Origin of the sequence: Brevibacillus borstelensis, from assembly GCF_036700025.1 — a bacterium.
Taxonomy (GTDB): Bacteria; Bacillota; Bacilli; order Brevibacillales; family Brevibacillaceae; genus Brevibacillus; species Brevibacillus borstelensis.
On record NZ_CP144922.1, the window covers coordinates 1,759,902 to 1,875,244 of the forward strand.

General features: G+C 52.9%; 98 protein-coding genes and 2 pseudogenes (2 of these 100 cut by a window edge). 75 read left to right on the forward strand and 25 right to left on the reverse strand.

Features of this window, described 5'->3' with window-relative positions; translation table 11 throughout:
* The 7 genes from V5G20_RS08045 to V5G20_RS08075 form a co-directional block, all read left to right on the forward strand.
* Window positions 1–254, forward strand: the 3' end of a protein-coding gene (locus tag V5G20_RS08045) for a thymidylate synthase (protein WP_003389006.1). The gene continues 541 nt to the left of window position 1, outside the view; only the last 254 of its 795 coding nucleotides appear in the window; its start codon lies beyond the left edge, outside the window; its stop codon occupies window positions 252–254.
* A gap of 30 nt (window positions 255–284) precedes the next feature.
* Window positions 285–761 (forward strand): dihydrofolate reductase, encoded by a 477-nt coding sequence (locus V5G20_RS08050; protein WP_251247143.1) that lies wholly within the window; start codon window positions 285–287, stop codon window positions 759–761.
* A 115-nt stretch (window positions 762–876) separates the two neighbouring features.
* Entirely contained in the window at window positions 877–1,971 is a 1,095-nt protein-coding gene (locus V5G20_RS08055) for a YheC/YheD family protein (RefSeq protein WP_003389008.1), read from the forward strand.
* 325 nt (window positions 1,972–2,296) lie between these two features.
* A complete protein-coding gene (locus V5G20_RS08060) occupies window positions 2,297–3,442 on the forward strand; it encodes an IS4 family transposase (RefSeq protein ID WP_025845287.1) in 1,146 nt (381 codons plus the stop codon).
* 187 nt (window positions 3,443–3,629) lie between these two features.
* Window positions 3,630–4,463: an alpha/beta hydrolase gene (locus V5G20_RS08065; RefSeq protein WP_003389009.1), complete on the forward strand. Its 834-nt coding sequence runs from the start codon at window positions 3,630–3,632 to the stop codon at window positions 4,461–4,463.
* A gap of 120 nt (window positions 4,464–4,583) precedes the next feature.
* Complete coding sequence (gene cimA, locus V5G20_RS08070; protein ID WP_003389010.1) at window positions 4,584–6,206, forward strand: citramalate synthase; 1,623 nt, start codon at window positions 4,584–4,586, stop codon at window positions 6,204–6,206.
* Window positions 6,207–6,407: 201 nt separating this feature from the next.
* Complete coding sequence (locus tag V5G20_RS08075) at window positions 6,408–7,667, forward strand: dicarboxylate/amino acid:cation symporter (RefSeq protein ID WP_338463328.1); 1,260 nt, start codon at window positions 6,408–6,410, stop codon at window positions 7,665–7,667.
* A 163-nt stretch (window positions 7,668–7,830) separates the two neighbouring features.
* On the opposite strand, the gene V5G20_RS08080 is transcribed toward V5G20_RS08075, so the two are convergent.
* Window positions 7,831–8,061 (reverse strand): DUF1128 domain-containing protein, encoded by a 231-nt coding sequence (locus V5G20_RS08080; protein ID WP_003389012.1) that lies wholly within the window; start codon window positions 8,059–8,061, stop codon window positions 7,831–7,833.
* A gap of 79 nt (window positions 8,062–8,140) precedes the next feature.
* Window positions 8,141–10,633, reverse strand: coding sequence for a DUF3656 domain-containing U32 family peptidase (locus V5G20_RS08085; protein WP_003389013.1), 2,493 nt, complete (start codon window positions 10,631–10,633; stop codon window positions 8,141–8,143).
* Window positions 10,634–10,811: 178 nt separating this feature from the next.
* On the opposite strand from V5G20_RS08085, the gene V5G20_RS08090 reads away from it, so the two are divergent.
* Window positions 10,812–11,138, forward strand: coding sequence for an ATP-binding protein (locus tag V5G20_RS08090; protein ID WP_039071067.1), 327 nt, complete (start codon window positions 10,812–10,814; stop codon window positions 11,136–11,138).
* 68 nt (window positions 11,139–11,206) lie between these two features.
* Here the strand turns inward: V5G20_RS08090 and V5G20_RS08095 are convergent, their stop codons facing one another.
* The gene (locus V5G20_RS08095) at window positions 11,207–11,800 is read right to left on the reverse strand and encodes a TetR/AcrR family transcriptional regulator (protein WP_003389015.1); all 594 of its coding nucleotides are present in this window, start codon (window positions 11,798–11,800) and stop codon (window positions 11,207–11,209) included.
* Window positions 11,801–12,000: 200 nt separating this feature from the next.
* Between V5G20_RS08095 and V5G20_RS08100 the strand changes: the two genes are divergently transcribed.
* The 10 genes from V5G20_RS08100 (at window position 12,001) to V5G20_RS08145 (ending at window position 23,037) form a co-directional block, all read left to right on the forward strand.
* Entirely contained in the window at window positions 12,001–12,477 is a 477-nt protein-coding gene (locus V5G20_RS08100; RefSeq protein ID WP_003389016.1) for an N-acetyltransferase, read from the forward strand.
* Window positions 12,478–12,728: 251 nt separating this feature from the next.
* Window positions 12,729–13,427: a sigma-70 family RNA polymerase sigma factor gene (locus tag V5G20_RS08105; protein WP_003389017.1), complete on the forward strand. Its 699-nt coding sequence runs from the start codon at window positions 12,729–12,731 to the stop codon at window positions 13,425–13,427.
* Window positions 13,428–13,471: 44 nt separating this feature from the next.
* On the forward strand, window positions 13,472–13,720 hold the full coding sequence (locus V5G20_RS08110; protein WP_338463329.1) for a hypothetical protein: 249 nt from the start codon (window positions 13,472–13,474) through the stop codon (window positions 13,718–13,720).
* Window positions 13,721–14,007: 287 nt separating this feature from the next.
* Entirely contained in the window at window positions 14,008–14,301 is a 294-nt protein-coding gene (locus V5G20_RS08115) for a GNAT family N-acetyltransferase (RefSeq protein ID WP_338463458.1), read from the forward strand.
* 238 nt (window positions 14,302–14,539) lie between these two features.
* Entirely contained in the window at window positions 14,540–16,621 is a 2,082-nt protein-coding gene (locus tag V5G20_RS08120; RefSeq protein WP_003389019.1) for a methyl-accepting chemotaxis protein, read from the forward strand.
* A gap of 98 nt (window positions 16,622–16,719) precedes the next feature.
* Window positions 16,720–17,475 carry a GTP pyrophosphokinase gene (locus V5G20_RS08125; RefSeq protein ID WP_003389020.1) on the forward strand — a complete coding sequence of 252 codons (756 nt, stop codon included), beginning with the start codon at window positions 16,720–16,722 and terminating at the stop codon, window positions 17,473–17,475.
* Window positions 17,444–18,880 carry a dipeptidase PepV gene (gene pepV / locus V5G20_RS08130; protein WP_003389021.1) on the forward strand — a complete coding sequence of 479 codons (1,437 nt, stop codon included), beginning with the start codon at window positions 17,444–17,446 and terminating at the stop codon, window positions 18,878–18,880. Before V5G20_RS08125 ends, pepV begins: the two co-directional genes overlap by 32 nt.
* A 248-nt stretch (window positions 18,881–19,128) precedes the next feature.
* Entirely contained in the window at window positions 19,129–20,616 is a 1,488-nt protein-coding gene (locus tag V5G20_RS08135) for a DEAD/DEAH box helicase (RefSeq protein WP_031931847.1), read from the forward strand.
* Window positions 20,617–21,166: 550 nt separating this feature from the next.
* Entirely contained in the window at window positions 21,167–22,657 is a 1,491-nt protein-coding gene (locus V5G20_RS08140; protein WP_003389024.1) for a serine hydrolase domain-containing protein, read from the forward strand.
* 134 nt (window positions 22,658–22,791) lie between these two features.
* Window positions 22,792–23,037, forward strand: a complete 246-nt coding sequence (locus tag V5G20_RS08145; RefSeq protein WP_003389025.1) for a hypothetical protein — start codon at window positions 22,792–22,794, stop codon at window positions 23,035–23,037.
* A gap of 65 nt (window positions 23,038–23,102) precedes the next feature.
* Here V5G20_RS08145 and V5G20_RS08150 read toward each other — a convergent pair whose 3' ends face one another.
* Window positions 23,103–24,515 (reverse strand): RsmB/NOP family class I SAM-dependent RNA methyltransferase, encoded by a 1,413-nt coding sequence (locus tag V5G20_RS08150; RefSeq protein ID WP_338463330.1) that lies wholly within the window; start codon window positions 24,513–24,515, stop codon window positions 23,103–23,105.
* Window positions 24,516–24,601: 86 nt separating this feature from the next.
* On the opposite strand from V5G20_RS08150, the gene V5G20_RS08155 reads away from it, so the two are divergent.
* Both V5G20_RS08155 and V5G20_RS08160 read left to right on the forward strand, forming a co-directional pair.
* Window positions 24,602–25,363 carry a hypothetical protein gene (locus tag V5G20_RS08155; protein ID WP_338463331.1) on the forward strand — a complete coding sequence of 254 codons (762 nt, stop codon included), beginning with the start codon at window positions 24,602–24,604 and terminating at the stop codon, window positions 25,361–25,363.
* Window positions 25,364–25,392: 29 nt separating this feature from the next.
* Window positions 25,393–26,343, forward strand: coding sequence for a methyl-accepting chemotaxis protein (locus tag V5G20_RS08160; protein ID WP_327985661.1), 951 nt, complete (start codon window positions 25,393–25,395; stop codon window positions 26,341–26,343).
* Window positions 26,344–26,522: 179 nt separating this feature from the next.
* On the opposite strand, the gene V5G20_RS08165 is transcribed toward V5G20_RS08160, so the two are convergent.
* Entirely contained in the window at window positions 26,523–28,220 is a 1,698-nt protein-coding gene (locus V5G20_RS08165) for a M14 family metallocarboxypeptidase (protein ID WP_338463332.1), read from the reverse strand.
* Window positions 28,221–28,425: 205 nt separating this feature from the next.
* Here V5G20_RS08165 and V5G20_RS08170 point away from each other — a divergent pair, with 205 nt between their 5' ends.
* A complete protein-coding gene (locus tag V5G20_RS08170) occupies window positions 28,426–29,850 on the forward strand; it encodes a hypothetical protein (protein ID WP_338463333.1) in 1,425 nt (474 codons plus the stop codon).
* A 67-nt stretch (window positions 29,851–29,917) separates the two neighbouring features.
* Here V5G20_RS08170 and V5G20_RS08175 read toward each other — a convergent pair whose 3' ends face one another.
* Window positions 29,918–30,613: a class I SAM-dependent methyltransferase gene (locus tag V5G20_RS08175; protein WP_031931842.1), complete on the reverse strand. Its 696-nt coding sequence runs from the start codon at window positions 30,611–30,613 to the stop codon at window positions 29,918–29,920.
* Window positions 30,614–30,862: 249 nt separating this feature from the next.
* On the opposite strand from V5G20_RS08175, the gene hppD reads away from it, so the two are divergent.
* The 11 genes and pseudogenes from hppD to V5G20_RS08230 all read left to right on the forward strand — a co-directional run.
* Window positions 30,863–31,954: a 4-hydroxyphenylpyruvate dioxygenase gene (gene hppD, locus V5G20_RS08180; RefSeq protein WP_227277924.1), complete on the forward strand. Its 1,092-nt coding sequence runs from the start codon at window positions 30,863–30,865 to the stop codon at window positions 31,952–31,954.
* Between the two features lie 149 nt (window positions 31,955–32,103).
* The gene (locus V5G20_RS08185; RefSeq protein WP_031931841.1) at window positions 32,104–33,828 is read left to right on the forward strand and encodes a sensor histidine kinase; all 1,725 of its coding nucleotides are present in this window, start codon (window positions 32,104–32,106) and stop codon (window positions 33,826–33,828) included.
* Window positions 33,803–34,585: a LytR/AlgR family response regulator transcription factor gene (locus V5G20_RS08190; protein WP_024983859.1), complete on the forward strand. Its 783-nt coding sequence runs from the start codon at window positions 33,803–33,805 to the stop codon at window positions 34,583–34,585. Before V5G20_RS08185 ends, V5G20_RS08190 begins: the two co-directional genes overlap by 26 nt.
* A 482-nt stretch (window positions 34,586–35,067) precedes the next feature.
* Complete coding sequence (locus tag V5G20_RS08195) at window positions 35,068–37,161, forward strand: carbon starvation CstA family protein (protein WP_327925830.1); 2,094 nt, start codon at window positions 35,068–35,070, stop codon at window positions 37,159–37,161.
* Window positions 37,158–37,370: a CstA-like transporter-associated (seleno)protein gene (locus V5G20_RS08200; RefSeq protein WP_003389039.1), complete on the forward strand. Its 213-nt coding sequence runs from the start codon at window positions 37,158–37,160 to the stop codon at window positions 37,368–37,370. The genes V5G20_RS08195 and V5G20_RS08200 overlap by 4 nt, the downstream gene beginning before the upstream one ends.
* Window positions 37,371–37,584: 214 nt before the next feature.
* The gene (locus tag V5G20_RS08205) at window positions 37,585–38,403 is read left to right on the forward strand and encodes an inositol monophosphatase family protein (protein WP_338463334.1); all 819 of its coding nucleotides are present in this window, start codon (window positions 37,585–37,587) and stop codon (window positions 38,401–38,403) included.
* A gap of 125 nt (window positions 38,404–38,528) precedes the next feature.
* The gene (locus V5G20_RS08210) at window positions 38,529–40,082 is read left to right on the forward strand and encodes a spore germination protein (protein ID WP_228006679.1); all 1,554 of its coding nucleotides are present in this window, start codon (window positions 38,529–38,531) and stop codon (window positions 40,080–40,082) included.
* A 72-nt stretch (window positions 40,083–40,154) separates the two neighbouring features.
* Window positions 40,155–41,273 carry a Ger(x)C family spore germination protein gene (locus tag V5G20_RS08215; protein WP_172920260.1) on the forward strand — a complete coding sequence of 373 codons (1,119 nt, stop codon included), beginning with the start codon at window positions 40,155–40,157 and terminating at the stop codon, window positions 41,271–41,273.
* Window positions 41,274–41,291: 18 nt separating this feature from the next.
* On the forward strand, window positions 41,292–41,540 hold the full coding sequence (locus tag V5G20_RS08220; protein WP_003389043.1) for a hypothetical protein: 249 nt from the start codon (window positions 41,292–41,294) through the stop codon (window positions 41,538–41,540).
* A 5-nt stretch (window positions 41,541–41,545) separates the two neighbouring features.
* On the forward strand, window positions 41,546–42,685 hold the full coding sequence (locus tag V5G20_RS08225; protein WP_157211826.1) for a GerAB/ArcD/ProY family transporter: 1,140 nt from the start codon (window positions 41,546–41,548) through the stop codon (window positions 42,683–42,685).
* Between the two features lie 310 nt (window positions 42,686–42,995).
* Window positions 42,996–44,345, forward strand: a pseudogene (locus V5G20_RS08230) (peptide MFS transporter); the annotation flags it as partial.
* 78 nt (window positions 44,346–44,423) lie between these two features.
* Here V5G20_RS08230 and V5G20_RS08235 read toward each other — a convergent pair.
* The 5 genes from V5G20_RS08235 to V5G20_RS08255 form a co-directional block, all read right to left on the reverse strand.
* On the reverse strand, window positions 44,424–45,137 hold the full coding sequence (locus tag V5G20_RS08235) for a GDSL-type esterase/lipase family protein (RefSeq protein ID WP_003389047.1): 714 nt from the start codon (window positions 45,135–45,137) through the stop codon (window positions 44,424–44,426).
* A 713-nt stretch (window positions 45,138–45,850) separates the two neighbouring features.
* Entirely contained in the window at window positions 45,851–46,588 is a 738-nt protein-coding gene (locus V5G20_RS08240) for an amino acid ABC transporter ATP-binding protein (protein ID WP_338463335.1), read from the reverse strand.
* 14 nt (window positions 46,589–46,602) lie between these two features.
* Window positions 46,603–47,301, reverse strand: a complete 699-nt coding sequence (locus V5G20_RS08245; RefSeq protein ID WP_003389050.1) for an amino acid ABC transporter permease — start codon at window positions 47,299–47,301, stop codon at window positions 46,603–46,605.
* Entirely contained in the window at window positions 47,288–48,136 is an 849-nt protein-coding gene (locus V5G20_RS08250; RefSeq protein ID WP_024983867.1) for an amino acid ABC transporter substrate-binding protein, read from the reverse strand. The genes V5G20_RS08245 and V5G20_RS08250 overlap by 14 nt, the downstream gene beginning before the upstream one ends.
* A 198-nt stretch (window positions 48,137–48,334) precedes the next feature.
* On the reverse strand, window positions 48,335–49,168 hold the full coding sequence (locus V5G20_RS08255) for a transporter substrate-binding domain-containing protein (RefSeq protein WP_031933150.1): 834 nt from the start codon (window positions 49,166–49,168) through the stop codon (window positions 48,335–48,337).
* Window positions 49,169–49,521: 353 nt separating this feature from the next.
* Here V5G20_RS08255 and V5G20_RS08260 point away from each other — a divergent pair, with 353 nt between their 5' ends.
* The 6 genes from V5G20_RS08260 (at window position 49,522) to abc-f (ending at window position 55,628) form a co-directional block, all read left to right on the forward strand.
* Window positions 49,522–50,169 (forward strand): queuosine precursor transporter, encoded by a 648-nt coding sequence (locus V5G20_RS08260; protein ID WP_024983868.1) that lies wholly within the window; start codon window positions 49,522–49,524, stop codon window positions 50,167–50,169.
* Window positions 50,170–50,248: 79 nt separating this feature from the next.
* Window positions 50,249–50,680: a preQ(1) synthase gene (queF, locus tag V5G20_RS08265; RefSeq protein WP_003389056.1), complete on the forward strand. Its 432-nt coding sequence runs from the start codon at window positions 50,249–50,251 to the stop codon at window positions 50,678–50,680.
* Between the two features lie 108 nt (window positions 50,681–50,788).
* Complete coding sequence (locus V5G20_RS08270) at window positions 50,789–51,190, forward strand: hypothetical protein (RefSeq protein WP_003389057.1); 402 nt, start codon at window positions 50,789–50,791, stop codon at window positions 51,188–51,190.
* Window positions 51,191–51,208: 18 nt separating this feature from the next.
* A complete protein-coding gene (locus V5G20_RS08275; protein ID WP_003389058.1) occupies window positions 51,209–52,147 on the forward strand; it encodes an AEC family transporter in 939 nt (312 codons plus the stop codon).
* 104 nt (window positions 52,148–52,251) lie between these two features.
* Entirely contained in the window at window positions 52,252–53,067 is an 816-nt protein-coding gene (locus tag V5G20_RS08280; RefSeq protein WP_172920257.1) for a stalk domain-containing protein, read from the forward strand.
* A gap of 485 nt (window positions 53,068–53,552) precedes the next feature.
* Entirely contained in the window at window positions 53,553–55,628 is a 2,076-nt protein-coding gene (abc-f, locus tag V5G20_RS08285; protein ID WP_338463336.1) for a ribosomal protection-like ABC-F family protein, read from the forward strand.
* A gap of 244 nt (window positions 55,629–55,872) precedes the next feature.
* On the opposite strand, the gene V5G20_RS08290 is transcribed toward abc-f, so the two are convergent.
* Window positions 55,873–57,039, reverse strand: coding sequence for an MFS transporter (locus V5G20_RS08290; protein WP_003389061.1), 1,167 nt, complete (start codon window positions 57,037–57,039; stop codon window positions 55,873–55,875).
* A gap of 163 nt (window positions 57,040–57,202) precedes the next feature.
* Here V5G20_RS08290 and V5G20_RS08295 point away from each other — a divergent pair, with 163 nt between their 5' ends.
* The 6 genes from V5G20_RS08295 (at window position 57,203) to V5G20_RS08320 (ending at window position 61,462) form a co-directional block, all read left to right on the forward strand.
* Window positions 57,203–57,604 (forward strand): hypothetical protein, encoded by a 402-nt coding sequence (locus tag V5G20_RS08295; protein ID WP_311068141.1) that lies wholly within the window; start codon window positions 57,203–57,205, stop codon window positions 57,602–57,604.
* Window positions 57,601–57,798: a YqgQ family protein gene (locus V5G20_RS08300; protein ID WP_003389065.1), complete on the forward strand. Its 198-nt coding sequence runs from the start codon at window positions 57,601–57,603 to the stop codon at window positions 57,796–57,798. The genes V5G20_RS08295 and V5G20_RS08300 overlap by 4 nt, the downstream gene beginning before the upstream one ends.
* Before the next feature lie 225 nt (window positions 57,799–58,023).
* Window positions 58,024–58,632, forward strand: coding sequence for a class I SAM-dependent methyltransferase (locus V5G20_RS08305; protein ID WP_081924435.1), 609 nt, complete (start codon window positions 58,024–58,026; stop codon window positions 58,630–58,632).
* A 3-nt stretch (window positions 58,633–58,635) separates the two neighbouring features.
* Window positions 58,636–59,253 (forward strand): DedA family protein, encoded by a 618-nt coding sequence (locus V5G20_RS08310; protein ID WP_243014054.1) that lies wholly within the window; start codon window positions 58,636–58,638, stop codon window positions 59,251–59,253.
* A gap of 15 nt (window positions 59,254–59,268) precedes the next feature.
* Complete coding sequence (locus tag V5G20_RS08315; protein WP_003389068.1) at window positions 59,269–59,970, forward strand: response regulator transcription factor; 702 nt, start codon at window positions 59,269–59,271, stop codon at window positions 59,968–59,970.
* The gene (locus V5G20_RS08320) at window positions 59,954–61,462 is read left to right on the forward strand and encodes a sensor histidine kinase (RefSeq protein WP_003389069.1); all 1,509 of its coding nucleotides are present in this window, start codon (window positions 59,954–59,956) and stop codon (window positions 61,460–61,462) included. The genes V5G20_RS08315 and V5G20_RS08320 overlap by 17 nt, the downstream gene beginning before the upstream one ends.
* A gap of 13 nt (window positions 61,463–61,475) precedes the next feature.
* On the opposite strand, the gene V5G20_RS08325 is transcribed toward V5G20_RS08320, so the two are convergent.
* Both V5G20_RS08325 and V5G20_RS08330 read right to left on the reverse strand, forming a co-directional pair.
* On the reverse strand, window positions 61,476–61,913 hold the full coding sequence (locus V5G20_RS08325; RefSeq protein ID WP_003389070.1) for an NUDIX hydrolase: 438 nt from the start codon (window positions 61,911–61,913) through the stop codon (window positions 61,476–61,478).
* A 16-nt stretch (window positions 61,914–61,929) separates the two neighbouring features.
* The gene (locus tag V5G20_RS08330; RefSeq protein WP_003389071.1) at window positions 61,930–62,091 is read right to left on the reverse strand and encodes a hypothetical protein; all 162 of its coding nucleotides are present in this window, start codon (window positions 62,089–62,091) and stop codon (window positions 61,930–61,932) included.
* 173 nt (window positions 62,092–62,264) lie between these two features.
* On the opposite strand from V5G20_RS08330, the gene tkt reads away from it, so the two are divergent.
* From tkt to ltrA (V5G20_RS08350), 4 genes are all read left to right on the forward strand, one after another.
* Window positions 62,265–64,271, forward strand: coding sequence for a transketolase (gene tkt / locus V5G20_RS08335; RefSeq protein WP_003389072.1), 2,007 nt, complete (start codon window positions 62,265–62,267; stop codon window positions 64,269–64,271).
* Between the two features lie 613 nt (window positions 64,272–64,884).
* Complete coding sequence (locus V5G20_RS08340) at window positions 64,885–67,410, forward strand: transglycosylase domain-containing protein (protein WP_003389073.1); 2,526 nt, start codon at window positions 64,885–64,887, stop codon at window positions 67,408–67,410.
* A gap of 100 nt (window positions 67,411–67,510) precedes the next feature.
* Window positions 67,511–67,855: a hypothetical protein gene (locus tag V5G20_RS08345; protein ID WP_003389074.1), complete on the forward strand. Its 345-nt coding sequence runs from the start codon at window positions 67,511–67,513 to the stop codon at window positions 67,853–67,855.
* Window positions 67,856–68,494: 639 nt separating this feature from the next.
* Window positions 68,495–69,760 (forward strand): group II intron reverse transcriptase/maturase, encoded by a 1,266-nt coding sequence (gene ltrA, locus V5G20_RS08350; protein WP_024985202.1) that lies wholly within the window; start codon window positions 68,495–68,497, stop codon window positions 69,758–69,760.
* Window positions 69,761–70,318: 558 nt separating this feature from the next.
* On the opposite strand, the gene istB (V5G20_RS08355) is transcribed toward ltrA (V5G20_RS08350), so the two are convergent.
* Both istB (V5G20_RS08355) and istA (V5G20_RS08360) read right to left on the reverse strand, forming a co-directional pair.
* On the reverse strand, window positions 70,319–71,098 hold the full coding sequence (gene istB / locus V5G20_RS08355) for an IS21-like element helper ATPase IstB (RefSeq protein WP_338462886.1): 780 nt from the start codon (window positions 71,096–71,098) through the stop codon (window positions 70,319–70,321).
* Window positions 71,095–72,240, reverse strand: a complete 1,146-nt coding sequence (istA, locus tag V5G20_RS08360) for an IS21 family transposase (protein WP_338463459.1) — start codon at window positions 72,238–72,240, stop codon at window positions 71,095–71,097. Before istA (V5G20_RS08360) ends, istB (V5G20_RS08355) begins: the two co-directional genes overlap by 4 nt.
* A gap of 57 nt (window positions 72,241–72,297) precedes the next feature.
* Between istA (V5G20_RS08360) and istA (V5G20_RS08365) the strand changes: the two genes are divergently transcribed.
* Together istA (V5G20_RS08365) and istB (V5G20_RS08370) are read left to right on the forward strand one after the other, a co-directional pair.
* Window positions 72,298–73,800 (forward strand): IS21 family transposase, encoded by a 1,503-nt coding sequence (gene istA / locus V5G20_RS08365; protein ID WP_122906950.1) that lies wholly within the window; start codon window positions 72,298–72,300, stop codon window positions 73,798–73,800.
* On the forward strand, window positions 73,797–74,525 hold the full coding sequence (istB, locus tag V5G20_RS08370) for an IS21-like element helper ATPase IstB (protein WP_122906949.1): 729 nt from the start codon (window positions 73,797–73,799) through the stop codon (window positions 74,523–74,525). Before istA (V5G20_RS08365) ends, istB (V5G20_RS08370) begins: the two co-directional genes overlap by 4 nt.
* On the opposite strand, the gene V5G20_RS08375 is transcribed toward istB (V5G20_RS08370), so the two are convergent.
* Window positions 74,483–74,794 (reverse strand): helix-turn-helix domain-containing protein, encoded by a 312-nt coding sequence (locus tag V5G20_RS08375; protein ID WP_338463337.1) that lies wholly within the window; start codon window positions 74,792–74,794, stop codon window positions 74,483–74,485. The two genes, istB (V5G20_RS08370) and V5G20_RS08375, sit on opposite strands and share 43 nt — an antisense overlap.
* Window positions 74,795–75,030: 236 nt before the next feature.
* On the opposite strand from V5G20_RS08375, the gene ltrA (V5G20_RS08380) reads away from it, so the two are divergent.
* The gene (gene ltrA / locus V5G20_RS08380; RefSeq protein WP_338461780.1) at window positions 75,031–76,329 is read left to right on the forward strand and encodes a group II intron reverse transcriptase/maturase; all 1,299 of its coding nucleotides are present in this window, start codon (window positions 75,031–75,033) and stop codon (window positions 76,327–76,329) included.
* A 219-nt stretch (window positions 76,330–76,548) separates the two neighbouring features.
* On the opposite strand, the pseudogene V5G20_RS08385 reads toward ltrA (V5G20_RS08380), so the two are convergent.
* Window positions 76,549–77,886 (reverse strand): annotated as a pseudogene (locus V5G20_RS08385) (IS1182 family transposase); the annotation flags it as partial.
* 282 nt (window positions 77,887–78,168) lie between these two features.
* Window positions 78,169–79,581 (reverse strand): L,D-transpeptidase, encoded by a 1,413-nt coding sequence (locus V5G20_RS08390; protein ID WP_338463338.1) that lies wholly within the window; start codon window positions 79,579–79,581, stop codon window positions 78,169–78,171.
* A 63-nt stretch (window positions 79,582–79,644) separates the two neighbouring features.
* Here V5G20_RS08390 and V5G20_RS08395 point away from each other — a divergent pair, with 63 nt between their 5' ends.
* The gene (locus V5G20_RS08395) at window positions 79,645–80,373 is read left to right on the forward strand and encodes an AAA family ATPase (protein ID WP_003389078.1); all 729 of its coding nucleotides are present in this window, start codon (window positions 79,645–79,647) and stop codon (window positions 80,371–80,373) included.
* Between the two features lie 20 nt (window positions 80,374–80,393).
* On the opposite strand, the gene V5G20_RS08400 is transcribed toward V5G20_RS08395, so the two are convergent.
* From V5G20_RS08400 to trmB, 3 genes are all read right to left on the reverse strand, one after another.
* The gene (locus tag V5G20_RS08400) at window positions 80,394–81,269 is read right to left on the reverse strand and encodes a YwqG family protein (protein ID WP_003389079.1); all 876 of its coding nucleotides are present in this window, start codon (window positions 81,267–81,269) and stop codon (window positions 80,394–80,396) included.
* A 77-nt stretch (window positions 81,270–81,346) separates the two neighbouring features.
* Complete coding sequence (locus V5G20_RS08405) at window positions 81,347–81,541, reverse strand: hypothetical protein (RefSeq protein WP_003389080.1); 195 nt, start codon at window positions 81,539–81,541, stop codon at window positions 81,347–81,349.
* Between the two features lie 138 nt (window positions 81,542–81,679).
* Window positions 81,680–82,321 carry a tRNA (guanosine(46)-N7)-methyltransferase TrmB gene (trmB, locus tag V5G20_RS08410; RefSeq protein ID WP_003389081.1) on the reverse strand — a complete coding sequence of 214 codons (642 nt, stop codon included), beginning with the start codon at window positions 82,319–82,321 and terminating at the stop codon, window positions 81,680–81,682.
* A 411-nt stretch (window positions 82,322–82,732) separates the two neighbouring features.
* Between trmB and V5G20_RS08415 the strand changes: the two genes are divergently transcribed.
* The 10 genes from V5G20_RS08415 (at window position 82,733) to V5G20_RS08460 (ending at window position 93,472) form a co-directional block, all read left to right on the forward strand.
* Entirely contained in the window at window positions 82,733–83,233 is a 501-nt protein-coding gene (locus V5G20_RS08415; RefSeq protein ID WP_003389082.1) for a C40 family peptidase, read from the forward strand.
* Window positions 83,234–83,489: 256 nt separating this feature from the next.
* Entirely contained in the window at window positions 83,490–84,329 is an 840-nt protein-coding gene (locus V5G20_RS08420) for a MurR/RpiR family transcriptional regulator (RefSeq protein ID WP_039071252.1), read from the forward strand.
* 90 nt (window positions 84,330–84,419) lie between these two features.
* The gene (locus V5G20_RS08425; protein ID WP_338463339.1) at window positions 84,420–85,943 is read left to right on the forward strand and encodes an ABC transporter substrate-binding protein; all 1,524 of its coding nucleotides are present in this window, start codon (window positions 84,420–84,422) and stop codon (window positions 85,941–85,943) included.
* Window positions 85,944–85,991: 48 nt separating this feature from the next.
* Window positions 85,992–86,906 carry an ABC transporter permease gene (locus V5G20_RS08430; protein WP_338463340.1) on the forward strand — a complete coding sequence of 305 codons (915 nt, stop codon included), beginning with the start codon at window positions 85,992–85,994 and terminating at the stop codon, window positions 86,904–86,906.
* A 14-nt stretch (window positions 86,907–86,920) separates the two neighbouring features.
* Window positions 86,921–87,835 carry an ABC transporter permease gene (locus V5G20_RS08435; protein ID WP_171506725.1) on the forward strand — a complete coding sequence of 305 codons (915 nt, stop codon included), beginning with the start codon at window positions 86,921–86,923 and terminating at the stop codon, window positions 87,833–87,835.
* 37 nt (window positions 87,836–87,872) lie between these two features.
* Window positions 87,873–88,988: an o-succinylbenzoate synthase gene (gene menC, locus V5G20_RS08440; RefSeq protein ID WP_003389090.1), complete on the forward strand. Its 1,116-nt coding sequence runs from the start codon at window positions 87,873–87,875 to the stop codon at window positions 88,986–88,988.
* Between the two features lie 5 nt (window positions 88,989–88,993).
* Window positions 88,994–90,142 (forward strand): M20 peptidase aminoacylase family protein, encoded by a 1,149-nt coding sequence (locus V5G20_RS08445; RefSeq protein ID WP_003389091.1) that lies wholly within the window; start codon window positions 88,994–88,996, stop codon window positions 90,140–90,142.
* 2 nt (window positions 90,143–90,144) lie between these two features.
* Window positions 90,145–91,149: an ABC transporter ATP-binding protein gene (locus tag V5G20_RS08450; RefSeq protein WP_003389092.1), complete on the forward strand. Its 1,005-nt coding sequence runs from the start codon at window positions 90,145–90,147 to the stop codon at window positions 91,147–91,149.
* Window positions 91,121–92,092 (forward strand): ABC transporter ATP-binding protein, encoded by a 972-nt coding sequence (locus V5G20_RS08455; RefSeq protein WP_024982894.1) that lies wholly within the window; start codon window positions 91,121–91,123, stop codon window positions 92,090–92,092. The genes V5G20_RS08450 and V5G20_RS08455 overlap by 29 nt, the downstream gene beginning before the upstream one ends.
* A gap of 1,002 nt (window positions 92,093–93,094) precedes the next feature.
* On the forward strand, window positions 93,095–93,472 hold the full coding sequence (locus V5G20_RS08460; RefSeq protein ID WP_003389097.1) for an FAS1-like dehydratase domain-containing protein: 378 nt from the start codon (window positions 93,095–93,097) through the stop codon (window positions 93,470–93,472).
* A 126-nt stretch (window positions 93,473–93,598) separates the two neighbouring features.
* On the opposite strand, the gene ilvD is transcribed toward V5G20_RS08460, so the two are convergent.
* Window positions 93,599–95,275: a dihydroxy-acid dehydratase gene (gene ilvD / locus V5G20_RS08465; protein ID WP_003389098.1), complete on the reverse strand. Its 1,677-nt coding sequence runs from the start codon at window positions 95,273–95,275 to the stop codon at window positions 93,599–93,601.
* Window positions 95,276–95,503: 228 nt separating this feature from the next.
* On the opposite strand from ilvD, the gene V5G20_RS08470 reads away from it, so the two are divergent.
* Complete coding sequence (locus tag V5G20_RS08470; protein WP_003389099.1) at window positions 95,504–95,980, forward strand: PaaI family thioesterase; 477 nt, start codon at window positions 95,504–95,506, stop codon at window positions 95,978–95,980.
* 96 nt (window positions 95,981–96,076) lie between these two features.
* On the opposite strand, the gene V5G20_RS08475 is transcribed toward V5G20_RS08470, so the two are convergent.
* Entirely contained in the window at window positions 96,077–96,454 is a 378-nt protein-coding gene (locus tag V5G20_RS08475; RefSeq protein ID WP_003389100.1) for a hypothetical protein, read from the reverse strand.
* Window positions 96,455–96,613: 159 nt separating this feature from the next.
* Between V5G20_RS08475 and V5G20_RS08480 the strand changes: the two genes are divergently transcribed.
* Together V5G20_RS08480 and V5G20_RS08485 are read left to right on the forward strand one after the other, a co-directional pair.
* The gene (locus tag V5G20_RS08480; RefSeq protein ID WP_003389101.1) at window positions 96,614–97,390 is read left to right on the forward strand and encodes an inositol monophosphatase family protein; all 777 of its coding nucleotides are present in this window, start codon (window positions 96,614–96,616) and stop codon (window positions 97,388–97,390) included.
* A gap of 93 nt (window positions 97,391–97,483) precedes the next feature.
* Window positions 97,484–98,245, forward strand: a complete 762-nt coding sequence (locus tag V5G20_RS08485; RefSeq protein ID WP_338463341.1) for an ion transporter — start codon at window positions 97,484–97,486, stop codon at window positions 98,243–98,245.
* Window positions 98,246–98,354: 109 nt separating this feature from the next.
* Here V5G20_RS08485 and V5G20_RS08490 read toward each other — a convergent pair whose 3' ends face one another.
* Window positions 98,355–99,593, reverse strand: a complete 1,239-nt coding sequence (locus tag V5G20_RS08490; RefSeq protein WP_338463342.1) for a hypothetical protein — start codon at window positions 99,591–99,593, stop codon at window positions 98,355–98,357.
* Between the two features lie 182 nt (window positions 99,594–99,775).
* Here V5G20_RS08490 and V5G20_RS08495 point away from each other — a divergent pair, with 182 nt between their 5' ends.
* The 10 genes from V5G20_RS08495 to hutI all read left to right on the forward strand — a co-directional run.
* On the forward strand, window positions 99,776–102,997 hold the full coding sequence (locus tag V5G20_RS08495; RefSeq protein WP_338463343.1) for a DNA translocase FtsK: 3,222 nt from the start codon (window positions 99,776–99,778) through the stop codon (window positions 102,995–102,997).
* A gap of 133 nt (window positions 102,998–103,130) precedes the next feature.
* Complete coding sequence (locus V5G20_RS08500; protein WP_003389106.1) at window positions 103,131–103,526, forward strand: hypothetical protein; 396 nt, start codon at window positions 103,131–103,133, stop codon at window positions 103,524–103,526.
* A 628-nt stretch (window positions 103,527–104,154) separates the two neighbouring features.
* The gene (gene ltrA / locus V5G20_RS08505; protein ID WP_024985202.1) at window positions 104,155–105,420 is read left to right on the forward strand and encodes a group II intron reverse transcriptase/maturase; all 1,266 of its coding nucleotides are present in this window, start codon (window positions 104,155–104,157) and stop codon (window positions 105,418–105,420) included.
* 815 nt (window positions 105,421–106,235) lie between these two features.
* Window positions 106,236–107,633 carry an aspartate kinase gene (locus tag V5G20_RS08510; RefSeq protein WP_172920714.1) on the forward strand — a complete coding sequence of 466 codons (1,398 nt, stop codon included), beginning with the start codon at window positions 106,236–106,238 and terminating at the stop codon, window positions 107,631–107,633.
* Between the two features lie 656 nt (window positions 107,634–108,289).
* A complete protein-coding gene (gene dpaL, locus V5G20_RS08515; RefSeq protein WP_172920713.1) occupies window positions 108,290–109,549 on the forward strand; it encodes a diaminopropionate ammonia-lyase in 1,260 nt (419 codons plus the stop codon).
* Window positions 109,550–109,582: 33 nt separating this feature from the next.
* A complete protein-coding gene (locus tag V5G20_RS08520; RefSeq protein ID WP_172920712.1) occupies window positions 109,583–111,067 on the forward strand; it encodes a sigma 54-interacting transcriptional regulator in 1,485 nt (494 codons plus the stop codon).
* An 83-nt stretch (window positions 111,068–111,150) separates the two neighbouring features.
* On the forward strand, window positions 111,151–111,711 hold the full coding sequence (gene lepB / locus V5G20_RS08525) for a signal peptidase I (protein WP_003389113.1): 561 nt from the start codon (window positions 111,151–111,153) through the stop codon (window positions 111,709–111,711).
* A 121-nt stretch (window positions 111,712–111,832) separates the two neighbouring features.
* Window positions 111,833–113,332 carry a helix-turn-helix domain-containing protein gene (locus V5G20_RS08530; protein WP_024982885.1) on the forward strand — a complete coding sequence of 500 codons (1,500 nt, stop codon included), beginning with the start codon at window positions 111,833–111,835 and terminating at the stop codon, window positions 113,330–113,332.
* Between the two features lie 153 nt (window positions 113,333–113,485).
* Entirely contained in the window at window positions 113,486–115,156 is a 1,671-nt protein-coding gene (hutU, locus tag V5G20_RS08535; protein ID WP_338463344.1) for a urocanate hydratase, read from the forward strand.
* Window positions 115,157–115,161: 5 nt separating this feature from the next.
* On the forward strand, window positions 115,162–115,343 hold the beginning of the coding sequence (gene hutI / locus V5G20_RS08540) for an imidazolonepropionase (RefSeq protein ID WP_122957919.1). It continues 1,096 nt past the right edge of the window; only the first 182 of its 1,278 coding nucleotides appear in the window; its start codon is at window positions 115,162–115,164; the stop codon falls past the right edge of the window.

The window sequence follows — 115,343 nt, forward strand, 5'->3', positions numbered from 1 at the left end:
ATGCCCTCCTGACCCACATGGTAGCGCAGCAATGCGATCTGGAAGTAGGGGAGCTGATCTGGACAGGCGGGGACGTTCATATTTATTCGAACCATTTGGAGCAGGTCAAGCTTCAGTTGACGAGAGAGCCTTATCCTCAGCCGACGTTGCAAATCAAGCGGAAACCGGACTCTATCTTTGATTATAAGTACGAGGATTTTGAATTGGTTGGCTATCAATCTCATCCCGGCATCAAAGCACCAATCGCAGTGTAAGAGAGACAATTTGGGAAGGGAGGGATCGGTATGATCAGCCTGATCGTCGCCCATACGCGCAATCGCGTAATTGGCAAAGACGGGGCCATGCCTTGGCATCTGCCCAATGATCTGAAGCATGTAAAAGAAATTACGACCGGACAAACCATCGTCATGGGGCGAAAAACCTTTGCTTCCATCGGCAAGCCGCTGCCAAACCGGCGCAATGTCGTTTTGACGAGGAGCAAAGACTTTTTTGCGGAGGGCGCAGAAGTCGTCCATACCAAGGAAGACGTGCTGGCTTTGGGCGATGTGATTATTTTTGGCGGAGCCGAGCTGTACCGCCAGTTTTTGGATGTCGTCGATCGGATGTATATTACGGAAATCGATATGGAAACGCAGGGCGATACGTTTTTCCCCGAATGGGACCGGGAGGCTTTTGAGCTGGTATGGAGACGGGAAGGCGTCGTAGACGAGAAAAATCCTGTACCGCATACGTTCTTACTCTATGAACGGATCCGGAGCTAAATAAAAGACAATCGCGTAAAAAGGCGTCTGTCCCTATGTGGATATGGCGCTTTTTCCTTTGGGCAACCATAAGCTAGAGATGAGGACTTTTCCGAGAAAGAAGGTGTTGCCACAAGTGGACAAACGAATCGGCATCTTGGTATACCGGGGAGATAAAGGTTATGGAAATCCGGCTTTTTTGCGTCGTCTCGTGGAAGAGGGGACGTCAATGGGAGTGGAGGTCTTTGTCTTTTCCCCTCAGGATGTAGATAGGATATTCCACCAAATCAGGGGCTATGAGCCATACGGTGCGGGATGGAAGTGGAGATGGCGCGAGTGGCCGGACATCGTCATTGACTATTATCGCTATTATCCGTTAGCAAAGCATAGGCATTACTTGCCCATTCGAGAGGGGAGCATCTTTCGCTTTGCGAACAATCGTTTCGCCAACAAGTTCCGCGTCCATCAGATCCTAGAGCAGGAACCGGAGGTGTACCAATGGCTCCCGGAGACAGTGCCGTTCAGCAAGAAAAATCTCAGTGACATGATCAAAAAGCATCCTCGTCTGTACCTTAAACCATCAAACGGCACTGCAGGCCGAAGCATTCTGCGGATTGAGCGAAAGGGAGACCGCTTTCTTTTGTGCGGACGGACCAAAAAGCAAGGACAGAAGAACGAGATTCTGCCGAACACAGCCTCCTTGACTCAGCGTATCAAACAGTGGGTGGAGCAGGAAAAGCGGGGAGACGAACATTTTTTCCTGCAACAGGGGCTTGACCTCGGCTTGCTGTCTGACCGAACCGTAGACGCCCGCCTGCTGATTCAAAAAGACGGGCAGGGAGTCTGGCGGACGACCGGTATGGGAATGCGTGTCGGGCCGGCTCACTCCTCCACGTCGAATCTGCACGGCGGGGGTACGGCTTTGCCAGCTGGCCAATTCCTGTCCAGCCGCTTCGGGGTGGACCTGGCCGAGATCATCATACACCAATGCCAGGAGCTGGCCCTGGTCACCGCCGAGAAGCTCGAAAGCCATTTTGGTCAGATGATGGAGTTTGGCTTTGATCTGGGGATAGACACAGAGGGGCGCGTTTGGATCATTGAGATCAACCCCAAGCCGGGACGGGACATCTTCCGTAAGCTCGGGCAGCTCAGTCGTTACCGGCAAGCAGTACGCCGGCCGCTGGAATACGCCTTGCACCTTTTGGAAAAGGATTCGCTTGTTTCACAATAGGCATAATGAAAAGTAATAGGTTGAAAAAATCGTCATGGGAGAATGCAGCATGTACGGACGTTCCAGAGTGTATCAGGACGTCCGTATGTGCAAAAGATCCGTCAGGAAAGGAAAAACATTCGGGCAAAAATGGACAAGCTGTCTTCATTTCGGGACCGATACCACGCATAATTAATATAGAAAAACACACTAGCGTTGCATTAATCTTTTCCCATCATTCAAAATACACATAATCTTTGGTATTTGGTTGTCTAGGGAACAAAAAAATCCTTTACACTGGAAAGGTCAGGTAGTTCCTGTCCAAATCCAACGCAAAGGATAGCTCATGGACAAGAATACCCTATTTTCTTCATTTGGTAAATGGGTTGCACCCATCAATATTATGAAACTTCAACAACGAATTGACGAAACGGATCAAGACAAGTACGTGAAGAAGCTGACGACAAAAGCGTATCTTCTCCTATTTTTACATGCCCAACTTCAGCAACGCGAAGGGCTTCGAGCCATTGCTGACGATGTTCTATCAAAGAAATTTCAGCAAGAATTAGGACTGTCATCGATCAGCCCCGCACAGCTTAGTCGAAAAAACAATCGGGTAGAACCTGCTTTGCTTGAAGAAGTTTTTGTCGACCTTGTCCAGCAAATTCAACGCGTTTCTGGAAAAGCCTGCTCTCTTCGAAAACACATAAAGATCATTGATTCCACTACAATTGGATTATGTTTGCAAAAGTATAAGTGGGCAACCTTTCGCGAAACAAAGGCAGGAATCAAAATTCATCTTCGTCTCGTTTTCGCAAGCCAGGAGGATGTCTATCCTGAAAAGATTTCCCTAACTTGTGCCAAATCCAATGACCGCACCCAAATGGAGTCGCTGATTGATGAGATCGGAGCCATGTACGTCTTTGATCGAGGGTACGTGGATTATGAAAAGTTCGATGAGTATACCGATCAGGGCATCTTTTTTGCTTCACGTCTCAAGGATAACGCGGAAACTCGTCATTTGTATACTTTCAAAGTACCACCAGAAAGCTCCGTTTTATCCGACTCCATGATCCTTCTTGGAACGCCACAAAAACGGGTGGATAATGTGTTACGACTGATTGAAACGCATGATTCGAAAGGAAATCGTATTCGAATCATCACCAATCGGTTCGACTTAGAAGCAGAAGAATTGAGCGACATCTACCGTTGGCGCTGGCAAATAGAACTGTTTTTCAAATGGATGAAACAACACGCAAAGATCAAGACGTTCTATGGAACAAGTGAAAATGCGGTCTGGAATCAAGTTTTTCTCGCTCTCATTGCTTACTGCTTGTTGCTTCTTGTAAAGCTGGAAAGAAACAGTCAGCACAGTCTGCTGCAAATCAGTAGATGGCTCAAAGTGTTTCTCTGGCAGACCTTTGAACAATGGATAGGCAGAATGGATTACCAATCCAAACGAACATCCAGAGGGCGACAGAAAAGGAAGTAAGTGTTGTTTGTTGTTGTCGATGTTGTAATAAATGTATAAAACTACCAAATGGATAGTGGCTACCTTTTGCTTGGCTGTTCTCGTTTTTGGTTGTAAAGTTGAAAATGTCATTCAGAATAATTTGACAATAGATGGATTCATTTTTTATGCAACGCTAATGAGAAAAACAAAATGGAGGTGTCAGGAAATGATGGAGTCATTTCGCATTCCTGTCGACGAAGAATTGGTGATTCGGGGAGATTTTCATGCGCAGGAAAAGGACGCAGGACAACCGCTGTTGATTTTCTGCCACGGCTTTAAAGGCTTCAAAGACTGGGGAAGCTTTCCTTATGCGGCAAATCGGTTGGCGGAGCTGGGTATGGCTGTGGTCCGGTTCAATTTTTCCTGCAACGGTGTGGGAGAAAGCGGAACAGAGTTTGTTGAGCTCGAAAAATTTGGGCGAAATACGTATGCTCGTGAAATCGCTGACCTTCGGGTACTAACCGAGTGGCTGCACAGCGAAGCTTGCCCGTTTAAAGCTGCGTTTGACAGGGAGAAGCTGTTTGTCATGGGACATAGCAAGGGGGGGGCTGACGCCATCCTGTTCGGGGCGAACCATCCGCTTGTCAAAGGGATCATCACATGGAACGGCACGGCTGATGTCGACCTGTTCGACGCCAGACTGCGACAGGAAATTGCCGAAAAGGGAGTCGGATACATCGCCAATGCCCGGACCGGCCAGCAGATGCCGATCACAAAGGCAGTCATCGACGATGTCGACCAAAACCGGGAAGCGTACAATCTGCTTGCCAAAGTGAGCTCCATGGAGCAGCCGCTCTGCATCATTCAGGGAACAAAGGATTACGAACGCCTGGTAAAAGGGGCCAAGCGTCTGCAGGAAGCTGCCAAGGACGTCCGTGTCCACTGGATTGAGGAGGGGGACCACACGTTTAACACGCGCCATCCTTTCGCCGGTCCAAGTCCGCAATTGGAGAGCGCGATCGAGCATGCAGCAGCCTTTGTCCACGCCCTGTGTACATAAGCAAAAGCCGCGAAATCACGCGTTTTCTTTCCCTCTGGGCTATGGTATACTGAATAGCGTCATAAAGATAAATTCAGTGACAATTCTGAAAAATGAAGAAACTCATGGGGTGGAGAAACGATGAAACCAAACGTATGCTTGTACGATACGACTCTCCGGGATGGCACCCAGGGAGAGGGCGTCAGCTTGTCAGTGGAGGACAAGGTGAAAATCGCCCTCCGTCTGGATCAGTTCGGTATCGATTTCATCGAAGGCGGCTGGCCGGGGAGCAATCCAAAGGATATGGCTTTTTTTGAGAGAATCAAAGAAATTCCCCTGCAGCACGCAACGATAACCGCATTCGGCAGCACCTGTCGTCCGAATGTGCCTGCAGCCGAGGATGAAAACCTGCGGGCGCTGCTCCAAAGCGGCGTGAGTGCCGCAGCGATCTTCGGAAAATCATGGGATTTGCATGTCACAGACGCACTCAAGACGACCTTGGATGAGAATTTGCGCATGGTTGCCGATTCCGTCGGATTTCTTAAATCAAAAGGACTGACTGTTCTGTTTTTGGCCGAGCACTTTTTTGACGGATATAAAGCCAATCCGGTTTACGCTCTGCGCGTACTGGAAGCGGCGGAAGGGGCGGGAGCTGATTGGATCGTGCTGTGCGATACAAACGGCGGCAGCTTGCCCCATGAAATCTATGAAACAGTAAAGACGGTAAAAGGGAGCCTGCAGACGCGGCTCGGCATTCACCCGCATAATGACTGCGAGCTGGCCGTCGCCAATGCGCTGGCTGCCGTTCAGGCCGGAGCGGAGCAGGTGCAGGGGACGACAAACGGCATCGGGGAGCGCTGCGGCAATGTCAACCTGGTATCCGTCATTCCCAATCTGCAGTTGAAGATGGGATACCAATGTGTCGAGCCGGAGCAATTGCAGCAGTTGACCAAGCTATCCCGCTTCGTCGCGGAGGTAGCCAATATGGCAATGCCGAACAATCAGCCGTTCGTCGGCAACAGCGCGTTTGCCCACAAGGGCGGAATCCATGTAAGCGCCGTGCTGAAGGACCCGAAAACGTATGAGCATATCGACCCTGAGCTGATCGGCAACAAGCGGCGCGTACTCGTCTCCGAGCTGTCGGGACAAAGCAACCTGCTCGCCAAGACTGATGAGCTGGACATCGATGTGGCGCTGGATAAGCAGGAAGCGCGAGAGATCATCCAGCGGATCAAAGAACGGGAATTCCAGGGCTACCAGTATGAAGGAGCAGAAGCTTCTCTCTCGCTGATGCTGCTCGATGCCGGAGGCAAGCTGGAGCAATTGTTTACTCTGGATTCCTTTAAAATTTTGATGGAAAAGTCAGCGGACCGGTCGATTCTGTCCGAAGCGACTGTAAAGCTGCATGTGAACGGACAGTTGGTTCATACCGCCGCCGAAGGAAACGGCCCTGTCAACGCGCTTGACAATGCGCTCCGCAAAGCGTTGGAAAATCACTTTCCTTGTCTGTCCGAAATGCATCTCACCGACTACAAGGTGCGTGTATTGGACGAGAATGGCGCCACCGCGGCAAAAGTCCGCGTGCTGATCGAATCAGGCCGCAAAGGGGAGAAGTGGAGCACTGTCGGCGTCTCGACCAACGTGATCGAAGCGAGCTGGGAAGCGCTCGTGGACAGTATTCGCTACCTGTTGTGGAAGGAAGGCTGCGAGCTTTCCGAACCGCAGGAGCAGGCAGAAGTCCGTGCGGGCATCGTCAATCACTAGTCTCTGACGAGAAGAATATAGAGCTTATTGTGAAGTCTATCAAAGCGATAGGCTTCTTTATTTTGAAGAAAGGTTATCTGACCCCGGCTCCTCAGTGATCTCCCTCTCCGGAATTCCTCTATGCTGATCTATTTGTCCGCCTCTTCGCATAGATTTGTAGCAAGAATTCCTATCTTTCAAAATCAAGGGAGGGGGATTGGGATGAAAAAAGCGTGGAGTGGGAATCTGATCACGCAGATCATGGTCGCATTTGCAATCGCTATCATTGTGGGGATCATCGCAGGCACGAGCGCGGAGACCGTCAAGCCGTTGGGAGATTTATTTTTGCGTTTGATCAAGTTCATTATCGTTCCGCTCGTGTTGGCTTCACTGGTCACAGGTGTTTCCAGTACGGGAGATGTCAGAAAGCTGGGGAGGATGGGCGGCAAAACCATTGCCTATTACCTGGTGACGACCGCTCTGGCTGTGATCCTCGGTTTGATCATCGCCAGCCTGATGTCGCCCGGAGCGGGACTGGAGCTGAAGCCGGAGGAGGCCAAGGTAGAGGCCAAGGAGACTCCGGGAATCATCGACACCCTGCTTGCCATCATCCCGACCAATCCGTTCGCCGCACTTGTACAGGGCGACATGCTGCCCATTATTTTCTTTGCGATTTTTCTCGGTATCGGGATTTCGCTGGCAGGAGAGAAGGCGCGGACCGTTCAACTGTTTTTCGAGCAGTTCGCCGAAGTGATGTACAAGATTACCGGCATCGTCATGCGATTTGCTCCGATCGGCGTTTTCGGACTCGTGGCGCCGATCGTCGGGAAATACGGTCTCTCCGTATTGCTGCCATTGTCCAAAGTCATTCTCGGTGTCGCGATCGGCTGTTTGCTGCATGCCGCGATTGTCTATTCGCTGAGCGTCAAGCTTTTTGCCGGGATGAAGCCGCTGCAGTTTTTCAAAGGCATTGCTCCTGCCGGGATGAAGCCGCTGCAGTTTTTCAAAGGCATTGCTCCTGCCGGGATGATCGCTTTTTCCACCTCCAGCAGCTCGGGAACACTCCCCATCACGATTCAAAACGTGGAAAGCAATCTGGGCGTCTCCAAACGGGTAAGCAGCTTCGTCCTGCCGCTCGGAGCGACGATCAACATGGACGGTACGGCGCTGTACCAGGGTGTATGCGCCCTGTTTGTCGCCCAGTTCTACGGGATCGATCTGTCTTTTGCCCAGTTGCTGACGATCGTCCTGACGGCTACGCTGGCGTCGATCGGAACGGCAGGAGTGCCGGGGGCAGGCTTGATCATGCTGACAATGGTGCTGACCTCCGTCGGGCTGCCGCTGGAGGGAATGGCGCTGATCGCTGGGGTGGACCGGATTCTCGACATGTTCCGGACCTCGGTAAACGTCATCGGGGACGCTTCTGCGGCAGTCGTAGTTGCTTCCTCTGAGGGAGAACTGGAGCAAAGCGTCCATGTCTGAAGCGTGAAGATGCCAGAAGACAGACATAGAAAAGGAATCTGACAACACGGATCAAAAAAGATTCTCACGAAGCACAGAAATCACCGTTCGAAAACGGTCGCCCGTACACAACAAAAGCGCCGCTCCCCAACGGATACGGCGCTTTCGCTTTGGACACATATGCTTACGACTGCTTGCGCATACCGCCCAGCTCTTCGACGATGGCAGTCATTTCATTGATGCTGAAGCTCGCTTTCTTCTGAACCATATTGTACAGGTACAAAAGGTCTTCGTAATGCTCGAGGTCAAAATCCTCCGGCCGCATAACGGCGGTGTTGGCCATGTTCAGCTTCGCTTTGATGCCTTCGATGATCGTAGCCAGGTTTTCTTGCGTTGGCAAAGTCAGGTCTGCCATGGGCTATTCTCCTCCCTGTATCGGAAATGGGCGTCCGTCGCACAATTTCCGTGAGATATACATCAATTGGACTTCCGGTTTATTTGATCAGCTGGCCGCGGGTTACACCCAATTGGTTGGTCGCTTTCAGCGAGCGCCATACGTGGGAGCCGCTGACTTCGCCGCGCAGCGCTTGGCGGTACAGGCGAATCACTTCTTGCACTCGCTCCGGCTCTTCCTCCAAAAATTCGATCCGGTAGCTGCCTACGCCCAGCTTGGTAAATTCGCTCAAGTACTCGGCGCCAGACTGGTCGATGGCGTTGTAAACGGTATTGCGGCAGCCGGTATCGACACGCACCGGATGGGAGAAGCCGACCCGGTCGCGCAGCGAAACGCGGGAGGTTTCGCAAGGCGTTCCGCAGTTGGTATGGTCGGTGCCGGGACTGAGGAACGTGCAATATACGCAGTGCTCGGTGTGGAACATCGGCAAATGCTGATGAATGACCACTTCCATCTTGGACGCGTCCGCGTTTTCGAGGAGATCGACCATCTGCTGGATGTTCAGGTCATAGGAAGGCGTTACCATCTCCAGCCCGCAATCCAGGAACAGCTCGACTGCCTTATGGTTGGCGATATTGAGCGAAAAATCCCCGATCAAGGGAATACCCAGCTCGTGTCTGCGGGCCATGTAATAGTGAAGCGCTCCCGTATTTCGCACAAGAATGGCATCAGGCTGGCTTCTGGCGATCAGGGCGAGGACCCCGTTCTCGTCAGGCATGTGGATGCGCATTGTTGCGATTGCGATCTTTTTGCCATAGCGATGCGCCAGTTTGACCGCATCCGGGTACTGCTTGACGAATTCAAAATCGGCGTACAGGAAATCGACGTCGGTCTGAGCAGCGGCTTCCACTTGCTCAAGCGAACGGCAGAGAGCAGTCAGCTTCGGTTTTTCCACTTGGCCGCGCTCTTTTACATCTGCGTACGCGTCAACAGTGCGTTTTTGATAGACGGGCGGCTTGGTCCGCAGGAAGAGAAGCTGTTCGACAGCTTCCCGGCGCATCCGGTTCAGCTCGCTGACAGGCACGATTACCTCGCCGTCGAGTGCTACCGTCAAGTCTGCCGCTTCGAGGCGGTAGATCGTGCCGCCGAGGCGTCCGAGCTGATCGAGCAGCAGCTCTGCAGTCAACGGGCGCTTTACGGCTGCTTCCAGCGGTATCTCCGATTGGCTCGTGACGGCGTTGTTCGCCATTTTGTCCACCCACGTGACAGACAGCTTTTCCCCGAGCTTGCCGCTCACATGTACGCTGAGCGGGAAGGTCCGGTACGGCTTTTCCGTTTCAAAGGTTTTGCGCAAACGTTTGTCCAGCTCCGGATCGCTCGTTTTCCAGACGCGGTCGCCGACATGAATGCGCTGCAGCTTGACGTCGTTTCGTCCCATGACGATCTCGTAGAGCCCGCTGTTTACTTCGCCCTCTACTTTTTTGCCGCGCTGGAGCAGATCGTACACGCGTCCGCCCTCTTCCTTCTGGGTCGGATCACCAGCGTCAAATACGATTCCGTCGCCGCGCTTCAATGGTGAAGACAGCTCGACGAGAACAGCGTTTTTGAGCACCTTCTTGACGGTTCCGAGGAAGACGCCGCGGCTTTTCGGGAAGCTGCCGTCCAGCAGGGTCTTGTTGTTGGTTCCCTCCAAAAAGCCGTGCGTAAAGCCGCGGGAAAAGCTTTGCTGCAGCTCCCGGATGTCCTGCTCGCTCACAGAGGCGTCCTGTCCGGCAAAATAGCGGTCGATGGCGGCGCGGTATTTGCTCACAACATTGGCCACGTATTCAGGCGATTTCAGCCGGCCTTCGATTTTAAACGAGGTGACGCCCGCTTCGATCAGCTCCGGTACCAGCTCGATCGCGGCCAAATCCTTTGGTGAAAGCAGGTAGGCGATATTGCCCATCTCTTTTTGAACACCGTCGACGATCAAATCGTACGGCAGACGACAGGCTTGCGCACACTCGCCGCGGTTTGCGGAGCGGCCTCCCCACATTTCCGAAGTCAGGCACTGACCGGAGTACGATACGCAGAGAGCGCCGTGGACAAATACCTCCATCGGCAGCTTCGCTTTTTCGCCGATGACTTTGATTTCCTTCAATGAGTTTTCCCGTCCCAGGACGACGCGCTCGATCGAGAACGGCTTCGTGAATTCGACTGCCTCCGGCGAGGTGATCGTCATCTGGGTGGACCCGTGAATGGGAAAATCAGGGGAGATTTCACGAATCAGCTTGACCAGCCCCAGATCCTGGACGATCAGCGCATCCACGCCGGCGTCAATACAGGCCTCGACCAGCTTGCGGGCTTCGTTCATTTCATCTTCAAAAACGAGAATGTTAAAGGTCAAGAAGCCCTTGACTCCATACATGTGCAAAAAAGCCATAATCTCCGGCAGTTCCGCCATCTGGAAATTTTCGGCTCTTGCCCGTGCGTTAAACTTCTCCACACCGAAAAAGACGGCGTTTGCTCCGTTGGCGACTGCAGCCTTCAGACACTCCCAGTTTCCTGCGGGCGCCAAAAGTTCAATATCTTCACGTTTGATACCATTTCGCATTTGTGTATGTTACCTCCAAGGTCAAAAACAGGCTATCTTCATCATCATAGGGAAATGTCCCAGTCTCCGCAAGGAAAACCTCGATCCAATGTGCGTTTTCAAAAACTTCCCTTTCCGTTTGTACCGACAGACTATTTTTCAGGGAAGAGTCAGACAATTGTGAAGAGCCGAGAGTATCATGCTGGTTGTAGAAAACATCCTGTTCCAGTTGCTTATCATTATGGTGCCTGCCTGGCTGTTACAAGCATATGGTGGGACAGGTCCGTATGAATCTGTTGAAAAACGGCATGGAAGCGATGCAGCATGGCGGAATGGCGGAATTTTGGAAATAGGAGCGAAACGGCAGGACAGGGATGTGGTTGTTTCCATTAAAGACGAGGGAAAAGGCATGACACAGATACAGCTTGAGCAGGTGGGAGCTCCTTTTTATTCGACACAGGAAAAGGGAAATGGACCGGGGCTGATGGTGAGGTGCAGAATTGTGGAAACGATAGGGGGAACTTGACCTGTGTATGGGGGAACGGGGGCAGCTGTCAATGCCGCCAGTATGAGAGAAGGTCCGGACGTCAGATGTTATTCTGCGTCCAGGCCTTCAAAAACAATCGAGACCTTCTCTTCCATGATTTCTTCCAACGCCCAGGCACCTTCGTTGCGTACCCAATCGTAAAGCGCATTGTAGTAAATATTCTCCAGCATGTTGGCTGCCACCAACGGATTGAAGCGCGTTTTCAGCCGGCCTTTTTCCTGCGCTTCCTCGATCAGATCGGCAAACAACTGGCGCAGCTCATAATAGACGTTTTTTTCGTTCTCCAGAATCTTTCTGTGCTTCATGGAGGACTCTACCAGCACTTTGATGAAGTCGTAGTTTTGGATATTGACCTCATTCATGATTTTGTAGATGCGAAGTACTTTTTGCTTGCAGCTATCCCCGTAATCCCACTCTTCCCGGCGTTCCTCGATTTCATGCAACCGCTCATATCCCCAGTTGGCGAGGATTGCTTCCTTTGACGTGAAATGAAGAAAAATGGTTCCGCGGGCAACATCCGCTTCTTCAGAAATCATGTCAATCGTGGTGGCTTCAAACCCGTGCTGTTTAAATAGTTTGATAGCGGCATTAAAGATTTTTTCGCGCGTTTCCCGCTTCTTTCGTTCTCTGCGTGTCGTCAAAAGGAAGACACCTCCTTTTTGGTTATAGAAGATTATAGCACAACTAATTCCTGCAAAAAAATTCCTGATCGTCGAAAAAACAAAAAAGAGGGGCGAAAAAAGGATAGACTTCTCACGATACCGGATGTATATTTATATATCATAATGAATATTTATTATGTCATAGATGACTGTGAGAGCATGGAGTGGGGGAGAGTAAAATGGTTGTCACCAAAGCGATAGCGGTGCGAAAGGCAACGATGAAAGACGTAGATCAGATGCTGGAGATTATTAATCAATATGCACAACAAGGACTGATGCTCCCGAGGACAAAATTATCGGTTTGTGAACATTTGCAGTCGTTTGTTGTCGCTCACGACGGCGAATCGGTAGTCGGCGTGGCGGGGCTGCATATTTTGTGGGAGGATCTGGCGGAGATCCGTTCTCTGGCCATCGCGGAGCGGGCAAAGGGATTGGGGGTAGGCAAACAGCTGGTGCTTCACTTGGTTGATCAGTGCCGGGACCTTGGCATCAATCGGGCATTGGCTCTTACCTACCAGAAGGAATTCTTTGAAAAGTGCGGTTTTCATATCGTCGCCAAGGAAACGCTGCCGCAAAAAGTATGGAAGGACTGCATCAATTGCTCCAAACTTCCTATGTGCGATGAGATTGCCATGATTTGCGAAACGGCTGTGTAAACAAAAGAAAAAGAGTTTCGAGAGAGAAGAGTCGTTGGGTGTGAGGTGTGCCGCTCTCTGCTGCTTGCATGGTCCAATCCGTGCCGGCGGTTTAGAGAACGGTGCAACCTGAAACCGGCGGCTCTTTTTTGCCTTGAAGCTGAGCGGGATTGTCAAAACATGAAAAATAGTCATTTTTTCGTGAACCGGTTGGCTCACTCGCGCGTCTAGACTCATGTAGATGAAATTTTGGACAAAGGAGGCTTTCCCATGTGAACAGCGAACCGAGCATGCTGCAGGATGTCCTGCTTGCAAAAAACGGCGACAGAGATGCTTTCGGCAGGCTGGTTGTGGCCTATGAGCGGAGACTTTACGGTCTGGCAAAAATGTATCTCAAACGCGACGAGGATTGCGCTGACGCGATACAGGAAGCGATTCTCAAATCGTATCGTGCCCTTCGCAGTTTGAAAGAGCCTGCATATTTCAAAAGGTGGCTGTTTCGGATTCTGATTCGCGAATGCATACAATTGCTGCGCATGCAAAAACGGATGCGGATCATCCAGTCGGGATTTTGCGGTGAAACCGTGGTTGGTCTGCAAGAAACGGTTGCATTGAAGGAGGCCGTCGCCGGATTGGATAACGATCTGCGCGTTGTCGTCCAGCTTCATTACTTCAAGGATCTGCCCGTCAAACAAATCGCTGAGCTTGTAGGTGTCCCGGCAGGAACGGTAAAATCCCGCCTGCACCGGGCTCGCATGATTTTGGCTGAAATTCTCGAATCCCCCGATGAAAGAAGGATTGATTATGACCCGATTATCAGAGGGGAGCACTGGCGCAAACGCTCTGCTCCCCTGCCTATCCCCGTACCGAAGCGAGTCGTTCAAGCATCCATGAGGATTCTGTTGAAGCACTTGAAGGGCCGGGACATTCATGAACAAAGAACAGACGGGGGTTGCCTGCATGCCCTTTAGACGAAAAGAAAAGCCGAGCATCGGCAAGAAAGGAGCCTGGACGAGTGATTTTCAAACTGGACCGGCAGGATCATCGCAAGGTCAGGAGCCTGCTCCCGGCAACGGAGCAGATCTACAACAGAACGGTACATGCAATTATCGATGGCGTAAACAGAGGGACGATTTATGTTGACGACCTGAGCCAGCCGAAAACGGCGCTGGTCGATGTCACGGGAATCAGCTCCTTATTCATCGGCGATCCGCACAATCAGAAATTTATTGCCCCTCTCGGGAGTTTATCGACACAAAGCTGAAAATCGACACCTACGAATCGTGCGGAGGCACCTATTTCATCGCGGTATTGAGCGATGAAGCGTGGGAAAAAGCCATTGAAGAAGCAATCTCACACAGAGACTACGAGCCGGATTTTGAATGCTACTTCACGTTTCATCCCGATCGCTTTTTGGTCGCGAAGAGCAGCTTCAAGCCATTGCCAGGCGGGTATAGCGCGAGGAAAATTGACGCTGCGGTGATCGAAAGAGATCGGGACGAGTAGCTGTCGAACGCGATTGCGGAATTCTGGTACTCGGTCGACGATTTTCTGAAACAGGGTCTCGGGTATTGCATCATGAAGGGCGACGAGGTCGTCAGCGCGTGTTTCTCCTGCTGTGTATACGGCAAGCACCACGAGATCAATGTGGAAACGTACAGGGAAGAAGAGAGAAGCCAAGGGCTGGCGACAGCAGCATGCGTCTTGTATTTGGAGCACTGCCTGCAATTCGGGCTTACCCCGCATTGGGCGACAATGGAAACGAATGAGGCGTCCATCCGGTTGGGAGAAAAATTGGGGTTCCAATACGACTCCAGGCTAAAGACGCTGGAATTCGAGTTTTGAAGAGCTGCCGGGAACGTATCGATTGTCTGAAAGAGGAAAAGAGTAGATGCCAGTTGCCTCGGGTTTACGGAGCGGCTGGCATTTTTTGCTGCTTTCTCCGGTTGCATTCCTTGCTTGCCGATCCCTTATTTAGGAAAAATGGTATGCCTCTATGACATGTTTTCTGGTACTATGTTCTTACTAGTCATAAAATTTGAAAATATCTACCGGAGAACAAGAGAGACAAGGGGGCAACTCTATGAAACTGGGGGCTCGGATGTTGATTGCCTTGCTGTTGGCAGGAATTGTGCCGCTGACAGCTGCGGGTGTATTTGCCTATTCGCAAACGAAGCAGGAGCTGTTGGAGGGGAGCGCAGCCACACTGGAGGCGCTTCGCAACAGCAACAAGGAACAGGTGGAAAACTATTTTCGCGAGCGATCCAAGAACCTGGAGACACTGGCTGCATCCGGCTCGGTGATTGATGCCTTGCCTGCTTTTGAAGCCGTATGGAAACAGGGCAGGGAAGCCCCCGTTTATCAGGAGGTAGAGGAAGCGCGGGGCAAGGAGTTGAAGATGGAAGTGGCGAGATACGGCTTCGCCAATGCGTATTTGCTGAATGACAAAGGAGAAGTCGTCTTTGAGACAAAACCGCAGGCTGATTTTGGCACGAATCTCCTCAGTGGGCCATATAGTGGTACGACATTGGGGCAGACGGTGGCAAAGGCATTCAAAGGCTTGAGCCTTGAACTGTCAGATGTCAGCCGGTATGAACCGTCTGGCGGCGCTCCGGCCATCTTCATGGCAGTCCCGATCTTTGATCACGGCACCGTCATCGGACAATTGGCGGCAGAAGTCCCGCTCGATTACATATCCCGGCAACTGAACAGAAGAGAGGGACTCGGCGCCACTGGCAAGGTGTATTTGATCGGACAAGACAAACTGATGCGGACTGATCTTGGCGGCGGGGAGCCAACTCTGTTGCAGGTGAAGGTCGACACGGAGATTGCCGATCAGGTGTTGTTTTCCAATCAGACCGCTGCTACCGTGCAGTCGACAGACTATCGCGGAGAGGAAGTGCTGGTATCGTACGATCAGGTGAAGGTGGGCAAGCTGACCTGGGCGATCCTGGCGGAAATGGACATGACGGAAATTATGGCCGGACCGAACAGTATCCGCAATGCCATTTTGCTGTTCAACGGAATCGTCCTGATATTGGTGGTGGTTATTGCGTCTGTCACCGCTGCCTGGCTGCGCCGCTCTTTTGCCGGAATGCTGCTGGTAGCCAGAAGGATCGGGCAGGGCGACTTTACCTGTGCTGTTCCGCCTGCTCTTTTGAAGCGAAAGGACGAATTGGGAGAGCTGGCGCGATCGCTGTTTGCCATGCGGGATCAGCTGAGCGACATTTTGATCCAGGTCCGGCACGCCTCTCATTCGGTTGCGGAGTCGGTACGGGAGATCCACGGAAATACGGGGGAAATTTCCTCATCCAGCGGGCAAATTGTGCAGGTCGTCGACCATGTGGCAGCATCTGCAGATCGACAGGTCGACAAGCTGGCGCGCACGTTGCACTTGGCAGAGGATTTGACGGCAACGGTCTCGGGCGTAACGGGACACGTCGAGCAGGTGGCGATCTCCTCCAGGGAGATGAGAATTCACGCAGAGGAAGGGCGGCAGGCCATCGAGGCTGTCGTCAGCAGCATGGATCAGATTAACAGAGCTGTGGAAGCGACGACACAAGTCATTCACGGACTCGAGCTGCGCTCACGGGAGATTTCCAAAATCATCGCAGCGATTACGGAGATCGCCCGTCAGACAAATCTGCTCGCGCTCAATGCCAGCATCGAAGCAGCGAGGGCAGGCGAGCACGGCAAGGGATTCGCCGTCGTGGCCAATGAGGTTCGCAAGCTGGCAGAAGGTACGAATGAAGCCGCCCAGCAAATTGTCGCCATGATCAGCGACGTCCAGGCGAGCACGACTGCCGCTGTGGAGAAAATGGCCGAAGGCACGCGCACCGTCAAGGACGGTTCCCGTACAGCCCGTCAGTCCGGCGAGCTGTTTCAGCGAATCGAAGAGAATATCCGCAGAGTCTCCTCCGAAATGGAGGGGGTTCGGCAGGCTTTTGCCAGGATCGCTCCAGAGGCCCAGCAAGTCGTTGCAGTCGCACAGGAAGTATCCGCTGCCTCGACAGAAGCGGCTGCCGGTGTCCAGAGCATCTCCGCAGCGGTGGAAGAGCAGAGCGCAGCCATGGAAATGATCGCGGCTTCAGCCGATCAGCTCTCTGCACTTGCCGACAGACTGCGAGAATCGCTGGCAGCCTTCCGGTTGGATGCGAAAAATTAAGAGACCCGCTGCGGTCTCTTTTCTCATGCAGGGGAGGATATCTCTAGCAAAATGTTGAATCATAAGGACGATGGAGTTTCGGGTCGGAGGGAACTAGCATGCAGAAACTAGACTGGGAACTATACCTGCTACCGTTCGAACAAGCCGTGGAAGAGATCAAGGTTAAGCTGAAAAACATCCGCAACGAGCTGCGGAAGCGAAAAGAGCACTCTCCTATCGAGTTCGTCACCGGTCGGGTGAAGTCGGTCCCGAGTATATACAACAAGGCGAATCGCCTTCAATTTCAAATCGATGAAAATATTTGCTGGGAGCTCCGGGATATAGCAGGAATCCGGATCATCTGCCAATTCATTGACGATATTCCAGCTGTGGTGGAAATGATCCGGCGACGCAAAGACATGCGGATTTATTTGGAGAAGGACTACGTGTCCAGGCCAAAGGAGAGCGGGTACAGAGGCTATCATCTGGCCGTAGCGTACGAGCTGATGACAGCCCGGGGTCAGGCGGTCATCCCTGTGGAAATCCAGATTCGCACACTGAACATGAATTTCTGGGCGACGATCGAACACTCTCTCAACTACAAATACGAAGGAATCATTCCCTCCGCGATCCGACAGCGCTTGATTGAAGCCGCCAAGGCGTCATCCAAGCTGGACAGCGAGATGAACAATATCCGCGAGGAAATCAAGGAGGCCCAGGTGGAGTTCACCGCCAAGGAAGTAGCGATGGAATCGCTGATTTCACTTGTGGAGCTTGATTTGGACGTGGACGATGAGGAAACGGGAGAAGGCATGAAGACCAAAGAAGGGAAGAAACATCTACATGACGACGATGAACTGGCTGCAGGAAGTTGAAAAGCGAAAAGACGACCTGATTTCCACGACGCAGGGATTTTTGCGGATCAAAAGCTTGCTGGACCCATCCACAGCACGGGAAGGGGCTCCTTTCGGCGAAGGCATCCGTGAAGCGCTGGACTTTGTGCTTGAACAGTGCAAGCAGGCAGGAATGACGGTAAAGGATGTCGGCGGCTATGCCGGGCATGCGGAGTTTGGACAGGGCAGCGAACTGATCGGCGTGCTCAGCCACGTGGATGTCGTTCCAGAAGGGGACGGCTGGACTTCGCCGCCATACGCTGCGGAAATTGTGGACGGGAAGATCGTCGCCCGCGGAGCGATTGACGACAAAGGACCGACGATTGCGGCGATTTTTGCGGCGAAGCTGGTCAAGGAATCCGGTCTGCCGCTGTCCAAACGGGTCAGACTCATTTTTGGAACGGACGAAGAGTCTGGTTGGCAGTGTGTCAAAACGTACTTTGAAACCGAAGAGATGCCGACCATGGGCTTCACGCCGGATGCCGATTTTCCTTTGATATATGCGGAAAAGGGACTGACAGACCTGACTGTTTTGCAAACGCATGAAGCGTTCCTCGGGCAGCAGCTCCCGTCGGCCGACAGCCCGGCAGCTCAGCTTCTGGAGCTTGCCTCTGGCAGAAGGATGAACATGGTGCCGGACAAAGCGGAGGCCAGATTGTTGCCGATGGGCATGGGAGCCGAGGAATTGATTCAAGCATACGAGGCGTATTTGAACGATTCGGGCATGAAGGGCAAGGCCGAATGCTCAAATGGGCATGTGCTGCTCCATATGGAAGGCGTCTCCGTCCACGGAATGGACCCTGGCAAGGGCGTCAATGCAGGCACCGAGCTGATTCATTTTTTGGGAACACTGACGCTGGATGCCCGAGCGGATCAATTCGTCCGCTTCACCGAGCAGTACCTGTATCGGCAGCATTACGGCGAAGCGCTCGGCATCTCTCATCATGACGAGGAGATGGGACCGCTCACGCTGAATACAGGCGTAATTCAGTATGAGGCAGATGGCGATGCCCTGTTCCAGCTCAACATTCGCTATCCTCACTCCTTGCCGTTTGAAAAGTGGAGCGCCATTTTCAAGGAGCGGATTGCCCAGGCTGCATTCGTGTTCGAGGTGGTCGAGCATTTGCGCCCTCACCGGGTAGACCCGAATCATCCACTGGTGACGACTTTGCAGCGGGTTTACACGGAGCAGACCGGACTGGAAGCGGGAATTATCGCGATTGGCGGCGCTACTTACGGCCGTTCGCTGGACGTAGGCGTTGCCTTTGGCCCGCTTTTCCCCGGCCGTCCCGACTGCGCGCATCAGCGGGATGAATACATTCTCATAGACGATTTGATCAAAGCGACGGCTATCTACGCTCAAGCGATTTACGAGCTGGCGAAATAACCGGAAATGCAGGCGGTTCGAAGCAGCATGCACGCATGCAGCCGAGCCGCCTGTTTCATCCCTTTTGCGAAGCCAAAAAGGGGCATTCTGACCGTTTTGTTGTGTTTTTGAAAAGACTCCTATACTATAGGGAGACAGAACCAGCGCTCGTCGCTGAAAATGAAGGACGGATGCCGTTATCCGCTCGTCAGGCAGGGATGGCCGACAGACGGGGGAGGGCGGCTTCCTTTGAAAAGGAAGTGAGCATCATGACAAAGACATTTGCGTCGTTTGGCTTTCGCCCGGAACTGATGCAAGGCATACAGGATTCGTTTTACAAGGAACCGACGCCGATCCAGGCTGAAGCGATACCATTGATAACAGAGGGCAAGGACGTCATCGGTCAAGCGCAGACCGGTACGGGGAAAACAGCGGCTTTTGTGCTGCCGATCCTGAATCGTCTGCAAGCGGGCAAGAAGGATATCCAGGCTGTGATCCTGACGCCGACGCGTGAGCTGTCAATCCAGATCGCCAAAGAGGCTGAGAAGCTTGGCAAGCATATGGGTGTCAACGTTCTTTCTTTGCACGGCGGCACGGATATTGAAAAGCAGCTGAACAAATTGAAAGAAACGGTTCACATCGTCGTGGGAACGCCGGGACGGGTACTGGACCATATGAAGCGGGGCTCCCTGCACTTTGGCCGCATATCCACGCTCGTTCTGGACGAGGCCGACAAAATGCTGGAGATGGGCTTTCTCGAGGATGTCGAGCAGGTCATCGTGAACACGCCGCAGCAGCGTCAGATTCTTCTTTTCTCCGCCACGATGCCCGATCTGGTGAAAAAGCTGGCGCAGCAGTTCATGAAGCAGCCGCCGCATATCAAGATCGAATCGAAGCAAAAGACGGTTGAATCCATTGAGCAGTTTTACTATGTGGTCAACCAGACCGAAAAGACGGATGCGCTGGTCGATCTGCTGGAGCAAGAAAAGCCATATCTTTGCATTGTGTTTGCCAACACCCAGGTACGCGTGCAGCAATTGACTGCGCGGCTTCAGGAAAACGGATTTTCGGCAAGCGCGCTGTATGGAGACTTGTCGCAAAACAAGCGGGAACAGCTAATGAAGCAGTTCCGCGATATCAAATTCCAGTTTCTCGTGGCTACCGACATCGCGGCGCGCGGGCTGGATGTGGAAGGCGTCACTCATGTGATCAACTACGACCTGCCAAATGACGTGGAGAGCTACATCCACCGCGTCGGACGGACGGGACGGGCCGGACAAAAAGGGAAGGCGATTTCGCTCGTCTCTCCTCGCCAGAAAAGCATGATGATCCGGTTTGCAAAAGCGACAAAGGCGTCGATCGAGGAAAGGCTGCTGGTAGTCGGACGCCATCTCGACGCGGGACGCCGCGAGCGCGCCAAAGAACGTGAAGCGTATTTTATTGAACTGCGCGAGCAGAAGGCAAAGGAAGAAGCGAAGGAAAAGGACAAGCAGATCGCTCCGGTCCGCGAAGCCATCAAAAAGAAGACAAAGGTAAAGCCGGGCTACAAGAAAAAGCTGGCTCGCGAGCTGGAAGAGCTGCAGACCAAATACGAAAAAAATCGCCGCCGCGCAGAAGCGATCGCTGCCCGCAAGGCAGGGAAATCGGGTGATGCGGGGAAAGCTGGCGGCGCTGGCAGATCCGGAAAACCGGGCGGAGCTGGCAGCCGTGGCGGAAACCGCTCAGGAAATTTCGGCGGGAAACGTCCGCGCGGTTAACAGTCGACGGGTAGAAGCAAAAGCACCCAGCGTGCCAGCCCAGAGTATGTGGCTAGCCTAAGTCTGGGGCAATTGATGCCGAAACAGCCTTAGTCCTGAATTTGCAGGGGCTAAGGCTGTTTGCTGTACAGATATTCTGGCAGCAGGATACCTTTCTGTTTCCAATGTCGGTATCATTTTCGTCACCTCAATCATTTGATTTTTTGATGGATAAGGGCGGCCAGAGACGAAGCGGACATAGGGCAGGTGGTCTTTGGATTCCATTTTGCGCATGCGTTTCCCAGCTTGGCAGGCCAGATCGTTGATCGCTGCGAATAATCATTGTCTGCTGGAGCGAAAAGAGCTGCGAGATTTTTTGAAAGATAATCAATTGGCTGACAGAGTGCTGGTACCCGAGGACGGAGAGCGCTTTTCATTTTCGCAAGCCGGGCCGCAGGTCCGATTTCCTCTCCGCCTCTTGACGGATTTCCAACTTGGTTTCATCTGGTAATGTAGTCATCGACAACGATTGACGCAACCGCCTCAGGATGACCAGGAAAAGGAGTCTGTCATGAAGAGCTTATTATCCGTGCAATCTTTTCGGTTTTACAGCTATTTTTTATGTTTGTCCTTGATCGTCTCAACCCTGATTTTGCCTAGTCAGCATGCTTCTGCGGCACAGCAGGCGATTTCCGCCGAGCTGCAAGCCAAGCTTGATGAGATCGATGCCTACATCGATGATGCCGCCGCGAAGCTGGGTGCCCCCGGAGGCTCCATGGTGCTGGTAAAGGACGGGCAGATTGTCTACAGAAAAACATGGGGAGTGACCGGAGACGGGAAGACGGCTGTGACGGCACAAACGCCGTTTTTGCTCGGTTCTCTCAGCAAGGGTCTTACTGCCTATGGAATCATGCTGCTTGTTCAGGCCAATAAAATCGACCTGGATGCGCCTGTCCGGCAATATTTGCCTTCGTTTACGCTAGAAAGCGAAGAGGACGCCGCGAAAATCACTGTCCGCCAACTGCTCACGCAAACGAGCGGGCTTGGTACGGAATCCGGCATGAAATTTGCCGACCAGGGAGCGGACGACAGCGAAGCAGTCCAGCGATATGTTCGTGAGCTTTCTACGGAAGCCACCACCGCACGGCCGGGTGAACGGCACCAGTACAGCAACGCAAACTACGGGATACTCGGAGCGCTGATCGAACGGATTTACGGCGTTTCGTTCGAGGAGTACATGGATAAATCCGTATTCGAGCCGCTTGGCATGTCCAACGCTGCAGCCAGTGTCCGGCAAGCCAAAGAAAAGGGCTGGATGTCCGGTTACCGCTCCTGGTTTGGTCTGTCTGTCCAAAGCGACATCGCATATGACAACGGGGGAGCTCCTTACGGGTACATTGCGGCAAGTGCCGAAGACATGGGACATTATCTGATCGGAATGCTGCAGCCGGATGCCGTGCTTTCTGCCCGCTACACCAGGATGATGATGGAGCCTGCCGTCTTGACAAGAGCCAATTCACAGACCTCTTACGGCTTCGGCTGGAGGATCACGCCGCTGGCTGAAGGCGGAGAACGCATCTGGCATGCAGGCTCAACCCCCGATTATCGCTCGGAGATCATGCTGCTGCCCGGGGAAGGATGGGGAGCCGCCATTTTGACCAATCGCAACAATTCGCTGGAGGAGATCAGGCTTACGCAAGTAATGAACGGGGTCCAGCAGATTTTGCTGGGAAAAAAGGCGCAGCCCGCAACCTTTTCAGTGCCGATGGAAAGATGGCTGTTTGCAGTTGTTTTTCTCGTCCTGCTCTTGGTAACGGCAATGGTGGTCTACAGATTGTTCCGAGTACGGCGGAAGTCAGGGAACAGGCGGATATGGGCCGGGCTTGCAACAGTCTTTATCCTGCTTGCCGTTCTCTTGCTGCCGGTGCTCCTGTACGGATTGAATGTGACCTGGCATACCTTTTCACTTTTTGTGCCCGATATGGCTGCTTTGGCTGTCGGATGCGTCGTTTTGCTTACCGCAAGCGGTCTTTTGTCAGTGAAAATGGCAGTGAACGGCTGAATCCAGTTCTATAGATGCAGGGTTTTCCTCTTACCCTAAAACGGGTACAATAAATAGAAGTACCAGAAAATATCGGCCACTTTGGACCTGGGTCCTGCTCAGGGGACAAATCAGGGTATGAGGAGAAAGCTGTCATGACTCAACTATTCTGTGAACAATGCGGTTTGCCTATTCCGGCGGCTGAATCGGCATGCCGTTCGTGCACACAGGAAGAACTGGATGAGTATCGGGTAGTTCGCGAGTATCTGCGAATGAACCCCAACTCCAATGCGATGCAAATCGCCAACGCAACCGGTATTTCCGTATCCAGAATCCTTCGTTACATAAAAAACGGCTCCTTGACGATGGTAAACGACGGGCCGAATCGGCGGAACCGCTAACAAAAACCCACCTGCGGGAAGAATCTGTGCTCCCGATGCAGGTGGGCTTTTTTTTGCTAGCTGGATTACAGCCAGCGCAATCCCTTGGGATAATGGTTTTTCAATTGTCCGTCAGCCTGCTTGCCCCAGCCGACGGGGAAGCCGTCCACACAGACCAGAGTCCAGCCAGCTTCTCCTTCCCGCGATAATGCTTCTCCCTTGAGATAGCGGATCAGGTCAGGATCGGCTGCAGAAAAGCTGGCGACGCGTGCTGCTGCCTCCGCACATACTGCCAAGGCGAGAGCGTGTGAGGGCTCCAGGCGATTTTTTTTCAGCGTTCCCAGGTGCAAGCCGGCCCGGTTGATGCGAAGGCCGTCCAAATCCAGTCCGGGTCGCGGGGTATAATAAAGCTGGTCGCCGAAGAGGAGAAGGGCAGAGTCGTCGGCGTACAGATCGCCAAGGTTCGGCAGGGCTTCCCGGACAAAGCTCTGCCAGCTTGCGACCGCTTCCTTTTTGCCGGCAAAAGAGGCAGGTTTTGCTTTTTTCTTCGGACGGCTGCGGGACAGTTCTGCCGTGTCCGTTTCAGCCGACTTTCTCAGCTTGGCGACAAAGTGGCCTTCCCCTCGCAGTTTATGGGGCCAAAGGCGTGCGGCCAAAGACACATCCTGCAAGGGCGGGTAGGCCCACTTGGGCTCGCCGGGCGAATACAAGTCTGCGGAAGGAAGCGGGATCATGCCAAACTCGGGATGGCGCTGTAGAAAAGCAGCCACGGATTGCTCGTTTTCCAAAGGAGCGAATGTGCAAGTCGAGTAGACAAGCGTCCCACCGGGCTTCAGCATGGCGCTGGCCGCATCCAAAATATCGAGCTGCATGAGGTGGCACTCCGTCACTTTTTCCGGTGACCACTCTTCGACTGCCTCCGGGAGCTTGCGAAACATGCCCTCGCCGGAACACGGCGCGTCGACCAGTATCCGGTCAAAGAACAGCGGGAATCGCTCTGCCAGCCGCTCCGGTGTTTCGTTGGTCACGATAGCGTTGGTGATGCCCAGCCGCTCGACGTTTTCCGAAAGGGCCTTGACCCGCGACGGGTGAATTTCATTGGCGATCAACAGCCCGCTCCCTTTCATGGCCGCTGCCAGTTGGGTTGTCTTGCCGCCCGGAGCCGCACATAGGTCGAGTACTGTTTCGCCGGGGAGCGCCTCCAGTGCTTCCGCAGGGGACATGGCACTCGGCTCCTGCAAATAGTACAGACCGGCTGCGTGGTAAGGATGCTTGCCGGGACGATCTCCTTCCCTGTAGCAGAAGCCATTTGGACACCATTCCACCGGCTCCAGGGAGAAGGGGGAGAGCGACAGGAAATCAGCCGGCGCAAGCTTCAACGGATTGATTCTGAGGCCGTGGCTCGCAGCCTCTTCATAGCTCGCGATAAAGGCTTCGTATTCGTCTTGCAATAGCGCCTGCATACGTGCCGTAAATGCAGCGGGCAAAGGGTTTTTCATGGTAGCCTCCGATGTCAGATTTTGTCTGGCCCTAAGAGGAAATTGGTGAATCATGGCGAATCCATTTGAAAGTGAGGTGAGAACAATTGAAAGAATCCCGTGCGGAAAGGTACCGCTCTCGCCGGCGCAACGATTCCGAAGTAAGCCGGTTTTGGATCATGGGTTTGCTCTTCTCACTGCTGGTACTCGCCTTTGAATTTTTGTTTGAGATTCCTGCCGATGCCACTTGGCTTCAGGAGATGGAAATGGCATTGTTCAGTGCGAGTTTTACTCTGCTTGCCTTTTATCTTTTGGGGCTGACGTTTGTTTTCTCGCGCCAGCAGGAGGCAGGCAAGGTAAACCACCATGTGATTATTTACGCATGGCTGGGGGCAATTTTGTTTCATCTGTTCTTGCTCATCAGCAACCTGGCAAACCAACATGTATACAAAGCAGGAATCATTTTGTTTTTGGGGCCTTTATTTTTAACTGTTTACCATTTTATCACGTACCTGTCCGCTTTGCGCGCCGCAAGACAGGAACAGGAACAAGCGACGGCCGCCTCCTATGAGCGCGCGGCTTATCAACTGATTCTCGAAGGTACCAAGGTATACGGTGAAATCAATCGGCTCAAAACCGCCTATCCGGAAGTGGAGCAAATGCTGCGGGCCAATGAATTTTACGGCAAGCTGGAGAGATACGCCCTGGAGATGCAGCAGTATTTGCAGACGAAGCAGTTTACCCGCAAGGACGTGGAAGTGCTGGAAGGCCATTATTACTACCTGGAAAACCTGCTTCTTTTGGCCAAGCAGCATCCGGGAATTATGGAATCGCGCGCTTTTGCGCACCGGGAGAGCCACACAAGTTAGCCAAAAGAGAATAGAGGAGAGTGACGTCAATGTTTTGGAAGAAAAAGAAGGATGAAGCCAATCAGGAAATAGCTGCGACCGCCGTAGCTCTGCAGGAGCAGGATGCTCGGGGCGACCGCGAAGAAATCAAGCGAGAGCTAATGGCGGTTTACGAGCAAATGGGCGCCATCATTCATCAGCATGGCGTTGTTAACGACCAGCACGGCTCCCTTGCTGAGCTGGCAAACCGGATGGAGAGCATTGTCTCGAAAATTCAGCGGATCAGCACAGAGTCCGAGGAGTCGGCCGACAACCTATATTCCCGGGGAGAGCGTTTGACGAGCATCTGCATGCAGTCCGTAGAACGGGCAAATGAAGGCAAGCTCTCAATGGCAGAGGTGGTCTCGGTGATGAGCGTGCTGGAACAGCAGTCCGCCAGCACGTCCGCGTCCATGGGGCGTCTCGAAGAGCGTTCGTCGGAGATTACCAGCATTGTTCAAGTGATCAGCGATATCGCCAATCAAACGAACCTGCTGGCTCTCAATGCAGCGATTGAAGCCGCTCGCGCAGGCGAACAGGGAAGAGGCTTTGCGGTCGTTGCGGACGAGGTGCGGAAGCTGGCAGAAATGACAGCCAATTCGACCAAAAACATCGCCGAGCTGATCGGCAAAATTCAGGAAGAGACAAAAGAAGCGATCGCCAACAGCGAGAAGAGCGGCAGTGCGATCCAAAAAGGCTTGTCGACAAGCAAGGAAGCGGCTGAAAAAATGGAGAGCATCGTATCCGCCCTGCGGGAAGTAAGTGAAGAGACGGCGGGTGTCATGGAAACGATTCAGCAGCAAAAGCGCTACACGGACGAAAACAATCTGCAGGTCCAGGAAGCAAAACGGGCTCTGGAGCAGATGAATGAGGCGCTGCGCCATCACGTTCAGGAAGCGGGAGCAGTCGACAGGCAGCTGGAAGCCAGCTACCAAGACGTAAAACGATTGCTGGCTGAATAAAACAGCGCAAGCAAGTGAGCAAGTAATTATGTAAGGAAAAACCTCTTTGACAAAAAACGTCCCTCAACCGGCTGAAACAACCGGTGCAGGGACGTTTTTTTATTAGGTCGGGGTACCTGAGTGCCGGGGTACCAGGGTGCCGGAGTATCGGAGTGCCGGGGGACCGAAGTGCCGAAGTGCTAATTCGCCGGGAGCAGCTTTTCGGACATATAGCGGTATATAGGGATACGGTCACCTTTTTGCACAGGGAGGTAGCTGTTCGTCACGAAGCTGTCCACGGACTCCGGCTCCAGCGCGAGCGCAATAAAGTTGGCGAGCGGCTGGTCCATCGCAAATACGTAGCTGCCGGTAGGAAAGGTCACCTGCTCCTCAGTGACCCAGGTCTCCACCCGGTTGGGAAAACGGCCGTTTTCAAGGCGAGCCTGTACCTTGTTATCCGTGACAAGATAGCTTTCTACAGGGAGAGCAGCAGGCTCGGACAATGTCGCGATGTTCACGCCCAGCCGCTCCAGCCGGTCAGCGATATGGTGATAAGCGGGAGGCATCAAATAGGCAGTCGGCCTTTTCCTCTCCAGGGTCGGATAAGCATTTGTCGCGCTCACCCACGCAACCGTGATGGAGACGCGCTTGGACTGTGCCAAATCAATCACATCCAGTGAGTAACCGGTCATTCGTTTGTTTTCGCTAGTGACGACAATCCGGTCGTCGTCATCAGCTTTTTTCCCCTGCTCGATCAACCGGCTGCGTGATCTGGCGACCGTCTGTTTTATTTTTTCTGCATGTCGGGCTGTGGCCTGGATAAAGGCGGCATGTGTCGTCACCTGTCCATATACACGGCGTTCAAAATCGGCCCGGCCGATGCCGATTCCCCTCGTCTCCACCAAAAAGGAAAGGCTGTTTTTCAATCCGAGGGCATTGCGGCCGATTCGCGTTTCCGTACTGCCTTCTGTCGCGATAATCTGCCCGTCCTTGTTCTGGGATAACGTGTAGTAGGGGTGATGCGTCAGTTTGGCCTCATCCAGCGCTTTTTCAACTTCCGGCAGCAGCAGTTGATCGGACATGCTCCGCAGTTCTTTTGGGATGTTCAAATTTTTGGCCGAAGAGATCAGCACATCATAGGAAGTAAGCGCTCCTTTTTTCCCTGTCTTCGCCAGGGAAGCGGACGTGACGCCATACTCATGAGCGTCCAGCACGACATCGGGCCGGAAGCGGTCGAATGCCTTGTGGATCGCCTGCACCTCGGGGTATTCGGCCTTCATGTAATCGCGATTGGCATCTTGACCGACAGCGATCGTTCTTTGAAACCGGTAGGACCCATCGGGGTTGATTCGCGGAACGATGATTACATGTACCTGGTCCAAAAGGTCTTTTCCCAGATGTTCTGTTGCCAGCCATTGCGCGATGACCAGAGCGGACTCACCTGAAGCGGGCTCATTGCCGTGAATTTGGGCCTGGAGCCAGACGATAGGTTTTGTCTTGTCAGTTTGGACCTGGTCAGGCTGGCGGGACAGGATCAAAAGCGGAATGTCCCGACCTTCGAGGGATTGCCCGATGATTTCCAGGCGGACGTGAGCGTGCTGACTGTCCAGCTTTTTGACGAACGCCATCATTTCTTCCTGACTGGTAAAGGCTTGGCTGGCCTTTTGAAAAGCAGGCGTATCGAAAGAAACAGAAGGGACGGGAAAAAGCGGGGCGATTGACCCGGGCTGCACGTAAACCTCTCCGGTCCCAAAATAGGGGAGAGGCTCTTTTGGTTCTTTGGCTGAAGGTGCTGCGGCAAGCGTCGGATGTGATTGGATTCCCCAAGCTGCCGGCGGGCAGGCGGCCAAAGAAATAAAGAAAAAGACGAGGGCAGCAGAAATAATTTTGTTTGTCATGACATCCCCTCCGTGTCGAATGTAATAGTCGCTTTCCCTACATCTTTATCAGATTGCAAGGCATTTCATCATGGTACTTTCTAATCATATTTGATAAATAATGGAGGAAATGCGAAGATAATGTGGAACCTATTACATCATGGCGTGGCAGTTACTCCGAAAACAGAGCGAGCGGGTTCGCAAACTTCTGAGCAAGGGGGATTACATGACCAAGGTAAGAAAGTCCGTATTGTTTTTTCTCGCATTGCTAGTCTCACTCGCAATGCCCCCTTCCGCCTCAGATGCTTTTCAGTGGGAAAAGCCGACGATCAAGGAAGAGTCTATTTCGGTAAGCGGTGGAGCTTTGAAACAGAAGATCTACCAGTTTAAAAATGGTGACGTGTTTCGCATGTACAGGCTGGAAGGGCAGATCGACAGCAGTCCGTATGTGCTGTCGGTGCCGTTTGCAGGCGAAGGGTCAACCTTTCGCCACGTTCTGAGCGCGGATAATAATGGCCAGATCACGCGGGTATGGAATTTGCTCTCTTTGGCGGAGACAAATGAATTGCCGCTGGTTCCCGGCTTTATTGAATCACCAAGTCGTTACTTCTGGGTCGCTTCGCCGATTGTCTACAATCCTCTGGGGAGAACGACAATCGAGGAAAAAAAGGAATTGGCTCTGCCCATTGCCGTGAAAAAAGAGTGGTATCGCATGCATCTGGAGGTACAGCTCCCGGTAAAGGCGGGAATGGTCAGCGAATGGTGGATCATGGAGTCCAGCTCCCCGCTGGTTCCCTGGGATAGTGAGCCGACAGCCAATCTTTGGCTGGGAGTCGATCTCTCGGATAAGGCCAAGTGGTTGTACGACGGCTATTACTACACGAGTCCGTCTACATACGTTCCCTACACCGTCAATGCGTTTTGGCGCAATCCGGAGAACTATGTAGTCCGCTCCTTCCTGGCGAATCCAACCAGCAAAGCGGCGCAAAACATGGCCTACGTCATGCTCGATACCGCTGTCCGCAATCAGGAAGCGGAAGGGCACTGGAAGACGTATCCACAGTCCCAGTGGCTGGCTGACGATTACGGGATCCCTGATGGCTTTTACGATACGCGGTTTAATACCGGAATGGCCGAGCTGCTGCTTGATGGCTGCAAAAAGTATAATGAGAGTGAATTTTGTGAATCGGCCAAAAGGTACGCCCTGTATTTGCGCAATCACGCCAGTCAGTATCACTACGTCATACCCGGTCCTACAGATGGATGGCTGGTTGCCGATTACGCCCACCCGACACCGCATAAGCCGACACATGTTTCGCTCAACCACCAGTTGGCGGAAATTAACTTTTTGTGGAAAATGTACATGCAATTTCAAGATCCGGCCGACCAAGCGCTGGCAACAGTGATGCTTCAGGGAGTCACCAATCTGGGAGAACGATGGATCACGCAAAATGGAGATCTGCACTACGCCTGGTTCCCTGATGACACCTTTGGCAGACCGGATTACCCTTATCTGACCTACAATGATTTGCGGGAAACCCAGCGACTCTATCGGTCGCTTTACGGAACGGAACAGCCCGTAATCGCACAGCTGATGAAAAGCAAAGAAATGTGGATGGCAGCCAATAAAGTCGTCAATCCATTTCAGTAACAAAACGCCAAAAAAGGTGCCGGTCGCGGCACCTTTTTTATGGCTGGCACGGGCGGGGCCGTTCTTTCTATCCTTTTTTCAGCACAAACAATGTCAAAAAGCTGAGGGCCTCGCGCAATTCCGCGGGTAACCGATTTGCCAGTTCGGCAGGTACGCCTTCTTTATAAACGGGTTCTTCCTCCAGCAGGACATAGCCATTTTCGCTGGCCAGTTGCTTCGCTTCCCACGGCATCATCGTGTTTTGGATCGTCGCCTCCCCGTACAGGCGGCGATAGCTGTGTCCCCGTGGTCCTGCCGTCGGGCCGAGTATGCCGAGGAGCAGGATGCCCCCCGGTTTGAGCAAACGATGGAACTCCAGGAGTGCAGCGAGTGGCGAAGGCGTGAATTCCGTCACGTTAATGCAGAGAATCCCGCTGAAGGTTTGATCGGAAAAGGGAAGGCTGGACACATCCCCAGTCTGAAAGCGGACAGCTATTTCACCGTTTTTTGCCCGGTCATTTGCCCGGTCTTTAGCCAGGCGAATCATTTCCCCGGCAATGTCGACTCCTTCCACAGTATAGCCGCTTGCGGCCAGCTTGCAGCTAGCGTATCCATCTCCGCAACCAGCGTCCAGAACAGGTCCATTTTCCGCGTGGACATAGCGGGTAAACAGCGGCAGGATCGTCCTGCGGCTGCCCGTTTCCCACATGGCTTCGCTGCGCTTATGCCAATCCGCCGAAAATTGGTCCCATTGCTCTTTTGCCATTTCACTCCATTGTGTCATTCGTATAGTCCTCCTTACCTTTCAGCAAGCATTTTACGCTTCATCCCTTGTTTTTCATCTATCCGGGCAAATATTCCTGCATCGTACCGGAAGACGCTGATGATGCGCACTTTATTGGAGAAAAGCTGTTGCGCGTTTTCGCGTTGTTCCGTGTTCTTGCGGGAGTAAACGCTTTCCATGTACTCTCAAGATAACAAACAAAATCATCCCAATCATGCAAAAATTTGAAAAAGTCGGAGGGGTAGGCAAATGAGCAACACCGATTTCTTTCCCATTCAGGACTGGGATTATGTGGAGTTCTATGTAGGAAATGCGAAGCAAGCCATGCATTACTTCACCAAGGCCTTCGGATTTCAGGCTGTGGCCTACGCAGGGCTGGAAACAGGCTCGCGGGAAAAGGTTTCCTATGTATTGAAACAAAAACACCTTACGTTTGTCTTGTCAGGGGCGCTTACTCCTGACAGCCCGATCAACGCGTTTGTGAGCAAGCACGGGGACGGCGTAAAGGACGTGGCTCTTCGCGTGGACGACTGTGAGCAGGCGTATCGCGAGGCCGTTTCCCGCGGAGCCGTGCCGGTCATGGAGCCGACCGAGTTTTCCGATTCCTTCGGCACTGTGAAAAAGGCAATCATCGGCACCTACGGGGACAACATCCACACCTTTGTCGAGCGGAAAAACTACAACGGTCCCTTCCTTCCGGGCTACCAAGCGTATGAATCTCCTATTCAAGGAGAAGAAACCGGGTTGATCGGGATTGACCATATCGTCGGAAACGTGGAAGTCATGGATGAATGGGTGGCCTACTACCAAAAAGTCATGGGATTCACAGCCGTGCAGAACTTCAGCGACGATGACATCTCGACCGAGTACTCCGCATTGATGTCAAAAGTGATGCAAAGCGGCACGGGGCGGATCAAGTTTCCGATTAACGAACCAGCCGAAGGGCGCCGGAAATCGCAGATCCAGGAATTTCTAGAGTTTTACAAAGGTCCGGGTGTGCAGCATATCGCCCTGTTGACCAACGATATAGTAAAAACAGTTTCCGCACTGCGGGCAAATGGCGTGGACTTCCTCTACGTACCGGACACGTACTACGAAGAACTGAAGGAGCGTGTCGGAGAGATCGACGAAGACATCGAAACGCTCCGCAACCTGCGGGTGCTGGTGGACCGCGACGATGAAGGATACCTCTTGCAGTTGTTCAGCAAGCCGATTGTAGACCGTCCGACCCTGTTCGTAGAAATCATTCAGCGAAAAGGGGCGCGCGGCTTCGGCAACGGAAATTTCAAGGCGCTGTTTGAAGCGCTCGAGAGAGAACAGGAGCTGCGGGGCAATCTGTAAGAAGCGGCTTGGCTTTCTGTTCCGTCGACAGCTATGGCTGTTGGCGGATTTTTTTGTGCGTCAATTCAGTCTAGACTGACGATTTGCTTGACCGCATAAGCACTCCGTGGCGATAATGATAACAACAGACTGGAAGAGGAGCGACAAGGATGAATTTGGCCCTCATGATCCCCTTGGCAGAACGAACTGCCGTACTGGTCGTAGCTGCCTTGCTGTTCACGCGCGTCAAAGCATTTCGCAGCCTATTAAACCAGCGAGCCACTTACAAAGACAAAGCAGTCATGGTTCTCATCTTTTCCGGAATTTCGATTTTAGGCACGTACAACGGCATCTGGTACCAGGACGCGATTGCCAACTCCCGCGTGATCGGCACCATCGTGGCGGGCCTTCTGGCAGGGCCGTGGGTAGGTCTGGCGACTGGGCTGGTCGCCGGCATTCATCGCTACACGCTTGGCGGCTTCACCGATCTGGCTTGTGCCATCTCCACGATCAGCGAAGGAGTTTTGGCCGGCCTTTTTTACAGGTTCCGGCGGACGCGGGAAATTCGCTGGACGACGGCAATGGCCGTCGGATTCGTCGCAGAGTGGATGCAGATGGCGATCATTTTGCTGGTGGCCAGGCCGTATGCGGATGCCCTGGCATTGGTGAAGGCCATCAGCGTGCCGATGTCGGTGGTGAATGCGCTCGGGATCGCCGTCCTGATCATCATTATCGATCTGGCAAAGACGGAAGAGGACCGGATTGGCGCTCTTCAGGCTCAGCGAACGATGCAGGTCGCGGACAAAACGCTTTCTTACCTCAGACAAGGGCTTACCTATGAGTCAGCCAAGCGCGTCGCCGAGGAAATCCTCCGCACGACCAGAGTGGCGGCCGTGGCGATTACGGACACGAAGACGGTCCTTGCCCATGTCGGCGCCGGCTCCTCTCATCATGTGGTCGGGCAGGAGATTACCACAAAAGCGACCAGGGAAGTGCTGGAGACCAAGGAAGTGAAGATCGCGGGGACAAAAGAGGAGATCGGCTGCCGGGAAAACAACTGCACACTGCGCAGCGCCATACTCGTACCGCTGATGCGCAAGCGGGGAGAGGTAGCCGGTGTGCTCAAGCTGTATCAGGATCGATCCCGCAAGCTGTCGGCGGTCGACCTGGAGCTCGTTCGCGGGCTGGGCAACCTGATCTCGACCCAGCTCGAGCTGGCCGATCTGGAAAAGCAGGCCCGTCTTTTGGCGGATGCCGAGATCAAGGCGCTGCATGCGCAAATCAATCCGCACTTTTTGTTCAACGCGCTCAATACGATTGTTTCCTTCATCCGCTTTTGCCCCGAGCAGGCGCGGGAGCTGCTCATTCATTTGGGAGAATATTTCCGCAAGAATTTGCACGACAGCGGTGGTTTTGTGACGCTGGCGGAGGAGCTGGAGCACATCGAGGCTTACCTCGCGATCGAGCGGGCCCGCTTCGGCGAAAAGCTGAAAGTGGAATATGAAATCGAGCCGGGCGTAGACCGCTATGTCGTTCCCGGGCTCGTCCTCCAGCCGCTCGTGGAAAACGCGATCAAGCACGGACTGTTGCCGAAGCGCGAGGGAGGCGTCGTCAAAATCAGCGCCCGCTTGAAGGACAAGCAGGTATTGGAGCTGAAGGTTGCGGACAATGGTGTGGGCATGGAAAAGGACCCGTTTGTCCCGCCCCCTCCGGCCCAGGACGGAAAACGCCGGCTGTCCGGCATCGGGCTGTCCAATGTAAGGAGCCGTCTGCAGGCCATCTACGGCCAGCCGTACGGGATCGTGATCGACAGCAAAAAGGGGCTGGGAACGACTTGTCTCATAGAATTGCCTTTAGGAGTGAAAGTTCATGCTGAAAGTGTTCATCGTGGATGATGAAGCCCCGGCAAGGGCAGAGCTTCGCTATCTCCTGGAACAATTTTCGGATGTAGCCGTCATTGGAGAAGCAGAGAGCGGGGAAGAGGCGCTCGAGCTTATTCCCGACGCGGAGCCGGATGCCGTCTTTCTCGATATTCACCTGCACGATCGCGACGGCGTCGATGTAGGGCAGGATTTGCTCGAATTGATGGTGCAGCCGCCCGTCATTATTTTTGCCAGCGCCTATGAGATCCACGCGGTCCGGGCTTTTGAGACGGAAGCGGTGGATTACATCGTCAAGCCGTTCAGCGAGCATCGATTGGAGAAAACGATCAACCGTGTCCGAAAGCTTCGTCCGCTGCCGGGAAGCGAAGCGGCCCAGCAGCCGTATCTGGAAATGCAACTGCAAAGCTTGCTCCAGACCGTACTTCAAGATCAGCAGCCGCGCCGGATACCGGTGGAGCGCAACGGGAAGATCATGCTGATCGATCCCAACGATATCGTCTACGCTACGGTGGACGGCCGATACGCGAGCATACATACGGAAGAGGAGCAGTACGCCACATCCTTTACCCTGCAAGAGCTGGAGAGCAGGCTGTCGCCCAAACAATTTTTCCGGACGCACCGGGCGTTCATCGCCAATCTGTACCGCACTGCAGAGCTGGTTCCCTGGTTCAAGGGAGCGCTCTATCTGGTCATGCAGGACGCTCAGCGGACGGAAGTCCCGGTAAGCCGCAATGTCGTGAAGGAGTTGAAAAAACGGCTGGGATTTTAGTTCCAACTTACTTTTTTTACTTTGACAAAAAAGCATGTATCCGGGAATATGGCTTTTGCTGCGGCAGCGGCCACTTGCCCGGATACATGCTTTTATCCTTTTATTGACATGGATTCCGTTATCTTTCTACATCATCTGGAAAGCCCAAAATAAGGCGGACAATGCCAATAATCCCGCCAGCCAGGTGAAGCTTTTCCGTGTCCACCAAAATAGCCAAATAGCCCCGATGCCTGCGATGATCAACAGAAAAGGCTCATTGCCCTTTTGCCACCAGGAAATCAGCAGAGTGGGAACAAGTCCAAACAGTGTAGAAAAGACGCTTTCATGAGCCGTTTCGTTTCAACCCTGCATTTTCTCCTTTCGTGCTCGATTTTTTACTGTTCAGACAATTTTTGTTTTTTTGATGTACAACCGTGTGATAGGGTAGGTTGAGGTCTTATTCCTCATGTTCCTATTCATCATTTTACAAGGGGGAGAAAGGAATGAAAAAATGGCTTCTCTCAGTCCTGATCTGGGGCGGGGTTGCTGCGCTGGGGGCAGTTGCCTTCGGCTTTCTGGCCCTGTCACGCGGTGAATCCGTCAACTCGTTCTGGCTGCTGACAGCTGCGATCTGTTCGTACGCTGTCGCGTATCGCTTCTACAGCAGGTTCATCGCCCGGAAGATCATGGGACTCGATGACAATCGGGCGACACCTGCAGAAGTGAATAATGACGGGAAGGACTTTGTTCCGACCAACAAATGGGTCTTGTTCGGGCATCACTTCGCGGCCATCGCCGGTGCCGGGCCGCTCGTCGGACCGACATTGGCCGCGCAAATGGGCTACCTGCCGGGGACGATCTGGATTATCGTCGGGGTCGTCATCGGCGGAGCGGTACAGGACTTTATCATCCTGTTCGGCTCGATGCGGCGCAATGGAAAGTCGCTTGGCCAGATTGCCAAGGAAGAGATCGGTCCTTTTGGCGGGGCGCTTGCCCTGATCGGGATCGTAGCAATCATGGTGATTTTGATTGCCGTATTGGCCATGGTCGTTGTCAATGCGCTGGCTGAATCGCCATGGGCGACATTTACCATCTTTATGACGCTGCCGATTGCCATTCTGATGGGGCTGTACATGCGGTACATTCGCCCCGGGCGAGTCATGGAAGGCTCGCTGATCGGACTTGTGCTTCTGTTCCTGTCTCTGTGGTGGGGACAGGCGGTCGCTGAATCTCCTACCTGGGGACCTGCGTTTACCTTTAGCAAGGTTCAGCTCGCCTGGATGATTATCGCTTACGGGTTCGTCGCGTCTGTCCTGCCTGTCTGGCTGCTGCTGGCGCCTCGCGATTACTTAAGCTCGTTTTTGAAGGTCGGAACGATTGCCGTTCTCGCTGTAGGGATCGTGCTGACGCTGCCGCCGCTGGAGATGCCGGCTCTGACGAAATTTATCGACGGAACCGGTCCTGTCTTTGCCGGAAACCTGTTCCCGTTCCTGTTTATTACCATCGCCTGCGGAGCCGTCTCCGGTTTCCATGCGCTCGTCTCTTCCGGTACAACTCCGAAGATGATTGCCAAGGAATCGCATGCGCCGATGATCGGCTACGGCGGGATGCTGATGGAATCTGCTGTCGCGATTATGGCGATGATTGCGGCTTGCGTACTGACACCTGGTGTCTACTTCGCCATTAACTCGCCGGCTGCGGTAATTGGGGTGGATGCGGTCGCCGCCGCACAGACGATTTCGAGCTGGGGCTTTACGATCACTCCCGATGTGATTACGACACTCGCACAGGACATCAACGAAAAAACGATTTTGTCCCGAACGGGCGGAGCTCCTTCGCTGGCCATCGGGATGGCGACCATTTTCTCTACGGTGTTGGGTGGAAAGGCTTTAATGGCGTTCTGGTATCACTTTGCGATCTTGTTTGAAGCCGTTTTCATTTTGACGACAATCGATGCTGGTACGCGTGTCGGACGCTTCATGGTTCAGGACATGCTGGGCAATATTTTCCCGAAAATGAAGCAGGTAGACTGGCTGCCGGGGAACCTGATCGGCTCCGCCGTCATCACGGCAGGCTGGGGATACTTCCTCTACCAAGGGGTTGTCGATCCGCTGGGCGGAATTTATACCCTGTGGCCGCTGTTCGGTATCGCCAACCAGATGCTGGCTGCAATCGCCTTCGTTGTCGGTACGACGCTCATTATCAAAATGGGCAAGGCGCGGTACGCCTGGGTCACCTTGCTGCCGATGGTTTGGCTGACGTCAGCTACACTGACCGCTGCATGGCAAAAGCTGTTCCACGCCGATCCGAAGATCAGTTTCCTGGCTCACGCAGATGCATTCCAAAAGGCGCTTGATGCCGGAACGCTTCCTGCGGGTGTCAAGACAGTGGAGGCAGCCCAGAAGATGATCCTGAATGACCAGATTGACGCTGCCGTCTGCGCGATTTTCATGGCGATCATCATCGGGATTATTGCCGACGGGATACGGCTGTGGATCAGCATTTTGCGCGGAAAGAAATTCGAGCTTCACGAATCCCCGTACATTCAATCCAAAGGGGACAATTACTACGACGGCAAAGGACATGCCATCGCATGAGAAAAAGGTGGAGAACGATCAAAAAGTCCCTTCGTCAGATCAGCTCGATCATCAAGACCATCTTCGGCATGCCGGACTACGATCGTTATCTGCAGCATTGGTACCAGACCCATGCCAAACCTGGGTACTTTCCGATGACGGAAAGAGAGTACTATATTTACGCACTGCGTGAGCGCTATGAAAAAGGCGGAGTGACCCGCTGCTGTTAGCTGCTGTCGCTCATCACTGCAGGTAGCCGTTGCTTGCCAGCGCTGTTCCTTACTTACAGATGTTCCCTGCAGCATCCTGCAAGACCAGACGGGAGGCCAATCAACAGGCCTCCTATGACTTTTTGCCGGGCTTTCATCAGGTGGACAGCAGGGTGTATCAGCAGGGAAAGTATGGTACACTAGAGGCAAAGTCAAGATGTGGGTGGCGATACGTGTGCATGCAACAACCTTGGAGGCACTCAAGGACCTCGCTCTGGATTGTGCCAGAAGCGCGGGAGAACTCAGTCTCAGACGAATGAAGCAGCCTTTTACTGTCGAATATAAAACATCCGCTTCAGATCTTGTCACAGCTGTGGACAAGGAAGTGGAGAAGCATGTTATCGATGCGATTCTGCGCCAGTATCCCGAGCATGGCATACTGGGCGAGGAGCGAACGTTTACGGGAGATCCCGGCGAGTATGACACTTTATGGGTCATCGATCCGATTGATGGAACGACCAATTTTGTTCATCAGCAGATCAACTTTGCTGTTTCCATTGCCGTTTATCACAAAGGGGAGGGATTGATCGGCGTCGTCTATGATCCATCCCGGGATGAGATGTTTCACGCAGTAAAGGGGCAAGGCGCTTATTTGAATGGCCAAAGACTGCGTCTGGAAAAGACCGTTTCCTTGGAAGAAGCGCTATTGTGTACCAGTGTTTTCTGGAACAAACAGGCGGAACAAATAGGGATTGACCTGATCGTGAAAAAATTGGCCGGCAAGGTACGGGGCATGCGGCTGCTGGGCAGCGCTGCACTGGAAATGGCGTACGTGGCGGCAGGACGACTCGACGGGTATGTCAGCCTCTCGCTGAACGCCTGGGATTTTGGAGCGGGGAGAATTCTGGTAGAAGAAGCAGGAGGCAAGGTGACCACAATGGACGGGAAGCCGTTGCCGTTTGATCGGAAAAGCAGCGTCATGGCTTGCAACACGACGTTTTACGAAGAACTACAGCACTACATCCAATCGGAGCAGGACGCCGATCCTTCCTGATTCCATCATACTGCTCATAAAAACTGCCTGTCGGGCAGTTTTTTTATTTTGCCTCCGTACCATTGGAGAAGCGGTTATAAAAGGTAGGGGGAAAGTCAACAATGGAGGAAAAAAGGAGATGCCGCATGATTTTCTCGAGATCATGGAAAAAGCGGAAGCTCCGCTCAGGGGGGCACTTGTCTTCCCTGTCTTTTCAGCCCGGCTCAGACGAGAGGGGACTGACGCCGCTGTCTTTCGAGCTGGAAAGCAATTTGCACATTCTCCGAAACATTTTCGCCGATTGCACGGATGTTCTTTTTCATGATTTTTGGATAAGTGGAAGCCGGAGAGCCATCCTGATCTACATCAATGGCACCGCCAATCAGGAGGAACTCAATCAACAGGTGCTGACCCCCTTGCTGGAGGGGCGGAGGAGATCGGCCGGGTCCCCTTTGTTTCACGGGATCATCCCCGTAGCCTCCGGAAGCGAGATCGGGACTATCGAGGAGACCGTCAGACACGTCATGGACGGCAATCCTGTCATTTTGACGGATGGAGAAAACACTGCGACCTCGGTCGGATTAACCAAGTGGGAGACGCGCTCAGTCGAGGAGCCTATCGCCGAATCTGTCGTTCGCGGACCGAGAGAAGGCTTCGTGGAAACCGTAGAAATCAACACCTCGCTTTTGCGGAAAAGATTGCGCACTCCGCTTTTGAAGATGAAGTCCTACAAATTGGGGAGCATCTCCCATACCGAAGTGGTAATCGCCTACCTTCAGGGAGTCGCGGAGAAAGCGCTGGTCGATGAGGTGGAAAAACGTTTGCGCAGCATACGGATCGACGGGGTATTGGACAGCGGAGATTTGGAGGAGCTGCTGCAGGACAACCCGTATTCTCCTTTTCCGCAGCTTCTGTCGACCGAGAGGCCGGATGTTGCCTGCTCTCAATTATTGGAGGGCAGAGTCGTTATCCTCGTCGAAGGCTCGCCGATCGCCGTGGTGGCCCCGACGACTTTTTACTCCTTTCTGCAATCTCCCGAGGATTATTACGAGCGCTATTTCTTTGGCACCGTGATCAGGTGGCTGCGCTATCTGTTCTTGTTTATTGCGCTGCTAGGCCCCTCCTTTTATGTGGCGATCGTCTCTTTTCATCAGGAAATGATTCCGACGGCGCTGCTTTTGACGATGGCCAACTCCCGGGAGCTTGTTCCATTCCCTGCGTTGTTGGAAGCGCTTTTGATGGAGATCACCTTTGAAGCGTTGCGGGAAGCGGGTGTCCGCCTGCCCAAGCAGGTCGGGGCGGCGGTCAGCATCGTAGGCGCCCTCGTTATCGGGCAAGCGGCGATTGAAGCAGGGCTCGTCTCTTCGCCGATGGTCATGGTTGTCGCAATCACTGGCATCGCGTCTTTTATCATTCCTCATTACACGCTTGGAGTGGCGATCAGAATTCTGCGTTTTCCGATCATGCTGCTCTCCGGCATTTTTGGCATTATGGGGCTGATGCTGGGACTGCTGATGCTGCTGACGCATCTGTTTACCCTTCGATCCTTTGGCGTCCCGTATTTAAGCCCGCTTGCACCGTTAAACTTGCAGGAGCTGTCCGACGTGATGGCGAGGGTGCCTCTCTGGATGACGGATGCTTCGGTGGATGAGCACAGGAGCAAGAATACTGGCCGAGATCAGGAACCCGATACTACCTAACAGGTAAGCAGAAGGAGCGGCGAGGCCGAGGATGACAAAAAGCTGTCGTGTTGAAGGAGGAGGCGGCAAGGAGTGAAGGTGTACCGGTTGCTTGGAGTCGTTCTTCTGCTGCTTGGTTTGACCGGTTGTTGGGATCGCAAAGAAATTAATGACATCGCGATTATCACTGCAGCGGGAGTCGACCTGACCGAAGACAAAAAGGTGGAGCTATCGGTCCAGCTGTATGTCAATCGCGCGGGCAGACAGCAGGAAGAGGCCGACCAAACTGTCGTGCAATCAGCGACAGGCATCACTCTGGCCGATGCGGTAGAAAGTCTGCAGGATACGCTTTCCGCACAAGTTTTTTGGGGCCATACGGAAGTGTTTATCTTTGGCAGGGACATCGCAAGAACGGGAATTGAAGGCCATGTCGATTATTTTTTTCGGCAGCCGGGTCCTCGCGGGCTTGCCTATTTGTTCGTGAGCAGAGGCAAGGCCAAAGATATTTTGAAGCAAAAGCCGCCGCTTGAGAGAAGCAGCTCCAAGTCGCTCGAAGAGATCGCCAAGGCCCAAAAAGGTGAAGGCGTGACCTTAAAAGAGCTGGCCCAGATGATGGAGAATCCGGCAAAAGTATCGATCATTCCCCTGGTGGCAACATTGCCGGAGCAAGATGGCGGGCCAGTTCCCTACATCTACGGAATGGGCGTGCTGAAAAAAGGGAAGTGGGCGGGGCAAATGGACGAGAGGGAAGCGCAAGGGGTGCTGTGGCTTCGAAACAGGATCAAATTTGTCATGATCACCATTCCGATCGAAAAGCATAAGGGATATGTTTCTCTGAAGATGGTCAGGGGCAGGGCAGTTCTCAGCCCGCAGGTCAAAAACAGCAAGTGGTCCATGCAGGTCAAACTGCACGCCGAATACGATGTCAGACAAAATACGACGAATCTGAATATGACCATACCGGCAGATGTCTCCATCGTAGAGTCCTACGCCGCCGCATATACTCGGTCGGTCATAAAAGCTTCCCTGAACAAAGCACAGAATGTCCTGCATGCGGACGTGTTCGATTTTTCCGGCGTCTTTCATCGAAAGTACCCGCAGGAATGGAAAAAAGCCGTAGCAGATTGGGAACGCACCTTCTCCGAGATCGAGGTGGACATTCAGTCGACAGCCGAAGTGCTGCGACCCGGGGTGTCCAATCCCCATCAATAAAAAAGGGGCTGGGGCATATTGAAGTGGGTGGGTGTAGCCGCGCTGACCGTTTTGGCACTCGTGCTTGCATGGTACGAGCTTCCGCGGTTGACGGCAGAAATGAAGCGGGAACGAACCGTATTTTTGGTCATCACAGTGACAGGATGGGGGCTGGGAAGCTTGCTGATTTTTTTTCCGGAAATGCCAGGACTGACCCAGCTCGTGGATTTCCTTTACAGACCGCTTTATCCCTTGATCGGGAAAGGGTCCGGTAACGCAGGGGAGTAATGGACATGCTGGATCGAGGCAAAATTTCTGTTCTGCAAATGTGCCTGTCGATGTATTTGATGGTCGGGGCTACGGCCATTCTTATCATTCCGGCGATTACAGCGAAGGAAGCAAAGCAAGACATGTGGATTTCTCCCTTTTGGGGGTCGCTGTCCGGTTTTTTGGCTGTATGGCTGGCTTGGTCGCTTTACAGGTTGACCCCCGGCAAATCGATCATTCAAACCGGAGAGGCGGTTCTGGGACCCCGTTTGGGAAAGGCAGCTGCTCTTCTGTACATTCTTTTTTTGGTGCACGGAGCAGGCCTGATTGTCCGTGAATACGGCGAATTTATCGTCGGAACGATCTTGCTGAAAACGCCGATTGTGGTCGTGATGGGCAGCATCGTGCTCACGGCAGCATTCGCAGTGCGCTCCGGGATCGAGGTGTTGGGGCGCTTTTCTCTCTTGCTCGGTCCGCTCTTTGGTCTCTTTTTGATCGGGATTGTTTTGCTGCTCATTCCGCGGTATGAGCCGACTCATATGCTTCCCGTTATGGAGAACGGGCTTAGACCTTCCCTGGCTGGTGCCGTAACGCCGTTAACCTGGTTTATGGAATTTCTCTTTATTTCCTTTCTCTTTCCGCATCTGCGTGCAGAGGAAACGCATAAAGCGTTGAGAGCGGGGATGTGGGCCGTTGCATTGATGCTGGTCACGATGGTCATCGCGAATCTGTCCGCTCTGTTTCTGTTTGGAGAAATAACCGGAAGGATGTTTTTTCCGGTCTTCAATGCATCCCACTATATCAGCATGGCAGAATTTTTGGAGCATCTCGATGCCATGGTAATGGCGCTGTGGGTCATGGGCGGTTTTTTTCAAATCTCGATGTGGTACTATGTGACCGTTATCAGTGTGGCTCAATGCTTTCACCTTTCGGATTACCGGCCGATCGTCTATTCCGTCGGCATTCTGATCATCGTGTTCAGCTTGTGGCTTGCTCCGGGATTCGCTGATCTGATCAATCTGTTTACCACCTCTGAGCCGTTTTACTCGGCGACCATGCAGATTTTGCTTCCTGCTCTGACCTTGATCATTGGGCTGATCAAGCGGCGGAGAAGGCCACTTTCAGCAGAAGCCGAAAAAGTGGTGAACCGAAAGGGAAATGGCTAAAGCGATGTGTCACGGGAATACAACGACGGGGGACTTTCCGATCCAGGAAAAGATCTGCGTCGTTTTCCTGATGTCAGGAAATCGGGCCACTCCCTTTCTGGCCTGTATAATCCTCCACTTTTTAACAAATAGTAAACAAAGAGATGGAGTACAGCATAAAAAATAACTAGGAATGACAAGGTTGACATATCATTATTCTATATAAATTTAACAATTATAAAAAAGTAGTTAATATTTTTAATAAAAGTATATTCGAGAAAACTGTGATATGATTCATACGATAGTTGTCTGACATCTGGGAGGGACATCAATGGACGCAACTGTGAACTCACAGCAAGGGAAACAAAAACATCCTCCAGGATTGTATTTGTTGTTCTTTACGGAGCTTTGGGAACGCTTTAGCTATTACGGCATGCGCGCCCTGTTAACCCTGTATTTGACCACAGCGCTGATCAGCGGCGGACTAGGCTTTGAAAAGGGCTTGGCGTTGAGCATCTACGGCTTGTTTACCGGTGCCGTTTACTTTACGCCGATCATCGGCGGGTATTTGTCGGACCGGTATCTCGGCAGAAGACTGGCGATTACCATGGGCGGTATTACCATGGCAGTGGGGAACTTTCTTCTGTTCGCCGTACAGAGCACAACTGGATTGTATCTGGGCCTTGTTCTCCTGATTATTGGAAACGGTTTCTTCAAGCCGAATATCTCTACGCTGGTCGGTGAGCTTTACCCCGAAAATGACAAGCGCAGGGATGCCGCGTTTACGATTTTCTACATGGGGATCAACGTGGGAGCGCTCTTCGCACCGCTGATCTGCGGCTATTTGGCGGAGGAGCACTTCAAGACCGCGCTGGACGGTGTGGAAATGTACGGCTTCAAGTACGGGTTTTTGGCTGCCGCCATCGGGATGGTGATCGGTCAGATCGCTTTCAACCTGCTTGGCAACCGCTACCTGGGGGATATCGGCAAACAGCCGCTCGGAAAGAGTGAAGCTCCGGGGCAGCAGGAAGCCGCCAATCGGCCGCTCACCAAGAAGGAGAAGCAAAGAACCGCCGTCATCGTCATTTTGGCCTGTTTTGTCGTCTTTTTCTGGGCAGGATTTGAACAGGCGGGGAGCTCTTTGACACTGTACACAGACCTGTTTGTCGATCGTACCATTGGCGGCTGGGAGGTTCCGACCTCTTGGTTTCAATCCTTGAATCCGTTGTTTATTGTGCTTTTGGCACCCGTTATCTCCATGCTGTGGGTGAAGCTGGCCAACAGCAAGCGAGGCGACTTGAATATTCCTACGAAGATGGGACTGGGAATGATCCTGCTCGGTCTCGGGTACATGATTTTGCTGCTGGCTGTCATGCAGACCGGAAGCGACGAAAACAACATCCTGACAAAGTCAAATATTATGATTATTGTGTTGACCTACCTCATGCATACGCTCGGTGAGCTGTTCCTGTCTCCTGTCGGGCTGTCGATGGTCAGCAAGATCGCTCCGGTCAAACTCGCCTCGCTGTTGATGGGCGTATGGCTGGCAAGCTCCGGAGTGGCAAACATCCTGGCCGGCCAATTGGCCGCTTTTACACAGTCGCTCGGATACTTTGAAGTGTTTGGTATCATCGGTTTGATGGCGATTGTACTGGGGCTGGTGCTTCTGCTCGTATCGCGCACGGATGATGGAATAACCTCATACAGAAGAAAGGACAGCTCGGGAGGCGGGCTGTCCTTTTTTGCTGTCTTCTTGCCCTTATCCGATTTCGATCCCGTGTGCGGCCAGCGTCTCCCGCAGGGCCCGGGCCATCAGGTCGTATCCGAGCACATGAGGATGGAGGCCGTCATCGGCGAGCTCCTCCCGCAAAGTGAGACCGTCTTCGTCAGTCATGTGCCGGTGGTAGTCCACAAAGATGATGTTTTCAGCGCGTGCGTATTCCTGCAAGGCTTTATTGATGCTGGCGACCAGCTCGTTTCGCAAGCTGTTTTTGGCGTAGCGCTCCATCCGGGTCGGAAGCAGGGAACAGAGAATCGGAGCAATCCCGTTTTCTCTGGCTTGCGTCAACATGGCAGCCAGATCGTCGACGATTTCTTGCTGTATGTGCTCCGGCTGCTTGCGGTCCTCTGGCAGCCACTCGTCCAGGGCCCACGTGTTATTGATGCCGAGAAGGATGATCGCGTAAGCAGGGCGGAGCTGCACCACATCAGCGGCAAACCGACGCAGGGCAAAAGCGGTCGTATCTCCGCCGATTCCCCGGTTGACTATGACACGGCCCGCACCGCCGAAATAGGTGTCGACGTCCCACCAGTGCGTAATCGAGTCCCCGAAAAAGACAAAATCAATTTTCCTTTGGTGATGCAGCAAGGCCTCATTGTGGAAATCAAATTCGTTGCGGCGTCTGTCGGCCGCAGCCTCGATGCCAAACAAGCCGGGCTTGAGCAAAGCTGGTCTGTTTTCTTTCACGTTCATTCTTTCCCTCCGATCCGAGACTAACGGGAGCTTCCGCAAGCTGTCCCCAGTTGCAACCGCACCTTCGCTATTTGAAAACGACAGATGGTGAGTAATGGCTTCAAGTCACGCACTTCCCTATCCTATCATGAGGTTCTGCCCTGTTTTGGCTTTTCCTGCTTGTGGTGCCCATAGGTCAGGGCAGCAAAAAAGCGGGCTTCCGGGGAAGCGCCGCATGTGGTCGGAAAAAGACCGCCCGTTGAAAGGGGGTCAACGGACGGCAATGGAGGACGATATGTCCATCGTAGGGTCTGACACCTCCCATCATAGGTTTTTCATGTTAAGAACAAATAGAGAAACGATAAAGGCTTTGTTAATTTTTTGGAAAGGGGAGGTCTGGAGCCTTTTTTGGCCTGATTTTTTGTCTTGTAGACGAGCATCCATACGAACAGGGAGACTCTCTCATATTCTGTGAAAAGGAGCGGCGTCGCCATTTCTGACGCCTGCTTCAGACAATCACAGAGGAGGCCATGCAAATGAGCGGAGGTTTTCACAATAACAATTTCATCTGGATCATCCTGATCATTGTTTTGATCTTCGCGTTCCTGGACGACTAATCTGTAAAAAAGAAAGAAGACCCTGCTTTCCAAGGAAGCGAGTCTTCTTTCTTTTACATAGACGATGCGGGAAAGCTATCACAAGATAACAGAAATCAATAGCTTGCACGCAGCGAATTATTTTTTCAAATGCTGGAGGAACTGGCGGGTCCGCTCTTCTTTCGGGCTCGCAAACAATTGCTCCGGCGCACCGCGCTCGACGATCACGCCCTGGTCCATAAAGATGACTTCATCTGCCACTTCGCGCGCAAATGCCATCTCATGCGTGACGACCACCATGGTCATCCCTTCGACAGCCAGCTCCTTCATGACTCTTAGCACTTCGCCGACCAGCTCGGGGTCGAGCGCGGAGGTAGGCTCGTCAAACAGCATTACTTTCGGGTCCATGGCGAGAGCGCGGGCGATCCCGACACGCTGCTGCTGGCCGCCGGATAGCTGGGCAGGGTAGTGGTCGAGCTTGTCAGCCAGTCCTACCTTGGAGAGTAGCTGCGCCGCCTTGCCTCTTGCGGTCTCCGGTTTTTCTCCTTTTACGGTGACGGGGCCTTCCATGACATTTTGCAGCGCCGTCATGTGCGGGAACAAATTGTAGCTTTGGAAGACCATCCCGGTCTGCTTGCGCAGCTTCGGGATATCCGATTTTGCGACTTTGCGGGAAAAGTCAAGCTGGACATCGCCGATTTGCACGCTGCCCTCGGTCGGGATCTCCAGAGCGTTCAGGCAGCGGAGCAGCGTCGTTTTGCCGGAACCGGACGGCCCGATGATGACGACGACCTTTCCTTTCTCTACCGTCAGCGAGATGCCCTTGAGGACGTGCAGATCGTGAAATCGTTTATGAATGTTGCTGATAGTTATCATGCGTATGCTCCCCTCTAGGCGACGTAGCGGTCAAGCCTGTGCTCGATGCGATCCTGGATCGCCGAGAGTACCAGACAGATCAGCCAGTAGATCAGTGCCGCTTCTGAGTAGACCAGGAGCGGTTCATACGTAGCCGCTGCGATCTCCTGCGCTTTGCGAAACATCTCGGGAACGAGGATAGCCGCAGCGAGCGACGTATCCTTTACCAAGCTGATGTACGAGTTGGACAGAGGCGGGACAGACACGCGCGCCGCCTGCGGCAGGATAATGCGCACCAGCGCTTGCCGATACGTCATGCCGAGTGAATAGCCGGCTTCCCACTGTCCCTTTGGTATGGACAGGATCGCGGCCCGGACCACTTCCGAAGCGTAGGCGCCGACATTGAGAGAGAAGCCGATCACCGCTGATGGGAACGAATCGATCGTAACGCCGATGCTGGGCAGACCGAAAAAGATGATGAACAGTTGCACCAGCAACGGCGTTCCGCGAATGATCGAAACGTACGTGCGGGCGACGCCCACCAGCACTTTGTTGCCGGAAATTCGGGCCAGCGCCGTCAGGATGGCGATGACCAGCCCGATGGCGAACGAAATCAGGGAGAGGGACAGGGAGTACGTCAGAGCGCCTTTCAGAAGCGGCCAAAAGGAGCTCTGCGCAATCTCTACCCATCTGTCAAAGCGTTCCGGGTTGCCAAACAGGTTACTTAGAAACATCTGCACCAAACCATTTCTCGGAGATTTGTTGGAACGTACCGTCTTTCATCATATCGTCAAGCGCTTTGTTGACCGCCTCTACGAGCTCGGTGCTGCCTTTGCGGAACAGAAAACCGTTTTTCGCCCCGTCCGGATGCTTGGCAATAATCTTGATCGGGGTATCCGGCTTTTGCTTCAGAAAATCGAGCAGGGACAAGCCGTCATTGATCGTGACGTCGACACGCTTGGAGACAAGTAGGTCGATCGCTTGGTTGAAGCCCTCCACAGCGACGATTTCTGCGCCGTTTTGCTTGGCGATGTCTGTCAGATTGCTGGTCAAGGTTTGCGCTGCTTTCAATCCTTTGATGCTGTCAAAGCCAGTGACGGTGTTGTTGTCCTTATGTGTCACCAGTACAGCAGTCGACACGGTGTAGGGGTTGGAAAAATCGTATTTCTCCTGACGATCCGGGCGGATGCCGACCTGGTTGGCGATGAGGTCAAACCGCTTGGAGTCGAGGCCGGCGAACATGGCATCCCACTGTGTTTCCTGGAAGACCGGTTCCACCCCGAGACGTTTGGCCACTTCGCTGATCACTTCTACGTCAAAACCGGTCAGCTTGCCGGATTGGTCGTGGAAAGTAAAGGGGGCATACGTCCCTTCCGTACCAATCACCAGTTTCCCTTCGGCTTTTACTTTATCCAACAGGTTTTGTTCTGCCTTTTGCTCGGAAGGGGCCTGTGCAGGAGCAGGGGCCGGAGCGGCGTTATTCGTTGTCGAAGCAGTGCCGGACGAGCCGCATCCCACGATGCCAAACATAAGAGAGGAGATGAGTGCGGAAAACAATAATTTTTTCATAAATAATCCCCCACTAAACCGATGTGATTTGTTTAGAACATACTAAAAGTCTTTGCCTGTTTTGTCAATAAAGAAATCAGCTCTAAAGGGCTGCGAAAAAGCGTCGGCTGTCAATCGGTTCCATCATGCAGAAGAAAAGTGGCAGATCTCTTCTCCGACGGGAAAAGAGACCGTGCCACCTGGTCAAGGGCAATGAGCTTACTTGGAAATGTCCTCGCCAAACCATTTTTCCGAAATCTGCTTCAGCGTGCCATCCTTATGCATGGCATCCAGCGCTTTGTTGATCTCCTCGATCAGTTCGTTGCTGGTGCCTTTGCGGAACATGAAGCCGCAATTGAGGCCTTCTTCTTTGACTTTGACGATTTTGATCGGGGTATCCGGCTTTTGCTTCAGGAAGTCGAGAACAGACAGGTTGTCGTTCAGCACCACATCGACGCGTCTGCTTGCGATCAGCTCGATGGCGTTGTTGAAGTTGTCCACCGCGACGATTTCGGCGCCCAGCTCGCGAGCCATGTCGGCGTAGTTGCTTGTCATCGATTGCCCGGCTTTGAGGCCTTTGATGTCAGGAAAATCCTTTACCGTCTCGTTGTCTTTATGAGCGACGAGCACAGCGCGGGAAACGGAATACGGGGAAGAAAAGTCGTATTTCTCCTGACGGTCGGGACGAATGCCGACCTCATTGGCGATCAGGTCAAACCGCTTGGAATCGAGTCCCGCAAACATGGCATCCCATTGCGTCTCCTGGAAGACCGGTTCTACACCAAGGCGCTTCGCTACTTCTGTAGCCACGTCGATGTCATAGCCGGTCAGCTTGCCGGACTGGTCGTGGAAGGTAAAGGGAGCATAGGTGCCTTCTGTGCCGATCACCAGTTTGCCCTCGGCTTTTACTTTTTCCAACAGATTTTGAGGAGCAGCCGCCGATTGGTCAGGAGCTGCGGATTGATTTGGGTTTGCAGGCGCTGTAGAGTTGCCGCATCCAGCAATTCCGAGCAATAAAGTCGAAATTAATGCTGTGAAAACAAGTTTTTTCATCGTGAATCCCCCACTAAGTTGATATGATTTTATGGATTCATACTAAAAGCCTTTCTTCCATTTGTCAATGAAAAGAGTGCGAGGGAGAAGAAAAGCACGGGCAAGGAGAAAAGGAGCAGAAACTCCCTCTTCTAAAAAGGATGTCCATTTGATATCCTGTTATAAGTCTACGAGACGCGAGAGTTCGGAATCCCCACCTCTCGTAAAACAAAACTAGGGGAGAGCAGTCGATTGCCTAAGGTCTGTTCTTATGGAAGCCGCTCTCCTGCATTTCGCGTGGAGGCGGCTTTTTTGCGTAGGTGAGCAGGATCGAGGCGGGCTGATTGCTCTTCGCTTTAGGAGGAACTGATCCGATGAATTTTCCACCGGAAGAGAAGCGTTTTCTCTACCTGACAGCGACGTTCATGACGTTGCTGGTTGTTGCCAACATCGTTTCGGCAAAGGTCATTGACCTGTGGGGCGTGATTTTGCCAGCCGCGGTGATTGGGTATCCGCTGACGTATCTGTTGACAGACGCGATCAGCGAGCTGTACGGGGAGGCACGGGCGCGTCAGGTCGTCTACGCAGGCTTTTGGGCCAACGCTCTGATGCTCCTTTTTGTCCAGGCGACGATTCTTCTGCCTCCTGCCGGCTTTTGGCCGCTCCAGGAGTCGTACGAATCCGTCATGGCTTCCTCCGCGCGCGTGGTCATTGCCAGCATGCTGTCCTATTTTGCCGCGCAAATGGCTGACGTCAAGGTCTTTCATTTCATTAAGCGGCGAACGGGGGAGAAGCATTTCTGGCTGCGCAAAAACGTATCGACTGCAATCAGTCAGTTGCTCGACACATCGATCTTTATTGTCATCGCTTTTTACGGGACGATGCCGACAGATGCCTTGCTGCAGATGATCATGTTTCAGTATTTGGTGAAAACGATGATTGCCGTCGTGGATACGCCGTTGTCCTATCTGGTCGTCAAAGGAGCGAGAAGGCAGCGAGCTGTCTCTGGCTTGGCCGGTTGAAGCGGGGAAAAGGCACAAGGAGCTTCCCGATCACGCAACAAAGCTTCCCGATCACACACAATAAAAATGGAAAGGACCGATGAAGGAAATGGCAACAGTGGAGCACAATCACAGCAAGTACAACAGCATTCGTTTTGATACACAGGATGAATCGGCGATTCTGGTCGACATTCTCGAGACGATTCCGTACGAATACGTGGGAAAGCGTACCGAAATCATGATGCCTACGAATGAATTTACATCTGTTTGTCCGTGGTCGGGTCTGCCAGACTTCGCAGACCTGAAAATTTATCTCGTGCCAAATGAAAAGCTGATTGAGATGAAGTCGCTGAAGTACTATTTGACCTCGTACCGCAATGTCGGAATATATCAGGAGCATGCGACGAACCGGATATTAAACGATCTGGTGGCGTGCTGCGATCCGCTGTACATGCGCATCGTCGCCGTCTGGAATGCGCGCGGCGGCCTTGGAACCGAAGTGGTAGTTGAGTATGTGAAGGAAGAAGCGTAAAATAAGGACGAGTATCATTGCCCCCGTTCGTTTTGCACGGGGGTACTGTTATATATGAACATCACTTTGTCGTCATTATTTTTGTCGCAAATAAAGGAGAAGAACAGCATGCTAAACGATTGGCGGATGTATACGGATGCGAGCGGCCAGGACCAGAATCACATGGGCTGGCATGAAGTATTGAAGGAAATCGCCCAGTTGAACGGTACGTCGAGGACGCTGGTCCATGCCGCATACGGCGATCATGTCGACCTGGTGGTAGCCGGCGGTAATCAGGGCCAAATTCTGGTCCAGTGGAAAGAGCATGAGCCTGAGGCGCGCCATTACGTTTTGACCGCCGACAAGCCGGCCGGAACGATGAGCACCTTGACGATCGAAGGGGCGGATGTTTCTTTTCCGGCTTCCTGGTGTATCGAATTGGAACAGGCCATACCTGTATTGGGCGATCTTTTGCGTACCTGCGAAAAAGGAGAGCCGTCGGGACTGACCTGGATATCGGTGGAGATGTAGCAAGGGAGGCACTCATATATGGAAATATCGCTGCTGCTCCAATCGATTCTGCTGATGGCGGTGATCATTGCGATTGGAAGTGTGATCGGATATCGTCAACCGCTGACGGGGGAATCCCGTCAGCTCATCATCACGATTATCGTCAACGTGGCTATGCCGTGCATCATTTTGGACGGGGTGTTCCAGACGCCGATCGACAGCCAGACGATGACGCAAATTGTTATCATTTTTGGTATTTCCGTACTATTGAATTGTCTCGGCATCCTGCTCGGTTGGCTGGGGGCGCGGACCTTGCCTTTGCCGGAAAAGAAACGGCGCGAGATGGCGATTCTCTCCGGATTGGGGAATACGGGCTTTATCGGACTCCCGCTCTGCGCGGCGCTGTTCGGGCCAAAAGGAGCGCTTTTGGCAGCCGTATTTGATGCGGGGGTGGACGTCGTGATGTGGACCGTAGCGGTAATGATGCTCCAGGAAAAAGGGGCCTTTAGTCTGAAAGGCTTGAAGGCGATGGTCAATATTCCGATGATCGCCATCGTTCTCGGACTGGGAGCGGCCATGGCGGGATTCATGCCTCCGGAGCCGGTCAAGCATCTGGTCGGCACGCTGGCAAAGCTGGCTTCTCCGCTTGCGATGATGTACATAGGGATGCTGCTGCCGCTGCTGCTCAGGAAAAAGCCCCATTTCTCACTCCCGGTTCTGGGCATGCCGCTGACCTTCAAGCTGATCGTCTTTCCGCTGTCCGCTGCTTTGCTGCTGTCCGTTCTCCATTTGGATGGGGAGATTACCCGTGTCGCGATCATCCAGGTAGCGATGCCGACGCTGACGATGGCATCGATCCTGTTCGCGCGATACGCGGCAGATGAAGAGATGGGGGCGATGACGACGGTTTTTTCGACCCTGCTGGCCCTCGTTTCCATCCCTGCTGTCATCATGGTGGGTAATTTTTTCTTGCGATAACGGGCACTCTCCTTCATGAAGATTGTTTTGATTGATTGTGAAACGTTTCATGGCGATACACAGTCAAACAAGGTAAACCGGCTGTATTAATGGAGGAATTGAACATGAGAGGAAAACGTGCAATCGCTTGTTTGATCGGGCTTCAACTTTTGATGGCAGTACCTGTGGGCGCTGCGGGGAATGCATCCGGCAACGCAGCCGCCAGTCCGGCAAGCAACACACAAATTTCCGTAAACGGGCAGGCTTTGCAGTTGAAGCAGCCAGCCATCATCATCGACGGCCGTACGTATTTGGCGATTGAAGACATGGCGGGCATCCTGCAAGCAAAGTGGCAAGCCAGCAACAATCAAAAAGAGGTCGCTGTCACTCTGCCTGACGGAAAGACTATCTCCTTTCAGATAAACACGAAGCGGGTCGCTGTCGACAACAAGTGGTCGGAGATCGACCAGGGCGCGATTCTCCACAACAAGCAAATGTATGTGCCGCTCAGATGGATGACGGAGAAAAGCGGGTACGAGTTGAAATGGAATCCCCAAACGAGGACGGTGGAAATCGTGGCGCCAGTGGGAAATGAAGAGTTCAAGCAAGTGGACCTCGCTTCGCTGAGCGAGGACGAAAAAGCGTTTGTCCAGCAGGTAAAAGGGACGCAGGGCGTGCATCAAAAGGGTGATTTGTACGTGATTGCCCGCGGTCAGGCGCCCAACCCCGGTTACGGCATCGAAATCGTGAATACGGAAATGAGCTGGGAGCAGCTGAAGGTGTACGTGAAGCTGACCAAGCCGGAGCCGGGCCGGATGTATGCGCAAGTGATTTCGTATCCGTTTATCGTGGCCAAGGTTAAGCTGCCGCCGTATACAACGCTGCTCGTGCTGGATGCCAATACGAAAAAGCCGTTGTTTGAAGGGGCGCAAGGGATGTAATCCGGAATTCGGTCAAGCAATGGGTGTCAGAGCAGGCGATTGCCCCACACGGGATCAGCCGGCCTTGCCCTCTTTTTTGAAGCGAAAGGCGACAGGTTTGCCGTATTCAATTTAAGCGGCTGCCCAGTTGTCTTTCCAAAAAGAGTCGTGTATAGTGAAAATATTGGAAAATGCTCATCCTCAGGAAGGAGGTGCAGGTACGTGTTTGGAACCGTTCAAGCTTGGTTTGTTGTGGAAACCAGCAGTATGACACATGATTTTTTGCTCCAAGGGGGAAGTCTGCCCTTTTTTGGTCATACAACCGAACGGAACAAAACAGGCGTACCGTGCATCGATACTTGCAACCGCAGGTGACAAGGCGAACTGAATCATAGTTCGTCAACCACCTTATCTTCTACACGCAACCGATGCCGCAGGTTTATGCCTGCGGCTTTTTGCTGTTTTCATTTACATTTCAAGTGAGCCGACCTGAGGAGGAAAAAATCATGATCGTCGTTTCTGCACAGAACATTCATAAAGGCTATGGAGCAAACCCCGTACTGGAAGGGGTAACGCTGGAGATCAAAGCAGGAGAGCGGGTCGGCTTCGTCGGCCCCAATGGAGCGGGAAAAACTACGCTGTTCAAGCTGTTGGCCGGATTGGAGCAGCAGGATCAAGGAGAGCTGTTTAGGGCAAAGGGAAGTGTCTGGGCCTATTTGCCGCAAAACCCGCAGTACCCGGAAAATTGGACGGCACAGGACGTGATCGCCAGCGCTTTTGCGGATGGTCTCCGCTTGCAGCAGGAGATCCGGGAGCTGGAGCGGCAGATGAGCCTCGTGACCGCAGAGGACCGCGATCTGGAGCGGCTGATCCATCGCTATCAGCAGAAGCAGGAAGCTTTTGAGCAGTTGGGCGGATATACGTGGGAGGTCCGCATGGCGCAGGTGATCGAAGGCTTGGGCATCGAAGAGTGGCTGCTGTCAACGCCGTTCGTACAGTTGAGCGGCGGAGAGAAAACGAAGGTCGGCCTTGCCAAGCTGTTGTGCGAGAGAAGCGATGTGCTGCTTCTCGATGAGCCGACCAACCATTTGGACGTAGACGCCATGGAGTGGCTGGAGGGCTTTCTCAAAGACTACGCAGGGACAGTCCTGTTGATCTCCCATGACCGTTTTTTCCTCGACGCCGTCGTCACGTCGATTTACCATGTGGACGGGGGCGAGGTGGAGCATTACCTGGGCAATTACAGCTATTTTGTCACGGAAAGGGAAGAGCGGCTGCTCCGCCAGTTTGAGGCTTACCAGGAGCAGCAGAAAAAGATCAAGAAAATGCAGGAGACGATCAAGCGCTTGAAGGAGTGGGGAAATCGTTCTAATCCGCCGAATGAAGCGTTTCACCGCCGCGCCAAAAGCATGGAAAAAGCGCTGGCAAGGCTGGAGCGGATCGAACGTCCGCGGATGGAAGCAGAGCGGATGGGACTGTCCTTTCAAAAGACGGACCGCAGCGGCCAGGATGTCCTGATCGCTTCCGGACTGTGCAAGTCATACGGGGAGAAATGCTTGATGAATGGGGCCGATCTGCTGCTCCGATACGGTGAAAGAAAAGCTCTGCTTGGCCCTAATGGCTGCGGGAAATCGACGTTTATCAAAATGCTGCTCGGGGAGGTAGCCCCCGACAGCGGCACAGTCAAAGTGGGAGCCAGCGTCAAGGTCGGATACCTTTCACAGCAAGCGCTGGAAGGCGATCAAAAGCAGAGAGTGATCGACGTTTTCCGGGAAACAGCAGTCGTCTCCGAAGCGGAGGCGCGCCACCGTCTTGCCCGCTTTCTCTTTTACGGCGAGCATGTGTTTAAACGAATCGGCCAATTGAGCGGCGGAGAGCGCATGAGACTGCGCCTTGCCCAGCTTGTGCACCAGGAGATCAACCTGCTCATTCTCGATGAACCGACCAACCATCTGGACATCGAGGCGCGCGAAACGCTGGAGGAAGCGCTGGCTGACTTCCGCGGGTCCTTGTTCATCGTCTCGCATGACCGCTACTTTTTGCAGAAAATGGTAAACGGTGTTTTCTGGATCGAGGAAGGCAGGCTCATGCACTATGAAGGCACGTTCCAGGAGGCGGTCGAAAAGAGAAAGCTGGAGAAAGAAAAAGAAAAAGAGCGAGAAAGAGGCTCTTCGAGACAGGGCCGTCCAGGAGCGTCGGCGATAAAGGCGAATGAAGAAGCGAAGCCTGGCTTGGGCCAAACACCAGGAGCAGGAGCCAAAACCGAGAAGCAAGACACGTCCGCGATCGCTACCGAAACACGTCCGCTTCCAAATGAAAATACGATGCCCGAAACACCACCCTCTATGGCAATTCAGCAGCCATCGCCGCAGTCTTCTCCCAAGCGAATCAATACGTATAAGCTGGCGGAGCTGGAGCGGCGGATCGAGACTCTGGAAGCAAGACGGGATGAATTCTTGCAGCTTTTGTCGCAAGGCTCCGATGACTATACGCAATTGATGGAGTGGCAGTCCGAGCTGGAAGCAGTGGAGGCAGAAAGAGAACGGCTGTATCTGGAATGGCTGGAGATGCAGGAAGGCTGACTCCCTGATTCGGAAGAGAAGGGGCTTGTGAGTTCCCAGGTACGGAATCCATTTGGTTCCGTACCTTTTGCAACCTTTTGCCATACGTGCTGTAAGAGAGATTGGGAGAGGGGGAATGCATGTGTGGTATTCGCTTGACTTACATCCTCTTCAATTATGCTCACAAACAATAAAAAGCAAAGCACATTCCCGAAAAGGACGGCTTTGCTTTTTATTGTTTTGTAACTAATGAAATTCAGCCTGATCACGCTTCTGCCCGCTCCGGCAACCGGTGGTACCTTGTCCGGAACAACACCAGCATGATGACCATCAGCACCCCTCCGATGATGAACGGCCCGCTGGCAAACCATCCGTAGACGGCGCCGCCGGCGAGCGGACCGAGGATGCGGCCGAGACTGTCCATCGAGCTGATCGCGCCGCTCGTTACGCCCTGGCCCTGTGAGGTGCGCTGTGTAATCATGGCAGTTCCGGTCGCCCGAATCATGCCTTGTCCGGCTCCGAACAGCGACAGTGTCAAAGCCAGTGTCCAGAAGCTGGCGGCGAGCGGAATCGTGAAGAAACCGATGCCGTACAAGGCAAGCCCGATCGTCAGGACGAGCGGCTCGCCCAGCCGCTTCACCAGTCTCCCGATCAGTCCGCCCTGGACAAACGCGGAGATGATCCCCATGACGAGAAACATGTACCCGAGGTCCTTCGAGGTAAATCCGTACAGGTGATTGATGTAGAGGGCAAAGGTGGTCTCCAGGCCGGAAAAGGCAAAGGAGACGACAAACATGATGCCGTACATCAGCGACAGGGGACCGAACAGGACGGAGAAGACATTTCCCTTTTTTTCGCGTGTTTGCCCTGTCCGCTTTTCCTTTGGCAAGCTTTCCGGGAGCGCGAATAAGATGATAAGGAACGTCAAAAAAGCCACACCGCCCGAAGCAAAAAACGGAACGGAGAAACCATACGGACTGAGGAATCCGCCGATCGCCGGACCGAATACAAAGCTCAGTCCGATTCCGGCGCCAATCACCCCCATGCCTTTGGCGCGTTCATCGGAGGGAAAGACATCGGCCACCATCGCGGTTACGGTCGGCAATGCGGCAGCCGAGACGATGCCTCCAAGAATCCGGTATGCAAGCATTTCTGTATAGGTATCCGCTATCCCGAACAGGATAAACGTGATGGAAAAGCCAAACAGGCCAAACGAGATCAGAGGCTTTCGTCCGATGCGGTCCGAAAGCGCCCCCCAGATGGGAGCAAACAGCAACTGCATGACGTTGTAGCTGGCGAACAAGATTCCGATTTGCAGGGAAGAAGCGCCAATGTTTTCGGCAAAGTACGGCAAAATGGGTATGATGATGCCGAACCCCAGCATGGTGAGGAAGGCGATCAGAAACAGTAAGGGGAGGTACTTCTTTTTCACAAACACTTACCTCTTTCCGGCAAAAAATGTGATGCTGTTTCCACCTTACGTGAACGGTCGGATGAAGTCAAGCAAGCCCAAGGGACGAGTGGGCCAAGACATGGTATACTGTTGAAATGACATGAAATCGTCATAGGAAGAGCAATCGACGTAGGAGTGTTGAATGATGTCTACCGCCATGATGGTATACCTGGCCTGGCAAGAGGATGACTGGCTGGATGAAATTCTCGACCGCTTCAGCGAGGTTCGGGCAATGGTCCCCAACGCCAAGACGTTTCGCTTGCTGAAGGAGGAGAAGGATTCGCAGCAGATCGACCGATATGTCATCGTCCTGAATGCCGCCTACGAGCAAGAGGAGTGCCGCCAGTTTTTGCAGCAGTGGGAAGCGGACGGCCGATCCGCCCACGACTCGCTCTACATCGTAGGGTTGAAGCCGGATGAACAGGAAAGCTGGCAACGTGCTTATCCGCAAGCGAACATTATCGTGATTACGGGATTTGCTGTCGAATTCGACTACGATTCCGTATTGTCGCAGATGGAATCCGATCTGGAGGGATCGCGTTGAACGGACGTGAAGGATTTGACCTGCAGTCTTTTTTGCGGCGGTTTAGCCTCTTCATCTATACCGGAGATCCGGAAGGTGATCTGATCTTGCTCGAAGATGAGATTCGCGAGCTGTACCAGCTTGGCATGATCGAGAAGGAAGAAATGTTCGAGGCTCTTGGAGCGCTAAAGCAGCACTACAAAAAACGGATATAGCCCTTGCTGCCTGCAACCGCCGCTTTTTTTGCCCTGCCTGCAGGAAAACGGCCATTCACTTTCGGATCATAGGAGCGTTTGTTGCGAGAAAGAGGAATCGGTATGGAAGAGCCGAGTCCTCTTTTTTGCTTGCTGAACATATCTTCAGAAAATCTTAAGTTTTTTCCTCTCTTTTTGCTAAGGAATTCCGGGTAGGATTAGGGCAGTGAGAGGAGTGACGGAAAGATGAAAAACACGTATGAAAGAGTAGGGTGTCTGGAGCCGATGCTTGCGCCGATTACCGACAAGCTGGTCTTTGCCGCCCGCTTCCTTTCTTCTCCGCAGACTGTGGGCAGCATTGTCCCAAGCTCTCGCCAGCTAACGGAACGGATATTGTCACCTGTGGACTGGGAACGTGCTGCCGCTGTAGCGGAGCTGGGAGCAGGAACAGGTGTTTTTACAGACGCGATTCGAAAGGCAAAGAGAAAGGATTGCCAGGCGCTCATTCTGGAGCAAGATGATACCATGCGGGAGAGGCTTGTCCGCCGCTACCCCGATCTGCTTTTCAGCGATGACGCCAGGAAGCTGACACAAGCGATGGAGGAGCACGGCATGGGGCAGTTGGACGCGGTGATCAGCGGCCTACCCTTTGCCAACTTTCCTCAAGGGCTTCGCGATGAGATACTGGATCAGGTGGAGGCTGCGCTGAAGCCGGGAGGCGTCTTTGTGCAGTTTCAATACTCCTTGCAAATGAAAAAGCAGCTGGAGAAACGCTTCGGAAGAGTGGCAATCCGGTTTGTGCCGTTTAACTTTCCATGTGCCTTCGTTTATGTATGCCAAAAGAGGGGGGGATAAGTCATGGAAACGGATATGATTACCAGCATGGTTGCCCAGTACGGGTATCCCGCGCTGTTTCTCTCCCTGTGGCTGGGGATCGTGGGAATGCCGATTCCCGACGAAGTGATCGTGATGACAGCCGGAGCGATTACGGCTCAGGGCTGGCTCCAGCCGGTTCCGGCGTTCATCGCGGTCTATCTCGGAGTCGTCTCGGGACTGTCGCTCGGATATTTTCTCGGGTACCGGGTGGGAGCGCCGATTCTGCGGTGGCTCGCGCGAAAGCTGAACGGAGAAAAGTACCTGAAAAAGGCGGAGGGGCTGCTTGAGCGCTACGGGAATGGCGCGATATGCCTCAGCTATTTTTTCCCCGTCATTCGCCACGTCGTCCCTTATCTGGTCGGGATTCAACGGATGTCGCTGCGCCGCTATGCACTGTACTCGCTGCCTACGGGCTTTGTCTGGACGCTCAATTACTTCATGGCCGGCCGCCTGTTCGGCACTCATCTGGAATCGATCACAGAAGGTGTCCAAACCTACGGGTGGATTACTTTATGTGTGCTTGCGCTGTTCGCGGGGCTGTACGTGGTAATCCGCCAGCGCAAAGGGACACGCGTGTTTTGGGGGCAAAAGGAACAGTAACAGGAGGAAGAGATTGTGGAAGAGATAACGATTCTGGTCGTGGATGATGAGGAAGAGATCCGCAATCTGATCGCGATTTACTTGCAAAACGAAGGCTACCGCGTGCTGAAGGCGGCGGATGGTGTGGAAGCGCTGGAGATGCTGAGGCGGGAAGAGGTTCAGCTTCTCATCCTCGACGTGATGATGCCCCGCATGGACGGAATCCAGGCGTGCCTCAAAATCCGCGAACAGCAGCATCTGCCGATTATCATGCTTTCGGCCAAGTCCCAGGATATGGACAAGATATACGGGCTCAGCACCGGCGCCGACGACTACATGACAAAGCCTTTCAATCCGCTGGAGCTGATCGCTCGGGTCAAGTCCCAGCTGCGCCGTTACCTGAAGCTGAATCAAGTGAGCGCACTGCGGGAGGACGAGCTGGAGATCGGCGATCTGCTGATCAATACGGCTACCCGCGGGGTCAAGGTCAGCGGCCGGGATGTCAAGCTGACGCCGACCGAATTTGCCATCCTGGAGCTCCTCGCCCGTCACCCGGGAGTCGTCTTCAGCACGGAGCATATTTACGAACGGGTATGGAAAGAGTCCTTTGGCCAGTCAGACAACACGGTGATGGTGCACATCAGGAAGCTCCGCGAGAAGATCGAGGAGGATACGCGCAAGCCGAGGTACATCAAGACCGTTTGGGGAGTTGGATACAAAATTGAGAACGCTTTTTAGGTGGCTGTCGCCGATTCGCTGGATCAAGACGGCGTACAGGTGGACGAAAACGGGGTTCTTTTTCCTGGTGGAATACTGCGAGCGGAGTCTTCGCTTCCAGTTGATCCTGACCTTTTCCTTTTGCATATTGGCAGCTGTTCTGGCGTCCTCTGTTGTCAATTTGCTGACAGAGGATATGTACCGCAGGCCTTACGTTGATTACAGCTACAGCATGGAGTCCATGGACTGGGAGACACGGGATCTGGCGAGACGAATCCAGGAAGGGGAGGTTGAAGACAACCAGTACCTCCAGGAGCTGATGAATCGCGCGCAGGAGCTTCGCGGCGTGCAAATGCTGCTGGTCGATCTTGACGGCAAAGTGCTGATGAAATCGTCGAGAGCGACAGAAAGCCAGGTTGATCTCTACTCGGTGATCAGCAAAGCGATGGAGCTTCGCAGCGGCCAAAATTGGCAGGGGGAGCGCCAGGAGTTTACGGCATTTTACCCGGTTGAGCTGAACGGACAGAAAGGGTATGTGATCGCCCGGGGAATTCCGGAGGCCACGATTCAATATCAGGTCGAATTTAACGGCTTTGTGCCGTTCTCATTCGTTTTGGTCTTTTTTTATCTGTTTTACCGCTTTACAAAGCGAAAGACCGGATACATCGAAGAGCTGGCCGCGAGCTTGCTGGTCATCTCGCAAGGCAAGCTCGATCATCGGGTAAACGTACGGGGTGAGGACGAATTGGGTTCGCTTGCGCGGAACATCAATCGCATGACAGAAGAATTGCAGGAGAATATCGAGCGGGAGCGGCGGGCTGAGCGGACAAAAGCCGAGCTGATCACGAATGTCTCCCACGATTTGCGGACTCCGCTCACATCGGTCATCGGGTATTTGCGGCTGCTTCGGGACAACGCCGGAAGCGAGCAGGAGCGCAGCGAATACACCCGGATCGCGTATGAAAAAGCAGAGCATTTGAAGCGGCTCGTGGAGGACTTGTTTGAATACGCCACACTGAGCGGGCAGGGTGTCCAGCTACATCGGCAGCATGTCAGCCTGACGGGGATGCTGGAGCAGCTAGTCGAAGAGTACGTGCCTTTAGCGGAGGAGCAGCAGCTGACGTTTTGCAAGAAGCTGCCGGCGGATCGCATCTACGTGAGCGTCGATCCGGAAAAATTTGTCCGCGTGCTGGAAAATCTGTTCAGCAACGCGATCAAATACGGGCACAAGCCTGGCAATATCGACATCTCTCTTATGAGAGAGGGAGAAGGAGTAAGACTGACGGTCGCCAACAAGGCAGACGATCTGTCCAATGAGGATCTCAGACGCATGTTCGAGCGTTTTTATCGGGTCGAAAAATCCCGCTCGCGGAAAACGGGAGGAACGGGATTGGGGCTGGCGATTGTCAAAAGCATCGTGGAATTGCACGGAGGAAGCATCCGGGCAGAGCTTCAGGAAGGGATTCTTTCCTTTCACATCTGGCTGCCAGCGGATGCTCAAGAGGCGCGGTAATCCGCGTCTTTTTTCAATTCCAGCCAAAGCTGTCAAACCACTGATTGTTCTGAAAGTTGGCGATAGCCTGTCGAACATACGGGATGACGTTGTCCGGCAGCTCGCCTGTATGGGCCCAGCGCAGCTCGTCGCATTTGTCCGGCTCAGCATTGACGATGGAGCCTGTCCATTTTTCTGCAGCGAGAAAAAAGTCGATCCTCTCGTCCAGCGACTTGCGGTGCATGACGCCGACGACGCGCAAATCCTCCGGGGCAATCTCGATGCCTGTCTCCTCCCTCGCTTCGCGAATGGCGGCAGACTTCACTTCTTCGCCGCCGTCGAGATGACCGGCAGGGACGCTGTAGTTGCCATCCTCGTAGCCCGTGTTGTAGCGGCGCAGCAGCAGGATTTCGTCACCACGGAGCAGAAACAGATGAACCGCTGCAGGCAGTGTGTAGCGTTCTTTTTTCATGCCAGTCTTCCTTTCTTTATTCCCTGGAATCATGGGTAGGTTGATGCGTTTCCGCCGCTTTTTGCTTCAGGTACTTGTCCCTACGGCGCAGAGCAGGCGAGGTGACCATGGCGTACAGCAGCATGCCTACTCCGGCAAGGCCGAGAATGATCCCGATAGTCAAGTATCCCATATGCATGAAAATGCCCTCCTTTTTTCAGCCCCAGGCATGATTGTCTCCTTGAACTGTGATATAATTTGATGAGTTGTTTTTGGCAAGGGAAGAAGGTATTTCAGGCGATCTGCCGGCTTGTGCCGGACGCTTGGATCACCCCGAAAATCTCACATAAAAACGCAGGGAGGCTCCACTTGATGACTCAGCACACGTCTGTTGATCAACTGGCAATCAACACCATCCGAACGTTGGCGATCGACGCGATCGAAAAGGCCAATTCCGGTCACCCGGGCATGCCAATGGGTTCAGCGCCGATGGCTCATGTTTTGTATAGCCGTTTTATGAAGGTGAATCCGCGCAACCCGCAGTGGGTTGACCGCGATCGCTTCGTGCTTTCGGCCGGACATGGCTCTATGCTATTATACGCGATGTTGCACCTGATGAAATACGATGTTTCTCTGGAAGACCTGCACAACTTCCGCCAATGGGGAAGCAAAACGCCTGGGCACCCTGAATTCGGGCATACGCCTGGGGTGGATGCGACCACGGGTCCACTGGGACAAGGGATCGCGATGGCTGTCGGCATGGCGATGGCCGAAAAGCATATGGCGGCTGTCTACAACCGCGAAGGCTTCGACATCGTCAACCACTACACGTACGCGATCTGCGGCGACGGCGACCTGATGGAAGGCGTGTCCAGCGAGGCATCTTCTTTGGCAGCCCACCTTAAATTGGGCAAAATGATCGTTCTGTACGATTCCAATGATATTTCTCTGGACGGAGAGCTCTCCCTGTCTTTCTCGGAAAGCGTGGCGCAGCGCTATCAGGCGTACGGCTGGCAATACCTGCGCGTCGAGGACGGAAACGATCTGGCCGCGATCGAAGCGGCAATCGCAGAGGCGAAGCAGGATTTGGATCGTCCGACGCTGATCGAGGTAAAAACCGTCATCGGGTACGGAAGCCCGAACAAGAGCGGCTCCAGCAAATCGCACGGCGCTCCGCTCGGCAAGGAAGAGGCGGCATTGACCAAGCAGCAGTACGATTGGAAATATGAAAATGAATTCCACGTACCGGAACAGGTAGCCGATTTCTACAGCAAGCTGGCAGAGGCGGGAGAGCAGGCAGAAGCGGCTTGGCGCGACCGTTTTGCCGAGTATGCCAAAGCATATCCTGAACTGGCCGAGCAATTCCGGACGGCTGTGGAGGGCAAACTGCCGGCTGGCTGGGACAGCCAAATGCCTGTTTACGAGGCTGGTGCGAAGCTTGCTACCCGCGCGGCATCCGGTAGCGCGATCAACGCCCTGGCGAAAACCGTTCCATTCCTGTTCGGCGGATCGGCTGACCTGGCGTCTTCCAACAATACACTGATCAAAGAAGCAGGCAACTTCCTGCCGGGTACCTACGAAGGCCGGAATATCTGGTTTGGAGTCCGCGAGTTTGCGATGGGTGCTGCTTTGAACGGGATGGCCCTGCACGGCGGCCTGAAGGTATACGGTGCGACGTTCTTCGTCTTCTCCGACTACCTGCGACCTGCTATCCGCCTGTCCGCACTGATGAAACAACCAGTCATCTACGTCTTTACGCATGATTCCATCGCGGTTGGCGAAGACGGCCCGACTCACGAGCCAATCGAGCAATTGGCGTCTCTGCGCGCGATTCCTGACCTGACTGTACTGCGTCCGGCTGATGCTGTCGAGACGAACGAGGCATGGAAATACGCCGTATCCCGCACTGACGAGCCGGTCGTACTGGTCCTGACCCGTCAAAATCTGCCGGTCATGGCTGAAACGCTCGAAAAAGCGGCAGAAGGCGTAAGCAAGGGAGCCTACGTGTTGGCCGATGCGCCAAACGGCCAGCCGCAGCTGGTCTTGATCGCGACCGGTTCCGAGGTGTCTCTGGTCATGCAAGCCCGCGAAGCACTGGCAGAGCGCGGCATTCAGGCTCGCGTCGTTTCCATGCCGAGCTGGGAGCTGTTCGAGCGCCAGCCGCAGGAGTATCGCGACGCAGTCATCCCGCCTGCTGTCAAAGCGCGCTTGGCTGTCGAGATGGGCTCTCCGCTCGGCTGGGAGCGCTATGTCGGCGACGGCGGCAAAGTGCTCGGCATCAATATGTTCGGGGCGTCCGCTCCGGGCGAGCGCATCATGAAAGAGTACGGCTTTACTGTCGAGAACGTGGTGGCAGAGGCGGAAAAGCTGCTCAAATAACGAGAATCATACGAGGCTGATTAAACTCTTTTTGTACATTGCAAAAAAGGAGGCAGTCCCTTGTGTCTAAACAGACATAGGGCTGCCTCTTTGATATTGAAACGAACCGAATCATATAGGATTGCAGTGCTTTTTGTACAACTTTCAACTATTCAATAAAGTAGTACATGATCTATAGTTTTCTTCTCCACCAATTCATTTAACAGTCGTTCCCGAACCTGAAACATTCAAGAAGCTTTATTTTGCATGTGCCAGACCCGCCTTTTCTTCCTGGGTGATCACAAGCCCAACCTTCCATTCACATTCATGCTTCTTAGCCAAATCTAGTCATTAGAGTTTATTTCTATATGTTGAAAACGGAATTACTATACAATAAGCTATTTTAATATGATTGAACTATGATTAAACTATTCGAGTCTTGCTATCTGATTTGAGAAAATCAAGTTGCAAGGTAAAACTTTTCTTCCCCTTGGCTAAACAAGGAATTTATTACCTAAAAAATTTTTTTGTTGCATAGTCATGAAGTAAAAAAATACTGACTAATGTAGACAGGAAACTTTTTTTGTTCCTATCCGTCTAAAAAGGTGGGAGAGAAAGAACTAGGAGGTCAATTATGGCAGCAAAGGCTAGACAACGGGTTAAAAAGAAAAATAAGATGCTATTGTTTGCCGTTTCCTTTGTCATTTTTTTGTTTCTGAGCGTTATTGGAGGCTACTTCTCCCTGCTGTATGCAGGGGAAAAAATGATCGATACAACGAAACTCGAAGATCTGAAAGCTGAACCGTCCATTATTTATGACAAAAACGGTAAAGAAATGATGAGCCTGGTAAGACAAAAAAATAGTGACTACGTTCCTTTTAGCCAAATTTCACCAATGCTGATAGATGCTTTGTTATCCGTGGAAGACAAACGGTTCTATGAACACAAAGGGATCGACATGATTAGGATTGGCGGGGCCATTATCAATGATATTCAAAAAGGATCATTGGCTGAGGGAGGAAGTACGATTACTCAGCAATTGGCTCGAAGAGTGTTCCTTTCTCTTGAAAAAACATTTTGGAGAAAAACGAAAGAAGTAAGCATAGCTATTGCACTGGAACGCAACTACTCCAAAGACCAGATTCTGGAGATGTATTTGAATCAGATTTACTTTGGAGAGGGCGTGTACGGTGTAGGAGATGCAGCTAAATTATACTTTGATAAAAAGCCTTCTGATCTAACAATTTCAGAAGCAGCAATGCTCGCAGCCATACCGAAAGCTCCGTCTACGTATTCTCCATTTGCCAATCCGGAAAAGGCAAAGGAAAGACGGGATACCATTCTGCGATTAATGTACGAAGATGGGCACATCACGAATGAGCAAAAAGAAAAAGCGCAAGCGGAACCACTCCCAAAAGAGCATAAAAATACAACGGAAAATAGCTCAAAAAACGTAAATCGGGCATTTATCGACTACGTCTTCCGGGAAGCAGAAGCCCGCTATAATGTCACAGAAGAAGAGCTTTACCGCGGCGGCTGGTCCGTCTATACGACATTGGAGCCCAATATACAGGACGCGATGGTCAAGGCGTACGCAAACGAGAAGAACTTCCCCAAACCGGGACCGAAGCGTGCTGTGGAGTCTGCAATGGTCGTCGTCGACGCCAAGAACGGAGGCATCGCCGCATTGATGGGCGGCCGCAATTACACGGCCAAGGGCTTTAACTACGCGACAGACATGGCCCGTCAGCCAGGTTCGTCGTTCAAGCCGCTTGCCGTCTATGCGCCTGCAATCGATACGGACATCCACAAATGGAACGCGCACTCTATGCTGTCCAACAAGCGCCAGAGCTTCAACGGCTATGAGCCGCGCAACTACAACGGAAAGTACAGCGAATCCATCAGCATGATGAGGGCGCTGATCAATTCCGACAACGTCCCGGCCGTCTGGCTGCTCAACGAGATCGGCGTGAAGACGGGGATGAACTACATCGAGAAGTTTGGCATTGAGCTGTCGCCGGATGACCGCAACCTGGCCATCGCCCTCGGAGGATTGAGCAAAGGTACCTCCCCGCTGAAAATGGCCCAGGCGTACACCACCTTCGCCAACGGCGGGGTGATGGCCGAAGCGCATATCATCGAGAAGCTGGAAAACAAGCGGTCAGGTGTGGAGCACGTCTTTGAAGCGAAAGAAAACCGGGTACTGAAGCCGGAAGCGGCATGGGAGGTTCACACGATGCTGGAGCGTGCCGTCCAGGAAGGTACAGGACGCGCGGCAAAAATCTCCGGTCGCCCTGTAGCCGGGAAGACAGGTACGACGCAGTCCATCGCTGGAGACAGCGGCGTAAACAAAGATGCATGGTTCGTCGGCTATACGCCAGAGTACGTAGGGGCCGTCTGGATGGGCTTCGATCCTGAAGACAAACAGCACTTGATGCGGCAAGGAAGCAGTCTGACCGCGAAAATGTTCTCCATGGTGCTGGGAGAAGGCCTGAAAGGCGTCAAGTCCCGCGGCTTTGAGCCTCCGGCCGGTATCCAGAGGCAGCAGGAGGAAGAAAAAGAAGAAGTCCTGCCTGTGCAGCTCGCTGCCGACATGACGCTGGATGAAGATAAGCTGAAGGTCGTGCTCAGTTGGATCGGCGGAAGCCCGGATTACACGTATGATGTTTACCGGTTCACAGACAACCCGGAAAACCGGGAGAAGGTCGCATCGGGATTGCGTGAAATGTCCTATGTAGATACGCTGAACGGTCCGACGATGTACAAATATATCGTAGTTCCGCGCGATGCGGACGGCGAAGAGAAAACGCCGTCCAACGTCGCCGAAATAAACATGAGCCAACTGGAAAACCTTTTGCGGGAAGGCGAGCATCATGATGATGGCCAGATGCAGGACGGTGACATTCCGATTGACGGAGGCATGGATAACGGCGAGTGGCCTGGACAGGGCAATGGCAACGGAGGTAACGGCCAAGGCAACGGTAATGGCGGAAACAACGGCAACGGAAACAACGGACAGCCGGATGGCCAGCCGCCTGTGGCGCCGCCAGACATTGTACCGCCTGGGGAGGGGGACTCGCAGTCTCCGCCCCAGGGAATCGAGCTGCCGCCTCCTCCCGACCAGGGCCAGCAGCCGGGTTCTGACGGTTTCAACGGCTAGAATGCAGACACTTCCAAACAATTGACGCTCGTACAACTATTTTCACGTCATGGCACACGTGGTACAATACATGTAAATCGGGAGACAGGAGGGACTGTCCATGAAAGACTTCACACAGGAGAATTTACAAGTATTTTTCCGGGAAAAGCTACGTGGTGCCAAAGTGAACTTTGAACGTGCTCTCGACTGTAAACACACCGATTTTGACGACCTGTACCCATATATGAATGAGCAACCGCAGTTCTTCTGGTACAAACGCTATGTCGCTTGGTCGGAGCTATTGACAGTCGTTCGGTTGGCGGAAGAGCTGGGGATCGAGTGGAAGGATGAATTCAACGAGCAGCAGGTAGAATTCATCACCGGCAAGGTTCTGCAGGGCAAAGTGCTGGATCAATGGCATCCAGAGACCGAGCCGGAGGAAACCCTTAGCAACGTGGAAGAATAAGTACTGGTTGCAGCTTTATAAACAACAAAAGCAATATCCTTATAAATGAAGTACGCGCTCTCACAACGGGAGCGCGTCTTTTTGGTGCGCCCAGCATGGGCGATAGCTATAGGGTGAAAGTCCCGAACGGGGGTTGGCTGTACCAACCGTTAGCTCAAGGCAAGGGTGTCGACCGCGAGGTCGAATCTGAAGGAAGCCGGCGGCAAAATCCCGACCTGAGGTACACGAACCCAATTTGAGGCTGTTGTATCCGGGCGAGTCTGCCAAACAAGACAAAGCCCCATACAGCCAAGGGATACAGTAGTAAACTTGGGCAGGTACATGGGATGAAAGTTATCGTTCTTACCTGGGGAGGTCTGCATGAAACGCCTTCAACTGTTGGTAACCGTCTCCGTAAGGAGACGCTGAACATGCAGAAGTCAGCAGAGGCCATAGTACCCGAGTAGAGGACGCTTGAATGGGGAAGGGCCGAACATCAAGCCAGCATGCGATCCATGTCTTTTGATACGGTACGTCGAAGCAGAATTCTGTCAAGGAACTACTTTTGAAGAGCAGGGGTGAAGCCCCGAGGGTACAAAAGAGGGCTGAGTATCGTACAGCAAGCACGGAGTCCGCATGTGCGAAGGAAGGAACATCATTATGGATTTGCTGGAAAAAGTCTTATCACGGGAAAACTTACGGATGGCACTCCAACGAGTGGAGGAAAACAAAGGTGTCGGTGGAGTCGATGGTGTTTCAACCGAACAACTACGCGATTATCTACGTGAACACTGGCAAGCCATCCGCGAGAAGATGGAAAGGGGAACCTATAGACCTTCACCTGTTCGCAGAGTCGAAATCCCGAAACCTGACGGTGGTGTAAGGTTATTAGGCATTCCCACCGTGGTAGACCGCTTTATTCAGCAGGCCATCCTCCAAGTGTTAACGCCGATCTTCGACCCCACCTTCTCGGAATCTAGCTATGGGTTCCGTCCAAAACGTAGCGCTCACATGGCAGTAAGGAAAGCGCAAGCGTATATCTCCGAAGGATATCGTTTCGTGGTGGACATCGATCTAGAGAAATTCTTTGATCGCGTAAATCATGATATTCTAATGAGCCGTGTGGCTCGAAAAGTTCAGGACAAGAGAATTTTAAGACTGATTCGTTCCTACTTGAATGCGGGGATCATGATAAATGGCGTCTGTACAACATCAAGTGAAGGAACACCGCAAGGTGGGCCGTTAAGCCCACTTTTGGCAAATATCCTACTTGATGATTTGGACAAGGAACTCGAAAAGAGAGGCCACCGTTTCTGCCGCTACGCAGACGATTGTAATATCTACGTGAAAACAAAACGGGCAGGGGAACGAGTAAAGAAGAGTATTCAAAACCACTTGGAGAAGGTACTAAGGCTAAAAGTAAATGAGGAGAAAAGCGCGATAGACCGACCATGGAAACGAAAATTCTTGGGCTTTAGTTTTACCTTTGCAAAACAGACAAGGATTCGCATCCACCCCAAATCCCTCCTCAAGCTAAAAGAGAAAATCCGCACGATCACGAATCCGGTGTGGAGCATCTCGATGGAGAAGCGGATTGAAAGAATAAATCAGTACCTCATGGGCTGGATTGGATATTTCGCCCTTGCAGACGCGAAGGGCATTCTACAATCCATTGAGGAATGGACAAGGCGCAGGCTCCGTCTTTGTTTGTGGATGCAGTGGAAACGCGTGAGAACCAGATATCGAGAACTTCGTTCTCTTGGCATATCTCACGTAAAAGCCATTGAAATTGCAAATACCCGCAAGGGTGCATGGCGTACCACAAAATCTCCGCATATACACAAAGCCCTCGGCATTGCCTACTGGCAACAACAAGGGCTGAAAAGCTTAGTGCAACGATATTCTCAAATTCGTCAAGCTTGGTGAACCGCCGTATACCGAACGGTACGTACGGTGGTGTGAGAGGACGGGGGTTAGTCGCCCCCTCCTACTCGATTGTGGAGCGTGCCCAGCAAGCCGTTAATTGCTAGTTGGTGAAAGTCCAACCGAGGCAGGAGCCAAGTCACCTCGTAGCTGACAGGCAACTGGTGGAGAAATCCTAAGGTTGAAGCCCTGTGACAAAGTAACTCGAAAGAGTGCGAGCAAATCAGCAGGCCGTAACATAAAGTGAATCCTGCAGCCTCGTTAAGAAAGACCACCGAGAGGTGGACAAAGGGAAGCCGAGCTTGTTTCATATGGGCGAAGGCCAAGGACGGTGTGGAGAACTTGGAATACAGCACCTATGAATCCCTCGGGGTATGGGGAGCGGTATGTTGAGAAAGTAGTTAACGGAACTGGGGAGACCCTACTCTGCACGCCCCGTCAGGAGCGTATGTCAACTGCAAATGAAAATTCCCCATTATCTGCACTTGAATTTTCCCCATATTAGGCAATAGGTTTGTTTGAATAATGCCCCCGAGGGGGCTGGCGGCGGGAAAATTCCGTTCATTCGGTTTTATCTACAATTGTCTCTGGTCGAAAGAAACCAGCTTTTTTCTTCTCCTTTATGCGATAACTTTCTCCTTTAATGTTGATGGTGTGGGAGTGATGCAATAATCGATCAAGGATGGCGGTGGCAAGTACCGTATCTCCAAATATCTCTCCCCACGAACCATAAGACTTGTTCGAGGTAAGAATAATCGAACCAGATTCATAACGCTCCGAAACTATTTGAAAGAAAAAATGAGCTGCCGTTTCATCCATCTTGCGATAGCCGATTTCATCAATGATCAGTACATTTGGCTTAATAAAAGCCCGCATTTTTTGTTTGATACTATTGTTTTGATGGGCAATCTGAAGGGTCTGTACCAAATCGTGAGCAGTTGTAAAGTAAACTGTCAAACCTTGCTTAATGGCTTCCAAAGCCAATGCAACAGACAAGTGGGTCTTTCCGACTCCTGGCGGACCCAGCAAAATGAGATTCTCCTGTTGGTGCACAAACCGGAGGGTTGCCAAATCACGAATCCGTCTTTCATCTACGGAAGGCTGGAAACTGAAATCGAATTGCTCTAATGTTTTATGGTAGGGTAAATGAGCCAATCGTGTCTTCATTCGAATAAATCGCTCCCTCTTGGCCTTGATTTCCTCTTGCAAAAGCTTGTCCAAGAACTCCAAATACGATATATTCTGAGCAGCAGCTTCTTCTGCGTGGTGGTGAATAATTTCCGGGATTCGTACCCATCCCATTTGCGAAAAGGCTTCTTCTAAACGGGACTGGAGCATCATTGTACGATCACCTCCTCGTCAGCAAACTGCTCGTAGACTGATAAATCACGTTCCACCACTTCGGGGCTTGGATTTGAAACCAGACGCGGCATAGGTTGGGGAGCCTTCACGCGACTTTGGGTTTGAATCCCCTCGAAGTGTTTTTTATTGGTTACGACTTGTTTGGAACGAACTGCTTTTTGATGTTCAGCGATAATCGTGTTGCCCTGATAGATCCGGATAAGACCATTCTGGAGATCTTGTACCTGTACCGTATGACCAATATAGGTATAGGGTACAGAATACCTGCTTCCTCCGTAAGAAACGAGCAAATCGTTGGATACTCTTCGAGTATGCCGTTCTACTTCTTCGAACGGAACCGGGTTAAGCGGCTTCAACTGTTCATGTTTCCATCGATCTACCGGCTTTTCATGTGTGGTGCCGTGAATCCGTACATTGGCTACCGTATCCAACCAATGGCGTACTTGTTGATTCAAGTCACTCAGGCTGGTAAACGACTGTACGCGAGGCCAAAAATTCTTTCGCACATAGCCAACACCATTTTCTACTTTCCCTTTTGTTCGTGCACGGTAGGGGGCACAACGCCGGAGGGTAAAGCCGTGATGACTTGCAAACTGAGAAAAACGTTCATTCCACAATACATGGCCTTGGTCGTCGTAACCTGCAATGACGGTTTTCATATTGTCGTACAAGCATGTATCCGGTCTGCCGCCAAAGTATTGCATGGCACGTAAGTGACAGCCGATGAGGGTATCCAGCCGTTCGTTCTCCGTAAATTCCACATACAACATTCTCGAGTATCCCAAAACCATGACAAAGGCGTATAGTCGTTTATATCCACCATTCCATTCAACTTTGAAATGTCCCCAGTCTACTTGCGCTTGCTTACCAGGTGTGGTTTCATAACGGATCGTTGCCTTGGAGGTAACGACGGGGCGCAATGGTTCCATGAAGGAACGAAGGAGTCTAATTTGTCCTGAGTATCCCTGGGCTCTAATTTCATCAAACAAGACAACAGCATTTAAGCAGCCTTCTTCCATTCTTGTATATCGCATAATAAAAGTACAGAAAATCGCAGCGTAAAAATGCAGAGCTAGCCTGCGTTTTACAAGGCGGAAAAATAAATAGGCACTTGCCAACATCACTCTATTAAGTCTACCTTGGTCTTTGTCCAGAAGAACCAGGGAGATGTGAGAGGAATGTTGAAAGTGCCACAGCAACAGTATATCAAATTTTTGTACGAGAATGAGGATTATTCAATCTCGGAGATTGCGAGAGCCATGGGAGTCAATTGGAGGACAGCCAAGAAATACGCCACAAAGGACGATTGGAATGAACCCGTTTGTCGGCGCAAGAGACGATATCCCGTTCTCGGTCCGTATCTTGACATCATTGATACTTGGTTAACGGAGGAGCAGGCGTTGCCCCGCAAACAGCGTTATACCGCGAAGCGAATCTTTGATCGTCTGCGTGATGAATACAGGTTTGAGGGCGGACGACGCACTGTTGAAGAATATGTAGCCAAACGCCGAAAAGAACTCAAGCTGGAACGTGCCGAAAGCTATGAACGACTCGAACACCCCGGCGGCGAGGCACAGGTTGATTTTGGTACAGCCTATGTTGGGCAACCAGGTCAACTCGTGGAGCGCAAAGTGCTGATTATGTCCTTCCCGTTTAGCAATGCGGCCTTCGCCTTTCCGGTTCGAAAGGAGAACACAGAGTGTTTTCTGGAGGCAATGAAGCGCATCTTTGAACGGATGGGAGGCGTTCCGAGGAAAATCTGGTTCGACAACTTGTCGGCGGCGGTGGTCTCGATTGGCCGTGATGGAAAGCGGTCATGCACCGATCAGTTCCTGCGGTTTGCTACCCACTACCGGTTCGACCCAGAATTCTGTAATCCCTATCGTGGTCACGAAAAGGGGCATGTGGAGAACAAGGTGGGGTACAGTCGGCGTAATTGGCTCGTACCACCACCGATTTGCGAAACGGATGCTGACCTTGAGACATACTTGGCCCAGGCAGCAGAGGCAGACATGGATCGTCCACACTATGCCAAGAAAGAGCGTATCGTCGACTTGTGGGAGCAAGAACGGAAGAAGCTTTTGGCTATGCCAACCGTTGCGTTTGAGGTTTTCAGGCTTGAACCGGCCCGCTTGAACAAATATAGGGAACTCCGGTTTGAAACAACCACATATCCACTACCGCAGTGCCGTGCGCTAGATCCCGTATTGCTCAAGGTGAAATGGGACGAGATCGAGGTTTTGTCGGGCGACGGAGAGTACCGACACCTGGGGACGTTGCCTCGCCCGTACACGGAAAAGGCAATCCCGATTGAGTGGACAGATGTGTTTGAGGGTTACCTGAGAAAGCCAAGGATGGTGATGTACTCCGATCTGGCGAGGTTCATGCCTGCTTCCGTCCGCAGATTCGTGCAAGTGGAGGATATCGATCTGAGGAAATCTCGTGTGGCTCTGATTCGTCGATTGTTAGATACACACCAGATGTCCGACATGGGTGCTGCACTCGATACACTGGCTGGGCATTTCGATCCTGACACAGTCCTTGAGCATGCGCTATATGCGATGAAACATCCTGAGTTTCACCCTAAGCCGTTTGCGGAGGCTCATACACCGATGGAGATTCACGGGCACACACCGGACCTCAGGCAATATGACGCCATTCTGGGGGTGAGCAGAGCATGAAACACGAATTGGTTACTGCATGCAAGAACCTCCACTTGGGGTATGTGATGGAAGCGTACGAGGCGATTGCGTTCAATGACCGCTCGCAATACCTGCTTGAAGTCCTCCAAGTGGAACTGCGGGGCCGAGAGATATCCAGGATTCGCAGACTCATGAAGAAAGCCCGGTTTCCACAGATGAAGACACTAGAGGATTATGATTTCGGAGCAGTCACCTTCCCAGCGCATTGCAGTCGTGAGCTCCTAACGGATCTGGCATTTCTCGAGCGGAAAGAGAACGTGATGATGCTGGGCAAAGTGGGAACAGGCAAGACCCACCTGGCAACGGCACTAGGCGTGGAGGCTTGCCGACGAGGGTACGAGGTACGATTCTTTCGGGTGCATGACCTTGTGGCCGCGTTACAGGACAAGTACCAATCCGGGACGCTTAGCCGTTTTCAGCGGGAGTTGCAGAAGGCTGAGTTACTCATCCTCGACGAAATGGGGTTTGTGCCCTTTCACAAAGACGGAGCTGAACTACTGTTTAACGTCATCTCCGAATGCTATGAGCAAAGGAGTGTGATTGTCACCTCTAACCTTGAGTTTGGCCAGTGGAACACGGTGTTTGGAGATGCCAGACTGACAGCAGCGCTCGTGGACCGACTCGTTCACCACGCACACGTCCTGGCTTTCACCGGCGAGAGCTACCGGCTACGAAATGCGCTATCCGGAGTGAGATCGTCATAATCTTCAGCGTTGGCCGTGCCTATGCACAAATCCGCAGCGATTCTCTGTATTTTTGACTTGCGAAAAACAATTCTCGCTTTGATATAGGGTTTAAATGGATCGAGGATGCTTGCTTTTTTGACGGTTCGCTGGTATTTCGAAGGTTCATCCCTCTTCAACCACTTACGGATTGTTTTTCGATCCCTCCCTAATTCGTTCGCAATTTGCGTGGTACTCATTCCTCTTTGTTTCATGTCTTTAATCAAGTAAAACTCCCCATTCTTTAGCATATTTCTCTCCTCCAGGGAGAGATTTTCTGCCGAAAGTGGGGAATTTTCAAGTGCCGTTATTGAGGATTTTAACAGTGCCGTTCACACGTAAAACGGAAACCTATAACCGTAAGGGAAGTGGTGGATGGCAGAGAGGGAGTCGGAGGGGTTCATAGTACCGATGAACATAAGGACAACACAACCTTATGGAGGGAAGGAGCCCTGCTTTGTTCACGGGTCGAAGGAGGTAAGAGTGAGTGAATGCAAGTAAACTTGCTAACTACACCGATGTAAAAGCTCGACAACTTTGGACAACCCTATATCTTTGTGCCAAGGCAAACTCAAAACGGCGATTTCATGCCTTGTATGACAAAATCTACCGCCCGGATATTCTAGCGACAGCTTGGAGGAGAGTAAAAGCAAATAAAGGGAGCGGAGGAATCGACGGACAATCCATCGCACAGATTGTGGAGGAGTATGGGGAGAGCCGTTTTCTTAACGAGATCTATCTAGATTTAAAAGAAAAGCGGTATCGTCCACATCCGGTTCGTCGAACTTACATCCCTAAACCGGATGGCAAGAAACGTCCACTCGGCATCCCGACGATCAAGGATCGGGTGGTCCAAATGGCTACTAAGCTAGTCATTGAACCGATCTTTGAAGCTGATTTTCGGGACTGTTCTTATGGCTTTCGGCCAGGAAGAAATGCTCACCAGGCAATTGCACAGATACGCAAAGCAAGCAAGAGGTGTTATTGGGTCGTAGATGTTGACATTAAAGGGTATTTCGACAACATCAACCATGAGAAGTTGATGAAACTGGTCGAAATGAGAATCAGCGACAGACGTGTTCTGAAACTTATCCGACAATGGCTGCAGGCTGGGGTCATGGAAAATGATCAATTCCATGAAACAGAACTGGGAACTCCGCAAGGAGGGGTAATCTCGCCTCTTCTTTCAAACATCTATCTAAACTACATGGACACCATTTGGGAAAATCAATTCTCCCATCTTGGCACACTTATCCGCTATGCGGATGACTTCGTTATCATGTGCAGAACCAAACAAGAAGCATTGGAAAGCATTCAAGTGCTGATGGCTATTCTAAACAAGCTGGAGCTTAGTCTCAGTAAAGAGAAATCTAGACTCGTTAATATTTGGGACAATTCCACTGGGTTTGACTTTCTTGGGCTGCACCATCGCAAATTCCCCGTGTTCAACAAAGGGGGGAGCAAGGTATTTGCTATGTCTCATGTACCAGCTAAGAAAGCAATGAAGGATATGAGACGTAAAATTAAGGAATACACTGCACCAAGGAACAAACTGTTTCTGTCTCTAGAAGAGCTAGTGAAAGGGCTAAATCGCAAGCTAAGGGGGTTCAAGAACTACTACTTCATCTCGCCCATCGCCAAACGATGGGCAAGACGGATAGACTGGTATGTGATTGAACGCCTTACAATCTTCTGCAACAAGAAAAGAAGCAAGCGGAATAAACATGCCGGAAAGCTGAAGGTCATACAAAACACGCAGGGTAGTTTATTGAAATTAGCCGGATAAAGTAAGCCGAATGCCAAAGAAAGAAGAACATCGGAAAGCCGTATGAGGGAAAACCTCACGTACGGTTTGATGAGGGGGAGCTGAAATGAGCAAGGCGACCATACGGTCGCCCCAGGTTGCAGACAAACTCCCTCGCTGAACGAACAGCAGAGGGAGTTTGTTTAATAATTTGATGAAAATACCGAAGGTGTTTTGATCGTTCACCTTTTGGCGACCTGATTTCCATAGCCAGGTCGCCATTTTTTTCAAGTTCATGGCAGCGAAAACAAGCATCGCCTGCATCGTGACCTTCTCCAGTCCTCGTAAGGTCGTCCAACGCATGCCATGCTTTTCCTTCATATCAGCGAATACACGTTCAATCGTTTCTTTCCGTTTGCTATAGATTTGTTTGTTTTCCTCGGTATGCCGGAGGTGGTCTACCTCTTCGAGGTAATCAGCCCAGATGTGGCGACTCACTCTCTTTGTGTAGTCTTTACTTTCCGTGCATTGTTTCAAGAACGGACAACTTCGGCAAACTTGAGAATTTGATCGATAGATACGGTACCCATCCTTGTTTGTTGTCTCATATGTTAAGATTTGCTCGTTCGGGCAGATGTAGCAGTCGAAATATTCATCATACACATATTCGTGCTTTTTAAAAAAACCTTCTTTGGTGCGTGGTCTTGTGTAGGGCATAACGGGGCGAATCTGGTCATCAAGGAGTGTTTTACTGATGTAAGGCGTCTTGTATCCCGAGTCCACTGCCACAGCTTGAGGCTGTGCAAACGTCTTTCGCACTTGATTCAAAACATCCTCAAAAACCTGACTGTCATGCACATTGCCTGGCGTTACCTTGGCACCAAGCACAAATCCATTTCGATCACATGCTGTATGAAAACTATAAGCAAATACACGTTCCTTTTCCCCTTTTACAAACAATCCGCAATCCGGGTCAGTTGTGCTGACTTTCACCTCCTTCTTCGAAGTTTCTGTCTTTTTTTCAAGGGGCTTCTTTCCATGTGCAATACGATCCTGATTGATTTCTTCGTCCAGCAGCTCTTGATATTTCTTCGCTTGTTCTTCAACGATTTCTTTCACGTATTTATGCTTATTCGCACTGGCTTTTACATGCGTAGCATCAATGAAAAGCACATCAGGCTTCACGAATCCATGATGAACCGCCTCCTCCAATATTCGAAGGAAGATCGACTCGAAGAGTTGAGTATCCCGAAAACGGCGAACATAGTTCTTGCCTAGGGTCGTGAAATGGGGAATGGGCTGACTGAAATCATAGCCAATAAACCACCGATAGGCAACATTGGTTTCGATCTCTTTAATCGTTTGTCGCATGGAACGAATTCCAAAAATATATTGGATGAAAGCAATTTTAACTAAGACTACAGGGTCAACACTGGGTCTGCCATTGTCATGACAGTAAAGGCTTTCCACCAAGTCATAGATGAACGAAAAGTCGATTGCATTTTCAATTTTTCTTACGAGATGATCTTCTGGCACCAACTCATCTAGCGAGAATGCAGATATCTGATAACGCCCTTCGGCCTCTTGCTTATTAAGCATAATGCCACCTCTAAAAAATAACTTTTGAAAACGTAACATGTTCTATATTCAACAAAAAAGCCTGCAGACCCTGTTCCTTACGGAACTTTGTCTACAGGCTGAGGCGACCATACGGTCGCCCGAAAGTTTCAGTTCTCTACTCTACAAGGAATCGGTTGGCTCTTATACTTTTCTCAGCGTCCAACCTCTGAAACACTTCTTGAAATCGCTGCTTTGGGAAACGGCTTTCGCTTTTCCTCCCAATATTTGCAGCGTAACATTCCCATGCAAGCCCCGTCCTACTCAATGAAGCCAATGATAGGTGACCCCGCGTGTCTCTTCCTCAGGCCCTGCCGCCAGGACGTAAGGGCCCGGATTAGCCCATTGCGATACGGGCGGTGTTCGGTCGGAGATGATGACCTCAGTTCCTGTCGCGGCGAATGTGTACAGCTCCTCGACATCCGGATTGTGCAGGCGGATACAGCCCAGCGACATAGATTTTCCGATGCTGTCAGGCTGATTGGTGCCGTGAATCGCATAGCCGTCCGACTGAAATACGAGGCCGCGTGAACCGTATATATGGTCATGACCCTCGGGGCGGTTTATCTTTTTTTGAATCGTAAAATACCCCTCCGGCGTGCTGCCGTTTTTTCCGATGCCGATCGGATATCGTCTGACGACGTGCGGGCCGCTGGCAAGCGTCATCGTGTGCCCAGCCTGATGAACCTGAATCTGCAAGGGCTGAAGCGGGATGAAAGGCTCGGGGTAGCCCTGCAAGGGAAGGACGTTCTGCATGCTTTCCCAGGCCGATTCCGGGCGAAAAAGAGCAGGATAGTACGGCCAGGCCGTCAGACCGCTCTCGGGAGTCGGGACAGGCACCTCCGGCAGCGAGTTGGCCGGGTACGAACCGGCGAGACGGTCCAGTGATTCAGGCAGGTAGCCTTTTTGCTGATACGTACGGTACAGCGCATTCCGCAATATCAGCACCTGCTCCAGTGCCCGCTGTTCCTCTGCCAAGGCCGACCGGGCATTTTGCACGGCAGGCTTGTCCAGACAATCGCAAGCCTGATCGAACCAGACGTCCTGCAGTACCGTCCGGCTGACAGGGTCGTAACGCAACAGGCCGCGCACCTCAGCAGGCCGATAAAACAGAAGCGGTGTAAACAGCGGTGCTCCCGCCACCTCAGGAACAGCCAGCACGATGTACGGCTGCTTCAAGGAGGGACGTCTTGCGGCCGCATAGGCTTCGACTTGACTCCGCAATTGCGAGCGGCTCACATTTCCCGGGACCGCAATCACTTCGACATGGGGCCGCTGCAGGTGAGCAGGCACAACACTCTCCGGGGAGGCGCTCTCCTTCGGCTCGGTGAGCGGACTTGGCGAATAGACAAACTGTCCGAATAAAAAGAGCAGGGAGGCGAGCAAAAGGCGCGTTGTTCGCTTCCACATGGTCCTTCGACGTTTCCGCAGCAAATCATGATACGCATCCCGGAGCTGCTCCGAGAAATCATCGGCAGGCAGGTGCAGCCCGCGCCGATACGCCTCCAGAGCCTGGTCCTCGTTTCCCAGGCGCTCCCGTTCCATTCCCAGGTGGTACCACCCTACAGCCAGGTCTGGATGGTTTTCAGTGAACCAGCGATAGAAGGAAAGGTCGGTCCGATCTGGATATGTAATATGGTATGAACTTTTTTCCTGGAGAAATTGAACCTTGTTCACGAAAAACCCTCCCTATTGGAAATATCGGCCAGTTCAGGGAAAATGGTGAGAGGGGGCGAGAAAATGATCTATCTGCGAACCATCTACTTGCTGAGAGAACGCTTTTTGACAAAGACAGGCTATCCGTTTTCACTGCCTGCCTACCGGGAGCTGGAGCGCATCGATCTGACAAGCAGTGTCACGTTTTTGGCAGGGGAGAACGGCTCAGGAAAATCCACTTTGCTGGAAGCGATTGCGTATCAATGCGGGTTTCATACGGCCGGAGGCTCGCGGGCCAACTCCTACCACGTCGATCGGGCGGAAGCGGCATTGGGTGATTATATCCGCCTTTCCTGGATGCCGAAAATGACGGACGGATTTTTCCTCAGGGCGGAGAGCTTTTATCAGTTTGCCAGCCATATCGACGAGGCAGAGCGCATCGAGCCAAACGGTTACCGTGCGTACGGCGGCCGTTCCCTGCACGAGCAGTCGCACGGGGAGTCGTTTCTTTCGCTGTTTGCAAACCGTTTCAACGGAAAGGGCATTTACCTTTTGGACGAGCCGGAGGCGGCATTGTCCCCGATGCGGCAGCTAGCCTTTCTGTACCTCATGATGGATTTGGTGAAAGAGGGGGCGCAATTTCTCATCGCGACACATTCGCCGATCCTGATGGGCTTTCCCGGAGCGACGATTCTAAGCTTTGACGAATCGCCGCTGGCGGAAGTTCGCTACGAAGAGACGGAACATTACCAGTTGACGAGAAGGTTTTTGGAGAATCGCAAAGCGTTCTTGGAGGAAACAAAACCGGATTAAAACATAAACATGCTGCAAATTCAACCGCCCTGCACGTCGCAAACCACGCGAGAAAAATCAAGCCGCTCCAGTGCGTCCTGCTCAATCCAGAAGTAGAGTCGGCCCACGTCTTCCCACATCATGCCGGTTTTGTCGTCTTCCGAATCCACCTGGAACAAAAGACGCCACTGCGAAGCGCGGGCCAGCAAATCCTCCTCGCTTTTCCGGTCTGCACCCTCAAGCAGGCGAACGCAGTGGACCTGCATGTCTCCCTGCATCGGGTCGGGGCAGCCCAGCAGACGGTTTTTCATATCATCGGGATGCTGAAATTTCTCGTCGAAGCGTCTGCCAAAAACATCCCAATACAGATCATAATCCTCCCGGTTAGTGCTCCAGCTCATGCCAAGCCCGGCGATGTCTGCCGACTCTCCGGGAGGAATCGTCCATTCTGTTAAAAACGATACGGAGGCGGGGGAGAAGACGGCTTCGGGATCGCAATCCTCCAGCTCTTCGGGCGGCGCTGTACGAATCAATTCGATACCGGCAGTATCAGGTACGTAAAGAACCTTTGCCGTTTGATGGGTATCGTAAAAACCTTTGACTCCATACATGGCGGATGCGGCGTAGAAAAACAGCAGCAGGCCCTGCTTGGGCAAGATCGGGTCAGCCAGCGGCGGCAGCTCGGCGAGATTGATTTGGGCGATAAAGGAGAGCGGATAGGACCTCCAGTACGGCCAACTCTCCCCGGCCGGTAGATCCGGCATGCCACCGATTTTGGAAGCGCCAGAGGGGAGTGCATGCTCGTCCGGGACTTTCTGTGTGAATATTCGGTAAGATGGGCGGATCAACGGCTCGAATTTGTCGGCGTAAGCGTCAAGTCCGGATTCACGAAAGAGCGTGAGAATCTCGTGTTTCATCTTCATACATCCTTTCGGGGATAGGTAGATGCTCCCTTATGAGCAGATCCTCGCCTATGGGGAAGCGGCACTAACGGCTACTCTTTGCTGGACCGTTCCTTGAGCAAGTGGATGAGCATGTCCAGTTTCTCGTTTCGCGCCTGATCGTTTTTCGTCTTGTCCTTCATAAACCGGATGATACAAATAAGAAAGTATAGAATAAATCCGAACGATGCCAGCGTGATCAGCACGGGAATGAACGTAACAAGCGTAGGGACTCCAATAGTATGCATGTCTTCTCTCCTTTTCTCTGCATAAAATGGAAAATTGCTTCCATTATAGCATTTTAAGAGTTATGCTCCAAACGCCATATCGCTCTGCCATATAAAGAGGGGCAGCCTGGTTATCATCCAGACTGCCCCTTTTCACTATTAGCTGCGAAAAATCGCTTCGGTCCGATAGATTCGTTGACCGCGGGAAGAGAATCGCTCTTCGTATTCCGTCATCACGTTTTCCTCGGCCAGCGCCGATTGGTGCAGATCAAAAGTGATGTTGCGCAATTGAAAACGTTCGTTTGAAAACTGATTCAGCGAGAATTCAAACAGCTTCTCGTTGTCCGTTTTCAGGTGAATCTCCCCGTTTTTCTTCAATACCTGCTTGTACGTATTCAGGAAGCTGGCATAGGTCAGGCGGCGTTTCGCATGACGGGTTTTCGGCCAGGGATCGCTGAAGTTCAGATAGATGCGGGAGACTTCTTCAGCACCGAACAGGTCGGGAAGCAGCGCAGCGTTGTACTGGACGAAAGCCAGATTGGGAATCTCGCGCTTCTCGGTACGCTGTGCGGCACGGAGAACAACCTCCGCCTTCAATTCAATTGCAATGAAGTTGATGTCAGGGTGCCTCTCGGCCAAGGTGTTGATAAAACGGCCTTTGCCGCAGCCAATCTCGATATGGATCGGATGATCGTTTCCGAACCGTTCCTTCCAGCGTCCTTTCATGCCGGCAGGGTTGTCCACAAAGGTGGGATATTCGCGCAGGGCTTCTTCAGCACCTGGAATGTTACGCAGTCGCATAGGAACCTCCTTCAAACATAGCTCCTATTACTTTACGCCGTGTCGGGACAGGTTGCAAGCATGCAAATCATCCAAATAGACCAGTTCCATTTTTGACCTGCGAGCCTGCGTATCAAATGGGAAAATCTATGAGGTGAAATAGGCCATAAGTCGCAAAATACATATAAAATCCCGATTTTCCGCAGGCAAAAATTGGACCGGAATATTGGTAGATGATGGGGAGATAATTGACTGAAAATTTGACGAGATTCCCGCCGCTATGGGAACGAATGTGTCAACTGGAAATACGGGCCATTTGCGTTTGGCTGAGGTGGAAAGATTTTGGGAATTTAACAAGCTGTGGGGCGATGATAGAGTAAATGGCAAGCGAATAGTCAGCCAATTTGTTGACAAATAGGGAGGATGAACAGCATGAAACTTCGCAAATTACTCGTAGGAATTCTACTAGGGTCCGCTCTGGGCTTTACCGGAATCGTAGCACCAATGCCAGGAAACCACGAAGTAGCGGAAGCAGCATGGAGTCAGTCCCGTGCCGACAAAGTTATCAATACAGGGAAGCAATACCTTGGTACCCCGTATAAATTCGGCTCCAAAAGCAGCACGACTCGCACGTTTGACTGCTCGTCATTTGTGCAGCGAGTTTACAAGAAAGCCGTAGGGAAATCTCTTCCGCGTACTTCTCGTGCCCAAGCGAAGGTAGGAAAGAAGATTGCGAAAAGCAACCTGAAAAAGGGAGACCTGATCTTCTTCAAAGCGAGCCAGTATACAAAATCCACGCGCATCACACATGTAGCCATCTACGCCGGCAATAACAAGCTGTTACATACCTACGGAAAACCCGGGGTAACGTTCTCTACGTTCAAGGGGACTTCGTGGGAAAGAAGATTCGTTACTGCTAAACGCGTCTTGTAATCTCTACTATATCAATACGTGTCATTTGTCAAAAGGTTGCGCTAAGTCCAATTACACAAAATTTGTAAAAAGAAAGCTCTTGCCGGGGCTTTCTTTTTTTCATGCAAAAATATTTTTCTGAAAATTTTATCTTTAGCTCTTTGACGCATAACTAGTTCGTGGTATAAATAGGATAATCTCTTTTGAAGGAATTTCTGCACCAAGAATAGTTTTATGAAGGAATTCATTCTGCAAATCCTGGGATGGGAGTGGATCCATGTCTTTTGAACAGCTCGTCAAGGAATCGTTTACCCAGTTGTCTTCCGGACAGAAAAAAGTAGCCGAGTACCTGCTGGAGAACATCGAGAAGGTAGCCTTCTATACAGCTGTACAGATCGGCAGGGAAGCAGATGTCAGCGAAACGACCGTGATCCGTTTTGCTTATGCGCTCGGATTCAGAGGTTTTTCCGACATGCAGGCGGCGATCCAGCAGTACGTTCTGGAAAGCAGCTCTTCCCGGTATGCAGAGCCCGCGCCGCAAGCGGGAGAGGAACCGAACATTTTTACACGGGTTATCGAACGGGACATTGTCATCCTGAGGCAAACGCTGCACCAGCTTAACCAGCAAGACGTCTGGAGAGCAGTGGACTGGCTGCTGGAGGCGGATCAGGTGCTGGTCGTCGGGTATCGTGCGTCCTATGCGGCGGCCCACTGGTTTACTTTCATGCTCGGGATGATCCGCAAGAATGTGCTCCTTATTCCCTTCAGCGGCGAGACGGAGGAGAGAATCGTCAGTCTCACGGAAAAATCAGTCGTCATGGTCATCTCCTTTCCGCGCTACACGAAGGACAGCATCCGGGTGGCGGAAGCAAGCAAGCGGATGGGAGCGAAGATTATCGCCGCTACGGATCGGCTCTTGTCTCCGGTCAGCCGCATCTCCGACATCGCGTTCACGACTGACATCAATATCGAATCCGGCCATTACTCCAATGCATCCGTCATCAATCTGTTAAATCTGCTGCTCGCCGGAATTGAAGAGAAATGCGGCGCGAACAACCAGGCGAGAATGAAACAGTTGGAGCAGCTTTATTCCAACTGGGGCACTTTCGAGGAATAGTTTCCGATCTCAAAAAGGAGGAGAGCGCTTCTTCTTTTTTGTGATAAATAGACTGCCAATTCAAAATATTAAAAAGGGAGAGGGGTTTGCATGAAGAAGAAATGGTTGTCTGGTTTGTGGGCGGTCTTGTTGGTTCTTGCGCTTGGACTGACCGGCTGTTCCCAGTCCTCATCCGGTACAGGGGGACAAAAAGAATTGGTTGTAGCGTTTGACTCCGACGTTCCGACGATGGACCCGCACATGCACAATGAGCCGAATGCGATCACGACCAACTGGCATATTTTCGACTCGCTGCTCTTTCTGTCCCGCGATTTGAAAATCGAGCCGGGGCTTGCGGAGAGCTATGAACAAAAGGATGACACGACGTGGATTTTCAAGCTGCGTCAAGGCGTTACCTTTCACAATGGAGAGGAATTCAATGCAGACGCGGTCAAGTTTTCTCTGGAGCGGGTGCTGAATGAAAAGCAAAAAAGCCCGCAGCGCGGCAACATCAGCGCCATTTCTGCCGTGAAAGTACTCGATCCGTACACGGTGGAAATCAAGACAAAGGAGCCGTACAACTTGCTGCCGCATCGCTTGTTCTACCTCAGCATCGTCCCGCCGAAATACGTACAGGAGGTGGGGGACCAGGAATTCGCGCAAAAGCCGGTGGGGACGGGACCGTACAAATTTGCAGAGTGGGTCAAGGGAGACAAGATCGTTCTGGAAGCGAACGAAAATTACTTCAAAGGCGCACCGAAGATCAAGAAGGTCAGCTTCCGCGTCATTCCCGAGGTAGCGACGCAGATCGCGGAGCTGCAGAGCGGAGGCGTGGACATCATTCGCATGGTGCCGCCGGACATGCTCGCCCAGCTCGAGGGCAACCCGCAGCTCGCTGTCACTTCGACCCCTCTCTTGCGGGTCTACTATATGGCCTTTGACACGAAGAAAAAGCCGTTTGACGACGCCCGCGTAAGACAAGCGATGAACTACGCAGTGGACATTGACACGATTGTGAAAAAAGTGCTGGCCGACAAGGCTGTGCGTACACCAGCGGGAGTGAACCCCAATCACTTTGGATTTGACGAGAGCATCAAGCCGTACCCGTACGATCCGGAAAAGGCAAAGAGCTTGCTGAAGGAGGCGGGGTACGAAAACGGTTTTGAGACGGAAATCCATTACTTTACGCCGGGGATCGGCCAGCAGATCACAGATGCCGTCATTTCTGATCTAAGCAAGGTCGGCATCAAGGCGAAAGCAAAATTTTACCCTGAATCCAGCTCGTTTGTGGAAAAACAGCGGGCGGGCGATCTGCCGTTCCGCCTGGGCCATTGGGGCAGCTACTCCGTTTACGATGCGGATGCGATTCTTCAGCCGATGTTTGACAGCAAGGGAGTATACGGCAAGTACTTCAACACGCCACAACTGGATGCATTGATAAACGAAGCGCGCTCGTCTGTCGACCAGGACAAGCGCAAAGCGCTTTACAGTCAGGCACAGCAATTGATTTACAAGGAAGCGCCGTGGATTTTCCTGTTCTCGCCGATGGACAACCAGGCGTACAATGCGAAGCTGCAGTTCCAGGCGAGGGCGGATGAACGCATTTACGCCTATGAAATTGACTTCAAGGAATAGCCGGGGGGAGATTCTCCCCCTTCATCTACCGGAAAGGAGGGAAGTGCAATGGGAGGATTATGGAAGCAATGCTTGCGGATTGTCCTCGTCTTGTTTGGCATCTCGACAATCGCATTTTTTCTCATCCATTTATCGGGGGACCCTGTGCTCCTGATGCTGCCGCCGGAGGCAACCCAGGAGGAGATCGATGCATTTCGCCATCAGATGGGCTTTGACAGACCGCTTTCCGAGCAATACGTCAACTTCCTGGTGCAAGCTGTCCAGGGGGATTTCGGCGAGTCGCTCAAATTCCACCAGCCCTCGCTCGATGTCGTTTTGGAGAGAATTCCGGCCACGCTGGAGCTGACGCTGTTTGCGACTCTGCTCAGCATTGTCATCGCCATTCCACTGGGCATCTACTCGGCGGTCAACCGCAACTCTCTGTCGGAAAACCTCGTGACCGTCGCCGTTTTTCTCGGACAGTCGATGCCGATCTTCTGGACCGGGATCATGCTGATGCTCCTGTTTGGGGTGAAGCTCCACTGGCTGCCCGTTTCAGGGAGAGGGACGTTTGCCCATTTGATCATGCCGGCCTTTACGCTCGCGGTGTGGGTCGCTCCGACAACGCTCCGGATCGTCCGCTCCAGCATGCTTGAGGTGCTGCAGCAGGATTACATCCGGACCGCCCGTTCCAAGGGGCTTGCAGAGAAGGTGGTCATTTACAAGCATGCCTTGAAAAATGCGGCGATCCCGATCATTACGGTCATCGGGTTTCAGATCGGGAAGCTGCTGGGCGGAGCCGTCGTGACGGAGACCGTCTTTGCCTGGCCGGGAGTCGGACAACTGGTCGTCAAGGCGATCTACACGGCTGACTATCCGCTGGTGCAGGCATGTGTCGTTATCCTGGCGCTGATCGTGGCTACGATGAATTTCAGCGTCGACTCGATGTACCGCTATCTGAATCCGAAAATCAAATCTGGCTAAGCGAGGTGATTGCGATGAGCAGCGCAGGGTTGCAAACTGCTGCTGAGCCGGTATTGGAATCCCCAAAACCGGCCGTGCCCGAATGGAAGCGGAAGTACCGGAAGTTTGTGAAAAATCCCATCGGCATCATAGGGCTGGTCATGGTTTTGCTGATCACCTTCATTTCGATCGCGGCACCGCTGTTGACCAGCCACGATCCGATCGAAGTCAATCTGGAGGAAAAATTGCAGCCGCCGGTCTGGCAGGAGGGCGGCACGTGGGAGCACTGGCTGGGAACGGATGAGGTCGGGCGCGATGTATGGGCTCGCCTCGTGTACGGTTCGCGCGTATCGTTGTCGGTCGGATTTTTTGCCGTCGTGATTTCCTTGGCACTGGGAACGGCGCTGGGGATTCTGGCCGGGTATTTTCGCGGCAAAACGGATTTTGCCATTTCCACCGTAATCGACATCATGATGGCGTTTCCCTTTATTCTCCTGGCGCTGGCGACGATAGCCGTTATGGGTCCGAGTCTTTTGAACATGATTCTCGTCCTCGGCCTGACAGACTGGACGCAGTACGCGCGTCTGGTCAGAGGTGATGTGATCAGTCTGCGGGAGCAGGAGTTCATTCAGGCGGGGTACGCGCTGGGAAGCCGGCACTGGCGGATTATTTGGCGGCATCTTTTGCCCAACTGTCTGCCGTCTGTCATCGTGCTGGCCACATTGGCCATGGCTCGGGCGATCCTGATGGAATCGTCGCTCAGCTTTCTCGGACTCGGTGTCAGCTCCCCTACACCTAGCTGGGGGTTTATGATGAGTACAGGCAGGCCTTATATCGCGACGGCATGGTGGCTGGCGACGCTGCCGGGCATCGCAATCCTGATCACAGTCCTCGGCATCAATTTGGCAGGTGACCGCATTCGCGATATGCTGGATCCGAAGGTCGATTAAACACCAGCAGCATAAAAAGGAAAGGAAGGAATTCCACATGAAAGCTGAAAAGGTTGTTCTCCGCAAAATGAGCATGACGCTGAAATCTCCGTTTCAAACGAGCTTCGGCACGCAGATCGTCCGCGATTTTATTTTGGTTGAGGTGCATACCAAGGATTTCGTCGGGTACGGTGAATGCGTCGTGTCCGGCGAGCCGCTCTACAGTGAAGAGACGGTCGGCACGGCATGGCATATGCTGGAAGACTTTCTCCTCCCGATGCTCTTTGAAAAGGGCGAGATCACCCACCCGGATGAGGTCGGGGCACTGTTTGCTCCGATTCGTCGCAATAATATGGCAAAATCGGCTCTGGATGCCGCCTATTGGGATTTGTACGCAAAAGAACAGGGCATTTCGCTGGCAAAAGCGCTCGGCGGGACAAAAGACAAGATCGACGTCGGCATCAGCCTGGGAATCGAAGCGGACATCAACGATCTTTTCCGCAATGTGGAAAAGTATCTGGAGCTCGGCTATCGCCGGATGAAGATCAAGATCGCTCCGGGCAAGGACGTCCAGGTCATTCGGGCACTGCGCGAGCGCTTCGGCAATATCCCGATGATGGCAGACGCCAACTCCGCGTATACGCTGGAGGACGTGGACATTTTGAAACAGCTTGACGAATTCGACCTGATGATGATCGAGCAGCCGCTGGCTCACGATGACATCATCGACCACGCCACTCTGCAAAAAGCGCTAAAAACGCCGATCTGTCTGGATGAGAGCATTCACTCCTACGACGATGCACGCAAGGCAATCGAGCTGGGCAGCACCCGGATTATCAATATGAAGGTAGGGCGAGTCGGCGGGCTCTCGGAAGCAAAGCGCATCCACGATCTGTGCCAGGAAAAAGGCATCCCGCTGTGGTGCGGGGGCATGCTCGAGTCCGGGATCGGCCGGGCGCACAACATCGCCGTGACGACCTTGCCGAACTTCACGCTTCCCGGAGATACCGCAGGCTCGTCCCGTTACTGGAAGGAGGATATCATTTCTCCAGAGGTGGAGGTGGACGCTGACGGAACGATTGCCGTCCCGGACCTGCCTGGGATCGGCTATACACCGGTGCCGGAATTGATTGAAAAATACACAACAGCCAGCAAGGTTGTGACGAGAGGGTAGGACAAATGAGTGTAAAAGCGGTTTGCGACTATCTGAGAGAGTGTCAGGCTGACATCGTCCGGACATATGAAGAGCTTCACGAGCTGGCCGAGCCGAGCTGGCAGGAAGAGAAAACCTCGCAGTACCTGGCACAGCGGCTGCAGGCGGCCGGGCTGACTGTACGGACGTACCCTGGCCATTTTGGACTGACCGTGGATATTCCGGGCGAGGAAGAGGGAGTCGTCGCGCTGCGGGCTGACATGGATGCGCTTGTGCAGGAAGTGGACGGAGTGGTGCGTCCGAATCACTCCTGCGGACACGACGGACACAGCACAATGGTCCTCTACGCCGCCCTGGCCTTCGCCGCAGCGGGTATACGTCCGAAAAAGACAGTCCGCTTCCTCTTCCAGCCGGCGGAGGAAAAGGTGGGCGGAGCGCTGCAGATGATGAAGGATGGGGCGCTGGAAGGCGTCGAAATGCTGTTTGGCGTCCATGTCCGGCCAGTCATGGAATTGGCCAACGGTACGGCTGCTCCCGCCATTTTGCATGGTGCCAGCGCGTCGATCCACGGCACCATTTCCGGGCTGCAAGCGCACGCTTCACGGCCGGAACGCGGGAAGAACGTCATCGAAACGGCATCTATGCTCGTTCAATCGCTGCAAAACATCCGCCTGGAGGCAGGCTGTCCATTCTCCGTGAAAATGACACAGTTAGCTGCCGGCGGGGATACCTCCAATGTCATTCCGGACAGGGCCACTTTCAAGCTGGATGTGCGGGCGCAGACCAACGAGGGCATGGAGGAGCTGCAGGAAAAGCTGAAGCACACTATGCAGCACGTAGGGAGTCTGATGGGAACCCCGATCGAATGGAGCATTCCCGGTGCGGTTCCAGCCGCAACCTTTAACGAACGTGCAGCAGGAATGATGCGTGAAGCGATCTCGCTCGTATTGGGGGAAGAGAACATTGCCGGACCTTGCGTTTCCCCGGGGGGAGAGGACTTCCACTTTTACACCTACCACAATCCGGGGCTGGCCGGAACGATGCTCGGCCTGGGATGCGGCCTGGCCCCCGGCTTGCACCATCCTGACATGTCCTTTGACACAAAGGCGCTTGTCGCCGGAGCGCAAATATTGGCGACATCGGTGCTGATGGCCGCCAGCGGAAAGGAAGTGTGAACATGCAACCGATCCTTCAGGTAGAAGACTTGCACATCTCCTTTCGGGGAGAAGATGGCGACCTGAACCCGGTGAGCGGCATCGATTTTCGCGTCCATGCGGGAGAGACGCTGGGAATTGTCGGGGAGTCAGGCTGCGGAAAGAGCGTTACTTCTCTGGCGATCATGGGGCTTTTGCCAAAGGGGATCGGCCGGGTCAGCGGAGGGCGCATTTTGTTTCAGGACAAAAGCATTGCGGACATGAGCCAAACCGACCTGCAGAAGCTTCGCGGAAATGAAATTGCGATGATCTTCCAGGAACCGATGACCTCGCTCAATCCGGTGTATACGATCGGCGAACAGCTCGGTGAACAGATCCGTCTGCACCTCGGCCTGGGCAAGCGGGAGGCCCGGGAGAGAGCGATTGAGATGCTCAGAATGGTCGGGATTCCCCGTGCGGAGGAGATCGTGAAGGAATACCCCCATCAGCTGTCCGGGGGGATGAGGCAGCGCGTCATGATCGCCATGGCGATGTCCTGCGATCCGAAGCTGTTGATTGCCGACGAGCCGACGACAGCCCTCGATGTGACGATCCAGGCGCAGATTCTGGACCTGATGCGAGAATTGAAGGAAAAGAGGGGTACCTCGATCATCTTTATTACCCATGACCTCGGGGTAGTCGCGGAGATGTGCGACCGGGTGGTGGTCATGTATGCGGGACAGGTGATCGAGGAGGCTGCTGTCCGGGAGCTGTTTCAAAATCCGCAGCATCCCTACACCAAAGGCTTGATCGCTTCGATCCCGTCGCTCCACCAGCAGCAGCGCCGGCTGAACTCTATCCGCGGGACAGTGCCTCACCCATCGGCCATGCCGGGCGGCTGCCGGTTTGCCCCGCGCTGTGACTATGTTCGCGACGAATGCAGCCGGATTCCTCCGCTTCTTGGCGTGGGGGAAGGACACAAGTGCCGTTGCTGGCTGGTGAAGGAAGGAGGGGAGGAGCATCGTGGAAGCTTTGCTGCAGGTACGTGATTTGAAGAAGTATTTTCCGGTGAAAGGGAAATGGTTTCAGCCGACGACCCATGTCAAGGCAGTAGACGGCGTCACCTTTTCCATACAGAAAGGAGAGACGGTCGGCCTTGTCGGCGAGAGCGGATGCGGCAAGTCGACCACAGGGCGAGCGCTCCTGCACCTGCTGCCTCCGACCGGGGGAGAAGTCATCTATAATGGAAGGAATCTGACCAAGCTGTCCACAAGCGAGCTTCGTGTCCTGCGCAGGGAGCTGCAGATCGTTTTCCAGGACCCGTACGCTTCGCTCGATCCGCGGATGAAGATACGGGACGTCCTGCTCGAGCCGTTGGAGATTCACGGCATCGGAACCAAGCAGGAGCGATTGAAAAAGGTGGAGGAAATCCTGGAGATCGTCGGCCTTGGCGGTCACTATGCCAACCGGTATCCGCACGAATTTTCCGGCGGACAGCGTCAGCGGATCGGAATCGCCCGTTCCCTGATTCTGCGGCCTTCCCTGATCGTCGCCGATGAGCCCGTATCAGCGCTGGACGTCTCCATTCAGTCGCAGATTCTCAATCTGCTGCAGGATTTGCAGGAGCAGTTTGACCTGACGTATCTGTTCATTTCGCATGATCTGAGTGTGGTCAAGCACATTAGCGACCGGGTCGGCGTCATGTACTTGGGCAGGCTGGTGGAGTTCGCTCCAAAGGAATCACTCTATTCGGCTCCTGCTCATCCGTACACGCAGGCATTGCTGTCGGCGGCGCCGGTAGCCAATCCGGATGCCAGGCCCCAGCGGATCATCCTCAAGGGAGATGTGCCCAATCCGGCGAATCCTCCGAGCGGCTGCGCTTTTCATACGCGCTGCCCGCATGTGATGGAGGCGTGCAAAAGTGTCAGGCCTGAGCTGGCGCCGGTCGATGGGCAAGGGCACTGGGTTGCTTGTCATTTGCATCAGCAATAGGCTTGGAACAGTACGCTTTCATGGATAGACACGGGAGAGGGTGCCTCCGTTTTTTAGAGGTGCCCTTTTGTGTTGTGTTCTCTGTTTCCCTTCTTGAGGTTGGTTCTTGGGACTGCTTCTTGGAGGACATCGCTTTTGGGCTTTTCACGCTTTATTGGAAATGCACTTAGGACAGGCTTTGGTGGGGGAGATGAAAAAGGGAGAAAACGCTGCAGGTTCGGTGGGACACTTCTTCGGAGCCAGGTCTGGCCGGCTCCATTCCAAAAGCGGAACCGCGTCCAAAAGCCGCCCATTCATGAAGTACCTCAGAGTTGGACGCTGAAAGCGTGTTCCGCTTTTTCCATTCCGCCTGGGTAGTGTCCCAAAGACCTTCGCATTTTCTCCCTTTTTCATCTCTACAGCTTCAATGGTTGTTCGGGTGTTTCTTTGAGCGAATCAATGAAGTGGAGTAAAATCGTCCTCGCAGCTTTAGACTGTCTTCTGATCCGAAAGCTCTGGAGGGCTCAACCTAAAGAAGGGAGTGCCAAGATGCGGTGATCTATGCCGCTTCAGTACAATTAATATGCTTCTGGACAATAATGACTTGGCGTTATTTACATCCCTGGCCTTCCTCAGCTTCTTGTCATTCCTTCCCTCTCTTGCCTTGTAACCCTCCATGACCTTCATGAACATGCCTTCAATCAGTCTTCTTTCAAAAAGCCAGACAAAAGGCAAACAGCAGTAGAGATGAAAAAGCAGAAAAAACACGAAGGTCTTTGGGGCACCAGCCTAGGCGGAATGGAAAAAACGGTTCCGCTTTTGGAATGCAGCCGGACAGTCATGTCCCGCAGCAGGTGACCCACCGAACCTGTAGCGTTTTTTCTGCTTTTTCATCTCCACCACCAAAGCCCCGGACAACGCTCTTTCCTAACGAGCCAAAAATGAATGAATGTACATTCACCAAAGCTGTGATATATTCAAGGGAGAAAATTTCCTGAAATGTGAAACAGGAGGTTATGAAAAGTGGACGTGAAAGCAGGCGACGTGTTCAGGTGGGAAAGGACGTTTCGTGAAGAGGAGGTTTTGCAGTTCGCGGAGCTGACCGGCGACAAGGGAAGACATCATGTGGAACGTGATGAAAAAGGGCGGCTGATGGTTCACGGTTTTCTTACGGCCAGTATCGGAACAAAGCTCGGCGGAGATATGAACTACATCGCCCGAGAATTGGTCAGCGAGTTTCTGAGGCCTGTCTTTTCAGGAGATACCGTCTCATGTGAAATGACCGTGACCGAGGTAACGCAGCAGGAAGGCTACAAGCAGGTTTCAGTGAAGCTGATCTATCGCAATCAGGACGGAAAGGAAGTATTGACGGGAGCAAGCCGCGGAATTATACGGGACTGACATGCAGCCCCCAAAATCGAATGATCGGGACGGAATAGGCATAGGCATAGGCAAAGATTGCCCCCCACATACAGCAAAAACAGGCTGAGCGTTGGAAAAGCGCCCAGCCTGTTTTTGGATGATAGGTTAGATCTTCAAAATAGCGCCGTTGCTGGCGTTGGTAACCATCTTGGAGTAGCGAGCCAGATAGCCGGTCTTCACCTTTGGCTCAAATTCGGTCCAGTTGGCCTGACGGCGAGCCAGCTCGTCAGGGGCTACATGCAGTTGGATGGAGCGATCCTCCAGATCGATGCTGATGATGTCGCCGTCCTGGACGAAAGCGATCGGACCGCCCTCCGCTGCTTCCGGAGAGATGTGGCCGATGCTGATTCCGCGGGAGGCGCCGGAGAAACGGCCGTCGGTGACGAGCGCCACTTCCTTGCCTAGTCCCATGCCCACGATCTGGGAGGTAGGGGCGAGCATTTCAGGCATGCCCGGACCGCCTTTTGGCCCTTCGTAACGGATGACAACGACGTGGCCTGGCTTGATCTTGCCTGCAGCGATACCGGCAAGCGCCTCTTCCTGCGAATCAAAGCAGATGGCAGGTCCTTCGTGCCGCTTGATGGACGGATCGACGCCGCCGGTTTTGATGATGGAACCCTGCGGAGCCAGATTACCGAACAGAACAGACAGTCCGCCTGTTTCGCTGTACGGGTTGTCGAGTGTGCGAATGACCTGCGTATCCGTGATTTCCGCGTCAGCGATATTTTCCGCCAGCGTTTTGCCGGTCACGGTGATGCGTTCAGGATGCAGGGCGCCCGCCTTTTTGGACAATTCCTTCAAAATGGCGGAGACACCGCCCGCATTGTGGCAGTCCTCGATGTGGTAGTCGGATGCCGGAGCCAGCTTGCACAGGTACGGGATGCGCTTGGCTACCTCGTTGATCCGCTCCAGCGGATATTCAAAGCCTGCTTCCTGGGCAATCGCCAGCGTATGGAGAACGGTGTTGGTGGAACCGCCCATTGCCATGTCGAGGGCGAATGCGTCATCGATGGCTTCCAGCGTAACGATATCGCGAGGCTTGATGTCGCGAGCGATCAAATCCATCAGTTTTTGGGCCGATGCTTTGACCAGCTCCTTGCGTTCCGGAGAAACGGCGAGAATGGTTCCGTTGCCAGGCAGAGCCAGTCCGAGAGCCTCCGCCAGGCAGTTCATCGAGTTGGCGGTGAACATGCCGGAACAGGAGCCGCAGGATGGACAGCCGAATTGCTCGAGCTCGTCCAGCTGTTTATCGTCGATCAGACCGGCCTGGTACGCTCCGACTCCCTCGAACACGGAGGAAAGCGAAATGGACCGGCCGTCGCTTGTTTTTCCGGCTTTCATTGGGCCGCCTGTCACGAAAACAGTAGGAATGTTAACGCGCAGTGCTCCCATGATCATGCCGGGGGTGATTTTGTCACAGTTGGGGATACAGATCATGCCGTCAAACCAGTGAGCGGCCACGACTGTCTCCAGACTGTCGGCGATCAGCTCGCGGCTTGGCAGGGAATAGCGCATCCCGATATGGCCCATGGCGATGCCGTCGTCTACGCCGATTGTATTGAATTCAAACGGCACTCCGCCCGCTGCGCGGACTGCCTCTTTTACGATCTTTCCAAATTCCTGCAGGTGGACGTGACCGGGAATGATGTCGATGTATGAGTTGCAGATCGCGATAAACGGTTTGTCGAAATCCTCGTCTTTTACGCCGGCTGCACGCAGAAGGCTGCGGTGCGGCGCACGGTCAAAGCCTTTTTTGATCATGTCGCTTCGTTGTCTGGCCACTTGAAAAACTCCCTTCCGATTGAAACGATGCCTGTTTATTTTGAACTATCTTATCACTTTTTCATAAATAGAAACAACCGTAAAAGTCTGAACATTTGCTCAGGAAAGAGCTTCTCAAGGCGTCAAAAGCAGCGCCGCTTGCCTGTTCATAACAACGGAACTGGTGAAAAAGAAAGTACTTTGTTCTACAATAAGGTACATGAAATAAATAGAGCTGGAGTGAACAGGATGTGGGAAGAACTAAAAACGATCTGGGAACAGGGAACTGAGGAAGAACGACAAATCCTGGAGCTTGCCGTTCAGGCGATCCGGCAGCGCAGGGAGCGGGGAAGCGCGTTTTTGTCCGGCTTTCTCGGATTGAAGGGCGATTTCGTCGACGAGAACACCTATCGCTTTGAACTGCCGTTGACTGTGTTTACGCACAACTCGCTCGGTGTCGTCCACGGCGGGATTTTGGCTACGCTCATCGATTCGGCGATGGGGTCGCTCATTAACCGCTCCCTTCCGCCTGATCAATACGCCGTGACGACTGAACTGAAGACCAATTACCTGCGTCCGGGAAAGGGAGAAAAGCTGCGTGCGGAAGCCAGCTTCATCCATCGCGGACAAACATTGGTGGTCATGGATGGCAGGGTGTACGACGAACGCGATCGGCTGCTGGCTCACGGGACCGGGACGTTCATCGTCCTCAAGCGAAAGAGATAGGCAGTCTGTACACAAAAAAACCTCTATACGCAAATAGCGGATAGAGGCTTTCGGCCGTGCAGCGCAGCCACGTGCACCAGGCGAGGCGCATGTTTTTTACCCAATGGCTATGAGGCCGCTGTATTGGGCAATGTAGTCCAGCATCTTGCGGGAAAGTGGAACGATAAACTCCATGTTCTCCCGTTCGGTAATTCCGGAACGCGTCACAATCCGCGCCCATTTTACGGTGAGCTTGTAGTAGTCCGAGCCAAATTCCGAGCGGATCAGCTCGCTTTTGTGGCGGAAAGTAATCGGCGCGTTGTCAAGCTTTATCGGAACCATGCTGACGATGTCATGCAGGAACAGGTGATACGTCATATGAGGCTTGAAAAACACCAGCTCCTTGCTGGTTACGGAGCAACCCAGACTTTTGTTCAACTGGGTCAGCATCAGTTCGCCTTCCAGATTTTTCAGGCGAATAAAATCGCTGTTCATGTCTTTTCCCCTCCTTTGGCGGAAGCACTTGCCCGGATGCGCTTTTGCAAAGACCGGGCAGCCCCTTCAAAACACGGGTGTCTCCCTATCATAGGGATGAACCGGGTCCGGATGCAAGGGTAATCAATGGATTTACAGAAAAGAAAAGGAGAGACTCCCATGATCGAAATAGCCAAAGAAGCAGCAAAATACGCTGGAACCTATCTGCAGGAACGTTTTTTGCAACAGCTCATCCCCGATGAGGAGCTTCACAACGACGTAAAGCTTCCCGAAGACAAGGAGAGCGAACGACGGATCATTGAGGTTTTGCATAAGCATTTTCCGGACCATACCATTTACTCCGAGGAGATCGGAATGGTCGAACGCAAGGAAGACTATCTCTGGATCGTGGATCCGCTGGACGGTACAAACAATTATTTTATCGGCTATCCGTATTTCTCTATCTCTCTTGCCCTGCAGTACAAAGGTGATGTGATCTTGGGCGTCGTCTACAACCCGGTGGCCGGTCAAATGTTCTGGGCGGAAAAAGGCAAGGGAGCGTTCCTCAACGGGAAGCGGCTGGAAGTGAACAAACGCGATGATTTGACCCGGGCAGTCGGAACGTACATCCGGGGACGCAACTCGGTCACCAAGGAGCAGGAGCTCGAATTCACGCGTCCGTTCGTGCTCAAAACGAAGCGGCTCTTGCGCAACATCGCGCCAGCTCTGGACTGGTGCCTGCTCGCCAACGGGTGGCTGGACTACATCGTGATGCAGCGATCCAGCATCATGGATGTGGCCGCTGGCATTCTGATCGCACAGGAGGCCGGTGCCCTCGTCACAGATTGGAACGGAGAGATCTATCATCATGAAGACTTCGACAAAGAGCGTCTGCCGTCGCTAGTGGCGAGCAATGGCGTACTGCACGAAAAGGTGCGGGAACTGATCTCGGAATAGCAGAAGCGTAACCTTGAAAAGGGAAGCAACGTTGCTTGGCAGCCGGGAGACAGAAAGCGAACGGGCAGGTTAACTGGGTTTGGAGGAGTCCTCTTGTTTTTTCGGGTCATGTATGAAATTTTTGTCATCCTGCTGGTCATCACGTATGCGATTGTCGTCTTCGCTGATCCGGCCAGTCATCCCCGGTTGACCGAGGAGTTTATGAATCAGGCAGACGTCATCCTGATCAGCTTTTTGGCAGCGGAATACGTCATCCGCCTATGGCTGGCCAAAGATAAAAAGAAATTTGTCATCAGCAACTGGTTCGATCTCGTCGCCATGATCCCGCTTGATCATTATTTTTATCTGGCGCGCTTCATGCGTATCCTGCGCCTTGTCAGGATATTGAGAGCTTCTCCTTTTCTCTGGAGCATGCTGAAATCCAAGCCGATGCAGCGGGTGATTGGCGTGGTCACCTTGATCATGCTGTGGAGCTCGGGAGCCATTTACCTGCTGGAGGCCGGCATCAACGAAAATATCGTTCATTTCGGCGATGCTCTATGGTGGTCCATCGTCACGACGACAACAGTCGGATACGGAGACATCTCGCCCGTTACGACGGGGGGCAGAATCATGGCTACGATATTGATGGTCACCGGTATCGGGACTCTTGGCGCTCTGACCGCAAACTTCGCCCATCATTGGACCGAGTTTCAGGAGGGGAAAGGGCAGACGCCGGAGGAACACGCTCATGCGGAAAAGAAGATGCGTGCGCTTCAATTGCAGCAAGTCGAGCAGTTGACGCAAAAAGAGTACGAATCGATGATGAAAACGATTGAGGAGTTGTATCGGGAAAGGAACGGGGAAGAACGTTAGTCGGGAAGCAGGCAACGTAATAGCCAGACTGCGGACTTGATCCATCAGGCAAACGGTGGATAAGAAAAAGGCATGGCGCACAGGGCGTCATGCCTTTTCTTCATGTAGCTTATTCTACAACTGCTTCTACAGCATCCATTTCCCAGCTTGGCTCAGTGGAGAGCGTTTCAGCAAAGGAGCGGAAGAAGCCTTTTTTGTCAAAAGCTTCGATTGCTTTCGGATCTTTCTTCAGAGCTTCTACAGTCAAAGAAGCGTCTTTTCCGGGGATGTCATACTTGGTCGCTTTGCCGAAGTTGTACGATACGGTTTCTGCTTCCAGACCGACAGTCAACGGCTTTTGGGTTTTGTCAACCGCGAACGTTACGTTCAAAGCGCTCTTTTGGCGAATAGGCTGTTTTGCCTTGTCGATGTTGAAGTCCAGGGTCCAGTTCACACCGTGGAAGCCTTCTTCCTTCAGCAGCTCGACGACTTTATCAGGCGTATAGACTTTGCCCTCTGTTTCCAGCCATTGTTTTGCAGAAGCAATGCCAGCTGTTACCGCTGCTTCGGCAGTAGCGCGCTTCTCGGCTTCTGTCGTTTTCTTCGCGTCAGGAGTCATTTCTTCTTCCAGTTGTTGAGTCAAAACCATCAGGTCGACAGCGAACGCTTTTACGTCTTGGTTGGCAACAGCGTCATTTGCTGTGTAGTAGAACATTTGAATCAGTTCTTTTGTGTCCAGTGTGATGGCGATGTGTGCTGTTTCCACTTTCTCGCCGTTAGGCAGTGTGACGGTTTCTTTGCCCAGGTCTTTCACATTGGACAGCTTGTAGCCGTACTTGGAGATGTACTTCTTCATGAAGTCCATCGTCAATTTGTTCATTTTGTCCTGGTAGTCTTTCAATTTCGCCGGATCGATGGCTGTTTCGCCAGCGGCAACGAGTCCAGTCGAGTTGGAGTCGATTTTCAAGTATTTTTTATCCAACGAAGATTTTGCATACAGATCGCTTCCGCTTACGATCAGCTCCACGCCAGCTTTTTTATCGCCAGCCCAAACGCCTTTGTCCCGCAGCAGCTTGTCGTCGTTTACTACGACGTCCATCTTCGCGTTCTGAAGATCGAGCTGGGAACCTTTTACGGTTACTCCTGCTTTCAGTGCATTCAGTACGGCGATGCTTTCAGCGTCCGCTGGTTCGCCCAGGGCTGCTGGCAGCTTGTCTACGTCACCAACCAGTTTGAGTGAACCCTGGTAGTCATAGTTGGGTTTATCGAGCGATGTAACGACGGCGTCCCGCACCAATGACGCTTGACCTGAACAGCCTGTGAGAACAAGCCCCAAAGCAAGCAGCAGGGCACTCCCCTTTTTCCACATGAAGTGTTCCTCCTCTATCAATTCATTTCAATTTCCACATCTTGTATTACGCATGAGCTGGCAAAAGGTTTCTCATTATCTAAAAAAAACTCAACAGAGCAAAAACAACGAGGTGTTTCGTGGTAAGATTGTAGAAAGCGAAAGGTTATGCTAAGAGGTTATGCAAGAAAGGACGTTGCAACATGTGGTCGTGGCTTCACAAGCTGATGAGTTTTATTCGCGGAGACGAAAGTGAACAACAGGAACAAGGGCATACAGAGCAATACGTTCGTCCTTCAACAGGAGTGTCTGGCGGCAAAGTGCAGGCAAGAACGCGGAGCATTTACCCCAGAGAGCGGGAAATCGAAGAGACGGACGAGCCGTTCCGCAGAAGGAAACAGCGACAATTTAAATTTCCAGTCATACCGGATGAAAAACAGACCGAAAAACGGACAGAGCAGGCTCCGCCGACAGAAAATCCGGCAGATGCCGTGGCGAAAAGAAGGGCTGAGAGAGCGCGCGCGACTGCGGGAAAAGGTGAACCGGAGCGGCGGCGTGCAACAACATCTGACAGCAATGAACAGACCAGACAGGCGGAAGAGGCCGTTGATACGGTAAGCCGGACCGCCCAGCCTTTGGAGACCAAGCGCCCCTATAAACCTTCAGAGGTCATTTCACCTGTGTTTGGAAAGGTGACTGCTGAGACAGAGGACGCTGATCATCGGATACATACGACAGCCGGAGTCCATTCTTCCCGGGAGCTGATCAATGAACAACAGGCGAGGATGCGGGAGCTGACTGCCTCAAGCCACGCGGAAAGAGCAGAAGCGGATGACCGGTCGGAAGCATCTTCCGACCTTGTACTGGAGATGAACAGCGAGCCGGTGGTACAGCTTCCTGAAAATGAAAAGACCGAAACGGTAGTGAGCGAAGCCGCAGATATTCGGGTGGAAGACGGCATGCAAGAGGAAGAATCGTTTGCTCACAGCGTCCATAACCGGGCGCAAGCGCCGCACTTTTTGGACGTTGACAACGCTGGAGGTCAACCTGCCGATCCAGCAGCCTCCGGCCACATGCAGCCGGCAAGCACTGGTCAGCCGGGAGAAGAGTATAGCGTGACTGTTGGCGAGATGCTTGAAGCAGCAGCTGCACTGGACGAGGCGGAATTTGATTCAGGCGAGGCCGAGGATAATGGCGTGCGGGCTGCAGTTGATTCAGATGCGGAAGGATTTGCTGAAAAGCTGACCGCAGAAGAGCCAGTGGCGGAGGAGCCGGTTGGAAAGTTGACTGTGGAGGAGCCAGTGGCGGAGGAGCCGGTTGGAAAGTTGACTGTGCAGGAGCCAGTGGCGGAAGAACCGGCTGAAAAGCAGACCTCAGAGGAGCCAGCGGCAGAAGGATCGATTGAACCAGCCGCAGTAGAACCAGCCTCGAAGCAATCGGGAGAAGAACAGCCGATTGTCTCTGTATCGAATGCCGGCATGCCGTTTATCGGGAAAGAGACCAACGCGGAACAGAAGGAAGCGGAACAGCCTGTAGAGGAGCAGACTGCGCAGGAGATGAGCGCTTCTCCCCGGGCAACGATTCAGCCGGGTCTGGAAGGCAGCCGTTCCCAGGAGAAGCGGGAAGAGATCGGCTCCGCAAAAGACGAGTCTGTGAACAGTTCTTCGCAAAGCGTTCCGCCGCATTCCTTTGCGAATCCAGCCAACAATTTGCAAGGGGTCGCGCCAATTGCTTCAGCAGCCGAGGTGGCGGCCAGTCTGGCTGCATACGCTGCGGAAAAAAGCGAGCCGTCATCCGCACCGCAGAAAGAGACAAACGAAGCAAATCCACAGCAGCGGCAAGCTGCCGATGTCACCCCACAGCAGCGGCAAGCTGCCGATGTCACCCCACAGCAGCGGCAAGCTGCCGATGTCACCCCACAGCAGGGGCAAGTTGCCGTCGTCAACCCACTACAGCGGCAAGCTGAAGTCGTCAACCAACAACCGGCTCCGCAACCGGACGAGCAACCGTTATTGCCGTATGCGAGTCCGTCCCTTGAGCTGCTTGCCCCATCGCCAGAGCAGGATGACGATGACGACGAGCATACGCAAATACAGAAGCTGCTGCTGGAAGAGACGCTGAGCAATTTCAACGTAAACGCACAGGTCGTCGGCATTGTGAAAGGTCCTTCGGTGACCCGTTTTGAAATACAGCCTGCGCCAGGGGTGAAGGTGAACAAGATCACCAGTTTGATCGATGACATCAAGCTCAATCTCGCTGCCAAAGACATTCGGATCGAAGCTCCGATCCCGGGACGGAACGCTGTCGGCATCGAGGTCCCCAACTTGAAAAGCCAGCCGGTGCTGATCAGCCGCATTATCGGGTCCGAGAAATTTTTGCAGCATTCGTCGCCGCTGGCTGTTGCCCTGGGTATGGACATCGGCGGAGAGCCGATCGTCGCGGACATCAAAAAAATGCCGCACGGCTTGATTGCCGGTTCGACCGGTTCAGGAAAGAGCGTCTGCATCAACTCGATCATTGTCAGCCTGCTGTATAAGGCGACACCGGAGCAGGTGCGTCTGCTGCTGATCGACCCGAAAATGGTTGAGCTGGCTCCGTACAATCATCTGCCCCATCTGGTTACGCCGGTGGTGACTGACGCGAAGCAGGCGACGGCTGCGCTCAAATGGGCGGTGGAGGAAATGGAAAAACGGTATGCGCTGTTTGTGGATGCGGGAGTGCGCGATATTGACCGCTACAACCAAACGACGGATCAGCCGCTGCCGTACATTGTCATTGTCATCGACGAATTGGCCGACTTGATGATGGTTTCCCCTCAGGATGTGGAAGACTGCATCATCCGAATCGCACAGAAAGCACGTGCATGCGGTATTCATCTGCTTTTGGCGACACAGCGCCCATCCGTTGATGTCATCACCGGGAACATCAAGGCAAACGTCCCTACGCGTCTGGCCTTTGCCGTCTTTTCTCAGGTGGACTCACGGACGATTCTCGACCAATCGGGAGCGGAGCGCTTGCTCGGGCGGGGCGATATGCTCTTTTTGGAAAGCGGAACGACACCGATTCGCCTGCAAGGAAACTATGTGACGGACGAAGAGATCGAGGCCGTCACCCAAGCGATCAAAAGGCAGCGAAAACCGGCGTACCTGTTCAGCAAAGAGGATTTGGAGCAGCAGGTACAATCATTCGACATGGGAGACGATCCGTTGTACCACGAGGCACTGCTGTATGTGGCCGATCAGGGACAGGCTTCCGCTTCCGCCCTGCAGCGCCGTTTCCGCGTAGGCTACAACCGGGCGGCTCGTCTGATCGAAATGATGGAAGCCGACGGCTATGTAGCCGGACAGAGCGGCGGAAAGCCTCGCGCTGTGTTGATCACGCGTGAAGACGCTGAAGCGTTGACGGAAGGGACATCGCTGTTTTAGCAAGTTCATCAGGGGGCCTGGTGGCCGGGATGTTATTCTCGGTAACAGGCCGTCTTTTTTTATTGCATGGTTGCTCAAAGCGATTGTTCGTTGTATTCTGAAAAGTATGAGAAAAGGAGAGGCGGGGATTGCGATGGATTTGGTCCAGAAAAAATATCAACGCATGGATGAGCATACCGTCCTGTTTAACGAGGAGTATTACCTCCGCGTCATGAAGCTGTCCATAGACGGCCTGGATGCTGCTGCGAGAGAGGAGCTGTTTACGCATCTCTACTCCTTCGAAAGTGCTGACATCGAGCTGGAAATCGATATTTCGGAGGAGGAGCAGGGCAAGTGGTACTTGCAGCTTCTCGTCCCGCATGTCCTCACCTTGCCAGAGGCGGCAAACAAGCGCTTGACGCGGGGAGAGGAACAACTTGGCGAGCATCTGTCTGGACAATCTCAGGCGGCTTTCACTTTTCGTCTGGCAGAGGAGGAGCTGTATCATTACGTGAAGAGGTACAATCCGAATCTGAATGTGACCGCATGACCTGCATGATCTGATGTGGCACAGCTTTTTAACTTGTTTGGGGCTAAATCCTTGGGGGCTTGCCCCTTTTTTGGTGCGCCCAGCATGGGCGATAGCTATAGGGTGAAAGTCCCGAACGGGGGTTGGCTGTACCAACCGTTAGCTCAAGGCAAGGGTGTCGACCGCGAGGTCGAATCTGAAGGAAGCCGGCGGCAAAATCCCGACCTGAGGTACACGAACCCAATTTGAGGCTGTTGTATCCGGGCGAGTCTGCCAAACAAGACAAAGCCCCATACAGCCAAGGGATACAGTAGTAAACTTGGGCAGGTACATGGGATGAAAGTTATCGTTCTTACCTGGGGAGGTCTGCATGAAACGCCTTCAACTGTTGGTAACCGTCTCCGTAAGGAGACGCTGAACATGCAGAAGTCAGCAGAGGCCATAGTACCCGAGTAGAGGACGCTTGAATGGGGAAGGGCCGAACATCAAGTCAGCATGCGATCCATGTCTTTTGATACGGTACGTCGAAGCAGAATTCTGTCAAGGAACTACTTTTGAAGAGCAGGGGTGAAGCCCCGAGGGTACAAAAGAGGGCTGAGTATCGTACAGCAAGCACGGAGTCCGCATGTGCGAAGGAAGGAACATCATTATGGATTTGCTGGAAAAAGTCTTATCACGGGAAAACTTACGGATGGCACTCCAACGAGTGGAGGAAAACAAAGGTGTCGGTGGAGTCGATGGTGTTTCAACCGAACAACTACGCGATTATCTACGTGAACACTGGCAAGCCATCCGCGAGAAGATGGAAAGGGGAACCTATAGACCTTCACCTGTTCGCAGAGTCGAAATCCCGAAACCTGACGGTGGTGTAAGGTTATTAGGCATTCCCACCGTGGTAGACCGCTTTATTCAGCAGGCCATCCTCCAAGTGTTAACGCCGATCTTCGACCCCACCTTCTCGGAATCTAGCTATGGGTTCCGTCCAAAACGTAGCGCTCACATGGCAGTAAGGAAAGCGCAAGCGTATATCTCCGAAGGATATCGTTTCGTGGTGGACATCGATCTAGAGAAATTCTTTGATCGCGTAAATCATGATATTCTAATGAGCCGTGTGGCTCGAAAAGTTCAGGACAAGAGAATTTTAAGACTGATTCGTTCCTACTTGAATGCGGGGATCATGATAAATGGCGTCTGTACAACATCAAGTGAAGGAACACCGCAAGGTGGGCCGTTAAGCCCACTTTTGGCAAATATCCTACTTGATGATTTGGACAAGGAACTCGAAAAGAGAGGCCACCGTTTCTGCCGCTACGCAGACGATTGTAATATCTACGTGAAAACAAAACGGGCAGGGGAACGAGTAAAGAAGAGTATTCAAAACCACTTGGAGAAGGTACTAAGGCTAAAAGTAAATGAGGAGAAAAGCGCGATAGACCGACCATGGAAACGAAAATTCTTGGGCTTTAGTTTTACTTTTGCAAAACAGACAAGGATTCGCATCCACCCCAAATCCCTCCTCAAGCTAAAAGAGAAAATCCGCACGATCACGAATCCGGTGTGGAGCATCTCGATGGAGAAGCGGATTGAAAGAATAAATCAGTACCTCATGGGCTGGATTGGATATTTCGCCCTTGCAGACGCGAAGGGCATTCTACAATCCATTGAGGAATGGACAAGGCGCAGGCTCCGTCTTTGTTTGTGGATGCAGTGGAAACGCGTGAGAACCAGATATCGAGAACTTCGTTCTCTTGGCATATCTCACGTAAAAGCCATTGAAATTGCAAATACCCGCAAGGGTGCATGGCGTACCACAAAATCTCCGCATATACACAAAGCCCTCGGCATTGCCTACTGGCAACAACAAGGGCTGAAAAGCTTAGTGCAACGATATTCTCAAATTCGTCAAGCTTGGTGAACCGCCGTATACCGAACGGTACGTACGGTGGTGTGAGAGGACGGGGGTTAGTCGCCCCCTCCTACTCGATTTTTGAGAACGGGGCCAGGGCGGGAAAAGCGTGTTTCTCTGCTTGGCTCCGGGATCCGTCTGCATAAGAAGTGTGAACAGTCCGCTCCGGAGCGTTTCGCGGGGGGGAGCTGCCGGCTTGTATGTACAAAGTGGAAAAGGAGCTGCTAGTCTTGCGCAGCTCCTTCGTTGTTTATGAAACACTTCTTTTTCCTGGGAAGCAAAAGTGATCATTTAACTACAATAAATTCTTCATGATTGAAAATCATTGTAGTTGCTGTACGTCCTTCCGCTGTAGTGCCTGACAGGGCTATTACAACGCCTTTCTCATTTTTACTCGTATCCCCCTCCATAACAACACGGAGCATGTTATTGCCGCGGAAGGTATTCGGTCCGGAACGCACTCTTAGAAATGCACAGTTTCCTGCGGGTATGGTAACCGTTCTGCGGAAAATTCTAATCTCTGGGGGGGAGATGGGTATGATTGTCTCTCTCGACAAACATGAACCGATATATTTACAGCTGAACTAATGTTCGAAATGTTTTTTAGCCCGATTTGTAGAAACTTTATTACCCCCCTGCTATTCCGACGGCCGCGGCCCATATCGCGGATCATACAGGCTCTTCACCCCTTTCGCGAAGACTGTTCTTTGTGAAAGGGGTTTCTTTTATGTCCTTCTGAAATGGACACTTGTCTTTATGGGGTAAATAATTTAACCTATACTCATGCAGTTTGTGATCGTTATACACAGATGGAGGAGTCGGAGATGAAAGTTGCCAAATTTGGCGGGACCTCACTGGCGAGCGCCGCACAGATAAAAAAAGTATGCGAGATTGTCAAGTCGGATGAAGCGAGAAAGCTCGTCGTCGTTTCAGCACCCGGAAAACGGTACAAGGAAGATACGAAGGTTACCGATCTTCTCATCCGGTACGCGGAAGCGCGTCTGCAAGGCCAGCCCGCCGAAGAAGTTCAAAGCCGGATCATCGGCAGATATCAAGACATTATCCGGGAACTGGGCTTGCCTGTCGAGGCGGCGGAAGAGATCGCCGCACAGCTGAAAGAGGCGCTGCACTTCATACCTGCCGAAGATCCCGGCCGGTTCATGGACAGGGTAAAAGCGGCGGGAGAGGATACGTGCGCCAAGCTGGTAGCCCGTTACCTGCAAAGCCAGGGCAGGGAGGCTGTCTATGTAAACCCCAAGGATGCCGGTCTGGTCGTGACTGGAGAGCCGGGGAACGCTCATGTATTGCCTGAAGCGTATGAAAAGCTGCGCAGTTTGAAAAGCCAGTCCGGGATCGTGATTTTTCCGGGGTTTTTCGGATTTACGCCGGCGGGCGAGCTGGTCACCTTCTCCAGGGGAGGCTCCGATATTACTGGCTCCATTCTGGCTGCAGCCGTGCAAGCGGAGCTGTATGAGAACTTTACCGATGTCGACTCGGTGTATGTCGTGAACCCGAGTCTTGTAGAAAAACCGAAGGAAATCCAGGTCATCACCTATCGGGAGATGCGAGAGCTCTCCTATTCGGGCTTTTCCGTCTTTCACGAGGAAGCTTTGTATCCGGCGTATCAGGCGGGTATCCCCGTCTGCATCAAAAATACGAATAATCCGCAGGCACCAGGCACCATGATCGTCTCAGAGAGACCGTTCCACGAAAATCGGGTATCCGGAATCGCGGCTGACAAAGGCTTTTGCAGTATTTATGTGAGCAAGTATTTGCTCAACAAAGAGATCGGCTTTGGCCGCAGGCTGCTGCAAATCTTTGAGGAAGAGGGTCTCTCGTACGAGCATACGCCGTCGGGGATTGACAATATCTCCGTCATTTTGCGGGAAAAGGATTTTACCCCGCAAATCGAACAGCGGGTAGTGAACAGATTGAAACAGGAGCTTCAGGCCGAAGACATCATCGTCGAGAGAGGCCTTTCACTCGTCATGATCGTCGGCGAAGGCATGCGCCGTTCCGTGGGTACTTCGGCGCGAGCAACATCCGCTCTCGCCAGAGCCAAGGTCAATCTGGAGATGATCAACCAGGGCTCCTCCGAGGTCAGCATGATGTTCGGCGTAAAAGAGGTAGATGCGGACAGGGCCGTGATCGCGCTGTATGAGGAGTTTTTTGCCCAGTCCGAAGAGGCATTGGCAGACATGGCCGTGACGCTGAAAGCTTGAGCAAGGACGTTTGCAGAAACGAGCCAGGCCATACAGTCGATTTGTTCAAGGTCGTCCGAAAATAAATAACAAGCCCCCTTCAGAAACTGATGAGAATCGAATCGGAGGGGGGATTTTCTGTCCAGGACAAAAGAAACGGGATGGGAAAAAAGTATCGGTCAAGTTTTCCTCCTTCCCGCCATACGATTGTACTAACTATATAAATGGTCTTGTGTCGATAGGTGTAAGTACGAAGGCGGAGCGGCGATAGAGCTCACCAGTTCCCTGCTAAACGATCGGGACAAGACGGAGGTAGATCCATTTGCATACAAGGCGACAACCGCCAGATTTGGCCCGCAGTCTCTCAGTTACGTGATCATCGCCGAGCAGGAGCAAAAGCGGATCGCGGAGCTTTTGCGGCAGGCTGTGACCACCAAAAGCGAAAAGTCTCAAAAAGAGACGAAAGAATCAAAATGAGTCAAATATAGTATCGTTTTGATTCTTGTACGAAAAATGAAACCGTTCACTGCCTCCCCTCATCCATGGCATGAGAGTTGCACAGAAATAAGCTCTGAATAGTCGATTCAGAGTATCGAATCAGAGCATCGATTCCAACCAATCGACTCAGCAGCAATGGAGCATTCCTTTATTGCGGGCAAACAAGGAGGAGAGAAATCATGTCAATGGAAACGGGTATTCGCTATTTTCTTCAAGAAACAGGGAACCAAACGATAGGCCGACCGCGAGAAGCGGCGACATTTTTGGATGAGGCCAAAACGCAGGAGGTCATCCGGTTCCACCGCTCCATTCACGGCTACAAGCCTGCTCCGCTTCATTTCCTGAAACACCTGGCTGAGCGTCTCGGCGTGAGAGCCATTTTTATCAAAGACGAATCCTACCGCTTTGGCCTGAACGCCTTTAAGGTGCTCGGAGCCACTTATGCGATCGGCAGACATTTGAGCGCCCGGTTGGGGATTCCGGTCGAAGAGGCGAGCTTCGAGCTGCTTCGTTCGGCTGAGGCAAAGCAAAAGCTCGGAGCCGTAACGTTCGTCACTGCGACCGATGGGAATCACGGCAGAGCGGTCGCCTGGGCAGCGCAGCAGTTGGGACAAAAGGCAGTCGTCTTTCTGCCAAAGGGATCGGCAGAGCAGCGGGTGGAAGCGATTCGGCAGACAGGAGCCGAGGCGCATGTGACAGATGGCAATTACGACGAAGCTGTCCGCTTGTCGAGAAAAATGGCCGAGGAAAACGGCTGGCAGGTCGTCCAGGATACCGCATGGGAAGGCTATACGGACATCCCGCGATGGATTATGCAGGGCTATACGACGATGGCCAGGGAAGCGCTGGAACAACTCGAGGAGTCCGGAGAGCCTGTGCCGACACATGTTTTTCTGCAGGCGGGGGTTGGCTCGATGGCTGCAGCCGTGCATGGCTATCTGCAAAGCTGTTTGGGAGATCGGAGGCCGGCCACCATCATTGTCGAGCCTCATACGGCAAATTGCTTGTACCAGTCGGCACAGATAGGCGACGGTGCTCCGCATACGGTAGACGGTGATCTGGAGACGATTATGGCCGGGCTTGCTTGCGGAGAACCGAACCCGATCGCCTGGGAGATTTTGCGCGATCATGCCGCAGCTTTCGTGAGCTGTCCCGATTGGGTAGCGGCGACCGGGATGCGAATGCTGGCAGCTCCCCCGGGAGATGACCCCCGCATCATTAGCGGTGAGAGTGGAGCGGTAGGACTCGGCTTGCTTGCGGAAATCATGCGGTCAGGTGAGCTCTCTGCGCTGCGGGAACATCTCGGGCTGGGCAAAGACTCGGTGATCCTGCTCTTCAGTACCGAGGGAAATACGGATGCGAAACAGTACGAAGACGTCGTATGGGGCGGAAAGTATCCACTTGTTCCAGATCCTTCTTGTGCCTCCCGCCAGCTATAATGGAGGGAGACGGAAAACGAGAGGGGATGCGCTGTGTCATTGCGGGAAATAGCCGACTCGGTTCAACAGATTGCGGAGGCAGTCGCGTCCGTATTGCACGTGGAGGTAGAGATAGCTGACCATCAGTTGCTGCGAATCGCCGGTACAGGCAAGACTGAGCCGGGCAGATTGCAAGCGATGGCCGGAGAAGATTTTGTCTACCAGGCAGCGCTCAGGACGGGTCAGCCTGTCGTGATCGACAGCCCGGGTACCGATCCGCTCTGTCGTCCTTGCATGCATTACGGGAATTGCGCGGAAACCGGGGAGATTTGCTGTCCGATTCGGGTGAACGGGGTTGGCGTGGGAGTGATCGGGCTGCTCGCCTTTGATCAGAAACAGCGGGATCGGCTTTTTTCCGATGTGGACTCCATTTTGCTTTTCTTGCAAAAAATGGCAGAGCTGATCGCGATGCAAATAAAAGAACATCAGATGTATCGGGAGCAGCAGCTTGCCCTGGAGAGACTGCAGGCGGCTATGCAGCAGGATGATGCGTTTGCCGAGATAACCGGAACCAGCGCCGTAATCACACGGGCGAAAGAGATGGCAAGACGTGCGGCAGAGAGTGATTCCACCGTCCTGCTTCTGGGGGAAAGCGGCACGGGAAAGGAATTGTTCGCACGAGCGATTCACAAGGCCAGTCCCCGCAGAAACGAACCGTTTGTTTCTCTCAACTGCGCCGCCATTCCCGATACTTTGATGGAGAGCGAGTTTTTTGGATACGAAGAGGGGGCGTTCACCGGAGCCCGCAGAGGAGGAAAAAAGGGACTGTTTGAAACGGCTGACAAAGGGACGATTTTCCTCGACGAGATCGGGGATATGCCGATGCATTTGCAGGGCAAGCTGCTGCGTGTCCTGCAGGAAAAGCAGGTCGTCCGCGTGGGAGGAGAGGGCCAGCCCGTCGGTGTCGACGTAAGAGTGGTGGCGGCGACCCATCGCGATCTCGCCCAACTGGTCAGAGAGGGCGCCTTCCGGCAGGATCTGTATTATCGTCTGCATGTCATCCCGATCCATCTGCCTCCGCTAAGGGAGCGCAGGGAAGATATATTGCCTCTGGCCCACCTTCTTTTGCAGAAAAACGCTGCACGTTTGGGAAAACAGCTAAACGGCTTTACGCCGGAGGTACAAGCCAGGTTCGTCCAGCATGACTGGCCCGGTAACGTACGGGAGCTGTCAAACGTCGTCGAGTATGCGTCCACGATGGAGCATCGCTTGTTCATTTCTCCGGAAAATCTCCCCGCCACGTTGTGGACAAGCCCATCTGCTGAAGGCAAGGCCCAGCCTGTCGTCGGGCCGGGAGAAGGCTCAAGCTGGAATCTAAAGCAGATCGAGCAGCGCACAATCAGGCGGGTCATGACTCACCTGGAGAGAGCAAACAGGCCGAAAGAGGAAGCGGCGCAGCTTTTAGGGGTCAGTCGGGCGACTTTGTTCAGGAAACTGAAAGAAATGAGAATATGTGAACGGTCTCACAGAGATCCATAATTTGGTATATTTTTGGCTCCGCCGCCATTTTATGCTATGATAGCTTTCGAGGAAATTTTGAAAATCGAAAGGCGGGGTTGCCGGTGAAGCTAAGAGAGATCTGGGAATGGGTCCGTTCATTGGCATTTGCGCTAGGACTTGCGCTTGTGCTCGGCATTTTTGTGTTTCAGCCGTTCAAGGTAGAAGGGCATTCGATGGACCCAACCTTGCAAGATCAGCAGCGAATCTATGTATCGAAGCTGTCCCATACGTTTTCGTATTTGCCGGACTACGGCGATATCGTGGTAATTGACAGTCGCGTGGATCGAGAGCGCAGCTTTCAGGATGACCTGGTCGGCCATCCGCTCATCCATCTGTTTTTGGGAAAAGAGAACGAAAATTTCATGTATGTAAAGCGTTTGATCGGCAAGCCGGGTGACGTCATCGAGATTAAGGACCATCAGCTCTATCGAAATGGCGAGAAGCTGAGTGAGCCCTACATCAAGGAAAAGATGGAGGGAGAAGACGGGAAATGGGCCGTGCCGGAGGGCCACATCTTCGTCATGGGAGACAACCGCAACAACAGCCTGGACTCCCGCGAGATCGGCTTTGTCCCGTTCGATCATGTCATCGGCAGCAAAATAGAATGGAAGGTTGGAAAGTAAAAGGGTTGCCATTTTGGCAGCCCTTCCCTTGTCTGACAGAATTTCTGCCGGCAAAGCCGGATTGCGAGGAATCCCATGCAGGGCATAACCCAGCTAGTCTCACGGAACAGGAGGAGATCGCATGACGACGCTTTTGATCGCGGACCGGGACGCCAATGAACGGACGGGCATCAGTTGGCTTGTTTCCACATGTGCCATCCCCTTTGACGAGGTTGTCACCGCCGGGACGGCTTCCGAGCTGTTCCGCGTCCTCGAAGGAACAAGGCCGGATGTCGTCTGCGTCGAGCTGGACATGGTGTCCAAGGAACAGTGGGAGCGACTGAAAATGCTGACCTCCCAATACCGGCCGACAGTCATTGTAACAACAGCGGAGGCCACCTTTGAGCGCGCCGTACAGGGCATCGAGCTTCACGCCATCGACCTGTGGGTCAAGCCGCAAACTCCCGAGCATATCCGGCGTGTCCTGACCCGCTGCTGCCAGGACAGGACGGTGGCCCGAAAAGCAAGCGAAGTGCAGACTGACCATTACGGATCGGCGGTATCGTACCGCAGTCTGTTTTTGCCTCTGGAAACGCCGGGAAGGGGACTTCAGCTGATGCTGCTGCAGCTCGAGGAGACAGCGCGGCACGGGGATTTGCTGACATTTTTGGAGACATATCCGTTTCGGGACAAGCCTGCTCTTTTGCCGCTGAGCGACGTGATCGTCTGTCTTTTCGATCTGAAAAACGAGGCGCCTCTCGCTTCGCTGCTGGAAGTAGGAAAACGGCTGCTGATGGACTGGGAAGCGCAGCATTCGGAGTCGCTTTCGCTCGTTTTGTACGACGCCGAGGATCAAATGCTCAGTCTGCACCAGAAGTACAGGTATGCCGTCGAAGCGCTGGACATCCGCTTTTTCAAAGGATACCGGCAAATATCGGTGGTGGAGAACAAGGTGAACTGGGCGGTCATCGATCCTTTTCTGACTCCGGCGGAGCAAAGGGCGTGGATTGACATGCTCCACGACGGCGACCGCGAACAGGTGAAGCAGTGGATGTACCGCCAGTTCCTTCATAAAGAAGAGCCGTATCCCGAGCCGGGGCTGCTTCGTATCCGCCTGACCAGCATTTTGGCCCAGGTGAGAAGATTTATGAAGTCTCACTGTCTGGACGAAGGAGCGCTGGAGGATTGGTATCACCGCGTATTCGATACGATCTTATACACGCCGGTGCTCTATCGGATCGTCCAGGAGCTGCTTTTGTTCATCTACGAGCTGCTCGATTCCGCGACGACGAATCGCGAGGGAGCCCGCCTCGATATTATCGAGCAGGCCATCCGCTACCTGGAGGAAAACTACGCCCGCGCCGATTTGCGGCTGGAGGAGGCAGCGCGGCATGTGGACCGCAGTCCCGCCTATTTCAGCTCGCTTTTGTCAAAGCGTCAGGGAGTGTCCTTTCGCCAGATGCTGACGACGATACGCTTGCGCGAAGCAGAGCGGCTGTTATTGGAGACGCGCCTTTCCATCCAGGAGGTTGCCGAGCGGACAGGCTTTGTAAACGCCAATTATTTTAGCAAGATTTTTAAGGAAAAGCGGGGGACAACCCCTCGTTCGTTTCGAAATCAAAAGAAAAGCAATAAATCGTAAATTTTTTTCTTTTTCTGGTTGGGAGCGCTTCCGGTTATCCGAAATCTCCGAAAAAACCGAAAGGAAATCGAAATAAGGATGCCTGTTTTTCCCCGATTGGTCTCTTCTATACTACATATACAAAGACCTATTGGGGAAAGGGCAGGTGCAATGATGACGAAGACACAATCGATTCAAGAGTTGATCCAGCAATATTCAGGTACAAAGCTTCATGCCAAGGGATGGGTACAGGAAGCGGCGCTTCGGATGCTGCTCAACAATCTGAACGAGGAAGTGGCGGAGCGCCCTGAGGATTTGGTCGTGTACGGCGGCATTGGCAAGGCAGCCCGGAACTGGGAATGCTTCGATGCAATTGTCGAAACATTGAAAAACCTGGAGAGCGACGAAACGCTCCTGATCCAGTCCGGCAAGCCGGTTGCCGTATTCAAATCGCATGCGGATGCGCCGCGCGTGCTGTTGGCCAACTCCAATCTGGTGCCGCGCTGGGCGACCTGGGACCACTTCAACGAGCTCGACAAAAAGGGCTTGATGATGTACGGACAGATGACCGCCGGCAGCTGGATCTACATCGGCAGCCAGGGAATTGTGCAGGGGACGTACGAGACATTTGCCGAGTGCGCCCGTCAGCATTTCGGCGGTACGCTGGCAGGCACGATCACAGTAACTGCCGGTTTGGGCGGTATGGGAGGCGCTCAACCGCTCGCGGTATCGCTCAATGGCGGGGTGAGCATCAACATCGAAATCGACCGCACACGCATCCAGCGCCGTCTGGAAACGCGCTATCTCGATGTGATGACAGAAAGTCTGGATGAAGCGATCGAGATGGCGAAGGAAGCCAAAGCGGCCAAGAAGGACCTGTCCATCGGTCTTCTGGGCAACGCCGTAGACGTCCTGAACGAAATGCTGCGGCGTGGCTTCATCCCCGATGTACTGACTGATCAGACGTCCGCCCACGACCCGTTGAACGGGTATATTCCGCTCGGCATGACGCTGGAGGAAGCGGCAGCACTCCGCAAGGCTGATCCGAAAGCGTACGAGGCGAAAGCGGTGGCGAGCATCGCCGAGCATGTCCGCGCAATGCTGAAGCTGCAGGAGCAGGGTGCCGTTACCTTCGACTACGGCAACAATATCCGTCAGGTGGCGAAAAACGAAGGCGTGGAGGATGCGTTCCGCTTCCCGGGGTTTGTACCCGCGTACATCCGTCCGCAGTTCTGCGAAGGCAAAGGTCCGTTCCGCTGGGCGGCGCTCTCGGGTGATCCGGAGGACATCTACAAGACAGACGAAGTGATTCTCCGCGAGTTTTCCTATAACACGCACTTGTGCAACTGGATTCGCATGGCCCGCGAAAGGGTGTCCTTCCAGGGACTTCCGGCGCGCATCTGCTGGCTGGGCTACGGCGAGCGGGCACGCTTCGGCAAAATCATCAACGACATGGTGGCCCGCGGCGAACTGAGCGCTCCGATCGTGATCGGCCGCGACCACCTGGATTCCGGCTCTGTCGCTTCTCCGAACCGGGAAACGGAAGCGATGAAGGACGGCAGCGATGCAGTTGCGGACTGGCCGATCCTGAACGCCCTGATCAACGCGGTAGGCGGAGCAAGCTGGGTATCCGTCCACCACGGCGGCGGCGTAGGCATGGGGTATTCGCTGCATGCCGGCATGGTCATCGTGGCTGACGGAACGCCGGAAGCAGAGAAGCGCCTGGAGCGCGTCCTCACGACCGACCCGGGCATGGGGGTAGTCCGCCATGTGGATGCAGGCTATGATCTCGCGGTGAAGACAGCCAAGGAAAAAGGCGTCAAAATCCCGATGCTAAAGGAGTAAGCGCCATGAACAACAAACCTGTATGGATTCGCCGGGCCAGCCAATTGGTGACGCTGGCCGGCGGTTCTGCCGCACCGGTGACAGGCAAGCGAATGAATGAGCTGGGAATCATCGAGAACGGCAGCCTCTGGATCGAAAAAGGCCGGATTGAAATGGTCGGGACGGATGACGAGCTGCAAGCGGCGTA

Excerpts from the sequence above, each read along its gene's own strand:
- V5G20_RS08050 (WP_251247143.1), top strand. The coding sequence starts at position 285 with ATGATCAGCCTGATCGTCGCCCATACGCGCAATCGCGTAATTGGCAAA.
- V5G20_RS08060 (WP_025845287.1), top strand. The coding sequence starts at position 2,297 with ATGGACAAGAATACCCTATTTTCTTCATTTGGTAAATGGGTTGCACCC.
- V5G20_RS08065 (WP_003389009.1), top strand. The coding sequence starts at position 3,630 with ATGATGGAGTCATTTCGCATTCCTGTCGACGAAGAATTGGTGATTCGG.
- cimA (WP_003389010.1), top strand. The coding sequence starts at position 4,584 with ATGAAACCAAACGTATGCTTGTACGATACGACTCTCCGGGATGGCACC.
- V5G20_RS08075 (WP_338463328.1), top strand. The coding sequence starts at position 6,408 with ATGAAAAAAGCGTGGAGTGGGAATCTGATCACGCAGATCATGGTCGCA.
- V5G20_RS08080 (WP_003389012.1), bottom strand. The coding sequence starts at position 8,061 with ATGGCAGACCTGACTTTGCCAACGCAAGAAAACCTGGCTACGATCATC.
- V5G20_RS08085 (WP_003389013.1), bottom strand. The coding sequence starts at position 10,633 with ATGCGAAATGGTATCAAACGTGAAGATATTGAACTTTTGGCGCCCGCA.
- V5G20_RS08090 (WP_039071067.1), top strand. The coding sequence starts at position 10,812 with ATGCTGGTTGTAGAAAACATCCTGTTCCAGTTGCTTATCATTATGGTG.
- V5G20_RS08100 (WP_003389016.1), top strand. The coding sequence starts at position 12,001 with ATGGTTGTCACCAAAGCGATAGCGGTGCGAAAGGCAACGATGAAAGAC.
- V5G20_RS08120 (WP_003389019.1), top strand. The coding sequence starts at position 14,540 with ATGAAACTGGGGGCTCGGATGTTGATTGCCTTGCTGTTGGCAGGAATT.
- V5G20_RS08125 (WP_003389020.1), top strand. The coding sequence starts at position 16,720 with ATGCAGAAACTAGACTGGGAACTATACCTGCTACCGTTCGAACAAGCC.
- pepV (WP_003389021.1), top strand. The coding sequence starts at position 17,444 with ATGACGACGATGAACTGGCTGCAGGAAGTTGAAAAGCGAAAAGACGAC.
- V5G20_RS08135 (WP_031931847.1), top strand. The coding sequence starts at position 19,129 with ATGACAAAGACATTTGCGTCGTTTGGCTTTCGCCCGGAACTGATGCAA.
- V5G20_RS08140 (WP_003389024.1), top strand. The coding sequence starts at position 21,167 with ATGAAGAGCTTATTATCCGTGCAATCTTTTCGGTTTTACAGCTATTTT.
- V5G20_RS08145 (WP_003389025.1), top strand. The coding sequence starts at position 22,792 with ATGACTCAACTATTCTGTGAACAATGCGGTTTGCCTATTCCGGCGGCT.
- V5G20_RS08150 (WP_338463330.1), bottom strand. The coding sequence starts at position 24,515 with ATGAAAAACCCTTTGCCCGCTGCATTTACGGCACGTATGCAGGCGCTA.
- V5G20_RS08160 (WP_327985661.1), top strand. The coding sequence starts at position 25,393 with ATGTTTTGGAAGAAAAAGAAGGATGAAGCCAATCAGGAAATAGCTGCG.
- V5G20_RS08165 (WP_338463332.1), bottom strand. The coding sequence starts at position 28,220 with ATGACAAACAAAATTATTTCTGCTGCCCTCGTCTTTTTCTTTATTTCT.
- V5G20_RS08170 (WP_338463333.1), top strand. The coding sequence starts at position 28,426 with ATGACCAAGGTAAGAAAGTCCGTATTGTTTTTTCTCGCATTGCTAGTC.
- V5G20_RS08175 (WP_031931842.1), bottom strand. The coding sequence starts at position 30,613 with ATGACACAATGGAGTGAAATGGCAAAAGAGCAATGGGACCAATTTTCG.
- hppD (WP_227277924.1), top strand. The coding sequence starts at position 30,863 with ATGAGCAACACCGATTTCTTTCCCATTCAGGACTGGGATTATGTGGAG.
- V5G20_RS08185 (WP_031931841.1), top strand. The coding sequence starts at position 32,104 with ATGAATTTGGCCCTCATGATCCCCTTGGCAGAACGAACTGCCGTACTG.
- V5G20_RS08190 (WP_024983859.1), top strand. The coding sequence starts at position 33,803 with ATGCTGAAAGTGTTCATCGTGGATGATGAAGCCCCGGCAAGGGCAGAG.
- V5G20_RS08195 (WP_327925830.1), top strand. The coding sequence starts at position 35,068 with ATGAAAAAATGGCTTCTCTCAGTCCTGATCTGGGGCGGGGTTGCTGCG.
- V5G20_RS08200 (WP_003389039.1), top strand. The coding sequence starts at position 37,158 with ATGAGAAAAAGGTGGAGAACGATCAAAAAGTCCCTTCGTCAGATCAGC.
- V5G20_RS08210 (WP_228006679.1), top strand. The coding sequence starts at position 38,529 with ATGATTTTCTCGAGATCATGGAAAAAGCGGAAGCTCCGCTCAGGGGGG.
- V5G20_RS08225 (WP_157211826.1), top strand. The coding sequence starts at position 41,546 with ATGCTGGATCGAGGCAAAATTTCTGTTCTGCAAATGTGCCTGTCGATG.
- V5G20_RS08235 (WP_003389047.1), bottom strand. The coding sequence starts at position 45,137 with ATGAACGTGAAAGAAAACAGACCAGCTTTGCTCAAGCCCGGCTTGTTT.
- V5G20_RS08240 (WP_338463335.1), bottom strand. The coding sequence starts at position 46,588 with ATGATAACTATCAGCAACATTCATAAACGATTTCACGATCTGCACGTC.
- V5G20_RS08245 (WP_003389050.1), bottom strand. The coding sequence starts at position 47,301 with ATGTTTCTAAGTAACCTGTTTGGCAACCCGGAACGCTTTGACAGATGG.
- V5G20_RS08250 (WP_024983867.1), bottom strand. The coding sequence starts at position 48,136 with ATGAAAAAATTATTGTTTTCCGCACTCATCTCCTCTCTTATGTTTGGC.
- V5G20_RS08255 (WP_031933150.1), bottom strand. The coding sequence starts at position 49,168 with ATGAAAAAACTTGTTTTCACAGCATTAATTTCGACTTTATTGCTCGGA.
- V5G20_RS08260 (WP_024983868.1), top strand. The coding sequence starts at position 49,522 with ATGAATTTTCCACCGGAAGAGAAGCGTTTTCTCTACCTGACAGCGACG.
- queF (WP_003389056.1), top strand. The coding sequence starts at position 50,249 with ATGAAGGAAATGGCAACAGTGGAGCACAATCACAGCAAGTACAACAGC.
- V5G20_RS08270 (WP_003389057.1), top strand. The coding sequence starts at position 50,789 with ATGCTAAACGATTGGCGGATGTATACGGATGCGAGCGGCCAGGACCAG.
- V5G20_RS08275 (WP_003389058.1), top strand. The coding sequence starts at position 51,209 with ATGGAAATATCGCTGCTGCTCCAATCGATTCTGCTGATGGCGGTGATC.
- V5G20_RS08280 (WP_172920257.1), top strand. The coding sequence starts at position 52,252 with ATGAGAGGAAAACGTGCAATCGCTTGTTTGATCGGGCTTCAACTTTTG.
- abc-f (WP_338463336.1), top strand. The coding sequence starts at position 53,553 with ATGATCGTCGTTTCTGCACAGAACATTCATAAAGGCTATGGAGCAAAC.
- V5G20_RS08295 (WP_311068141.1), top strand. The coding sequence starts at position 57,203 with ATGATGTCTACCGCCATGATGGTATACCTGGCCTGGCAAGAGGATGAC.
- V5G20_RS08305 (WP_081924435.1), top strand. The coding sequence starts at position 58,024 with ATGAAAAACACGTATGAAAGAGTAGGGTGTCTGGAGCCGATGCTTGCG.
- V5G20_RS08310 (WP_243014054.1), top strand. The coding sequence starts at position 58,636 with ATGGAAACGGATATGATTACCAGCATGGTTGCCCAGTACGGGTATCCC.
- V5G20_RS08325 (WP_003389070.1), bottom strand. The coding sequence starts at position 61,913 with ATGAAAAAAGAACGCTACACACTGCCTGCAGCGGTTCATCTGTTTCTG.
- V5G20_RS08330 (WP_003389071.1), bottom strand. The coding sequence starts at position 62,091 with ATGCATATGGGATACTTGACTATCGGGATCATTCTCGGCCTTGCCGGA.
- tkt (WP_003389072.1), top strand. The coding sequence starts at position 62,265 with ATGACTCAGCACACGTCTGTTGATCAACTGGCAATCAACACCATCCGA.
- V5G20_RS08340 (WP_003389073.1), top strand. The coding sequence starts at position 64,885 with ATGGCAGCAAAGGCTAGACAACGGGTTAAAAAGAAAAATAAGATGCTA.
- V5G20_RS08345 (WP_003389074.1), top strand. The coding sequence starts at position 67,511 with ATGAAAGACTTCACACAGGAGAATTTACAAGTATTTTTCCGGGAAAAG.
- ltrA (WP_024985202.1), top strand. The coding sequence starts at position 68,495 with ATGGATTTGCTGGAAAAAGTCTTATCACGGGAAAACTTACGGATGGCA.
- istB (WP_338462886.1), bottom strand. The coding sequence starts at position 71,098 with ATGATGCTCCAGTCCCGTTTAGAAGAAGCCTTTTCGCAAATGGGATGG.
- istA (WP_338463459.1), bottom strand. The coding sequence starts at position 72,240 with ATGTTGGCAAGTGCCTATTTATTTTTCCGCCTTGTAAAACGCAGGCTA.
- istA (WP_122906950.1), top strand. The coding sequence starts at position 72,298 with ATGTTGAAAGTGCCACAGCAACAGTATATCAAATTTTTGTACGAGAAT.
- istB (WP_122906949.1), top strand. The coding sequence starts at position 73,797 with ATGAAACACGAATTGGTTACTGCATGCAAGAACCTCCACTTGGGGTAT.
- V5G20_RS08375 (WP_338463337.1), bottom strand. The coding sequence starts at position 74,794 with ATGCTAAAGAATGGGGAGTTTTACTTGATTAAAGACATGAAACAAAGA.
- V5G20_RS08395 (WP_003389078.1), top strand. The coding sequence starts at position 79,645 with ATGATCTATCTGCGAACCATCTACTTGCTGAGAGAACGCTTTTTGACA.
- V5G20_RS08400 (WP_003389079.1), bottom strand. The coding sequence starts at position 81,269 with ATGAAACACGAGATTCTCACGCTCTTTCGTGAATCCGGACTTGACGCT.
- V5G20_RS08405 (WP_003389080.1), bottom strand. The coding sequence starts at position 81,541 with ATGCATACTATTGGAGTCCCTACGCTTGTTACGTTCATTCCCGTGCTG.
- trmB (WP_003389081.1), bottom strand. The coding sequence starts at position 82,321 with ATGCGACTGCGTAACATTCCAGGTGCTGAAGAAGCCCTGCGCGAATAT.
- V5G20_RS08415 (WP_003389082.1), top strand. The coding sequence starts at position 82,733 with ATGAAACTTCGCAAATTACTCGTAGGAATTCTACTAGGGTCCGCTCTG.
- V5G20_RS08420 (WP_039071252.1), top strand. The coding sequence starts at position 83,490 with ATGTCTTTTGAACAGCTCGTCAAGGAATCGTTTACCCAGTTGTCTTCC.
- V5G20_RS08425 (WP_338463339.1), top strand. The coding sequence starts at position 84,420 with ATGAAGAAGAAATGGTTGTCTGGTTTGTGGGCGGTCTTGTTGGTTCTT.
- V5G20_RS08430 (WP_338463340.1), top strand. The coding sequence starts at position 85,992 with ATGGGAGGATTATGGAAGCAATGCTTGCGGATTGTCCTCGTCTTGTTT.
- V5G20_RS08435 (WP_171506725.1), top strand. The coding sequence starts at position 86,921 with ATGAGCAGCGCAGGGTTGCAAACTGCTGCTGAGCCGGTATTGGAATCC.
- menC (WP_003389090.1), top strand. The coding sequence starts at position 87,873 with ATGAAAGCTGAAAAGGTTGTTCTCCGCAAAATGAGCATGACGCTGAAA.
- V5G20_RS08445 (WP_003389091.1), top strand. The coding sequence starts at position 88,994 with ATGAGTGTAAAAGCGGTTTGCGACTATCTGAGAGAGTGTCAGGCTGAC.
- V5G20_RS08450 (WP_003389092.1), top strand. The coding sequence starts at position 90,145 with ATGCAACCGATCCTTCAGGTAGAAGACTTGCACATCTCCTTTCGGGGA.
- V5G20_RS08470 (WP_003389099.1), top strand. The coding sequence starts at position 95,504 with ATGTGGGAAGAACTAAAAACGATCTGGGAACAGGGAACTGAGGAAGAA.
- V5G20_RS08475 (WP_003389100.1), bottom strand. The coding sequence starts at position 96,454 with ATGAACAGCGATTTTATTCGCCTGAAAAATCTGGAAGGCGAACTGATG.
- V5G20_RS08480 (WP_003389101.1), top strand. The coding sequence starts at position 96,614 with ATGATCGAAATAGCCAAAGAAGCAGCAAAATACGCTGGAACCTATCTG.
- V5G20_RS08490 (WP_338463342.1), bottom strand. The coding sequence starts at position 99,593 with ATGTGGAAAAAGGGGAGTGCCCTGCTGCTTGCTTTGGGGCTTGTTCTC.
- V5G20_RS08495 (WP_338463343.1), top strand. The coding sequence starts at position 99,776 with ATGTGGTCGTGGCTTCACAAGCTGATGAGTTTTATTCGCGGAGACGAA.
- V5G20_RS08500 (WP_003389106.1), top strand. The coding sequence starts at position 103,131 with ATGGATTTGGTCCAGAAAAAATATCAACGCATGGATGAGCATACCGTC.
- ltrA (WP_024985202.1), top strand. The coding sequence starts at position 104,155 with ATGGATTTGCTGGAAAAAGTCTTATCACGGGAAAACTTACGGATGGCA.
- V5G20_RS08510 (WP_172920714.1), top strand. The coding sequence starts at position 106,236 with ATGAAAGTTGCCAAATTTGGCGGGACCTCACTGGCGAGCGCCGCACAG.
- dpaL (WP_172920713.1), top strand. The coding sequence starts at position 108,290 with ATGTCAATGGAAACGGGTATTCGCTATTTTCTTCAAGAAACAGGGAAC.
- V5G20_RS08530 (WP_024982885.1), top strand. The coding sequence starts at position 111,833 with ATGACGACGCTTTTGATCGCGGACCGGGACGCCAATGAACGGACGGGC.
- hutU (WP_338463344.1), top strand. The coding sequence starts at position 113,486 with ATGACGAAGACACAATCGATTCAAGAGTTGATCCAGCAATATTCAGGT.